Here is a 114476-nt window from a genome sequence, read left to right on the forward strand (position 1 = left end):
CATCGTCAGCCGCTCGGACAACATGCAGTGGTACGAGGGACCGTCCCTGCTGCACCACCTGGAGCGGGTGCACATCGCGAGTGACCGCAACCTGGTCGACGTCCGGTTCCCGGTGCAGTACGTGATCCGTCCGCAGTCCACCACCGTCACCGACTACCGTGGTTACGCCGGTCAGGTCGCCTCCGGCGTGCTCAAGCCGGGCGACGAGGTGATGGTGCTGCCGTCCGGCTTCACCAGCCGGATCGCCGCCGTGGAGACCGCCGACGGGCCGGTCGCCGAGGCGTTCCCGCCGATGTCGGTGACGGTACGACTGGCCGACGAGATCGACATCTCGCGGGGTGACCTGATCTGCCGGCCGAACAACGCGCCAGCGGTCGCCCAGGACATCGAGGCGATGGTCTGCTGGATGGACGAGACGGCCCCGCTGCGGGTCGGCGGCAAGTACGCCATCAAGCACACCACCCGCTCGGCACGCGCCATCGTCCGCGGGTTGCACTACCGACTGGACATCAACTCGCTGCACCGCGACGAGTCGGCCGCCGAGCTGCGGCTCAACGAGATCGGCCGGGTGCGCCTGCGGACGACGGTGCCGCTGCTCGCCGACGAGTACCGCCGCAACCGCACCACCGGAGGCTTCGTCATCATCGACGAGACCACCAACCGCACGGTAGGCGCCGCCATGATCGTCGAAGCGGGCTGACCGGTCCGCTGCCACGTCACGATCGCGCTCGGCTGCCACGTCACGATCGCGCTCGATCCAGGATGTAGTGGCCTCGTCCAACGGGCGAGGCCACTACATCAATGACAACGCCGTTGCGTTTAGCGCTGTGAGCGGGAGGCAAGTCCTTTCTCGAAGACTGTGATGTCGGCGTGGAAGCTGTAGGTCTGTGCGGTTGGGGGGTGTTGTCGCGTGTTCGGGCCGTACTTGCTGGTCGGGTTCTTGCGGGTGCGGGCTTTGACGCGGGGGCGGCGCTGTGTGGGTAGGAGGTTGGCCAGCGCGGCCTGGCCTATCGCGCCGAGGAGATCGGCGGGGCCGTCGGGGTGGATCGCGCTGGCGGTGGTGATCGTGTTGACGGCGGTGTCGATGAGGATGGTGAAGCTGAGCCGGTCCATGTCCAGGCCCGGTTGGGTTGACGCGGCGTCTGCGGCGGCGCGGATGAGGGCTTGGTAGGTGGTGAGGAGGGCATATACCTCTTGCTCGATGCCGGGGATGCTGTGAGAGCGCAGGACGCGGCCGTTGAGCATGGTGGCTTTGATCGAGTAGTAGGTGGTCTCGGCCTGCCAGCGTTCGTGGTAGAGGTTGATGAGTTCTCGGGCGGGGTAGCGGGCGTGATCGGTCAGGCTGGTGATCAGGCGCCACTGCTCGCGGCGCACCGTGCCGTCGGCCAGGGTGATGGTGACCTGCGCTTCGATGACTCGTATCAGGATGAGGGCGGGTAGGGTGCCGTAGCCGATGCGGGTCAGGTAGGAGCCATCGGGCAGGCGTTGCGCGATGGTCGGGCGGCGGCAGGCGGTGGAGCGGACGAGGAACTGCGCGCCGGTGGCGGCCACGTCGTGCAGGAATCGCGCGGCGTCGAAGCCGGCGTCGGCCAGCAGCAGCATCGCGCGGTCCAGTGCGCCTACCAGGCGGTGGGCATAGGGCAGTTCGCCTCCTGCATCGGGGCCGAAGTCCGCGGCGAGCAGGGCGCGGGTCCCGCACTCGATCACCACGAGCAGTCGCAGCAGCGGGTAGCCGAACTCCCGCCGGTCTCCTACCCGTTTGCGGTAGCGCCAGGTGACCTGTTCCCGGTCGGGCACGTGCAGGTGAGTGCCGTCGATGGCTACGGTGCGCAGGCCCCGGTAGAACACGCCGGGCTGGCTGGGCAGGCCGACGACACCAGCCAACGTCTCGAACAGCCGCCGTAGCGGCGCCGCTCCGATCCGGCGGCGGGCGCGGGCAAGTGAGGAGACGCTCGGGCGCGTCAGGCGCAGGTCCGTCAGGGCGGCGGTCAGCTTCCCCCAGGTCGCCAGATAGGAACAGCGCTCGAACAGAGCGAGCGCGAGGACGAAATACACCACGACCCGAGACGGCAGCAGCCGCAGCCGCTTCTCCCGTGTCCCGGTCTCCTCCAACACCGCGTCTACCAGGTCAAAATCGATGATCTGCGTCAACTCACCCAGATGACCGGGCGCGTACACACCCCCGGCCACCCCGAACGACCGGCTGATGACAGACTTCTCCTGCAACGGGACTCCTGACAACGATCACCTTGCTCGACACAAGCTGATCTATCAGAAGTCCCGTTCGCGTCTTCAAAGCCTTGACTCAAGCCCCGATCGCCAAACGCAACGGCGTTGACATCAATGAACAAGCACGATCTTGCTCGCCTCGGCGAGGGAGCGGGGGTGGTCAGGAGAGGCGGGTGGCGCCGGGTGAGGGGAGGACCGTCACGGTGGTGGGGGCGGTGAAGCCGCGCTCGGCGTACGCCGTCGTCACCGCCGCGGCCACCTCGTCGGCGCGGTCGACCTCGACCAGGGCGAGGACGCATCCGCCGAAGCCGCCGCCGGTCATCCGCGCGCCCAGCGCCCCGGCCGCCAACGCCGCCTCGACGGCGGTGTCCACCTCCGGCACGGTGATCTCGAAGTCGTCGCGCATCGAGACGTGTGAGGCGGTGAGCAGCGGCCCGATCTCGTCGACCCGTGCGGCGCGGAGCAGCGCCACGGTGTCCAGCACCCGCTGGTCCTCGGTCACCACGTGCCGGACCCGTCGCCGGGTCTCCTCGTCGTCGAGCCGGGCCAGCGCGGCGTCGAGCTGGTCGACACCGACGTCGCGCAGCGCGGCCACGCCGAGAGCACTGGCCCCGGCCTCGCAGGAGCGGCGGCGGGCAGCGTACTCCCCGTCGGCGTGCCGATGCGGCGCCCGGCTGTCGATGACCAGCACCGCCAGCCCGGGGGCCTCGAGATCGAACGGGATGTGCTCGACCGACTCGTCCCGACAGTCCAGGAAGAGCGCGTGCCCGGCGCGGCAGCGGATCGACGCGGACTGGTCCATGATGCCGGTCGGCGCCCCGACGTAGACGTTCTCCGCCCGCTGCGCCAGCCGGGGTTGAGCTGTCGCGGGCAGCTCCAGCCCACCGAGGTCGAGCAGGGCGGCCAGCACCGCCGACTCCAGCGCCGCCGAGGAGGAGAGCCCGGAGCCCAGCGGCACGTCGGACGTGATCGCCAGCCGGGCCCCCGGCACCCGGTGACCCGCCTCGCGTAGCGCCCAGACCACACCCGCGACGTACGCACCCCAACCGCTGACCCGACCCGGCTCGGCGACCTCCTCCGCGCCGAAATTGATCGTCTCGCCGGACAGCTCGGACCAGACCGTCCACCGCTCGCCGTCCTGGCGGTCGGCGGCGACGATGGTACGCATCGGCAGCGCGAAGGGCAGGACGAAACCCTCGTTGTAGTCGGTGTGCTCGCCGATCAGGTTGACCCGGCCGGGAGCCGCCCAGCGTCCGGCGGCCTGACCGCCGAACTGCGCGGTGAAACCGGCAACGGCCCGCTCGGCGACGTCACCGGCGCTCACTGGATCTCCTTCGTTCGCGACTGCGGGGCTCGCAAGATCGGCTCACTCCTCGCGCTCACTGGGCCGTCCCCATGATGTGCGTGCGGTAGAACGCCCAGGCGTCACCGACCATGTCGTGCAGTGTCGGCTTCTGCGGCACCCAACCCAGCTCGTCGCGGGCCAGCGCGGAGGACGCGACCAGCTCGGCCGGGTCGCCCTCGCGGCGCGGCGCGATCTCGACGGGCAGCTCGTGCCCGGTGACAGCGCGGACCACGTCGACGACCTGCCGGTTGGTGAACCCGTTGCCGTTGCCCAGGTTGTAGATCCGGTGCTGGCCGCTGGTGGCCGCGTCGAGCGCCAGCAGATGCGCCCGGGCCAGGTCGGCGACGTGGATGTAGTCGCGCACGCAGGTGCCGTCCACAGTGGGGTAGTCGTCGCCGAACAGTTGCAGCTTCTCCCGCCGGCCGGCGGCGACCTCCAACGCGATGGGGATGAGGTGTGTCTCCGGGTCGTGCCGCTCGCCGAGCGTGACGTCCCCGTCCAGGTGGGCGCCCGCCACGTTGAAGTAGCGCAACGACACGGCGGCGAGCCCGTGCGCGACCGCCTCGGAGGTGAGCGCCATGTCGACGGCGAGCTTGGTGGCGCCGTACGTGTTGGTGGGGGCCTTGACCGCGTTCTCGGTGATGGGCAGCTCGGTCGGGTTGCCGTAGACGGCAGCGGTGGAGGAGAAGACCATCCGGGGCACCCCGGCCGCGCGGACCGCGTCGATCAGGGCGAGCGTGCCGACGGTGTTCGTCTGCCAGTACAGCTCGGGTTTGACCATCGACTCGCCGGCGGCGATCAGGGCCGCGAAGTGCAGCACCCCGTCGAAGCCGGCGTCCCTGGTGAGGACGCGGGCGGCGTCGTGGATGGACGCTTCGACGTGCGTCGCGTCCGGGGCGAGGGCCGCGCGGTGCCCGGTGCGCAGGTCGTCCAGGACGACCACCTGGTGGCCCGCGTCGAGCAGCATCCGGGTCACCACGCTCCCGATGAAGCCGGCGCCCCCGGTGACGAGCAGTTTCACGTCGTTGCCTCCTGCCTGGCCCGCCCGGGACGTGGCCCTCAATGATCACACTAGGACGGTGGCCGGCACCTCTGCGGACAGCACCGACAACCCCATTCCATCATAATCTTTCACAACTAAACAGAGACGAACATTGCTCGGGCCCGCACGGGATTTCCCGTGCGACGGGCAAACGGTGTCTACCATCTCTGTCATGCGGGAAGCGGCCCGTACCGGGCTCCGGCGACGCGCGCGGGTGCGACCCCGCCGCGACCCCGGCCCGCTCGCCCGAGCCGTCGCCCGCGTGCTGGTCCGCGCCGCCGACGGCGCCAGCCGTCTCGTCACCGACCTGCTCGGCGCCGGCCCGGCGGCGGGCCGGGAGCGCATCTCCGAGGCGGACCTGCGGGACCTGGTCGCGGCGAACACGGTGCTCGACCCGGACGAACGCCGGATCATCGACGAGGTCCTGGTGGCCGGCGCCAGTCTGATCCGCGAGGTGATGATGCCCCGAACCGAGGTGGTCTTCCTGCCGGCACGACTGACCATCGCCGAAGCCGCCCGACTGGTCCGCGCCGAGACGCACACCCGGTACCCGGTCACCGACGGCACCCACGACGACGTGATCGGCTTCGTGCACCTCCGGGACGTGCTGCTGCGCCCCGACGCCGACCGGTGCGGCACCGTCGGTGAGTTGGCCCGCGAGGTGAAGCGGCTGCCGGGCAGCAAGCGTGTGCTGGCGGCGCTGACCGAGATGCGTCGCGAGGGCCAACATCTGGCGGTGGTGGTCGACGAGTACGGCGGCACCGCCGGGATCGTCACCCTGGAGGACCTCATCGAGGAGTTGATCGGAGAGATCCACGACGAGTACGACGCCGCCCCGGACCCGGTGCGCGCCGGCCTCCCGGCCGTGGTGGACGGGCGTCTCAACCTCGCCGACTTCGCCGAACGAACCGGTGTGGCGCTGCCGGCCGGGCCGTACGAGACGGTGGGTGGCTTCGTCATGGCGGCGCTGGGCCGGCTGCCGGTGGCCGGGGACGAGGTGCCGGTTGCCACGGGGCCCGCCGACGACGGCGCGCCGGGTCCGGCCGATCCACCGGGCGGCGCTCTGCTGCGGGTGCTCGCCGTGGACGGCCGTCGGGTCGCCCGGCTGGCGGTCTCGGCCGTGCGGATGCCGGAGCCCCGCCGGGAGGCGATGGCCGGGCAGGGGAGTGGGCTTCTGGTCGCCCCGACGCGCCGCGCCGACAGGAGCGAGCCACGCGAGGTCAATGGCCCGGCGTCGGCGGGCCGACGCCGACCCGCCGGCCCGTCATGACGTACCGCGGTGCTTGCTGACAGAATTATCGCCATGTCCGACGCTCCCGCCCGTCCCCGCGTCTTCTCCGGCATCCAGCCGACGGCCGACTCGTTCCACCTCGGCAACTATCTGGGCGCCGTGCGGCACTGGGTGGCGTTGCAGGACACGCACGACGCGTTCTACTGCGTGGTGGACCTGCACGCCATCACCGCGGGGCACGACCCGGCGGTGCTGCGCCAGCGGTCCCGGGTGGCCGCGGCCCAGCTCTACGCGGTCGGGCTCGACCCGGAACGCAGCACCCTGTTCGTCCAGTCGCAGGTGCCCGAGCACCCGCAGCTCGCCTGGGTGCTCGGCTGCATCACCGGCTTCGGCGAGGCCAGCCGGATGACCCAGTTCAAGGACAAGTCGCAGAAGCAGGGCAACGAGCGGGCCAGCGTCGGGCTGTTCACCTACCCGGTCCTGCAGGCCGCCGACATCCTGCTCTACCAGGCCAACGCGGTGCCGGTCGGCGAGGACCAGCGGCAGCACCTCGAGCTGTCCCGCGATCTGGCGCAGCGCTTCAACTCGCTGTTCGGCGCGACGTTCACGGTGCCCGCGCCGCACATCGTGAAGGACACTGCCAAGATCACCGACCTGCAGGACCCGACCGCCAAGATGTCGAAGTCGTCGTCCTCGCCGGCCGGCATCATCGACCTGCTGGACGATCCGGCCCGGTCGGCGAAGAAGATCCGGTCGGCGGTGACCGACACCGGCCGGGAGATCGTCTTCGACGCCGAGACCAAGCCGGGTGTGTCCAACCTGCTGACCATCTACTCGGCGCTGAGCGGGCGCGGCATCGACGACCTGGTGGCCGCGTACGCGGGCCGTGGCTACGGTGACCTGAAGAAGGACCTGGCCGAGGTGGTGGCCGACTTCGTCCGCCCGATCCAGGAGCGCACCCGCGGTTACCTCGACGATCCGGCGCAGCTCGACAAGCTTCTCGCCGCCGGCGCGGAGAAGGCGCGCGCGGTGGCATCGTCGACCCTGCGGTCGGCGTACGAGCGGGTGGGTTTCTTCTCGCCCGTCCGCGGCGAGTAGTTCCCGGTACCGGTGAACGGAGGGGCGGCGCGAAGCGTGGATCGCAGTGGCGGGGTGGCGCCGACCGGCGACACCATCCAGATCGGCATCGCCGTGGACATTCCCGAGCCGTGGGGCGCCCAACTCACCCGGCGACGAGTCGAGGCCGGCGACCCGCTCGCGGTGCCCGCGCACGTGACGTTGCTCGGCCCCACCGAGATCCAGACCGCCAGCCTGCCCGCCGTGGAGCAGCACCTGGCCGCCGTCGCCGCCGCGCACCTGCCGTTCACGCTGCACCTGCGGGGCACCGGCACGTTCCGTCCGGTCACCCAGGTGGTGTTCGTCGCGGTGGCGGCCGGGATCAGCGAGTGCGAGTTGCTGGCCGCCGCCATCGCCGCGTCGCCGGGCCTGCGCCGCGAGGCCCGCTTTCCGTACCATCCGCACGTCACTGTGGCGCAGGACGTGGCGCCGGAAGCCCTCGACAAGGTGTACGAGGATCTGGCCGACTTCTCCGCCATGTTCGAGGTCGACGCGTTCACCCTCTTCTCGCACAGCGGACAGGCGCGATGGCAGCCCCGTCGGGACTTCCGCCTCGGCGTCTGAACGCCGGCGACGCGCCGGCCGGCGAGCATCGGGAGCGGGTTGCCACCACGGCCGTGGAAGATCGGCGAGGATGATCGCGTGAACGTGATCGGGCAGATCGAGGCGGGCATCGACCGCTGGGTGACCGCCGCGCGCCACCGGTCGGGCCTCTTCGATCACGTCTGGCGGGCCGGCGCGCTCTACGCCGAGGTGCTGGCCGGGCGGCTGGCCGCCGCGATCGCCTACTACGGCTTCTTCGCGGTGTTCGCGCTGGCCCTGGTGGCGTACTCCATCTTCGGCGCGATCCTCGAGGACAACGACGAGGTGAGCGCGGCGGCCGCCGACTTTCTCAAGGAGAACCTGCCGTTCCTGGACGCACAGCAGATCGCCAACTCCAGCAACACGGTGGGCGTGGTCGGCCTGGTCATCCTGGTGTTCACCGGCATCGGCTGGGTGGAGGCCATCCGGTCCTCGCAGCGGTTGATGTACCAGCTCAACCAGCAGCCGGGCAACCTGGTGGTCCGACGGCTCGTCGACCTGGGCGTGATGATCGGCGTCTTCGTGCTGCTGGGTGTCTCGGTCGCGGCGGTGGACGCCCTGGAGTCGCTGCTGCGTTTCCTGCTGCGTAGCACCGGTTCGGTCGGCCTCACCACGATCAGCGCGGTGCTCAGCGTGCTGGTCAACATGGTGCTCGCCACCGCGTTGCTGCTCGCCGTGCCCCGGCTGCGGATGAGTCGGTCCCGACTGCGGCCGGTCGTGCTGCTGGTGGCGGTCGGGATCACGCTGCTGAACACCGTCGGGCGGTACTACGTGGTGCGTACCGAGCGGAACCCCGCGTACACGGTGGTGGCCGGCGCCGTCGGTCTGCTGCTCTACCTCTATCTGCTCAACCAGCTGGTGCTGTTCGGCGCGGCGCTGCTCGCGACCAGCACCAACGGTCGGGTGGTGGACCTGGCGGAGGCAACGGCCCCGCCGGAGGACGCCGACGACGAGACCGGACCGGGCACGCCGGGTGGTGGCGTGTGAGCGAGGAGGTGGGCAGATGCTGATCTCGGTCAATCCGGACTCTCCGGTGCCCCCGTACGAGCAGGTGCGGGGGCAGCTCGCCGAGCTGATCGGGGACGGCCGGCTGCCGGTCGGCACCCGACTGCCCACCGTGCGGCAACTCGCCGCCGACCTCGACCTGGCCGCGAACACGGTGGCCCGCGCCTACCGGGAGCTGGAGACGGCCGGGCTGCTGGAGACGCGGGGACGCAACGGCACCTTCGTCGCCCCGGGCCGGGACGACGCCGTCGACCGGTTGCAGCGGGCGGCGGCCGGCTACGCGACCGAGGCGGCCCGGCTCGGCGTACCCCCGGCGACCGCGCTCGCCCTCGTCCGAGCGGCCCTGGACGCGATCCGCCCCGGCTGATCGGACCGCCGATCGAGCGGTAACTGAGCAGAACGCCGCCGACGCTCGCGTTCGCGGCCCATGATGAGCCGGTGGGCGCACTCATGACACTGGACCTGCCGGCGGACTCGCCGCTGCTCGGCCTGCCGTGGATCATCACCTTCGGCCCGCTCGGTGATCTCGACGAGTGGGAGCCGGTGGTCTGCGGGCCGTACGAGCGGCCGCACGCGTTGGCGCTGGCCGAGGCGGTGGTGGCCGACGAGCAGCTGATGGCCGTGGTCGAGCCGTTGCTGCCGGCGCTGTCGGCCGACGAGATCCGTGACGAGATCGCCGCCGCGCAGGTCGCCGCCGAGGACGAGGCCCGTCAGGTGGAGGGGGCCGACCTGTACGGGGACTTCGAGGACGTGATCGACGAGGAGTTGGACGCGGCGGCCGACGAGGCGGGCCACGGTGAGCCGGCCGAGCCGCCGGACGAGGCGGAGGTACGCGCCGGCTTCACCCGGATCGCCGCGCTGCTGACCGCGAAGTGAGCCGTCGGGCCGTCAGCGCCGGGGCGCGGTGTCCAGTACGCAGAACTCGTTGCCCTCGGGATCGGCGAGCACTGTGAACCCCTCGGTTCCGGTCTGGCCGACGTCGACGTGCCGCGCGCCCAGGCCGACGAGTCGCCGTACCTCGGCCCGCGGGTCGCCGTCGGCGACCAGGTCGAGGTGCAGGCGGTTCTTGCCCTCCTTCGGGGTGCCCGAGCCCTGCAACCAGATGGTGGGCGCCGCCTCGGTGGGTCGCCCCGGTGGCCACAGCTTGGCGCTGCCGTCGTCGCCCTGCTCGACCTCGCAGCCGAGCGCCGCGGACCAGAACGCGACCATGAGATCCAGGTCCGCGACGTCGATGGTGCACTGCGCCACCCGTGCCACAGTGGGACACCTCCGGGATCGTCGATACCGGTGCGGTACCCCGGGTGGCGGCGGGTTACACGCCGGAACGGACACCGGCGCCACGCGGAGCGCTTTCCGCGTGACGCCGGTGACACCTCACCCCCCCACCACAAGGGGCCGAAGCCCAGTCGCCCGCCGGCGCGCGGCACGACGAACGACCAGGTCGAGGAGTTGTTACCCGCTCAGCGCCGTTCAAACCGGACCGTCGCCGCACTGATCGGCAGCCCGTTCAGGCGGACCTCGCGTAGGTGAGCCGTGCCGCGCTCGGGGCGACGGCGGTCGAACCGCGCACCACCAGCTCGGGGCGGAACAGATATTCCGAGTGCGGGGCGCCGTGCCCGTTGATCTCGTCGACCAGCGCCCGGACGGCGGCGACCGCCATCGCGGTGACCGGCTGCCGCATGGTGGTCAGCGGCGGGTCGGTGAAGGCCATCAACGGCGAGTCGTCGTACCCGACCACGGAGAGGTCGTCGGGCACGCCGAGGCCACGTTGGCGGGCCGCCCGGATCGCGCCGAGCGCCATCAGGTCGGAGCCGCAGACCACACCTGTGACACCGCGGTCCAGCAGCCGGCCGGTCGCCGCCTCGCCACCCTCCACTCCGAACAGTGACAGCTCGGCCAGGGAATCCAGGTCGGCCTCGGCGACGCCGGCGAGGCGGGTCATCGCGGAGCGCCAGGCGGCCACCTTGCGTCGCACCGGGACGAACCGGTCCGGGCCGGTGACCAGGCCGATCCGCCGGTGCCCGAGCGCGACCAGGTGGGCGACGGCGAGTTCGGCCGCCTCCCGGTCGTCGCAGGAGACGAAGGGCGCGCCGATGTCGGGCACGTACCCATTGATCATGACGACCGGCATCGGTCGGGCGAGCAGCGCCCGGTAGCGGTCGTGGTTCGCGGCGGTGTCGGCGTGCAGGCCGGAGACGAACACGATCCCGGAGACCTGCCGGTCCAGCAGCATCTCGACGTACTCGTCCTCGGTCACACCGCCGGCGGTCTGCGTGCAGAGCACGGGAGTGAACCCGCTCTGCGCCAGTGTGGACTCGATGACCTGGGCGAAGGCGGGAAAGATCGGATTGTCCAGCTCCGGCACCACCAGGCCGACCAGTCCGGCGCTGCGCTTGCGGAGTCGGGCCGGACGCTCGTACCCCAGCACATCGAGAGCGGTGAGGACGGCCTGCCGGGTCTCCGCCGCCACGCCGGGCCGGTCGTTGAGCACGCGCGACACGGTGGCCTCGCTGACGTCGGCCTGTTGAGCGATGTCGGACAGTCGAGCGCGCATGGCGGCACTGTAGCTCACCGGCAAGTTCTTGCGGGACGCTCGACAAGCGCTTCCGATCGCTGCAAATCCTTGCCGACCTCGCCCGTCGGCCCCTCCCACGGCCCGGGTCGGGAGGGCCGTGGGCGGTCGATGCCCGACCGTTGGCGGTAGGGTGCTGCGGCGTCGCTTCGCACGAACGGCGAGAGTGGGCCAGCGAACTCGCGGCGAGCCTGCTTCACTAGCCGCTGGCGAACCGCCGCCCTTCATCCGCCGTCCGGTCCGCTCCGGGAGACTCTCGTGCAACTGTCGATCTTGATGCCGGTCTACAACGAAGAGGAACGCGTCGCGGAGGCCGTGAAGCAGGCCCTCGAGGTGGATTACCCGTGCGAGATCGAAATCGTGGTGGTCGACGACGGAAGCACGGACGGCACCGCGCGAGTCCTCGACGGTGTGGACGACGCGCGACTGCGGGTCGTCACGCACCCGCGCAACGCGGGCAAGGGCGCGGCGATCAGGACGGCGGTGGCCAGCGCCCGCGGCGAGTACATGGTCATCCTGGACGCCGACCTGGAGTACGACCCGCAGGACATCCCGAAACTGTTGGCGCCGGTGCTGGACGGCAGCGCGACGGTCGTCTACGGCAACCGCACCTTCGGCAGCCACAGCGCCTACAGCTTCTGGTACGTGGTGGGCAACCGGGGCGTCACCACCGCGGCGAACATGCTGTTCAACTCCTACATCGGTGATCTGGAGACGTGTTTCAAGCTGATGCCGGTGGAGCTGTACCGCTCCCTGGACATCCGGTCCCGTGGCTTCGGGATGGAGGCCGAGGTGACGGCGAAGCTGCTGCGGCGGCAGATCCGCCCGTACGACGTGCCGATCACCTACCGGGCGCGGGGCCGTGACGAGGGCAAGAAGATCACCTGGCGGGACGGCGTGCAGGCGTTGTGGATCCTGGGCCGGGAGCGGGCCCGGCGTCGCCCCGCCGTCATCCCCGCCGCCACCTCCCTCAGCAAGCGATGACGACCGCGAAGCGGCCGAACCCGGCGGCGGTGATCCGCGTCGTGGTGGCGCTCGTCGGAGTGGGCTCTCTGTTGTTGACCGCTCAGGGCGCGGTGCAGGCCACCGAACGTGGCGTCGCCGTCCTGAACGACCGGGAGCACGCCCTCGGCTCGCTGCGGCGCCACGTGGACTACGAGACGCTGTGGCGCCAGTTCGTCACCCAGGTGCCGCCGGGTAGCCGGGTCAGCGTCACGCCGGCCCCGTTCGACACGGAACTCTGGCACCAGCGGTTGACCGAGTTCGCCGTGCTGCACGGCTGTGTCGTGGTGGTGCGGGGGGCGGAGCACGACTACGCGGTGGGCCTCGAGCGGGTCCAGCGGACACGGCCGGCCGACCCCAGTGTGCGGTTGGTCGTCCGGAGGGTCGGTTGAGGTGATGGATCCCACCCCGCTTCTCGCGGTCCTCGCGGTTCTCGCCGCCGGTTTCCCGCTGGCCTTCGCGATCGTGCGCGCCCCCTTCCTCGCGCTGGTCCTCGCCCCGCTGACGGCGGCCCTCTCCGGCACGGTCGCGGTGGTCCTGATGCTCGTCGTCGGCGGCCCGTTGTCGCTCTGGACCGCTGTGGTGCTGGTCGCCGGCGCGGGCTGGGCCGGTTGGCTGGTACGCCGCCCCGGCCACCGGGCGCCGTACGGAGGGCTGTCGCACGCGCTGCTGATCGTGCTTCCGCTGCTGCCGCCGTTCCTGCTGATCGCCCAGCCTCCCTCCCAGTGGGACGCGCATTCCATCTGGTGGCTGCACGCCGGCTACTTCGCCCACGACGGCGAGTACGCCCGCGCGGCGATCGCCAGCCCCGCCCTGGTCTTCTCGCACACCGACTATCCGCCGCTCGCCTCGGCGCCGGTCGCCGCCGTGTGGAGCGTCGTCGAGCCGGACTTCCGGACCGCCCAGTTCGTCGCCGCGCTGGTCACCTTCTCCGCGATAGCGACGCTCGTGTACCTCGTCCGGCGGACGCTGGCCGCAGCCCCGGCGCTGGTGGCCTGGGCGCTCGCCATCGCTGTGGGACTGGCGTGCTGGGCCACCGCCTCCTACGGGGTGGCGGGCGGTCTCGTCGACGCGCTCTGGTCCGCGACCTTCGCCGGGGCGGTGGTGGCGTTGCTGCTCGGTGCCGATCCGCTGCGCCGGCCCCTGCTGCCGCTGTTGCTGCTGACCGTCGCGGCGCTGACCAAGAACGAGGGGCTGGTGGCCGCGGTGGGCGTCGCCGCGTTGGTCACCGTACGGGCCCGGGCCGACCTGCGGCGAGCCGCGCTGGCCTGGGTGCCGGTGCTGGCCGGGGGCGCCTGGGCGGCGCTGGTCCGCCTTGTCGGTGCCCGATCGGACATCACCTCCGGCGAGGGAGGGCGGCCGCCGCTGGTGGAGGTGTCGGCGCTGGAGCGGTTCCAGCTCACGATCGCCGCCCTGTGGGGCGTGGCCGGCCCGGTGCTGGCGGGTGCGGCCGTGGCGACGGTGCTCGGCGTCCTGTTCCTGCGCGAGCGGCGTCGGATGGCCGGGCTGGCATCCGACGGCTGGCTCTGGGCGGCCGGCGGATTCTACCTCGCCGTGCTGGTCTGGACCTACGTGTCCGGCCCGAACGACATCGAGTGGTGGCTGAGGACCTCGGTGGACCGGGTCGCCCTGCCGGTGGTGCTCCTCGCCGCGGTGAGCTGTGCGGGTTGGGTCGCCGTCGCCTGCGGCGCCGGCCGTGCGCCGACCCCGCACGGGCTCAGCGAGGAGCCACGCGAGCCGGTCACGTCCGGTGCCACGCCGATGACGACACGCTGAGGGAACCCGTCGGCGGCTCCCACTACTACAAACCGTCGTGCATAGGGAATCATGGCGGGCGTGGAAGCTCTCAGACTCGTACTCCTCTACGTCCACCTGATCGGGTTCGCGCTCCTTCTCGGCGGCTCGATCGCCCAATACGTCACCGGCCGGCTGCGCATCAACGCCGCCATGCTGTGGGGCTCGGTGATCCAGTTGCTGACCGGGCTCGGCCTGGCGGCGCCGCTGCGTGACGGCGACGAGCCGGCCCCGGCGAAACTTGTGACGAAGTTGGTTATCGCCGTGCTGATCTTCGTCATGGTCTTCTTCTCCCGGAAGAGGGAGGCGGTCAACCGGGGCCACTTCCTCGCGATCATCGGTCTGACCCTGGTCAACGCGGCGGTCGCGGTCTTTTGGCGGTAACGTCCGGGGCGGGGGCCGTCCCCGGGAAAACGGACGTCGCGGACGCCTGAGCACTCCGGTACCAGCACGAAGAGTGATGTGCCCCACGCAAGGGTTACACCCGGGTAACAGGCGCTCAACAGTCGTGCACGATTGTCGGCCGGTGGGTGGGCGCGGGCGTACGCTCCCGTCCGTAACGTGGGACAGCCGGCGGCACACCCGCAGGTCGGCTGATGGGCTGCCACCGCACTAGCGCGGTGTGCAATGGGAAGGAGACGTCTTGCGCTCGGTGCGTGGGATGCGGATCGCCTCGATCGTCGCGGTGGGTGGGCTCGCGCTCTCCGCCGCCGCCTGTGGCGAGGCCCCCGATGATGACAACAACGCCGGCGGTGGCGCCAAGAAGTTCAGCGCCTGCATGGTGACCGACGTCGGCGGCATCGACGACAAGTCGTTCAACACCTCGGCCTGGAAGGGTCTGCAGGAGGCCAAGGCCGCCAACGACAACATCGACATCAAGTACGTCGCGTCGAAGGCCGAGGCCGACTACGAGCCGAACCTGACGCAGTACGTCAACCAGAAGTGCAACTTCATCCTGGCGGTCGGTGGCCTGATGGCCAACGCCACCTCCAAGATCGCCAAGGCGAACCCGAACCAGCAGTTCGGCATCGTCGACGCCAACCCGGGTGACGCCAACGTCTACCCGATGCAGTTCGACACCGCGCAGGCCGCGTTCCAGGCCGGCTACCTGGCCGCGGGGATGAGCAAGAGCGGCAAGGTGGGCACCTACGGTGGCCTGCCGATCCCGCCGGTGACGATCTTCATGGACGGCTTCGTCGACGGCGTGGCGCACTACAACAAGACCAAGGGCAAGAACGTCCAGGCGCTGGGTTGGAACAAGGAGACCCAGAAGGGCTCCTTCACCAACGACTTCGCCAAGCAGGACGAGGGCAAGAAGGTCTCCGACGCGCTGGTCGCCCAGGGCGCGGACATCATCATGCCGGTGGCCGGCGGCTCCGGCCTCGGCACCACCGCCGCGGCCAAGGCGTCGGGCGGCAAGTACAACACCATCTGGGTGGACGTCGACGGCTGCGAGAGCACCCCGGACTGCTCGGCGATCATCACGACCGTGGTCAAGAACATCCCGGAGGCCGTCAAGGAGGCCGTGGTCAAGGCCGCCGGTGGCGAGAAGCTGCAGGCGACCCCGGGCTTCGTCGGCACCCTGGCCAACACCGGTGTCTCGATCGCCCCGTACCACGACTTCGACAGCAAGGTTCCGGCCGAGCTGAAGGCCGAGGTCGACAAGATCAAGGCGGACATCGCCGCCGGCACCATCACCGTCACCTCGAAGGCCCAGCCGACCAAGTGACGACCGACCGGCCGCTCCGGTGAGATCATCGGGGAGGTCGGCGGGGGACAGGTACCACCGATCGGCCGCTTCGGCCCCGCGGGTGACCGTGGGGGTCGGAGCGGCCGATCGCGCACCATGTCGGCCGGGCCGTTCCGGCCGGGTCGACGGCAGCTAGGCTGCACCATCGCTCGCACTCCAGGAGGTTGCGCTGAGACTCGAACTGCGCGGCATCACCAAGCGGTTCGGTGATCTGGTCGCCAACGACCACATCGACCTGACGGTGGAGCCTGGAGAGATTCACGCCCTGCTCGGCGAGAACGGCGCGGGCAAGTCGACACTGATGAACGTGCTCTACGGGCTCTACCAGCCCGACGAGGGCGAGATCCTGGTCGACGGCAAGCCGTTGAAGCTGCGCGGTCCGTCCGACGCCATCGCCGCCGGGATCGGCATGGTGCACCAGCACTTCATGCTGGTGCCGGTCTTCACCGTCGCCGAGAACATCATGCTCGGCGCCGAGCAGACCCGGGGCGGCATCGCCGGCTTCCTGGACCGGCGGCGTGCCCGGCGTGAGGTCACCGAGGTGTCCGAGCGCTACAACCTGCGGGTCGACCCGGACGCGGTGATCGAGGACCTGCCGGTCGGCATCCAGCAGCGGGTCGAGATCGTCAAGGCGCTCACCCGCGACGTCGACCTGCTCATCCTGGACGAGCCGACAGCGGTGCTCACCCCCCAGGAGACCGAGGAGTTGCTGGCGGTCATGCGGTCGCTCAAGGCGGCCGGCAAGTCGATCGTCTTCATCACCCACAAACTCGGCGAGGTCAAGGCCATCGCCGACCGGATCACGGTGATCCGGCGCGGGAAGACCGTCGGCACCGCCTCGCCGGAGGCCAGCCGGGACGAGCTGGCCGCGCTGATGGTCGGGCGCAACGTCCGGCTCACCGTCGACAAGGCGCCGGCCACGCCGGGTGAGCCGGTGCTGGAGGTGAGCGGGCTCGTCGTCGACGACGACCGGCAGATCCGCGCCGTCGACGGGGTCGACCTGACCGTACGGGCCGGCGAGGTGCTCGGCGTGGCGGGCGTGCAGGGCAACGGTCAGACCGAGCTGATCGAGGCGATCATGGGTCTGCGCCCGATGCTCGCCGGCACCGTCAGCCTGGCCGGCGACCGGATCGACGGCTGGAAGCCCAAGAGGGTGCTCCGCGCCGGGGTCGGCTACGTGCCGGAGGACCGCAGCGTTGACGGCCTGGTCAAGGAGTTCAGTGTCGCGGAGAACCTGGTGCTGGACATCTACGACCGGCCGCCGTTCGGCGCCGGGCTCGCGCTGAAGCCGGACGCCATCGCCGCGTCCGCGAAGGAGCGCATCGAGCAGTTCGACGTCCGTACCTCGTCGGCGGACGCCGCGGTGGGCACCCTCTCCGGCGGTAACCAGCAGAAGGTGATCGTGGCCCGGGAGCTGTCCCGGCCGCTGAAGCTGTTCATCGCCGCCCAGCCGACCCGCGGCGTCGACGTGGGGTCGATCGAGTTCATCCACAGCCAGATCGTCCACGAGCGGGACATCGGCACCGCCGTCATGGTGGTCAGCAGCGAGCTGGACGAGGTCATCGGGCTGGCCGACCGAATCGCGGTGATGTACCGGGGCCGGATCATCGGCATCGTCGGACCGGACACCCCGCGCGAGGAGATCGGCCTGCTGATGGCCGGTATCAGCCCGGACGCGGCCCACGACGCCGTCGCGGCCTCCGGGGCCGACGAGCCCGGCGCGGTAGCCGCGGCCCACGACACCGGCGCGGCATCCGCGGCCGACAAGCCCGGCGCGGCAGACGGGAGCCCGGCGAGCGACGCGGGCTCCGCGAGCGAGGACGAGGCATGACCAACCCCCCCAACCCGCCGCAGTCGTCCGGCTCGCCGGACAAGGAACCGGCGAGCGAGGCGCAGGCAGCGCAGGACGCGCTCGGCAACACCGAGCGCGCCGAGGTCGCCACCGGACCGGACGGCACCGCCGCGAAGCCGGAGCGGAGCCCGACCGGTGAGCCGAAGCCGAGCCTGGGCCGGCTGTTCCTGGACAACCTCTGGGCCGCCAACACGTTCACCGTGACGCTGTTGTCGTTGGTGCTGGCGATCGTGGTCGGCGCGGTGCTGATGATCATCTCTGATCCGGCGGTGCTCTCCACCTACTCGTACATCACCGCCCGTCCGTCGGACGCGATCAACTCGAGCTGGACGCTGGTCAGCGAGGCGTACGCGAACCTGTTCAAGGGCTCGATCTTCGACCCGGAGGCGTTCTCCGCCTGGGTGAACGGCGACGGCGGTTGGCAGGTCGTGCTCGCGCCGATCTCCGAGACCCTGACGTACGCGGCGCCGCTGGTCTTCACCGGTCTGTCGGTGGCGCTCGCGTTCCGGGGCGGCCTGTTCAACATCGGCGCCCAGGGGCAGGCCACCCTCGGCGTGATCCTGGCGGCGGTGGCCGGCTTCGCGCTGCCCCTGCCGCCCGGCCTGCACGTGCTGGTGGCGGTGCTGGCCGGCGCGCTGGGCGGGGCGATCTGGGGCTTTATCCCCGGCATCCTCAAGGCCCGGGCCGGCGCGCACGAGGTGATCAACACGATCATGCTCAACTACATCGCCACGTACTTCCTCACCTGGCTGATCGTGCAGAACGGCGTGCAGGACCCGACCCGGACCGACGCGATCAGCAAGGCGGTGGACAGCTCCGCGCAACTGCCCCGCCTGCTCGGCGACAACCTCCGGGTGCACGCCGGCATCCTGCTCGCGGTGCTGGCCACCTGGGCGGTCGCCTGGTTGCTGAACCGCTCCACGCTCGGCTTCGAGCTGCGCGCGGTCGGGGCGAACCCGGACGCCGCCCGCACCGCCGGCATCAGCGTCACCAAGACGTACGTCCTGATCATGGTCTTCGCCGGCATCCTGGCGGGCCTCGGTGGCTCGAACATGGTGCTCGGCTCCACCGCCAGCGCGTTGACCCCGCTGGTCGTCGCGCAGATCGGCTTCGACGGCATCCTGGTGGCGCTGCTCGGGCGGGTGAAGCCCTGGGGGGTGCTGCTCGCCGCGCTGCTGTTCGGGGCGCTCCAGGCCGGTGGCAACCGGATGCAGTCGTACTCGGGGATCTCGCTGGAGCTGGTGACGGTGCTCCAGGCGTTGATCGTCATCTTCATCGCCGCGCCGGCCCTGGTAAAGGCGATCTTCCAGCTCCGGGCGGCCCGCGCCGCCCGGCTGCAGACGAGCCTGGCGAAGGGCTGGTAACTGATGTCCACCATGGCTGTCCCCGACGTCGCCGTCGCCCCGGTCGACGAGGGCTTCTGGACCCGTGGCCGCAAGGTCGGCCTCACCCTGCTGGGCCTCGGCCTGCTGGCCGCTGTGCTCTTCGGCGCGCTCGCCACCGACCAGCAGGCCCGGTTCACGCTCAGCGACGACGCCGCCGGTGCCGCGTTGGAGATCAACGGCACGATCGGGGCGATCCTGTTCGGGATCATCACGATCGCCGCCGGCGCCGCGCTGCTGGCCGGGGTGCCGAAGCGGTGGTTCCTCACCGTGCTCGGCGTCGGGCTCGTCGGCTTCGTGCTGTCCTTCCTCTGCTGGCAGGTCTCGGCCGCGCCGGCCGGGCAGAACTTCATGCCGTTGGTCAACATCATCCGGGGCACCTTCATCCTGGCCCTGCCGCTGATCTTCGGCGCGCTCGCGGGAGTGCTCTGCGAACGCTCCGGCGTGGTGAACGTGGCCATCGAGGGTCAGCTGCTGATGGGCGCCTTCAGCGGGGCGCTGTTCGGCAGCATCTCCGGCAGCGTCTGGGTGGGCCTGGTCGCCGCCGCCATCGGCGGCGCGTTCATCTCGCTGCTGCTCGCCGTCTTCGCCATCCGCTACCTGGTCGACCAGGTCGTCATGGGCATCGTGCTCAACCTGCTGGCGGTCGGTGTCACCGGCTTCCTCTACGAGCGGCTGATGCAGACCGACGCGACGAAATACAACAGCGCGCCCCGGTTCAGCAACTGGGAGATCCCGCTGCTGAAGGACATCCCGGTGCTCGGGCCGGCGTTGTTCCGCGGCAACATCTTCCTCTACCTCGGGCTGCTCCTGGTCCTGGTGATCCACATCGGGCTGTTCCGTACCCGCTGGGGGCTGCGTACGCGCTCGGTCGGCGAGCACCCGATCGCCGCCGACACGCTCGGCGTCAAGGTGCTGCGCGTCCGCTACCGCAACGTGCTGCTGGCCGGTGTGGTCGCCGGTATCGGCGGTGCGTCCTACACGCTGGCGCTCTACTCGTTCACCAAGAACATGATCGGTGGTAAGGGCTTCATCGCCCTCGCCGCGCTGATCTTCGGGCGCTGGAATCCGACCGGCGCGCTGCTGGCGGCGCTCTTCTTCGGCTTCGCCGACCAACTCGCCACCTACCTGGGTGCGATCAGCAGCTCGATCCCCAGCCAGTTCCTCGCCATGCTCCCGTACCTGGCGACCATCCTGGCGGTCGCCGGCCTGGTCGGTCGGGTCCGGGCACCGGCGGCCGACGGCAAGCCCTACATCAAGGGCTGACGCCACCGCTCGGCCGGCGTCACCCGCGCCTGTGGCCCCGCCCTGGTCGCCTCCGACCTGGGCTCCTTCGGCAGAATGATGATATGACCGACATTGACTGGGCGCGGCTGCGCGCCGCCGCCACCGACGCGATGCGGCACGCGTACGCGCCGTACTCGACGTTCCCGGTCGGCGCGGCGGCGCTCGTCGACGACGGCCGGGTCGTGGTCGGCTGCAACGTGGAGAACGCCGCCTACGGGGTGACGCTCTGCGCCGAGTGCGGCGTCGTCTCCAGCCTGCACGCCACCGGCGGTGGGCGGCTCGTCGCGCTCTCCTGCGTCGACGCCACCGGCGAGCCGTTGATGCCGTGTGGCCGCTGCCGGCAGTTGCTCTGGGAGCACGGCGGGCCGGACTGCCTCATTGAGACGAAGACCCGCCCGCTGCGGATGGCCGAGCTGCTGCCGCACGCCTTCGGTGTGGAGGACCTGGAGGCGGTGACCGGGGAGACCCCGGTGCCGGTGGTCCCGGAGCGGCTGGCCGCCTGGCGGGGACGCGGCACCGTCTTCGTGCACCCCGACATGTCCGCCGGCCAACAGGTCTGGACGGCGTACTGGGAGCGGTCGGCGGGCGACGACGTCGGCGCCGAGACCGGCGTGCTGGAGGAGGCCCCGAGCTGGGACGACCCGGCCGAGGCGATCACCTGGGGAATGGCCCGGACACCGCGGGTGGTGGTGGTGGACGAGGCCGGCACGATCTTCTGGGCGGGCGAGGGGGAGCCGCCGTTGGAGATCCCGGTCCGGTGGACGGGTGGGTACTGATGAGCTTTGCTGCTGTTGACGTCATCCGGGTGAAGCGGGACGGGGGTGTGCTGTCGGACGCGCAGATCGACTGGGTGCTCGACGCGTACACCCGGGGGGTTGTCGCCGACGAGCAGATGTCCGCGCTGGCGATGGCGATCCTGCTCAACGGCATGACCGGGCCGGAGATCGCCCGGTGGACCGCCGCGATGATCGCCAGCGGTGAGCGGCTCGACCTCTCGGCGGTACGTCGGCCGACTGTCGACAAGCACTCCACCGGCGGCGTCGGCGACAAGATCACCCTGCCGCTCACCCCGCTGGTGGCCGCGTGTGGCGCCGCCGTACCCCAGTTGAGCGGCCGTGGCCTCGGGCACACCGGCGGCACGCTGGACAAGCTGGAGTCGATCCCCGGCTGGCGGGCCACCGTGCGCAACGACGAGTTCATCGCGCAACTCGACGACGTCGGCGCGGTGATCTGCGCCGCCGGTGCCGGCCTGGCCCCGGCCGACCGCAAGCTGTACGCGCTGCGGGACGTCACCGGGACCGTGGAGGCGATCCCGCTGATCGCCAGCTCGATCATGAGTAAGAAGATCGCCGAGGGGACCGGCGCGCTGGTTCTCGACGTGAAGGTCGGCTCGGGCGCCTTCATGAAGTCCGTCGACCAGGCCCGCGAGCTGGCGCGCACGATGGTCGAGCTGGGCGGCGCGCACGGTGTTCGGACGGTCGCCCTGCTCACCGACATGTCCACACCGCTCGGCCTGGCCATCGGCAACGCCGTCGAGGTGACCGAGTCGGTGGAGGTGCTGGCCGGTGGTGGGCCGGCCGACGTGGTGGAGCTGACGTTGGCCCTGGCCCGGGAGATGCTGGACGCCGCCGGCCTACCGGACGCCGATCCGGCGGCGGCGTTGCGCGACGGTCGGGCGATGGACTCGTGGCGGGCGATGATCCGGGCGCAGGGCGGCGACCCGGACGCGCCGATGCCGGTGGCGGCCGAGGTCGAGGTGGTCCGCGCCGAGCGGGACGGGTACGTCACGGCCGTCGACGCGTACGCCATGGGGGTCGCCGCCTGGCGGCTCGGCGCGGGCCGGGCCCGCAAGGAGGACCCGGTCAGCGTGCCGGCCGGCGTGGTGCTGCACAAACGGCCGGGCGACGCGGTCCGGGCCGGTGACCCGCTCTACGAGCTGCGTGCCGAGGACGCGACGAAGATCCCGGCCGCGCTGGCCGAGGCCGCCGGCGCGGTACGGCTCGGGCCGACCGCCCCGGCGCCGAACCCGCTGGTGATGGAACGGATCGGCTGATCCGGCAGGGCGTCGGGGTGGCGTGGTGCCGGTCACGTGAGAGCGCTATTCTCGCAGGCCAAGGGGGGAACAGCCGGCTTCGAGCCGTCGCGAGCAGACAGGAAGTTGCCCCGTGACCGTAGATGCCCCCGACCCGCGTGAGGTGCGCGAGGCGAGCCTGGAAGAGCTGGAACGGCTCGGCCTGCCGTTGCCACCGGCCCAGTTCCCCCTCGTCTGGGAGCCGGGCGACCGGATCGACCTGCGCCCCACGGCGGAGATCGAGGCGCGGATCGCCGTGCTGCACCTGATCCTGGCCCGCTGCTTCGGGATGCCGCCGCAGGCGGCGATGAGCTGGCTGCTCGGCTCACATCTGGTCGAGATGGTCACCCCGCCGGAGTGGCAGTTCGTGATGGGTGGCAAGGGCGACCACCGGTCGTTCGTGCTGCACCACGACGCGCTGTTCGCGCTGGCCTGGGTGCTCGGGTTGAGCAAGCAGCTCGACCCCACCCTGGCGGTGGACGAGCAGTTGGTCGAGCGGCTGCCGCACATCGCGGAGGGGGAGACGTTCCCGCACTGGCGTTCCCGGATCCTCACCGCGCCCCAGCACCCGGCGGACGCCGCCGCCCTGCTCGACCTGCACTACTGCCTGGACTGGGCGTACCTGGAGACCGAGCGGGAGGGCCGGCGTGCGCCCAGCCTGGTCGACGCGAACGCGATCGGTCAGCGGCGCTGGGCGCTGGAGTGGGCGGTGATCCTGCGTGGGCCGTACCACGACGAGCCGCCCGGCTGGGAAGAGGTCGACCTCTCCACCTGATCTCAGCGGGGCCGGTAGTGGTCCACCTGGACCGCGACCGTCACCCGGACCGGCTCGGGCAGGGCGGCCAGCCGGCCGGCGAGGGCGCCCGGGTCGGTGTGCCAGGCGCTCGGACCCATCCCGACCAGGGTGGCGGCCTCCGTCCGGGTCAGGGCCAACTCCGCCCGGTGCGCCGTCGAGCTGGCATGCGTGAAGTGCCCGCCGAGGCTCGCGGTCACCCGGTCGGCCTTGTCCGGGGCCACCCGCAGCAGGCCGAGCGCTGTCACCAGCTCGGTGAGGTGGTCGGCGTCCGGCGTGACCACCAGCAGCGTTCCGGCCGGATCGAGCACCCGGTGGAACTCCGCGCCGTTGCGCGGGGCGAAGACGTTCAGCAGCACGGCGGTGGAGGCGTCCGCGAGCGGCAGCCGCTGCCAGGTGTCGGCGAGCGCCGCCGCCGCCCGGGGGTGCGCGCGGGCCGCGCGGCGCAGCGCCGGCTTGGACACGTCCACTGCCAGACCCACGGCGTCCGGCAGCGCCGCCAGCACCGCGCCGAGGTAACGGCCGGTGCCGGCGCCGGCATCGACCACCAGGGGGTACGCCCCACAGTCCGCCTCCGGCGCTCCGACCCGTACCCCTGCTGTTGTGTCCTTTGCTCTGCTTACCTCCATGCGCCACCCCGCGCCGGCCGCTGGTGCGTCGGTGGGTGCAGAGCAAAGGGCGGAGGAGGGGGATGTGGTCGTCGCACGGAGTCGCGCGACCGCCTCGGTCGCGGCGGCGGCCAGCGCGGTCGCGATGACGTCGTAGTGCCCGGCGGCCAGGAAGTCGGCGCGGGCGGCGACCATCTCCGCCGTGTCGCCGGTGTGCGGCGCCCGACCGGCGAGCAGGTTGACGTAGCCCTGCCGCGCGATGTCGAAGCTGTGCCGGCGGGGACAGCGCAGCGCCCGGGTGTCGGTGGCCTGGTGGAGTGCCTCGCCGCAGACCGGGCAGCGCAGCCGGCGCAGGACCCGCGGGTTCAGGTCCGAGCGCGGCCGGTCCGAACTCCCGGGCGTGTCCACGACGTCGAGCCTAGTGTGGCCTGGCTGGGCGGGTTCACGCTGGCTGACTAGGGTCTGAGCATGGTCGCAACTATCCGGTACGAGGACATCGTCAAGGTCCCGAAGGCGCTGCTGCACGACCACCTCGACGGCGGGCTGCGGCCGGCGACGATCGTCGACCTGGCCGCCGAGGTGGACCACCCACTACCCACCAACGACCCCGCGGCGCTCGGACTCTGGTTCGCCGAGGCGGCGGACTCCGGCTCTCTGGAGCGGTACCTCGAGACGTTCGCGCACACGGTCGCGGTCATGCAGACCGCGCCCGCGCTGCGCCGCGTGGCCCGCGAGTGCGCCCTGGACCTGGCCGCCGACGGGGTCGTCTACGCAGAGGTGCGGTTCGCCCCCGAGCAGCACCTGGAACGGGACCTCAGCCTGGACGAGGTGGTCGAGGCGGTGCTGGCCGGGTTCGCCGAGGGCGCCGCGCAGGCCGCCGAGGCGGGCCTGAGCATCCGGGTGGGCACCCTGCTCACCGCGATGCGGCACGCGGCCCGCTCCCAGGAGATCGCCGAGCTGGCGGTACGGCACCGCGACTCCGGGGTGGTCGGGTTCGACATCGCCGGCGCCGAGGCGGGCTTTCCGCCCACCCGACACCTGGACGCCTTCGAGTACCTCCAGCGGGAGAACTTCCACTTCACCATCCACGCCGGCGAGGCGTTCGGTCTGCCGTCGATCTGGCAGGCCATCCAGTGGTGCGGCGCGGACCGGCTCGGCCACGGCGTACGCATCGTCGACGACATCGCTCCCGACGGCGCGCTCGGCCGGCTGGCCGCGTACGTCCGGGACAAGCGGATCCCGCTGGAGCTGTGCCCGTCGTCGAACGTGCAGACCGGCGCGGTGGCCTCGATCGCGGACCACCCGATCGGCCTGCTCCGGGACCTGCGCTTCCGGGTGACCGTCAACACCGACAACCGGCTGATGAGCGGCACCTCGATGTCCCGGGAGATGTGGCTGCTGACGGAGACGTTCGGCTACGGGTGGAAGGAGTTGCAGTGGTTCACCATCAACGCGATGAAGAGCGCCTTCATCCCGTTCGACGAGCGGCTGCGGATCATCGATGAGGTGATCAAGCCGGCGTACGCCAGGTTGCTGGCCTGACCGTCAGCCGTGCGGGTGGCCGGCGAGCAGGCCGGCCACCCGGCGCAGCACCTCCCGCGCCCGGGCCGCCTCCGCGCCCAGGCCGGTCTGTCGACTCAGCACTGCGGGCTCGTTGCGCAGCAGCGCCACCCCGCGACGGATCAGCACCCGGGGGGCCTTGCGTTGCTCGGACAGGTCGCGGGCGAGCCGGCGCAGGAAGGTCGCCCCGCGCGGCCGGCGCAGCGCGTACGCCCCGGCGAGCAGGCCACGGCGGCGGCACTCCTCGACGATCTCGGCAGCGAAAATCCCTTCGGCCACGAAAAGTGGCGATCCGGTGAGATCAAATGGCCGGGTGGCCACCCGTCGATCCGCGCCGATCGCATAAACCGGCACATCGGCTCGGCCTTCGCGAGCTAGTCGGGCAATGATTTCCACCGCTGCGTCGGCGTCCCAGGACTGCGGCGATTCCCAATCCACCTGGCCGTTTCGTCTCGGCAACGTAGGGTCATCGCCGTCTTTGTAGAAGTCGTCCAAGCAGAGCACCGGCAGGCCGGTTCGTTCCGCTATGTACGACTTTCCGGACCCAGAAGGGCCCGCGAGCAGGACAACGCGATGCGGATGTTCCATTACCTTCAGTTACTCCGACCAGACGGACTGCTATCAAATCGCATCAACATCTCATCACACCTTCGGTCCGGGACAACCTGGGCTTTCTTCTTGTCGACCGGCGTGATGGAATCTCGGGGGTCCGACCCGCCGGGTCGGTCGCTGGGCGTTGCCCGGGGCAACGCGTTGAAGCTGTAATCGCGAGGACGGTGACGTGAGCAAACGGCCGAAGACGGCGGGCTCCCTCCTGTCGCGGCTGCGCCGGCCGGCCAGCCGGCTACAGGACATGCCGATCTGGTCCAAGCTCGGTCTCATCATGATCGTGCCGACCATCGCCACGGTCGTGGTGGGCACCAGTGGTCTGGTCGACCACGTGGAGACGCTCAACAATGCCAACCGGGCCGGCGATCTGGCCAACCTGTCGAGCTACTCGGGTGATCTGGTCGACACCCTGCAGGACGAGCGGACCGCCGCCGTTCTGCTGCTCGGTGCGGACGGGACGCAGCCGACGGCGCAGTACCAGGAGGCCTACAACCGGGTGAACTCCCGGGTGGACCAGGCGACGAGCCCCTACCGGCAGCAGCGCGCCGAGATCGAGGACCTGCCGGGCAGCCTGGAAGGGCTGCTCGACGGCATCGACCAGAACCTGCGGGACCTGTCCGGCATCCGCAGCCAGGTGTTCAACGGCAAGCTCGCGCTCACCGAGACCGTGCAGGCGTACGACGGCCTGATCAGCGACCTGCTGGCCATCCGTGACTCGTCCACGCAGCTCGCCGGTGACAACCAGCTGAGCGACCGGATGCGCGCCGCCGCGGCGGTGGCCCGGGAGAAGGAGTTCCTCTCCCTGCGCCGCGTCGTGGTGCACCGCGCGCTGGGCGTCAAGGGCGGCAAGAAGCTGACCCCGGCGCTGCGCCGGGACTACGTCGCCAGCGACACCGGCCAGCAGCAGGCTCTGCAGAGCTTCAAGGCCGTCGCCACCCCTGACGACGCGAAGTTCCACGACCAGACGGTCGCGGGCGGCGACCGCCGGCAGGCACAGAACTACACCGGCTGGATCGACGGCAACACCACCGGCGAGATGCGCGACGCGCCGTTCGGCCCGGACCAGTGGGAAGCCGCCATGACGGCGAACGCCAAGCTGATCCGCACCGTCGAGCGGAAACTCGACAGCGAGGTGGTCACCCAGGCCGACGGGCTCCGGTCGGACGTGCAACGTCAGGTCTTCCTGGAGACCGGCCTGCTGCTGAGCATGCTGCTGCTGGCCATCCTCTTCGCGTACCTGGTGGCCCGCTCGATGGCCCGCTCGCTGCGTGAGCTGCGGCAGGGCGCGCTCTCCGTCGCCCAGTACGGCCTGCCCCAGGCGGTGGCCCGACTGCGTGACCCGCAGGTCGTCGGTCAGCTCTCGCCGGTGCAACTGGCCAACCAGATCGCCGAGCCGCTGCCGGTGCGCAGCAAGGACGAGTTCGGCCAGGTGACCGAGGCGTTCAACGCCGTCCACCTGGAAGCCGTCCGCACGGCCGCCGAGCAGGCGGCGCTGCGCGCCTCCGTCGCGACCATGTTCGTCAACCTGGCCCGCCGTTCGCAGATCCTCGTCGACCGTCTCATCGGGCACCTCGACCGGCTGGAGCGCGGCGAGGAGGACCCGGACCGGCTGGCCGAGCTGTTCCAGCTCGACCACCTGGCCACCCGGATGCGCCGCAACGACGAGAACCTGCTGGTGCTCGCCGGTGCCGACTCCACCCGTGTGCAGCGCGAGCCGGCCGCCCTCATCGACGTGCTGCGCGCCGCGCAGTCCGAGGTCGAGCACTACACCCGGATCGAGTTCGGCGTCATCGACCGCGACATCGAGGTCGCCGCGCACGCGGTCAACGATCTCGTGCACCTCGTCGCCGAGCTGTTCGACAACGCCACCGCGTTCTCGCCGCCGGACTCGCAGGTCATGGTCGAGGCCCGTCGGGTCGGTGACCGCGCCTCGCTGTACGTCGAGGACCGTGGCATCGGCATCAGCGCCGAGCAACTGCACGACCTCAACGAGCGTCTCGCGACGCCGCCGCAGGTGGATGTCGCCGTCTCCCGGATGATGGGTCTGGTCGTGGTCGCCCGGCTGGCGTCCCGGCACGGCGTCCGGGTCGAGCTTCGTCCGGGCAACGACCGTGGCACCGTCGCGGACGTGACCCTGCCCACCTCGGTGCTGGTGCCCCGGGCGCTCTCCGGTCGGGTGCAGCAGCCGCCGCCGGCGCTGCCCGCGGCCGGTGCGCCGCAGCCGGGTGGCCCGCAGCAGGGTGGGCCCGCGCCGGTCTTCGGTGCGCTGCCGGCCCTCGGCAACGGTCCTCGCCCGAGTGAGTCCGGCAACCAGGTCACCCTCGGCGGTCGGCCGTTCGAGCCCGCCGCGCGCAACGGCGCCGGCACCCCGGCCAACGCCGGTGGGTACCGGTCGATGCCGGCGTGGTCCGACCTGACCGGCGCGGCCGGGGCGAACGGCGTCAACGGTGGCGACGGGTTCACCCCGCGGCCGGCCAACGGTCAGCCGATCGACCCGCTGCCGCAGCGTCGGGCCGGGGACGACTCGCCGACCCCCGGCCAGCAGCCGCCCATTCCCCGGCAACTGCCGAGCAGCCCCGAGACGCACCCGTACTCGGCGCCGCCGGTCTCCGCGCAGCCGTACTCCGGCGCGCCGGTCTCGGCCGCGCCCACCTCCAGCCAGCCGTACTCCGCGCAGCCCTACTCCGGTGCGCCGTACGGCGGGGCGCCGGTCTCCGCCGCCCCGGCCTCCGGGCAGCCGTACGCCGGCCCGCCGGTGTCCGCGTCTCCGGTGTCGGCGTCGCCGACGTCCGCGCAGCCGTACTCGGCGCCGCCCGTCTCGGGCCAGTCGTTCAGCGGTTTCGCGCCCCGGTCCGCGCCGCCCGCGCAGCCGCCCAGCGCTCCCGCGCCGCCGGCCTGGCCCCCGGTTCCGGGGGGCGACCGGGAGGCGGCCACCCCGCCGGTGCCGGAGCGGCTCGCCGCCGCTCTGGACATGACGACCGAGCTGCCGCGCGTGCCGCGGCCCGGCGAGCAGTTGCCAGCGGCGCAGCCGGCGGCACCGTCCGCCACTCCGCGGCCGGCGCCCGCTCCGGCCGCGCCGAGCCGGCCGGCGCCGCAGCAGCCGCAGGCGCAGAACCAGCAGCGGTACGCGGACGAGACGATGGAACTGCCCATCTTCCGCGAGCTCGAGTCGGCCTGGTTCCGTACCCGCCGCCCGGGCCCGGAGGAGACCGGCGCCAAGCCGGCGACGAACGGCGACAACGCGACCCAGCAGTTCGCCACCGTCGAGGCCGCTGGTCGGGCAGTCCACAAGACAACACCCGCAACGACAGGTAACGCACCGATGGCAGACACTCCGACGGCCGGAGGAGCGCCGCGGGACAACGGCTCCACAACGGACGAGGGCGCGCGCCCCAGCCTCGCTGAGAGCCTGCCGAACCGCCGGCCCCAACCGCAGAACAACGGTTGGCACACCGCTGCCGACGACGGCTGGCGTGCCGCCTCGGCGGCGGCCAGCGCGGTGCCGGTGGCCGAGACGACCACCACCGGTCTGCCGAAGCGCAAGCCGATGGCGCAGCTGGTGCCTGGTGCGGTGGAGAAGCCGACCACCTCGGTCCAGCGGCGCTCCCCGGAGGCGGTCCGTGGCCTGCTCTCCGCTTACCACCGGGGCGTGCAGCGAGGGCGTAGCACCTCGGAAAACCCGACCAACCCGGAGGCGACTCCGGGTGGGCAATCCTCGCAGTCTGGCTCAGGCCCGGTGGCCGGGAGCGGGCAGAAGGAGCAAGAAGGATGACAACTACGCAGGATCTTGGTTGGCTTCTGGCCAACTTCGCCGACCGGGTGCCCGGCGTCGCGCATGCGGTCGCTGTCTCGGCGGACGGTCTACTCCTCGCGTCGTCACGGGATCTGCCGCGCGACCGGGCAGACCAGCTCGCCGCCATCGCGTCGGGCCTGGTCAGCCTGACCCAGGGGGCAGCACGCTGCTTCGAGGGAGGCGCGGTGTTGCAGACTGTCGTGGAGATGGACAATGGGTTCCTGTTCCTGATGTCCATCTCGGACGGCTCGTCCTTCGCCGTGCTGGCCGCCCGCAGCTCCGACGTAGGCCAGGTGGGCTACGAGATGGCGCTGTTGGTCGACCGGGTGGGTGACGCGCTCACCCCGCAGCCGCGCGCGGCTGCGGGCATGCTTGGTTGATACTCCGCCGATCGTGAGGTCGGCACGACTGCAACGACGACAACGACGGGTTCCACCGGTGGGAGCCGGTAACGGGTGCGAAGGAGGTGAGCGGCGACATGGCCGATCGTGACGAACCAACCGGAGCGTTGGTCCGTCCATACGCCGTGACCCGTGGTCGCACCCGTCCCCGACTCGACATCGCGCTGGAGGCGCTCGTCGAGACGACGGTGCGCGGCCGGGCCGCTGCCAATGGCAACGGCGGTCAAGGCCGCGAACACCAGTACATCGCCGCGCTGTGTGACGGACGCGTGCAATCGCTCGCAGAGATCGCGGCGCGGATGCAGCTCCCGCTCGGTGTGGCCCGGGTGCTCATCGCCGATATGGCGACGGACGGCCTGGTCGCGGTCCACGAGCCGACCATCCTGGACGACTCCGACGACGCGGTGGGCACTGAACTGCTGGAGAGGGTGCTGAGTGGACTTCGCAGGCTCTGACATGTCGCACCGCCCGCCGAACCCGAGCGGCCGCGTGACGTCGGCGAAGATCGTTATCGCTGGTGGATTCGGCGTCGGTAAGACGACGCTGGTCGGCTCGGTCTCGGAGATCACGCCGCTGACCACCGAGGCCATCATGACCTCCGCTGGCGTGGGCGTCGACGACACCCGGCAGGTGCCGGGCAAGACGACGACCACGGTGGCGATGGACTTCGGCCGGATCTCGATCGACCGTGATCTGATCCTGTACCTGTTCGGTACGCCGGGTCAGACCCGATTCTGGTTCATGTGGGACGAACTGGTTCGGGGTGCGATCGGCGCGGTCGTGCTGGTGGACACCCGCCGGCTGGCCGACTGCTTCGCGGCGATCGACTTCTTCGAGCACCGACGCCTGCCGTACCTGGTGGCGATCAACTGCTTCGACGGGATGCAGTACCACGACCCGCAGGACGTCCGGGACGCCTTGGCGATCTCGAGCGACGTGCCGGTGGTGGCCTGCGACGCCCGTAACCGGGAGTCGACGAAGCACGTGCTGATCTCGTTGGTCGAGTACGTGCTGACCATGCGCCGCACGCGCGCCGTCGCCCCGGCCTGACGGGTCGCCGTACGCCCGGTGGTGGCCCTGGGCCGCCACCGGGTGCCGCAACCTGCGCAGCGCGACCCGGCCGCCCTACGCCGCCCTCGTGATCCCGCAACCGTCGGGGCCCTCCGCACCCCGGGCCCCGGGCCGGCGGGCGTCTGACGAGGGCGGCGTCGCCGCGTCCACTGTCTACCGTGCATCTTGGGCGGGTACACGGAAGCGCCCCCCGGTCTTGCCGACCGAGGGGCGCTTCTGATTGGCGTGGGTCAGGACTGGTAACCGGCCGAGCGGTACTCGTACTCCCGATCGTCGTCACGGTCCCCGTGGTCACGGCTGAAGTCCCAGCCTCCGGCCGCCTCCCGGCCCGGCCGACCACCCACCGCGAAGCCGCCGATCTCCTGGCCCCGACGCCAGCCACGGAAGTATCCGGTGGTGTTCTCCGCGAGGCTCGCCGCATCACGCACTATCCGCAAGGGACGCTCCTCGCGCAGCGGCGAGCCGGGGACCAGGTTGGCCTGTGGCACGCGCTTGGGCAGCCCGGCGTTGGTCTCCGCGCCCACCGCCGGGCGGGCCGCCTGTTCCGCGGCCTGCCAGCCGGTGTCGGCAGTGGTCGACCAGTCCAGATCGGACTCCTCGCCGTGCCCGACGAACCACGCGGACTTCGCCTGCGCGAAAATCAACAGGTCACCGTCGCCCTCGTCGGCGACCGGCGGCGGCCGGTGCTCGACCGGAGGCGATGGCCGGCGCTCCAGCGGCGGCGCGGGGGGTCGGTGCTCCGCGGCGCGCTCGGCGCGGGCGGCGGACCGGCCGCCCCGGGCGGCCTGCTCCCGATCGACGAGGCGCAGCGGCGGGGTCTCCAGCTGCGGTTCCGCGGGCGGAGTGAGCCCGTCGCGCAGTGCGCGGTCGGCCAGTGGTGGCGGCTCCACCAGACGCAGCATGGGTGGTTCCTGGGGCAGGTCGTCGGCCAACCAGGGCGGGGTGACCCGACCGTCGGCCCGGCCCGGGTCGGTCGGGGCGTCCACGCCACGGCTGCCGCCGTAGGGGTAGGCCACCGGGTTGTTCGGCGAGCTGTCCGCCGGGTCCTCCGGGTTGTTGACGAGCGGCCAGTTGGCCCGGGACCCGGGTGGTGCGGACTCCTGGTCCGGCCGGGGGGCCGGCACCGGGATGCTGAGGTCGGTGGCGCTGAAACCACCGGTCGGCGGGTCCGCCGGGGGGCGTTGCTGGTGGCTCGGCCGGGGCTCGCCGTTGGTCTTGGGGCGGGGCGGGATGACGGTACGCTGCCGCTCCGCCCGCGCGCTGTTGATGGCGGCGGTGGTCAGTGTCGGCCGGAACGGCTCACCGGCCTCGGCCGGGGGCACCAGGCCCCGCTGGGCGGGCGTGATAGGGGTGATCCCGGGCGGCGGAGGGGGAGGCGAGGAGACCGGCCGGTTGGTCGGTCCGTCGACCCGGCTGGGCGTCGGGTCGACGCGCCCGGGCAGCGAGGAGGCCGGCGGACCGGCCATCGCCGCCGGGGTCACCGGTGCGGGCGCCACCGGCGGCGGCGTGACCGGAGCGGGTGCGACCGGTGGCGGCCCGAGCGGCCGGGGCGACGCCGGCGGCGCGCTGCCGGGGGCCGGCTCGGGACGGCTGCGCCGTCCGACGGCGGGCGCCGGGTCGGCCGGGGCCGGGGTGGGCCGGACCGGCCGCAGGCCGGCGCTGGTGCCGGCCAGCCCGGTCAGCTCGCCGACGGTCTCGCCACGGCGGGCGGCGGCACGGCGGCCGGGTGCCGGGGTGGGCGCGCTGACCCGTGAGCTGAGCGCGCTGACCAGTGCCTCCAGCCCGGCGTCACAGGCGCGCACGGAGGCGACCGCCTGGCGGACCGTCTCGGCCACCGCCGACGTGAGCGCCCGGTTGACCGTGGCGCGTCGGGGCGTCTCGGAGATGGCGACCCGCAGGGCGGTGACCGCCTCGTTGATCTCCTCGGCGTCGGCGACCCCGTCGGCGGCGAGGTGCGCGGCGATCGCGTCGGCGGCGACCGACACCTCGCGGCCCCTGGCGACGGTGCCGCCGAGCATGCCCGGCTCGGGCAGGGCGTCCAGCACCGCGAGCGAGACCGGCTCGGCCGGGTCCGGGTAGGCGCGCAGCGCCGCCGGGTACAGCTCACGCAGGACCTCGCGCAGCGCCACGGCGGCGGAGTGCCGACCGCTGGCCAGCGCGGCGTGCGCGGCCAGGACCTGCTTGTAGCCGGCCAGGTCCCGAGGAGCCGGCAGGGTGACAGCGGACAGGGCCCCCGCCTGCAGCGCGCGGGCCAGGCCGACCGCCCGCCGTTCGGCCGGAGGTGACTGCATCTCTTCCAGGGAGTCGTCGTCGGCGAACCGCTCGGCGAAGTCGTCCACCGAGTCGTCGTCGGCGATCGCCAGGGGCCGCCCGGCCGCGCTCAACAGCGAGGTGACCGTGTGGTCGTCGCTGTCGGCGGCGATGGCCGCACCGCTCGGCCCGCCCGACCGCTCCACGAGAAGCGCGACGAGCTGGGCGTAGCCAGCGGCGTCGTCGCTGATCTCGCGGACATGCAGCAGACGGCCTGCGTCGTCGACCACAGCGGACGTCAGCGTCGAGCCGGCGGAGGCCGGTCGGTCAGCCGGATCCGCCGAGGCCAGACCGCAGTAAACGCGCACGAGCGCCACGGCGTCGTCCTCCTCCCGGGACAGGTCTTTCCTCTGCCAGCAACTGATGCTCCCCGGTACGGGTCAGTCGCGCCAGTCCACCACCGCAGAGATCTTGCCGACAATGGTGCGCCAACCCAAACTCGCGGTCTGCGCGCCGATCTTCTTCAGCCGCCGCCGACCCATGAAGGCGCCGATTCCACCGTTGGCGGTGGCGCGCAGCGCCTCGTCCAGGTCGTCGAGACTGGAGCCGGCCGAGAGCATGTCGAGTACCGCAGGCAGCCGCAATGCGTACGAGAGGTCACGCGCGACCTCGCCGGCCTCGATCAACAGGGTCGAATCCCAGGTGTCGTGGCCACCGCGTAGGTTCTCCACGACGAGGTCGAGTTCGTAGGTGTCCTCGTCGAGCGGGGCGATGTCGGCCGGCTCCACCCGTTCGGACAATTCATTCCAGCTGTCCAGTTGGGACAGATCGTTGGGCGCACCGGACCGGATAAAGGTGACAAGCGATTCGGGGGTCTTGAACAGCAGCAGCTTGCCCCGGTGGCTGAGGAAGACCGGCACCTCCTCGTCGTCCGCCTCGTCCGCCTCGGTCTCGTCCGCCTCGTCGGTGCCGGCGGCGTCGTCCCCGCGTCGACGCGTCGACGCGTCGTCCTCCGCGGCGAACTCCTCGGCCAGCTCCTCGTCGAGGATGACGACGGTCTCGTCGTCCTCGTCCTCCTCGATGGCCTGTCGGCGGGCGAGGAACGGGTCGTCCTGGTCGCGCTCGGTCACGTCGGTGGGGGTCAGCGAGCTGGCCGGCCGGTACGCCCGCAGTGTGAAGCCGGTGCCGGCGGGCAGCGCGATCTCCACCGGGTCGATGCGCAGCTCTTCCCAGAGCGAACGGTCGACCGGCGCCGACCGGTGCTCGGCCTCCTCGGCCTCATCTGGCTCGGCCGCGCCGGTGGTGTCGTCGAGCTCAGGCTCGTCGGCGTCGGGCCGTTGGGGCGACTGGCGGGCCACGCTGACCTCCGTGTGCTTCGGGTTGCCCACCCGCCGGGTCTCCGACCGGCGAGTGACTCTGGGCACATACCCTAGTCGGCAGCCCTGGGTAACCGATGCCCGCACCCCGTCGGCCGGTCGAGGTACGGGTTCCACCTGCTGGTCGGCACGGTGGCGAACCGGCGGCTCGACAAGTAGCGTAGCTACACATGAAGGCCCAGGCGTTGCACGGTCACCTCGACGCCCTGCTGCTCGCCGTCCTCGAACAGGGCGCGCTGCACGGCTACGCCATCATCGAGGCGCTGCGTGCCCGCAGTGGCGGCAGCCTCGATCTGCCCACCGGCACCATCTATCCGGCGCTGCGCCGGCTGGAGCGCGCCGGGCACGTGGCGAGCACCTGGAGCACCGTCAACGGCCGGGAACGGCGGACCTACCAGCTGACCGACTCGGGTCGGCGGGCGCTGGCCGGGGAACGCGCCGGCTGGCACGAGTTCCAGGCCACCGTAGGCCGGTTCCTCGATCCCGGCAGCCCGCCCGTCACCCCGGCCTGACCGAGTCGACCGGGGCTTGGTCGACTCACGTTTCAGGAAGTCGCGCCTTCCGAAGCGCGGGACACCCCGATATGCAGAAACACGAGTGGATCAGCGCGCGGCGGGTCAGCGCGGCGGAACAGCGCACGGCAGGTCAGGGCGTGCCGCGGGTCAGCGCGCGGCGGGCTGGCGCGCGGCGGCCAGCAGCCAGTTGCGCGCCGCACGGGTCAGCGAGAAGTAGGCGCCCCCCGCCACCGCCAGACCGACGAGCATCGGGGGCCAGCGCAGCGCCGCGTCCCACAGGGTGAGCGACCAGGTGAAGAGGGCGCAGCCAGCCACCATGCCGAGGACCACCACACCGGTCAGGCCGATGCCCACGGCGCGCTGTGCCACCGCCAGACCCGGGCGTGGCGAACGGGCACTCGCCGCGACCACCAGCAGGCCGGCGACCGAGAGCAGCAGCGCACCCATCCAGATCCAGTCGACCGAGTCGGCCAGCAGCAGGTAGCCGGCCGGGGGACGCGGCCCACCGCTCCAACTCGACCCGCGCCAGGTCAGGTCCCCGGCGACCACCCCCACCCCGGCGATCGCCAGCATCCGCAGCGAGAGCCCGCGCAGGGCGCCCACCGCCAGCTCGGCCTGCCAGGAGGGGAGGAGCTGCGCCGGTGAGCCGAACTCGACCACCGCCCGGCGCTGCGCCTCGCCGGGCGGCACGCCGTCCTCCCGGTACGCCTCGACGGCGTCCAGCAGCCCGTGCCGGGCCTCGGTCAGCAGCTCGGACTTGAGTCGCGCCGGCCCCTGCAACCGGGCACCAAGCTCCCGCAGGTGCTCGTCGACCACCACGTCCTCTGCGCACGCCATGGCACCACAGTGCCACGGCGGCCGGGGCGTCGGCGTCCGGGAGAACCCTGGTCCGTCCCCCAGGCCCGGTCAGGGGGCGAGTGCCAGGTAACCCCGTTCGGCCGCCGCCTGGAGCAGCCACTGGTCCCGGTACCAGCCCGGGGCGGCGACCAGCTCGGCGTGTCGACCGCGCTGGACCACCCTGCCGCCGTCGAGGACGACGATCTCGTCCAGCTCGGCGAGCCCGCTCAGCCGGTGGGTGATCAGCAGCACCGAGTGCTCGGCCGGGGTGGCGGCGAGGGCGGACGCGAGCACCGCGTCCGCGGCGGTCGGGTCGAGCCCTTCGGTGGGCTCGTCGAGCACCAGCACCGCCGGCGCGGCGAGCAGCGCCCGGGCGAGCGCCAGCCGTTGCCGCTGACCGCCGGAGAGCTGCCCGCCCTCCTCGCCGACGAGCGTGTCCCAGCCGGCCGGCTGGGCGCGTACCCACTCCAGCAGGCCGGCGGCGGCGGTGGCCGAGGTCAGCTCCTCCTCGCCCGCCCCGGCCCGGCCGAGCAGCAGGTTCTCCCGGACCGTGGCGTGGAAGACGTACGCCTCGGCGAGCAACCCGCCGACCGCCCGGGGCAGCGCCTCCTCGGCGTACGTCGAGAGGTCCCGCCCGTCCAGCGTCACCCGGCCGGACGCGGGCCGGACGGCGCCGGTCAGCACTGCCGCGACAGTGCTCTTACCGGCGCCGCTCGGGCCGACGACGGCGATCCTGCGCCCCGGAGACAGGTCCAGGCTCACCGCGTCCAGGGCGGGCGCCGCGCCGGTGCGGTACCGCACCGTCACGTCGACGAGGCGCAGCTCGTGCGGGCCGACCAGGTCCGGTTTCTCCTCGGCGGGCTCGGGGGTGGGCGTGCCCGCGTCGAGCAGGGCGGCCACCCGGACCAGACCCGGGCGCAGTTGGGTCCACTGCCGGGCCGCCGCGACCAGCGCCAGCGTCACCTCGACGGCGGCCAGCGTGCCGACGGCCAGGACCCCCACCAGCACCCCCGGCACGTCGGCCGCCAGCGCGGCCAGCACCACCACCGCGGCGGTCAGTCCGGCGGTCAGCACCCCGGCGGCGTCCACAGCGAACCCGGTGGCGGCGAGCCGGCGTTCCAGCCGGGCCAACCGGTGGGCACGCTGCTCGGCAGCGCGCAGCGTGTCTGCTGTCGCCCCGAACGCGGCCAGGTCGGCGGCGCCGTGGGTCAGGTCGATCGCGTCGGTCGCCAACGCGCCGCGCAGCGGGGCCACCTCGGCGGCGCTGCGCCGGGTGACAGCGGTGGCCAGCGTCGGCAGGGCCAGCCCGGCGACGAGCAACCCGACGGCGAGCGCGCCGGCGGCCGGTAACGAGATCAGCGCCGCCACGCCGACCGCCAGTACGCCGACCACCGCCGCCGCCGCGCCCGGGACCAGCACCCGGAGCAGCAGGTCCTGGACGGCCTCCACGTCGGAGACCAGCCGGCTCAGCACATCACCCGAGCGGTGTGCCGCGTCCCGACGTGCCGCCAGGGTGGCGAAGACCCGGGCCCGCACGTCGGTGATCATGCGGAGTACCGCGTCGTGCCCGGCGAGCCGTTCGGTGTACCGGAAGACCCCCCGGCTGATCGCCAACGCCCGGACCGCGACGATCGCCACGGTGAGCCGGTCCAGCGGCGGCTGACCGGCGGCGCTCATCAGCAGCCAGGTGGCGGTCGCCATCAGGGCGAGCCCGGCGAACTCGGTGGCGGCGGCGAGCAGGCCGGCGCCGACCAGCCGCCCCAGGTACGGGCGGGCGAGCCGCAGCACGGCCCGTTCGGCGTCGACCCGGCCGGTCGGTGCCGAATCCGGCGGAGCCGACCCCGGGGGTGTGCTCATCGGGTCGTCCCCCCGCTCGGTTCGGGCGTCAACTCGGTCACCCGGCCGTCCTCCACCCGCAGGATCCGGTCGGCGTCGGCGAGCAGCGCCGGTCGGTGCGCGACCAGCAGCGAGGTCCGACCGGCGACCAGGCGGCGGGTGGCGTCGAGCACCACCGACTCGGCGGCGGTGTCCAGTCGGGCGGTGGGCTCGTCGAGCAGCACCACCGGGGCGGCGCGCAGGAACGCGCGGGCCAGCGCCACCCGCTGCCGCTGCCCGCTGGAGAGGCCGTGCCCGCGTTCGCCGAGCACCGTGTGCAGACCGTCCGGGAGGCCGGCCACCACCTCGTCCAGGGCGGCGTCCCGCACCGCGGCGGCGACCGCCTCGTTGGGGGTGCCCGGCGCGCCGAGGCGGATGTTGTCGGCCAGCGACGCGGCGAAGAGGTGCGCCCGCTGCGGCACCCAGGCGAGCTGCCGACGCCAGGCGTCCAGGTCGGCGGTGGCGAGGTCGATTCCGTCGACGGTGATCCGGCCGCTGGTCGGGGTCACGAAGCCGAGCAGCAGGCCGAGCAGCGTGCTCTTGCCGGCGCCGCTGGGCCCGATGACGGCGATTCGTTCGCCGGGCCGGATGGTGAGGGTCACGTCGCGCAGCGCCGTGGTGCGCTCGTACGCCACCGTCACCCCCTCGAACCGGATCTCGCGCCGGGCGTCCGGGGTGGGCGCGCCCTCGGCGGCCCGGGGCGCGGCGGGCGTCGCGGAGGTGGTCAGCGCCTCGTCCAGCGCGGCCAACCCCTCCATGCTGGCGTGGAAGCGGCTGCCGGCGGCACGCAGCGGTAGGTAGGCCTCCGGGGTGAGCAGCAGCACCAGCAGCGCGGTCTGCAGGGCCAACCCACCGCCGAGCAACCGGATGCCGACCGGCACCGCGACCAGCGCCACCGAGAGGGTGGCGACCAGCTCCAGCACCAGTGCGGAGAGGAACGCGATCCGCAGCGTCTTCATGGTGGCGACCCGGTGGCCGTCGGCCATCCGGCGTACCACTGCGGTCTGCGCCCGGGCGCGCCCGAACGCGCGGAGCGTGGGCAGCCCGGCGACCATGTCCAGGAAGTGCCCGCCGAGCAGCGCGAGCCGCCGCCACTGCCGTTCGGTGGCGGCCTGGGCCTGCCAGCCGAGCAGCGCGCCGAAGATCGGGATCAACGGCAGGGTCAGCGCGATGATCACCGCCGAGCTCCAGTCCGCGACGACGACCCGGGCCAGCACCGCGAGCGGCACCGTCACGCTGAGCACCAACTGCGGCAGGTAGCCGGTGAAGTAGGCGTCCAACGCGTCCAACCCGCGCCCGCTCAGGGTGGCGATCTCACCGGCCCGCTGCCCCGCCACCCAACCCGGCCCGTGCCGGCCCACGGCGGCGAGCAGGTCGCCCCGGAGGGTGGCCTTCACCGTGGCGGCGACCCGCGCGGAGACCGTGCCCTGCGCCCAGACCAGCGCCGAACGGGCGGCGACAGTCACCACGAAGCCGGCCAGCGCCGGCCGGTCCAGCCGACCGTCGACGGCGGTCGCCAGCAGCGACGCGAGCGTGGTCGCCTGCGCCACGATCAGCCCGGCGGCCACCACCCCCAGCAGCGCGAGCAGGGCGAGGTCGCGCCGGGCCGCGGGGACCCGGCGCAGCAGACGACTGTCGAACGGACGGCGTCTCACCAGTACACCGGTGCCCTACCGTCGGTCCGTCCTCGAAACACCCACCAGCACATCGCCTGGAAGCCTAGTAGGGCCGGAAGGAGCGGCAGCGCCACCCAGCCGAGCAGCCGCAGAGTCGGGGTGCTGGCGGCGGCGTCGGCCACCGTCAACGAGGCGTTCGGGTCGCTGGTGGACACCAGCACGTAGGGCCAGAGGGTCGCGCCGACGAGCGCCACCGGCAGCGCCAGGGCCGCGCCGGTGGCGAGCACCGCCCACCCCGGCCGCCGCCGCGCCAGCGCCGCGCGGGCCGCCAGCAGCGCCACCGCGAGCAGCACCGGCAGGAGTACGGCCACAGCCGGTCGCTGGACGGCGTCGCGTACCCGGGTGGAAAGCAGACCCACGACGGTGGCCGACGCGACGGCGGTGAGCGCCACCGGCACCAGCCGGCGGGCGGTACGGCCGAGCGTGTCGGCGGACGCGGCCGGCAGTCGCAGGGTGAGGAATGTCGCTCCGTGCAGCGCGAACAGGGCGACCATGGCCAGCGCGACGCTGGCCGCGAACGGGGTGACCAGGTGCGACACCCCGGCGACGTGCCCGTCGGCCTGGCGGGGCACGCCCTGCAGCAGCGCGGCGAGCAGCACGCCCCAACCCAGCGCGGCGAGGGCGCTGCCGATCAGCACGACGCGGTCCCAGCGGGCCCGGGACCGCTGACCTGTGGGCCGGCTGCGTAGCTGCACCCCGACGGTGACCAGGATGACGCCGACCAGGGCGCCGGCGACGGCCGGGTAGCAGCCGGCGAGCAGCTCGCCCTCCAGCACCGGGAACGCGCCGAAGAGGATGCCCACCGCGGCGACCAGCCAGACCTCGTTGCCGAGGAAGAACGGGCCGAGCGCGGTGAGCGCCGCCCGGCGTTCGGTCGGGTCGACGCCGCGGGCGAGCAGCAGTCCGACGCCGTAGTCGAAGCCGGCGAGCACCAGGTAAGCGGCGCTGAACAGGCCGAGCAGGACGTACCAGGCGAGGTCCACGGTCTTCTCCTCAGTCGCTCAGAGCAGGGCGGGTGCGGGGTGGGCCGGCTCGCTGGGCGGCGCGGGCGGGCGACCGAGCGCCGGGTCGGCCGCGCCCCGTGCCGCGTGCCGGGCGAGCAGCACCCAGTTGGTGACGGCGAGGGTGCCCAGCAGCAGGCTGAAGCCGATGAACGAGGTGAGCATCAGCGGCGCGCCGACCGGGGAGACGGCCTGCTCGGTGGGGAGCAGCCCGTACGCCACCCACGGCTGGCGGCCGACCTCCCGGGCGATCCAGCCGAGGATCACCGCGACGAACGGCAGCGGCAGGGCGAGCAGGATCAGCCAGAGCGGGAAGCGCAGCCGGATGATCCAGTCGCGGAAGAGCAGGGGCAGCAGGAACCACACGCAGCCGAGCGTGAAACCGATCAGGATCATGAAGCCCAGCCCGACGTTGGCCAGCACCGGCGGGGTGTAGTCGCCGGGACCGAACCGGCTGGTCCACTCGGCGATCAACGCCTGGGCCTCCGGCCCCTGGCCGAACTTGGTCGGCTGCACCGCGCCGACCGGGCCGAACTGGGCGAAGCCGAAGCCCTGCACCAGCGTGATCGCGAGCGCCGAGGTGACCAGGCCGATCCGCAGCGAGGTGCGGAACAACGCGAAGTCGGCGGTGCGCCGGATCAGGTGCCAGGCGCTGATCGCGGCCATCAGCATCCCGCCGACCAGCAGCGCGGCCGCGACCACGTGCCCGAGCGCCATGCCGAGGCTCGGGTTGGTGAGCAGGGCGCCGAAGTCGGTGAGGTGGGCGATCCCGTCGCGCACCTCGTAGCCGACCGGGTTCTGCAGCCAGGAGTTGGCCACCATGATCCAGAAAGCCGAGGCGTACGCGGTGATCGCCACTCCCCAGAGCAGCGCGAGGTGTACGCCCCGGCGCAGCCGGTGCCAGCCGAAGATCCACATTCCGAGGAACGTGGACTCCAGGAAGAACGCCACCAGCGTCTCGATCGCCAGTGGCGCGCCGAAGACGTTGCCGACGTAGCGCGACAGGCCGCTCCAGTTCAGCCCGAACTGGAACTCCATCACGATGCCGGTGGCGATGCCCAGCACGTAATTGATCACGTACAGCTGGCCCCAGTACCGGGTCAGCCGCTCCCACTTCGGGTTGCCGGTGAGCACCCCGGCGGTCTGCATGCCGACCAGCAGGGTCACCAGCCCGAGCGTGACGACGACGAACAGAAAGTGGATCGAGGTGGTGGTGGCGAACTGCAGGCGGGCGAGGAGCAGCGTGTCCATGACCAGCCTCCATAAGTGTTGGCTCCCTTGTCATAGCAACCCTACACGTAGCCACGCTACCTATATCCCCGCAGTGCTCCCCACCCCTCCTTCTCCCGTTGATCTTGCACTCCCTGTCGCGACATAAAGGGTCTAAGACCCGCAAATCGACCACCGCAACTGCAAGATCGGTGCGGCTGCGGGGGGTGCGGGAGAGGGCGCGGCTGGTGGGGGGTGGGGGTTAGCTCAGGAAGAGGGTTACGGGTAGGGCTACCAGGGTGGTGGCGACGGCCAGGGCGGTGGCGCCGAGGGCGCGGGGCGGCCGGTCGGTGACCAGCAGTCGCTGCACCCGTACGTCGAGATCCCGGTCGCCCATGCCCAGCGCGCCGGCCGGGGTGACCCGGTGTCCGGCGGCGGCGAAGCGGCGCAGCGCGCCCGCCAGCGGCGCCTCGGCGTGCAGCTCGCGGGCCTTGTCATCGGCACGCATCTCGACCAGCAACGCGACCCGCTCGTGCGCGTCGCGCACCCAGCCGAACCAGGGCAGCGCCCGGCACAGCGCGGTGAACGGCAGCAGCACCAGGTCGTGCCGTTCGTGGGCGTGCGCCCGTTCGTGGCTGAGCACCGCCGCAAGCTCGGCCTGGTCGAGCAGGCTGAGTGTGCCGGCGCTGACCACCACCTGCGGTTTCACCCCCGGCAGGCAGTACGCGGCGGCGCTCGGATGATCGAGCACCAGCGCGCCCGGCGCGGCCGGATCGTTGCGCGCGACCAGGGAGAGCAGCTCCCGGTGGCGACGCTGGGCGCGTACGGTGCCGTGGATGCTGCGCACTGTCGTGGTGACCAGCACCGCGCCGATGCCGAAGCCCACCCCGACGCCGGCCAGGTGGAAGGTGCCCACCCCGACGGGGAGGGCGCCGTGGGCGAGGTCGTCGGCCAGGGCGAGCAGCGCGCTGCCGGTCGGCAGGTCGTACGCGCTCAGGCCGAGCGCCATCGGCAGGCCCATCGCCGAGAGGCCCAGCGCCAACCCGACGGCCTGCCAGCAGATGATCGCCACCCGAGGGCTGCGCCACGTCCAGGTCGAACGGGCCAACACCTGGGCGGTCAGATAGCAGGCCAGCATCGTGGCGGCGAAGTGCACGGCGTACGCCATGGCCGTTGCCCTACCGCTCCGCTGCCTCGCCGGCCGGGCGTCGGCCCGCCGGCCCGTCCACCCGGTCGGTCAGGGCGTCGGCTCCACCGGTCGAGCCCGGCCCGGTCAGGCCGGCCGCACTCCCCAGGGCCGCCCGCAGCACCTCGGCCTCGGTGCCGGTCACCGAACGGGCGAACCGCACCAGCGCGGCGTCCCGGCTGCCACCCAGGTCGAGGGCGTCGAGCATGAGTTGGGCGATGTGCGCCTCGCGGCTGGCCGCCGGCCGGTACCGCCACGCGCGGCCCTCCCGCTCCCGCTGCACCATGCCCTTGCCGGCGAGCCGGTCCAGCACCGTCATCACCGTCGTGTACGCCAGCTCGCGCCCGTCGAGCGCGTCGGCCACCTCGCGCACGGTCACCCCGTCCGACGTGCCGGGGACCACGTCCCACAACACGTCCATCACCGCACGCTCAAGATCGCCCAACCGAGTCACGACCCAATCCTACCCCCGGTAGTAGACCGCGGAGCCCGCCCGGCCCCAGCCCCGCCCGATCCGTGCCCCACCCGATCCGTGCCCCGCCCAAGATCCGCACAACAACAAGGATGTAGTGGCCTCCGCGAGCCAGGAGGCCACTACATCCAGGAAACTGCACGATCTGGGCAGCGGCCCGGATCAGGTTTTCCGGGGAGCCCGCCTGCGGAGGGATCAAGCCTGACCGCCCGGAGCAGGCGGGCTCCCCCCGGAAACCCCAACCGCGACGACCGAAGAAGCCGGGGACGAACGATCACACCCCCTTGGGATGCCACACCGTCTTCGTCTCCAGCAGCGTCGTCATCCGGGCCACCCCCGGGTCGGCGAACCAGTCGTTGTCGATCGGGGCGGGCCGGAGCACCCGCTTCAGGTTCTCCGCCGCCTTGACCTCCAGCTCGGTGGCGAGCGCGGCGTCGGTCACCCCGGTCAGGTCGATCGCGTTGACGTCCAGGTGCGACGCCAACGTGGGCGCGGTCTCGGTGATCGCGCCGGTGAGGATGTTGACCACGCCTCCGGGCAGGTCGGAGGTGGCCAACACCTCGGCCAGCGTCACCGCCGCCAGCGGCTCGGTGGGGGAGGCCGCCACCACCACGGTGTTGCCGGTGACGATCGCCGGGGCGATCACGCTGACCAGGCCGAGCAGCGCCGGACGCTCCGGGGCGACCACCGCCACCACGCCGGTCGGCTCCGGGGCGGAGAGGTTGAAGTAGGGGCCGGCGACCGGGTTCGCGCCGCCGTACACCTGGGCGAGCTTGTCGGCCCAGCCGGCGTACCAGACCCAGCGGTCGACGGCGGCGTCGACCTCGTCGCCGGGGACGCCGAGGGCGACGAACTGCTCGCGGCGGCCCTCCAGCATCTCGGCCGCCCGGTAGAGGATCTGACCCCTGTTGTACGCGGTGGCGCCGGCCCAGCCCTTGACGGCGGCGCGGGCGGCGACCACCGCGTCCCGGGCGTCCTTGCGGGAGGCCAGTGACACATTCGAGGACTGCACGAGATACGACCGTCCCGACTCGCTGCGCGGGAACTTCCCGCCGATGAAGAGCTTGTACGTCTTGCGTACCGCGACCCGCTCAGACACTGAGGTACCCCTCCAGCCCGTGCCGGCCGCCCTCGCGACCGTAGCCCGACTCCTTGTAGCCGCCGAACGGCGAGGTGGGGTCGAACTTGTTGAACGTGTTGGCCCAGACCACGCCGGCGCGCAGCCGGTCGGCCATCCACAGGATCCGGGAGCCCTTGTCGGTCCAGATTCCCGCCGACAGCCCGTACGGCGTGTTGTTGGCCTTCTCCACGGCCTCGGCCGGGGTGCGGAAGGTGAGCACCGACAGCACCGGGCCGAAGATCTCCTCGCGGGCGATGCGGTGCGCCTGGGTGACCCCGGTGAAGATCGTCGGCGCGAACCAGAAGCCGCGCTCGGGCAGCTCGCACGGGGCCGACCAGCGCTCGGCGCCCTCGGCCGAGCCGGCGTCGGACAGCTCGCGGATGCGGTCGAGCTGGGCGGCCGAGTTGATCGCGCCGACGTCGGTGTTCTTGTCCAGCGGGTCGCCGACCCGGAGCTGGGCCATCCGGCGTTTCAGCGACTCCAGCACCCGGTCGGCCACGTTCTCCTGCACCAGCAGACGCGAGCCGGCGCAGCAGACGTGCCCCTGGTTGAAGAAGATGCCGTTGACGATGCCCTCGACGGCCTGGTCGATGGGCGCGTCGTCGAAGACGATGTTGGCGGCCTTGCCGCCCAGCTCCAGGGTGAGCTTCTTGCGGGTGCCGGCGACGGAGCGGGCGATGGCCCGGCCGACCTCGGTGGAGCCGGTGAAGGCGACCTTGTCCACGCCGGGGTGCTCCACCAGCGCCCGGCCGGTGTCGCCAGCGCCGGTGACGATGTTGACCACACCGGCCGGCAGGTCGGCCTGCTGGCAGATCTCGGCGAAGAGCAGCGCGGTCAGCGGGGTGGTCTCGGCCGGCTTCAGCACCACCGTGTTGCCGGCGGCCAACGCCGGGGCGATCTTCCAGGCCAGCATGAGCAGCGGGAAGTTCCACGGGATGACCTGCGCGGCCACCCCGATCGGCTGCGGGTTCGCGCCGAAGCCGGCGTGCTCAAGCTTGTCGGCCCAACCGGCGTAGTAGAAGAAGTGCGCGGCGACCAGCGGCAGGTCGACGTCGCGAGATTCCTTGATCGGCTTGCCGTTGTCCAGCGATTCCAGGACGGCCAGCTCGCGGGAGCGCTCCTGGATGAGCCGGGCGATCCGGTACAGGTACTTCGCCCGGTCCCGGCCCGGCATCGGACCCCAGACCTTGTCGTACGCCTTCCGGGCGGCGCGTACCGCGCGTTCCACGTCCTCGGCGCCGGCCTCGGCGACCTCGGCCAGCACCTCCTCCGAGGCGGGGTTGATCGACTTGAAGCTGCCACCGTCGGCGGGATCGACGAACTTACCGTCGACGAACAGCCCGTACGAGGGTTTGAGGTCCACCACCGAGCGGGACTCGGGGGCGGGGGCGTATTCGAACATCGGCTATCAGTCCAGGGTGAAGTAGTCGGGACCGGAGTAGGTGCCGGTCGTCAGCTTGGTGCGCTGCATCAGCAGGTCGTTGAGCAGGCTGGACGCGCCGAAGCGGAACCAGTCCGGGTCGAGCCAGTCCGGGCCGACGGTCTCGTTGACCATCACCAGGTACTTGATCGCGTCCTTGGTGGTCTTGATGCCGCCGGCGGGCTTCACGCCCACCTGCCGCCCGGTCGCCGCCCGGAAGTCGCGGACCGCCTCCAGCATCACCAGGGTCACCGGCGGCGTCGCCGCGACCGGGACCTTGCCGGTGGACGTCTTGATGAAGTCGCCGCCGGCCAGCATGGCCAGCCAGGAGGCCCGGCGTACGTTGTCGTAGGTGGCCAACTCGCCGGTCTCCAGGATCACCTTGAGGTGGGCTGCCGGGCGCCCCTGGCGACCGCCGTCAGCAGGGCCGCAGGCCTCCTTGACCGCGACGATCTCGTCGTAGACCTCCTTGTACCGCCCGGCCAGGAACGCGCCCCGGTTGATCACCATGTCGATCTCGTCGGCACCGGCCGCGACCGCCGCCCGGGTGTCGGCGAGCTTGACCTCCAGTGGCGCCTGACCCGACGGGAACGCCGTCGCCACGCTGGCCAGGTGCACGGCGGACCCGCGCAGCACCTCGGCCACGTACGGGACCATCGCCGGGTAGACGCAGACCGCGCCGACGTGCGGGCAGGACGGGTCGGCCGGGTCGGGGCGCAGCGCCTTCGCGGCCAGCGCGCGCACCTTGCCCGGGGTGTCCGCCCCCTCCAGGGTGGTCAGGTCGACCATCCGGATCGCCAGGTCGATCGCCTGCGCCTTGGCGGTGGTCTTGATGGAGCGGGTGCCGAGCTGCGCCGCCCGCTGCTCCGCGCCGACCTGGTCCACGCCCGGTAGGCCGTGCAGGAAGGTCCGCAGAGCGGTCTCGGATCGTCCCAGCTCGGAGAGGTCCGACCGGGCCGACGTCGTTGTCGCCGTCATGACCCGAAGTCTACGCACCGGAGCCCCGAGTGATCTTGCTCACGATCAGCACCCCGAGCACCCCGAGCGCCCGGCGTGAGTGGCGTCGCTGGTCCGACCGCACCGGCACCGCCCGGCCCTACGGAGCGGTAGGTTGAGCGATCGTGGACGTACACGTCATTGACCATCCGCTGGCCCAGTCCAGGTTGACCGCCATGCGGGACGCGCGCACCGATTCCTCGACGTTCCGGGCCGCGCTGCACGAACTGACCACCATGCTGGTGTACGAGGCGGCGCGCTCCTTCCCCGTCGAGCGGTACCCGGTGCAGACGCCGGTCACCGGCACCGAGGGGACCCGGCTGGCCAACCCGCCGCTGCTGGTCCCGGTGCTGCGGGCCGGCCTGGGCATGGCGGACGCGGCGCTGGGCCTGCTGCCCGAGTCGTCGATGGGCTTCGTGGGTCTGGCCCGCGACGAGGTGACCTACGAGCCGCGGGCGTACATGGAGTCGCTGCCCCGCGACCTGGCCGGGCTGCCGGTGCTGGTGCTCGACCCGATGCTGGCCACCGGCGGCTCGCTGGAGCACTGCTGCCGGCTGCTGGCCGACCGGGGGTGCACCGACATCACGGTGCTCTGCGTGCTCGCCGCGCCGGTCGGCATCGAGCGGCTGGAACGCTCCGGCCTGCCGTTGCGCCTGGTCACCGCCTCGATCGACGCCGGGCTCAACGACAACATGTTCATCGTTCCGGGGCTGGGTGACGCGGGCGACCGGCAGTTCGGCGGCATGCCCCGCTTCTGAGGCGTCACCGGGGCCGGCCGGGTCCGCGCGCTTTGTGCGCGGACCCGCTACCGTCTTCGGCCATGACTGGTGTTGCGCTCGCCGAGGAGTTGCTGCTCCTCGCCTACGACGACACGACCGGCAAGGCGACCATGCCGCGGATCAGCCTGGATCTGGGCATGGCCGCGGCGGTGCTGGTCGAGCTGGCCCTGGCCGGCCGGATCGCGTACGCCGACGGGTCCCTGACGGTGGTCGACCCGACCCCGACCGGCGAGCCGTTCACCGACGACGTGCTCAAGCGGATCGCCGCTGACACCCCGCACTCCCCGGCCTCCTGGGTGCAGCGCCTGCGGCACGGCCTGCGCGACCGGATCCTCGACGACCTGTGCCGGCAGGGCGTCGTCCGGGATGTCGACGAGACCGAGCTGGGTTTCATCCACGTGCACCGCTACCCGGTCGTGGACGCGTCCGTCGAGGCGGAGACCCGGCAGCGGCTGGCCGAGGCCCTGAGCGGCGCGGCAGCCCCGGACGAGCGGACCGCCGCGCTGGCCACCCTCGTCGTGGTGCTCCGGATGGAGACCGCCCTCGGGGTGAACGGCGACACGGCCGCCGACGCCCGTCGCCGGCTGGAGGAGATCGCCAGCGGCGCCGGCTTCTCCGGCGAGGTGAGCACCGAGGACTCGGTGGTCCGCCCATCGGTCGGACTGGTCGTCGCCGCCCTCGCCCGGGCCGTCGAGCAGGCGCTCGGCCCGCGCCGCTGACGGTCGGATCGACAACGCGCCGCTGAGCGCCTGTTGACCCTGCGCGAACCGACACCGCACGACGTGCCCTTTGCTCTGCACCCGCCCAGGCGCCACCTACCGGTCGTCGGGTGGCGCTTTCGCGGGTGCAGAGCAAAGGGCGGGCGGGTCTGTGTGGGTGGGAGCAGTGGGGCTCAGAGGCCGAGGGCCGCGCCGACCTCGGCGCGCAGCGCGGCGACGGCCGACGCCGCGCGGCTGCGGGCCGTCCGGACGTCGCCGTCCACGACCGGCTCCACCACCTCGAGGTACGCCTTGAGCTTCGGCTCGGTGCCGGACGGCCGGATCACCACCCGGGTCGACGCGGTGCGCAGGATCACCACGTCCGCCTCGGGCAACAGGTCCTTGACGCTGTCCACCGACTGCCCGAGCAGCGTGGTCGGGGTGACCGCCCGGATCCGGGCCATCGCGTCGGCGATCACCCGCAGGTCGTCCACCCGGGCGGAGAGCTGATCGGTGTGGTGCACGCCGAACTCGGCGGCCAGCTCGTCCAGTCGGTCGGTGAGCGTACGGCCCTGGGCCTTCAGGCCGGCGGCCAGCTCGGCCACCGTCAGCGCGGCGGTGATCCCGTCCTTGTCCCGCACGTGCTCCGGGGCGACGCAGTAGCCGAGCGCCTCCTCGTAGCCGAAGACCAGCGGCGCGCTCCCGCCGCCGCCCCGCACGATCCACTTGAAGCCGGTCAACGTCTCGTCGTAGGGCAGGCCCCGGGCCGCGCACATCGCCCGCAGCAGCGACGACGACACGATGGTGGTGGCGTAGAGCCCGGTCACCCCCCGGCGCATCAGGTGGTCGGCGAGCAGCACGCCCACCTCGTCGCCGCGCAGCATGCGCCAGCCGTCGCGGTCCCGGACGACCACCGCGCACCGGTCCGCGTCCGGGTCGTTCGCGATGGCCAGGTCCGCCCCGGTGGAGTCGGCCAGGGCGATCAGCCGGTCCACGGCGCCCGGCTCCTCCGGGTTGGGGAACGACACTGTGGGAAACGCCGGGTCCGGCTCGGCCTGGTCGGGCACCACACCGGGGACCGGGAAGCCCGCGCGGGCGAAGGCCGCGGTGAGCACCGCCGCGCCCACCCCGTGCAGCGGGGTGTACGCCACCGACAGGTCCCGCGGCCCGTCCGGGTCGATCACCGCGGTGGCCCGCTCGACGTACGCGGCGACCAGGTCGTCGCCGAGCACCTGCCCGGGTGGACCCAACGGCACCTCGGTCAGCGGCCCGACCGCTCGGATGGCCGCCTCGATCCCGGCGTCGGCGGGCGGCACGATCTGCGCTCCGGCGCCCAGCTCGCCGCCCAGCTCCGCGCCGAGGTAGACCTTGTAGCCGTTGTCCTGCGGCGGGTTGTGACTGGCGGTGACCATCACGCCGGCGACCCCGCCGAGGTGACGGACCGCGTACGCCAGCACCGGGGTCGGCAGCGGGCGGGGCAGCAGCACCGCCGGTCGGCCCGCCCCGGTCGCCACCTGCGCGGTGCGCTCGGCGAACTGCCGGGAGCCGTGCCGGGCGTCGTACCCGATCACCAGGGGGCCGGTGCCGCCCTCGGCCGCGAGCCAGGTGACCAGGCCGGCGGCGGCCTGGGTGACCACCGCGAGGTTCATCCCGTTCGGGCCGGCGCGCAGCGGACCGCGCAGGCCGGCCGTGCCGAAGGTCAGCGGGCCGGCGAACCGGTCGGCCAACTCCGGCGCGCTCGCCGGCAGCCGGTCCAGCACCGCCGTCAGCTCGCCCCGGCTCACCGGGTCGGGGTCGTCAGCCAACCAACGCTGGGCCTGCTCACGAATGTCGTCGATGTCAGTGCTGTCCGCCACCATGCCTCTTGATAGCACGGCGGCGGAACAGCACCGGTGGTTCCCTCCGGCTCAGCCGTTCCCGGTGAGCTGGAACGTCCGCACCATCTCGTCGAAGATCGGCTTGCTCTCCGCGAACTTGGCGTCCGTAGCGGTGAGATAGAACGAGTACGCCTTGCCGTCCTGGGCCACGCCCCGCCAGACTCCGTGCCGCATGAGGTCGCCCTCGCCGCACGTGTACTCGAACTCGGCGGCCGGCTTGCTGGCCAGCTCCGTCTCGGTGGAGGAGATCTGGTTGTAGGGCTTGACGCAGGAGGTGCTCCTGGTCTTGAGGCCGTTCTCGGCCGTCTCCGCCCAGCGGGTGGAGCTGCTGGACCACTTCTCGGTGATGATGCGGACCTTCCGGCCGCTGTCCTCCGGGTCGATGTAGTCGGTGTAGGAGCCGCCGGTGGCCTTCTTCCAACCCTTCGGCACCATGACCTGGATGCCGCGGGCGGAGTGCTCCTGCATCTCGAGCGCCGGTGCCGCCGGGGTGGACGGGGTGGGCTGCGCCGCCGGGGTGCTCGGCGGGGCGTCGTCGCCGCTGGACAACAGCACCACCGTGAGCAGCAGCACGACGGCCACGCCGCCGGCCGCGGCGAGCTGTATCTTGCGCGGCCAGCCCTTGACGGTACGGACCAGTTGATCGCCGGTGGCGCGGACCTTGCCCAGCGCCCCGCCGCCGGCCGTGCTGCCGGTCGAGGTCGCCGGGGTGGTGGTCCAGGGTTGGCCGGTGCCGGGCACCGACCACTGGTTGCCGGCGCCGTACGTGCCGCCGATGCGCTGGGTCGCCTCCGGCGCGCCGCCGTACCCGACCTGCTGGGTGGCGTCGGCCGGGTTGCCGTAGCTGACCCGCTGGGTGGCGTCCGGGTGCCCGCCGGCGTCCACCCGCTGGGTGGCGTCCGCGCCGCCGCCGTAGGTACGGCCGGCCGCCGGTCGCCCGGGGGCCGGCATCGCGCCGGTGGGCGTGTGCAGCGGACCGGCCAACGCGTCGGCGCTGGTCTCGTCGAGCGCGCCGGTGGCGGCGGCCGCGGGAGCGGCCTTGGGGCGCTCGCCCCGGCGCAGCGCGGCCAGCCGGTCGGTGAGTGACTCACCAGGGGCCAGCATGGCCGGGCCGCCGATCTGGCTGTCCGGTTTCGGCTCGGGCTGCGCCGGCGGCGGGACGGGCGCGGGGCGCTGCTGCACCGGCACCACCGCGTACGGGTCGGTGACCGAGTGCACGGCGGTCGAGGTGCTGCTCAGCGGGCCGGCGAGCAGCTCGCGCAGCATCGCCCGGGAGGTGTGCACGTCCAGTCGGCGGGCCGGGTCCTTCTCCAGCAGCCCCATCAGCACGCGGGTCAGCGCGCCGCTGCGCTGCGGTGGCGCCGGAGGGTCCTCCACCACGGCGTGCATGGTCTCGATCGGGTCGCCCTTGTCGAACGGGGGCCGCCCCTCGACCGCCGTGTAGAGCGTCACACCCAGCGAGAAGAGGTCGCTCGGCGGGCCGAACTCCTGGCCCATGGCCCGCTCCGGGGAGATGAAGTGCGGCGAGCCGAGCACCATGCCGGGGGTGGTGAGCTGCACGTCGGTGGGCATCCGGGCGACGCCGAAGTCGGTCAGCACGCAGCGACCGTCGGTGCAGATCAGCACGTTGGCCGGCTTGACGTCGCGGTGCAGCACGCCGATCGCGTGCGCGACCTCCAACGCGCCGAGCAGCGCGATGCCGATCTTGGCGACCGCGCGGGGCGCGACCGGCCCGTCCTCGATGACCATGTCGGCGAGGCTGCGGGCGTCCAGCAGCTCCATCACGATCCATGGCCGGCCGCCCTCGGTGACCACGTCGTACACCTGCACCACGGCGGGATGCTGGATGGCGGCGGCGGCGCGGGCCTCGCGCAGGGTGCGTTCGTACATCGCGTCACGGTCGCTGGGGGCCAGGCCGGGCGGTAGGACGACCTCCTTCACCGCGACGTCACGGCGCAGCAGTGTGTCTGTGGCGCGCCACACCGTGCCCATGCCGCCGTTGCCCACCGAGGACCGGAGCGAGTACCGGCCACCGATGGTGGTGCCGGGCGCCGCTCGTCCGTTGGCGGGACTGACTGGTCCGCCGCTCCACGTCGGGATCTGAGTCACAGAAAAGCCACCGGGGGAAATCGAGGGGGCTGGGACACAACCCCCCTATCTTGCTGGTTCCGACGCCCGATGCGAAAGCCGACGCGACGGAGGTTTATCGAAGTCGACAGAACGTGCCCTGTCGTTCACCTCGCGTCGAACCGTCCGGACCCGCTGTGCGGTATCCCTCACCCGACGACGTGGCCCGGCGTCCTACCATCCGGGGATGAACCAACGGCGGTCAAGCGAGTCCGGTTTCCCGATCAACGGCGTCTACACCGAGGCCGACCTTCCGGAGGACCTGGGCTCCCGGCTGGGCGGCCCCGGCGAGTACCCGTACACCCGGGGCGTCTACCCCACCATGTACACCTCCCGGCCGTGGACCATGCGCCAGTACGCCGGTTTCGGCACCGCCGTCGAGTCCAACGCGCGATACCACCAGCTCCTGCGGGCCGGCACGATGGGCCTCTCGGTCGCCTTCGACCTGCCCACCCAGATGGGTTACGACTCCGACGACCCGATCGCGCACGGCGAGGTCGGCAAGGTTGGCGTCGCCATCGACTCTATTGAGGACATGCGGCTGCTCTTCGCCGACATCCCGCTGGACAAGGTGTCCACCTCGATGACCATCAACGCGCCGGGCTCGGTGCTGTTGCTGCTGTACCAGCTCGTCGCCGAGGAGAACGGGGTGCCCGGCGCGGCGCTCAACGGCACCATCCAGAACGACATCCTCAAGGAGTACATCGCCCGGGGCACGTACATCTTCCCGCCGAAGCCGTCGCTGCGGCTGGTGGCCGACACCTTCGCGTACTGCCGCAAGGAGGTGCCGAAGTGGAACACCATCTCCATCTCCGGCTACCACATGGCCGAGGCCGGCGCGACGCCCGCGCAGGAGATCGCGTTCACCCTGGCCAACGGGGTGGAGTACGTCCGGGCGGCGCTGGCCGCCGGGCTCGCCGTGGACGACTTCGCGCCCCGGCTGTCGTTCTTCTTCGTGGCCCGCACCACGCTGCTGGAGGAGGTCGCGAAGTTCCGCGCCGCCCGGCGGATCTGGGCCCGGTTGATGCGCGAGGACTTCGGCGCGAAGGATCCGAAGTCGATGATGCTGCGGTTCCACACCCAGACCGCCGGTGTCCAGCTCACCGCCCAGCAACCGGAGGTCAACCTGGTCCGGGTGGCCGTGCAGGGGTTGGCGGCGGTGCTCGGCGGCACCCAGTCGCTGCACACCAACAGCTTCGACGAGGCGATCGCGCTGCCCACCGAGAAGGCGGCCCGGCTCGCGCTGCGCACCCAGCAGGTGCTGGCGTACGAGACGGACCTGACCGCGACCGTCGACCCGTTCGCCGGCTCGTACGTGGTGGAGGCGATGACCGCCGAGATCGAGTCCGCCGTCGTCGAACTGATGGAGCGGGTGGCCGACCACGGCTCGGTGGTGGACGCGATCGAGGCGGGGTTCCAGAAGCGGGAGATCGAGCAGTCCGCGTACCGGATCGCCCAGGAGATCGACTCGGGGGACCGGGTGGTGGTCGGGCTCAACCGGTTCACCGTGGACGAGGAGGAGCCGTACGAGCCGCTGCGGGTGGACCCGGCCATCGAGGCGGCCCAGGCCGACCGGCTGGCACGGCTGCGCGCCGAGCGGGACGCCGCTGAGGTGACGCGTACGCTCGCCGACCTGCGGGCCGCCGCCGAGGGCACGGAGAACGTGCTGTACCCGATGCGGGAGGCGCTGCGGGCGCGGGCGACGGTGGGCGAGGTCTGCGGGACGCTGCGTGAGGTGTGGGGGCTGTACCGCCCCACCGACCGCTTCTGATCGCTGCGGGCCGCGCTGTCGCGGAGTGTCCCGCCGGCGGAGCGGGTACCCCTCTCGGAAGGGCTGGGACGCACACCGTGTGCGCCCGGCGCGGGTGAGCGCGTGTGAGCGTCCATACCCGGCCCGCTGCGGAGAGTGGTCGGCTAATTGTCGGAGTGTCAGTTCACCACCCCGACTAATGCGACAATTCGCAACAGGCCCTCGGTGCGTTCTGCCGGATTGGGCGACCGCCGCGATTAGTTACGCGTTGTAGGAGGTGAGGGGCCGATGACGGCGTTCGACCGTGATCTACCTGCTCGCTCTCAACTCTTTGATGCCTCTCAGCAGGGCATTCGTGACGCTGCGCGGTCCGATCATCACCGTAACGAGGTTGCGCAGCGTCACCGTCGGAGGGCTAGGCTGTCTGCTGTCCCCGATGATCCATCCATTTCTAGTGATCGAGAATTCGACGTGACGAGTGCGTTGACGCTGCCCACGAATGGCCAGCTGGCGTCGTCCTGGCTGGAGACGCCACCCGGATCCCAGCCGCTCCCCGGTGAGCTGGACCACCTCCTCGCCCTCCGGGTACCGGGGCTGATCGCTACGCGCCGTCACCTCCACTCGCATCCCGAGCTCTCCGGCACCGAGTTCGAGACGGCCGCCCTGATCGCCCGGGAACTCTCGCTCGCCGGGCTGAACCCACGGCTGCTGCCCAAGGGCAACGGCGTGATCTGCGACGTCAACGGCCGGCCGGACGGCCCGGTCGTGGCGCTGCGCGCCGACATCGACGCGCTGCCCCTCGACGACCCGAAGGACGTGCCCTACCGGTCGACCGTGGAGGGCGTGTGCCACGCCTGCGGCCACGACGTGCACACCTCGATCCTGCTCGGCGTCGGCATGCTGCTCGCCCAGCTCGCCGACCTCGGCGAGCTGGACGGCCGGGTCCGGCTGATCTTCCAGCCGGCCGAGGAGATCCTGCCCTGCGGTTCGCTGGAGGTCATCGAGGCCGGCGGCCTGGACGACGTGGTGCAGATCTTCGCGCTGCACTGCGACCCCAACCTCCCGGTGGGCCAGGTCGGCCTGCGGGTCGGCCCGATCACCGCCGCCGCCGACAACGTCACCGTCCGGCTCTCCGGGCCGGGCGGGCACACCGCCCGCCCGCACCTGACCGTCGACATGGTGGACGCGCTGGGCCGGTTGATCACCGAGGTCCCGGCCCTGGTCAGCCGCCGGGTGCCGGCCAACAGCGGGCTGCTGCTGGTGTTCGGCCACGCCTCGGCCGGCACCCGTTACAACGTCATCCCGTCCGAGGCCAGCGCCTCCGGCACGCTGCGGGTGATGGACCGCGACACCTGGGAGCAGGCTCCCAAGATCGTCGGTCAGGTGGTCCGGGACGTGATCGCGCCGACCGGCGCCACTGTCGACCTCGAATACCTGCGTGGTCGACCGCCGGTGTGCAACGACGCCCGGGCCATCCAGGTGCTGACCGCCGCCACCGCCGCCGCGCTCGGCCCGGACGGCATCGCCGAGACACCGCAGAGCATGGGCGGTGAGGACTTCTCCTGGTATCTGGAGTACGTCCCCGGCGCGCTCGCCCGGCTCGGGGTGGGCCGCTCCGGCCCCAACGTCGACCTGCACCGCGCAAGCTTCGACGTGGACGAGCGGGCCATCCCGGCCGGGGTCCGCGTCATGGTGCAGACCGCGCTGCGGGCACTGGCGGCGGCGCGCTGACCCCAGCGGCGAGCGCCGGCGACCGCCGACGCCGCCGCACCAGCAGGAACACCGCAGCCAGCGGTACGCCGAGAGCCACCAGCCACGGCAGCAGCGCGCCCAGCACGGTGAGCAGGACGGTCATCGAGGCGACGAACGCCTTCCAGCCGCCCCGGAGCCCGACCAGGAACCCGGTCTCGGCCTTCTCGTCGGTGGTCGTCGCGGCCGGTCCGGCGAGGGACACGGTGATCGTGGAGAGCGCGGTCAGGTCGGCAAGGCGACGCTTCTTGGCCTCCAGCGAGGCCAGGTCGGCCTCCCGGCGACCCAGCTCGTTCTCCAGTGACACCAGGTCGGTGATCGAGGTGGCGCGGGCCAGCAGCCGGCGGGCGCTGTCCACCCGGGCGCGCTGGCTGGCGATCCGGGCGTCCAGGTCGACGGTCTCCTCGGTGACGTCCTGTGTGTTGATCTCCCGGTTCTGCTGCCGACCGAGCTTGGTGATCTCCTCGACCACACCGGCGAACCTCGCCGCCGGCACCCGGAGCTGCAACTCCGCCACCGCGTCGGCGTCGGCGCTGCTCCGCTGGTCGCCCCCGACGAAGCCGCCGGCCCGGGTGGCCACGGCGGCGGCCTCGCGGGCCGCGGCGTCCACATCGTCCACCTGCACCCGCATGGTTCCGGTGTAGATGATGGCCCGTTGGTCGACCCGGAGGTCCGGCGCGCCGGCGCCGGCCGCCTCGGGCGCGCCCGCCGCGGCGTCCCGGCCCGCCTCGCCCCGGTTGACGGCCGGCGCCTCGGCCGCCGCGCCCGTGGTGTCCCTCGCCCCGCTGTCGTCGGCGCCGCAGCCGCTCAACACCAGGGCTGCCGCCAGTGTCGTCGCGGCCAGCGCCGCAGCCCGGCGGCGTCCCACCCGTCCGTCCATCCCCGCTCCCATCGTTGTCATCCGGTGTGGCGATAGCTCGGACGCGACGCGCACATCGGCCGGTTCCGGCAGACTGCGCTCAGGACGTCACGATTCGATAATCGAGGAGTCACGATGCGAGTCACCAAGTACGCCCACTCCTGCCTCCGGGTGGAGCACGACGGGGGCGTGCTCGTCGTCGATCCAGGAGTGTTCAGCGACCCCACGACGGCGTTGGACGGTGCGGACGCGGTGCTGATCACGCACGAGCACCCCGACCACCTCGACCCGGCCGCGGTACGCCTGCAGCTCGACCGGCGGCCGTTCCCGATCTACGGGCCGGCCTCGTTGACCGAGGCGCTGGGCGACGCGGCCGAGGCGTTGCACCCGGTCACCCCCGGTACGACGTTCACCGCCGCCGGGGTCGCGGTCCGCGCGTACGGGGGGCGGCACGCGGTGATCCACCCGGACATCCCGGTGATCGACAACATCGGCTACCTGATCAACGACGAGGTCTACCACCCGGGCGACTCCCTGGTGGTGCCGGACGAGACACCCGTCGACACGCTGTTCGCGCCGATCCACGCCCCCTGGTCGAAGTTCTCCGAGGTGGTCGACTTCATCCGCGCCGTCGCGCCGCGCCGGGCGTACGCCCTGCACGACGCGCTGCTCAACGCCAACGGGCTGGGCGTGCTCGACCGGCAGTACACGGCGCTGTCCGGCACCGAGTACCAGCGTCTGGAGCCCGGCAGCCGGGTCGACGTCTGACCCGATGCCCGGCCCCCCCGCGGAGCTGGTGCAGCAGCTCTACCGCACCCCACCGGACCGGTTCGTGGCCGCCCGGGACGCCGCGGTGGCCGAGGCCCGGCGCGCCGGAGACCCCGGCACCGCCCGACAGTTGGCCCGGCTCCGCCGTCCGACCGTGGCGGCCTGGTTGGTGAACCTGCTCGCCATCCGCCGCCCGGAGCTGGTCGCGGACCTGGTCGACCTCGCCGACGCGCTGCGGGCCGCCCAGCGGGACCTGCGCGGGCCCCGGCTACGGGAGCTGTCCGCGCAGCGCCGGGCGGTGGTCGGCGCGCTGGTCGCCGAGGTGCGTAAGCTCGCCGCCGCGGAGCCGGACGCGCCACCGGCCGGCCGGCTGCCCCTGGCCGAGGTGGAGACGACCCTGAACGCGGCGTTCTCCGACGTCGAGGTCGCCGAGCAGGTCCGGGCCGGCCGCCTGCTCCGGTCGGCGAGCTACGCCGGCTTCGGCGAGGTGCCCCGCCCACAGTTGCGGCTGGTCACCGGCGAGGACGACGAGCCGGAACCGGTTCGGCCCGGAGCGCGGCGGGAGCGCCCCGCGCCGACGACCCGCACCGATCGCGCGGCGGAGCGCGCCGAACAGGCGGAGCGGGCCGCCCAGCGAGCGGCCCGAGCGGAGCGGGCCCGGCAGCGCCGCGCCCTGGACCGCGAGCTGGTCAGCGCGCGGACCGAGCAGGAGCGCGCCGAAGCCGAACTGGCCGAGGCGACCGGACGGGAACGGGACGGCGCCGCCGTACTCGATGGTCTGGAGGCTGAGCTGGCCGAGTTGGAGCGGCGGCGCGCGGTCGCCGAGCAGGATCTCAGCCGGGCCAAGCTCGCTCGGCGCGCCGCCGAGCGTGCGGTCAGCGTGGCCCGGCGGCGTGCGGGTGAGGTCGAGGCGGCGGTCGAGGCGCTCGCGGCCGAAGAGGGGGATGCGGACGCGGGCGGTGGCGCGGCAGACTGACCATCGATGGACGACGACGGGTGTGCGTGCCGTTCACGACGGGTGACAGTGGGTCGGAGCGCGGTCGGGGACGGCGCGGGTGGGGTGCGGCGGTGACTCCGGAGCAGGTGGCCGCCGCCAGCAAGCCCGTCGTGCTCGACCTGGGCGACGCGTTCAGTCGTGATCCGGCCACCCTGCGCCGGGCCCGGCTGCTCGGCATCTCCGGGTGGGCCTTCTACATCTGCGGCCGGGCCGGCGCGCTCGGCGACGTGCGGGCCGAGACGGCCGCCGCCGCCCTCGGTTTCGTCGCTCCGGACGCGGTCGCCGACGGTTGGGACGCCGCCGCGCGGGTCCTGCCCCCGTTCGAGGTGGCCGCCGCGAGTCTCGCCGAGTGCTGCCGCTGGGGCGCGCAGCAGCTCAGCCACCTGCCCGGCACCGAGCGACTGTCGGCCCTCGTCGAGCGGGCGGTGGTGGCGGCGGACGCCAGCGGAATGCCGCTCTTCGCCGCGTGGCGGGCCATGCCGCTACCTGACCTCTCCGCCGGGGCCCGGACCGCCGCCGGGCTGCGACTGCTCCGGGAGCACTTCACCAGCGCCTACCTGCTCGCGGTACGCACCGCCGGGATGACCCCGTTGGAGGCCGTGCTGTCCGGGCCGGAGGGCGAGGCCGGGGCGGTGGCCTGCGGCTGGCCGCCGCCGTACGCGCCGATCGGGCCGCTGGTGCGCCGCCGGCTCTGGGCGGAGGCGGTGACCAACCGGCTGGCCGCCCCGGCGTTCACCGCCCTCGGGCCGTCCGACGGCGCGGAACTGGTGGAGCTGCTGCACCGCACCCGGGCCGACCTGGCCTGATACTCCCGCCGCACCAAAGCGCGTGGGAGTGTAGAACATGTCGTTCTACACTTCGTCCATGGAGCGCATCGGTGTCCGGGAGCTGAACCAGAATACGAGCCAGGTGCTGGCCCGGGTGAGCGGTGGTGAGACGGTGGAGATCACCGACCGTGGTCACCCGATCGCCCGGCTTGTCCCTGTGGGGGACGACAGGTCCATGCTGACCAAGCTGGTAGCCGCAGGGCGGGCCGTGGCCCCGACCAGCAGCGGTCCCGTGCCGATCCCTCCGAAACTGGGCGACGAGGACGTCGACGTGGCGGCCACACTCACCGCCATGCGTGACGAGGAGCGCTGGTGATCTACCTCGATTCCGCCGCCGTGGTCAAGCTGGTCCGGCAGGAGGCATGCACCTCCGAACTCGTCTCCTGGCTCAACACCCATCCGGACGTGCCGCTGGTGTCCTCCGCCCTCGTCGAGGTGGAGGTGCCCAGAGCGCTGCGTCGATCAGCTCCGCAAGCGTTGGTCGGTGTGCCCGCAGCCGTCGGACGACTCTTCCGACTGGAGATCGACAGCACGATCCGCGCCACCGCTGCCGCTTTTCCCGAGCCGATGCTCCGCAGTCTCGACGCCATCCATCTGGCCACCGCTCAGGTTCTGACAAACGAGTCCGGAACCGCACTCGTCGCCTTCGTCACCTACGATCGGCGACTGCTCGAGTGCGCCAAGGAGGCGGGGCTGCCCGTGGCGAGCCCCGGCCAGAACTGACCGGCCGGGCGCGGCGAAAAATGGGCGGCGGTGTCGGCGTTCGGCTGCCAGGATCTTTCGCCGTGACGCTTCCCGCTGGTTGGACGACCCGCCGACCCACCCTCGACGACGTACCGGCGATCCTCGCGGTGGTGCACGCCGCCGACACGTTCGCCATCGGCCACCCCGACTTCGACGCCGAGGACGTGGCGGACTCGCTGACCGGCCCCTTCTTCGACCCCAGCCGGGACTCCTGGCTCGCCATCGACCCGGAGGGCGCCGTGGTCGGCTGGTCGACGGTGGACAACCCGACCGGGGTGGGTCGGGAGTTCGTGGAGGTCTACGTCGACCCGGCGCGGGCCGCCGCCGTCCGGGCAGTGCTGCTGGCCCGTCAACTCGACCGCAGCGCGGAGCGCGCCGCCGAACGGGGGGTGCCGTCGCTCACCGTCCGCTGCGCGGTCTACGCGCCGGAACGGGACTGGGAACGCGACCTGCGGGAGGCTGGATTCACGCTGGTGAAGCGGTACGTCCGGATGAGCCGGCCGTTGACCGAGCTGCCCGCCGAGCCCGCTGCGCCGGCGGGCGTGACGGTGCGGCAGGTCCGCCCGGACGACGACGCCGACCTGCGGGAGTTCCACCGGATCCACGAGTCCGCCTTCGCCGACACGCCGGACCACGAGCCGCTGTCGTACGAGCGGTGGCGGGCCCGGATCGGCGACCTGACCGCCTGGGACGAGTGGTTCCTCGCGGAGGTGGACGGGGTGCCGGCCGGCGCGTTGCAGTCGTCGGATCAGGCGCTCGACCAGCAGGAGGGCTTCGTGAAGAAGCTGTCGGTGCTGTCCGCGTACCGTCGTCGGGGTGTCGGCGCGGCGTTGCTGCGCCGCGCCTTCGCCCGCTACGCCGAGAAGGGGCGGCGCTTCGCCGGCCTGGGCGTCGACCTCACCAACCCGACCGCCCCGCTGTCGCTGTACCGGTCGGTGGGTCTTGCGGAGACCCGCTGGACCGACATGTACGAACTATCCGTCCCGGCGGCCGGTGTGTGATTGGCGACGCCGGGCGGGGTCGCCCGGCGCTCCGGTAAACGGCGGGAGCAGACTGGAGGCGTGCGATACGCGCTGCTACGCCGACGCGGTGCCGGTGGGGCGGGCCCGCAGCTCGCTGACGTAGTCGTCGGGAGCGCCCGCCTTCTCGGCGGCGTTCGCGATCTCCGACAGGTACCACGAGGTCGGCAGGCCACCCTCGTACCCGTTGAAGACGTAGATCCACGCGGTCACGTCGCCGTCGAGCGTGGAGACCCGGACGTGCAGCTTGCGGTACGTGCCGGCGGCGACGCCCTCCAGCTCGTCGAGCTGCTCGGCGTCGTACGGGTGGATGTCGTAGAGCGCCACGAAGACCCGGTCACCCGGGGACTCGACCAGGGTGCTCACCGCGCCCTCCCAGCCGATCACGTCCGCGCCGGCGAAGGTCAGCCGCCAGCCCTCCAGCCAGCCGGTGCCCACCATCGGCGAATGCGGACAGTAGGCGCGCATCCGGGCGGGGTCGAGGTTTGAGCCGTAGGCGGCGTGATGACGCACGGCGAGAACGATAGCCCGGCCGGCGGGTGGGGGAGAATACGACAGTGCGTGTCGAACGCGTTCGGGAGAAGAAAGTCACTGTGAGCATGGACGAGGGGCGATTGCTGTGAGCCGGATCGTGATCATCGGTGGGGGGCCGGCCGGGTACGAGGCGGCCCTGGTCGCCGCCCAGCTCGACGCCGATGTCACGGTGGTGGAGGCCGACGGTGCGGGTGGGGCGTGCGTGCTCTCCGACTGCGTACCGTCGAAGACCTTCATCGCCAGCTCGGGGGTGGTGACCGGCTACCGGGACACCGAGGAGTTCGGGGTGCACTCGGACGGCCTGGAGGCGGTGACGGTCGACGCCCAGGCGGTGCACGAGCGGGTCAAGCGGCTGGCCCTGGCGCAGTCCGCCGACATCCACGCCAAGCTGCTCAAGGCGGGGGTCACCTTCGTGGCCGGCACCGCCCGGCTCGGCGAGGACGCGCTCGGCCACACCCACCGGGTCGTCGTCACCCCCGCCGACGGTGGCGAGGAATACTCGATCGACGCGTCCACGGTGCTGGTGGCCACCGGCTCGACCCCCCGGCAGTTGCCCACCGCCGTGCCGGACGGTGAGCGCATCCTGACCTGGCGACAGGTGTACGACCTGCCCGAGCTGCCCGAGCACCTGATCGTGGTCGGCTCCGGCGTGACCGGCGCGGAGTTCGCCAGCGCCTACCTCGCCATGGGGGTCGAGGTCACACTGGTCTCCAGCCGGGACCGGGTGATGCCGCACGAGGACGCCGATGCCGCATCCGCCATCGAGCGGGTGTTCCGCAACCGGGGCATGGAGATCCTCAACAACTCCCGCGCCGACGCGGTCCGGCGTACCGCCGACGGCGTCGAGGTGGAGCTCTCCGACGGCCGGAAGGTGACCGGATCGCACGCGCTGATCACCGTCGGGTCGATCCCCAACACCGCCAACCTCGGCCTCGTCGAGTACGCGGTGGAGCTGGGTCGGGGCGGCTACGTGACTGTCGACCGCGCGTCCCGCACCAACGTGCCCGGCATCTACGCCGCCGGCGACTGCACCGGAGTGTTGCTGCTGGCCAGCGTCGCCGCCATGCAGGGCCGGATCGCCATGTGGCACGCGCTCGGCGAGGCGGTCCGCCCGCTGCGTCTGCGTACCGTCGCGGCGAACGTCTTCACCGACCCGGAGCTGGCCACCGTGGGCGTGTCACAGGACGAGGTGGACGCCGGCAAGGTGCCGGCCCGGCAGGTGATGTTGCCGCTGTCGGGCAACGCCCGGGCGAAGATGGACGACCTCGCGGACGGCTTCGTGAAGCTGTTCTGCCGGCCGGCCAGCGGTCAGGTGATCGGCGGTGTGGTGGTCGCCCCGAAGGCCAGCGAGCTGATCCTGCCGATCACCATGGCGGTGGAGAACAACCTCACCGTCAACGAGCTGGCGCAGACCATCACCATCTATCCGTCGCTCTCCGGTTCGATCACCGAGGCGGCCCGCCAGCTCATGCTGCACGAGCTGGAGTGACAGGCCGCGTCTGGAGGAGCGCGACGGTGGCCAGGACCCCGACCTCGGTGAGGATGAGCAGGCGTTCGGCCAGGCCGATCAGCACCCGCCCGCCCGGGTAGGCGGACCAGACCATCGCCGCCGCCAGGGCCAGGCTGAGCAGGACGAGGGCGCGCAGCGTCCGGGCGGCGGAGGCCAGGTCGGGTCGGCGGGCGAGCAGCCAACCGGCCGCCGGCAGGGCGAGGAAGGCGGCCACCGAGGCGTACCGGTGCACGTACGCCGCGGTGGTCATGGCGGTGCCCGGCTCGTTCGTCGGCACCACCGCGGCCAGCAGCAGCCCGCCCACCCACGCGCCGAGCAGCAGTTCGGCGGGTCGGCCGGGCACCGACTCGGCTGGCGGCCCGGTGCGGCGCAGCCCCTGGAGCAGCGCCACTGTGGCGAGCGCCAGCACCACCATGGCGGCGTCGATCACGCCGCCCCGGTCGGAGACGGCGAAGTCGCTGATGGTCAACGCCCACGGGTTCAGGTCGTCGTTGACTTCGAGGTGGCCGATCACGGTGAGCAGCGCCGCCAGGGCGATCCCGCCGAGGGCCAGCACACCGGTGTTGCGGATTCCGGGCATGCCTCAGCCTGTCGCCAGGAACACCCGAGCCGAATCCGGGACGCCCACCGAATTCGCCCCCCGGGACCACCCCTAGTCAGTGCCCGCGCCCCTACTTCCGCGATCTTGCACTCCGGAACGTTGTTTCGCGGCATTCACACCATCTGTCGGGGCAGGAAGTGCAAGATCGCGGGGGTCGGCCGGGGCGGGGAGGGGGGACGTCAGTCGATCGGGATGTTGGCAGCGGCGGCGCGGGCGTGGCGGGCGCTGACCACCGTCATCGCCCAGCCCGCCGCGGCGAAGCCGGCCGCCGCGGCGGTGGCGATGACGGCCAGCCGCCAGGCCGACTCGGTGAGCGCGGTGCCACCCAGATGCCCGACCAGCGCGCCGTAGGTGGCCCAACCCAGCGCGGCGACGGCCTCGTAGAGCACGAAGAGACGGTACGGGTAGCGGCTACGGCCGGCGGAGAAGCAGGCCGCCATCCGGCCGCCGGGCACGAAGCGGCACAGCAGGATCACCATCGGCCCGGGTTGTCGGAGCCCCTGCGTGACGCGGCTGGCCATCCGGCGGGCACGGCTCGGCTCGGCGTGCCGTGGCGGTCGCCGGTCGGGCGCGCTGCGGCCGAGCAGGTAGCAGGCCAGATCGCCGGCGAACACGCCGGCCGCGCCGACCGCGATGGTGACCGGCAGGCTGAGACCGCCGTAGACGGTGAGCGCGCCGCTGGTGATCATGATGATCTGGGTGGGGATCACCGGTACGAACGCGTCCGCGACCAGCAGCGCGAGCAGCACCAGGTACGCCCACGTCGGCGACGCGACGTCAGTCAGTAGTTCGGGCACGCCTGCCACCTCGCCGGATGCGGCCGATTGGGTGTCTTGAGCCTGACCCCGTGGCCGGCGTCACCATGAACAGCCCCGGCCCGTCGTGACGGTCGACACGGCTGGGCCACCCGGGTTCAACGGGGTGATCCGCACTCGGGTGACGGGTTCGGTGCGCTTTCCACCCGTCGGAGGCGGGCGGCGGATCGGCGTTCGTCGGCGTACCGTTGTCGGCGCGGCCTCGCCCGTCGGGTCCCCCGTTCCTGACGATTCGGCCGCCTGGGCCGCCGGCGGGTCCCGCGCCGGCGGCCCGCCCATCCCGTGCCACCGCAAATCCGGGTGCGCTCCTGATCGCCCCACAGCTACTGTCGCGGTATGCGTGCGGCGGCATCCTCGACGACGACGCCGGGTGTTCCCGGCGCGCCGCTCTGACGCAACCATCGTCGACCAGGCCCCGGGGCGATCCGCCCCCGAGGGCCGCGCGCCGTTCGGAGTTCAGGTCGCCTCCGGGTCGTACCCGATCCAGGAGCCCGACATGATCGACCACCGTAGGCTCGGCCGTGAGCTGGACCTCTTCGTCTCCGATTCGCTGGCCGGCGCCGGCCTGCCGATCTGGCTGCCCGCCGGAGCCGCCGCCCGGCACGCCGTCGAGGAGTACGTCCGGGAGTTGGAACGCCGCTCCGGCCACCAGCACGTCTACTCGCCGCCGCTCGGCAAGCGGGAGCTGTTCGAACTCTCCGGCCACCTCGGCTACTTCGCCGACGACATGTTCCCGCCACTGCGGCTCGGCGCCGACGACGAGTTCGTGCTCCGGCCGGCGCTCTGCCCGCACCACGCGCTCGTCTTCCGGGCGCGCGGGCGCTCCTACCGGGAGCTGCCGTTGCGGATCGCGGAGCTGGGCGGGATGTACCGCTCGGAGCGCTCCGGGGTGCTCGGTGGGCTGTCCCGGGTACGCGCCATCTCGCTCAACGACGCGCACACCTTCTGCGCCCCGGAGCAGGTGGGCGCGGAGGTCGCCGAGATCCTCGGGCTGATCCGGACCGCGCACGCCGCGCTCGGCGTACGACCGGCGGGGTTCCGGCTGTCGCTGCGCGGGCCGGGCGCGAAGTACGCCGGCGACGACGCGCAGTGGGCCCGCGCCGAGGACCTGCTGCGGGGCGCGCTGGCCGGGGTGGAGTACGTCGAGGCGCCGGGCGAGGCGGCGTTCTACGGTCCGAAGATCGACATCCAGATCGTCGACGCCGCCGGCCGGGAGTCCACCCTCTCCACCATCCAGGTGGACTTCGACAAACCGGAGCGGTTCGACCTGTCGTACACCGACTCCGACGGCAGCCGGCGTCGGCCGGTCATGCTGCACCGCAGCCTGGTCGGCAGCATGGAGCGGCTGTTCGCGTACCTCATCGAGGTGCACGAGGGCGCGTTCCCGGCCTGGTACGCCCCCGTCCAACTGGTGGTGCTGCCGGTCGACGGCGGGCAGGCGGACGCGGCGGCCGACCTGGCCCGGCGGGCCGTCGACGCCGGTCTGCGGGTCGAGGTGGACGTCGCCGGTTCGCTGGGCGCCCGGGTACGCGACGCGGCCCGCCGCCGTGTCCCGTACCTCGGGGTGGTGGGCGCCCGGGAGGCGGCGCGGGGCGATGTCGCGCTGCGACCGCGCGGCGGCCGCGCCCTGGACCCGATGCCCGCCGACGCCGCGCTGGCGATGATCGGGCGGCAGGTCGCCACCCGCGCGACCGACCTGCTGCCGGCGGACTGACCCGCCCACCGGTCTCATCGTCAGACCGCCGCCGGTTGGGTGGTGGCGGCCGGTTCCTCGTCCACCACCGCGCCGGAGAACTGCGAGCGGTACAGCCTGTGGTACGCGCCCTCGGCGGCGAGCAGCTGCTCGTGGGTGCCCTGCTCGACGATCCGGCCGTCCTCCATCATCAGGATCAGGTCGGCGTCGCGGATGGTGGAGAGCCGGTGCGCGATGACGAAGCTGGTCCGGTCCGAACGCAGCGCGGCCATCGCCCGTTGCAGCAGCACCTCGGTACGGGTGTCCACCGAGCTGGTGGCCTCGTCGAGGATGAGCAGCGACGGCTCGGCGAGGAACGCCCGGGCGATGGTGATGAGCTGCTTCTCGCCGGCGCTGACGTTGCTGCCCTCCTCGTCGATGACAGTGTCGTAGCCGTCGGGCAGGCTGCGGACGAACCGGTCCACGAAGGTGGCCCGCGCCGCCGCGACGATCTCTTCCTCGGTCGCGTCCGGGCGGCCGTAGGCGATGTTGTCGCGGATGGTGCCACCGAACAACCAGGTGTCCTGGAGCACCATGCCGATCCGTCCGCGCAGGTCGTCGCGGCGCATCGTGGTGATGTCCACCCCGTCGAGGGTGATCCGGCCGGCGTCCAGCTCGTAGAAGCGCATGACCAGGTTGACCAGCGTGGTCTTGCCGGCCCCGGTCGGGCCGACGATGGCCACCGTGTGCCCCGGCTCGGCGACCAGCGACAGGTCGTCGATGAGCGGCTTGTCCGGCTCGTAGCGGAACGAGACGTGCTCGAACTCGACCCGGCCGTGCGGGTCGGTGACCCGGGCCGGCTGGACCGGGTCGGGGGTCTGCTCGTCGGCGTCGAGCACCGCGAAGACCCGTTCGGCCGACGCCACCCCGGACTGGAGCAGGTTGGCCATCGACGCGAGTTGGGTGAGGGGTTGGGTGAACTGGCGGGAGTACTGGATGAACGCCTGCACGTCACCGAGGCTCATCGTCCCGGAGGCGACCCGCAGACCACCGACCACGGCGATCGCCACGTAGCTCAGGTTCCCGATGAACATCATCGACGGCATGATGATCCCGGAGATGAACTGCGCCCCGAAGCTGGCCCGGAACAGCTCCTCGTTCTTCGCGTGGAACGCGGCCTCCACCTCGCGCTGCCGGCCGAAGACCTTCACCAGCTCATGACCGGTGTACGCCTCCTCGATCTGGCCGTTCAACTCGCCGGTGTGCGTCCACTGGGCCACGAACTGCTTCTGCGAACGCTTGGCGATGCGCTGGGTGACCAGCACCGACAGCGGTACCGCGACCAGTGCCACGAGGGCCAGCAGCGGCGAGATCCAGAACATCACGGCCAGGACGCCGACGACCGTCAGCAGCGAGGTGAGCAACTGGCTGAGTGTCTGCTGGAGACTCGTGGAGATGTTGTCGATGTCGTTGGTGACCCGGCTGAGCAGCTCGCCCCGGGGCTGCCTGTCGAAGTAGGGCAGCGGCAGCCGGTTGAGCTTCTCCTCCACCTCGGCGCGCAGCCGCAGCACGGTGCGCTGCACCACCCCGTTGAGCAGCCAACCCTGCCACCAGGACAGCAGGCTCGCCGCCAGGTAGAGCCCGAGCGCCAACAGCAGCACCCGGGCGAGGGCGTCGAAGTCGATGCCCGTCCCGGGCACCACGTCCATCCGGGCGAGCATGTCGGCGAAGCTCTCGTTGCCGTTGGCACGGGCGGCGGCGACGGCCTGTTCGGTGGTGGTGCCCGGCTCCAGCCGCCGACCGAGCACGCCGCTGAAGATGAGGTCGGTGGCGTGGCCGAGGATCTTCGGCCCGGCCACGCTGAGGCCGACGCTCACCACGGCGAGGGTGATGATCGCCACGAGGTGCAGGCGGTGCGGGCGCAGCCGGCCGAGCAGGCGTCGGGCCGACGGCCCGAAGTCCATCGACTTCTCCGCCGGCATGCCGGCGCTCATCCACGCCGGACCACCGCCCGGCCGGCCCGGCGGCAACCGCTTCGGCGTCCGCGCGTCGCCGCCAGGCTTCTGACTGGGTACGGCCGGGGTCCGCGGCGCGTCCTGCCCGCTCATGCCGCCACCTCCGCCGTCTGCTGCGAGGCCACGATCTCGGCGTACGTCGGGCAGGTCTCCAACAGTTCCGTGTGCCGTCCCACGCCGACGACCCCTCCGTTCTCGAGTACGACGATCTGGTCGGCGTCGATGATCGTGGAGACCCGCTGGGCCACGATCACCACCGCGGACTCCGCGGTGACCGGCCGCAGCGCCGCCCGCAGCCGCGCGTCGGTGCCGAGGTCCAGCGCGGAGAACGAGTCGTCGAAGAGGTAGATCTCCGGTTGCCGGACCAGCGCGCGGGCGATGGCCAGCCGCTGCCGCTGCCCACCGGAGACGGTGGTGCCGCCCTGGGCGATCGGCGCGTCCAGCCCGCCGGGCATCTGGGCCACGAAGTCCCGAGCCTGGGCGATGTCCAGGGCCGTCCACAACTCCTCGTCGGTGGCGTCCGAGTTGCCGTACCGCAGGTTGCTCGCGATCGTGCCGGTGAACAGGTACGGCCGCTGCGGCACCAACCCGATGCGCCGCCACAGCTCGTCGGGTTCCCACTCGCGGACATCCACCCCGTCCACGAGCACCGCGCCCGCCGTGACGTCGACGAGCCGGGGGATCAGCGACAGCAGTGTCGTCTTGCCGGCGCCGGTGCTGCCGATGATCGCCGTGGTGGTGCCCTTGGCGACCCGGAAGGAGACGTCCCGCAGCACCGGGTCGGCCGCCCCCGGGTACTGGAAGCGCACCCCGCGCAGCTCCAACTCGGCGCGGGTGGGCAGGTCGGTGACCGGCGCGGTGGCGGGGACCACCGACGAGTCGGTGTCCAGCACCTCGACGATGCGCTCGGCGCAGACCGCCGCCCGGGGGACCATCATCAGCATGAAGGTGGCCATCATGACCGCCATCAGGATCTGCATCAGGTATTGCAGGAAGGCGGTGAGCGCACCAACCTCGATCGCGCCCGAGTCGACCCGCTGCGCCCCGAACCACAGCACGGCCACGCTCGACACGTTCAGCACCAGCATGACCACCGGGAAGATCAACGCCAGCAGGCGGCCGGTGCGCAGCGCGGTGGCGGTCAGGTCGGCGTTGGCCACGGCGAAGCGGTCCGTCTCGTACGGTTCGCGGACGAAGGCGCGGACCACCCGGATGCCGGTGATCTGTTCGCGCAGCACCCGGTTGACGGTGTCGATGCGGGTCTGCATCAGCCGGAAGCCCGGCACCATCCGGCGGATGATCGCGCCCAGGGCGATGGCCAACACCGGCACGCTGACCAGCATCAGCCAGGACAGCCCGATGTCCTCACGCAGCGCCATGAACACGCCGCCGACGCTCATGATCGGTGCGGCGACCAGCATCGTGCAGCTCATCAACACGAGCATCTGCACCTGCTGGACGTCGTTGGTGTTGCGGGTGATCAGCGACGGCGCCCCGAACCGGGCCACCTCCCGGGCGGAGAACGTGTTGACGTGCCCGAACAGCGTGGCGCGGACGTCGCGGCCGAAGCCCATCGCGACCCGGGCGCCCAGGTAGACGGCGGCGATCGAGCAGGCGATCTGGACCAGGCTGACCAGCAGCATCCAGCCACCGGTCTGGACGATGTAGTCGGTGTCGCCCCGGGCGACGCCCCGGTCGATGATGTCCGCGTTGAGGCTGGGCAGGTAGAGCGAGGCCATGGTGCCCACGAACTGGAGCAGCACCACCGCCAGCAACGGTCGTCGGTAGGTGCGCAGTTGGTCGCGCAACAGTCGGATCAGCACGCGGGATCCCTCGGTTCGGTGGGTCGTCCGGCCATCCGGGGGTCGTCTCCGCTGCCGATGACCTCCAGCAGGAACTCACGGATCACCTGAGCCTTCGCCGGGTCGGCGTCGACCGAGGTGAGCGGGCGGCCGGAGTGCATGAGCGCGCTGAGCGCCGCCGCCCGTTCCCTTCCGGCGGGGGTGAGGGCGATCCGCACGCTGCGCCGGTCGTTGCCGTCGCGCTGCCGTTCGACAAGGCCGTCCCGCTCCAACGTGTCGACGATGCCGGTGAGGGTCGCCGGGCGGACGAACCCCTTCTCGGCGACCTTGCGGTGCGGCAGCTCACCGTGCCGGGCGAGCGTCATCAGGGTGACCATGCCGGCCTGGGTGAGGCCGTGCTCCTCGGCGAGGTGGCGGTTCCACCGCTGCCCGACGAGGTGCCCGGCAACCACCAGCAGCCGTCCCAGCGGCACATCTTGAAGGGTGACGAGTTCCACGGATGCAGATTAGCCCCCTGATAGTCAGGGGCCAAACGAAATAGCGACAGCGGTGGCGACGAACAAGACGTGCAGACCAGCCCCCACCCCCGCCCCCGCCCCCACCCCGCCCCCGCCCCCGCCCCCCGCCCCCGCCCCCGCCCCCGTCGATCATGAAGTTATGACCAGGACACGCCGAGGCTAGGGGCCATAACTCCATGATCAACCGGGGATGGGCGGGTGGGGCGGGCGGGGGCAGGGTGGGGGACTGGGTGGGGTTACCAGCTGGTGGGGAGGGGCATGCCTTCGGTGAAGCCGGCGGCGCTCTGTACGCCGACGATCGCGCGCTCGTGGAACTGGGTCAGGTCGCGGGCTCCGGCGTAGGTGAAGGCGCTGCGGACCCCGGCGATGATCTCGTCGATCAGGTCCTCGACACCCGGGCGGGCCGGGTCGAGATACATCCGGGCCGAGGAGATGCCCTCCTCGAAGACGGCCTTGCGGGCCCGGTCGTACGGGCTGTCGTCGGCGGTACGGGCGCTGACCGCCCGAGCCGAGGCCATCCCGAAGCTCTCCTTGTACCGCCGGCCGTCCGCGTCGGTGTAGAGGTCACCGGGGGACTCGTAGGTTCCGGCGAACCACGAGCCGATCATCACGTTCGACGCGCCGGCCGCGAGGGCGAGCGCCACGTCACGGGGATGCCGGACCCCGCCGTCGGCCCACACGTGCCGGCCCAGTTGGCGGGCCGCAGCGGCGCAGTCGAGCACCGCGGAGAACTGCGGACGCCCGACCCCGGTCATCATCCGGGTGGTGCACATCGCGCCCGGGCCGACGCCGACCTTGATGATGTCCGCGCCCGCCTCGACCAGGTCGCGTACGCCCTCGGCGGTGACCACGTTGCCGGCCGCCACCGGCACCCCCGGGTCGAGCTTGCGAACCGCCTGGAGCGCGGAGATCATCCGGGCCTGGTGGCCGTGGGCGGTGTCCACGACGAGCGTGTCCACTCCGGCCTCCAGCAGCGCGGCGGTCTTGCCGGTCACGTCGCCGTTGATCCCGACGGCCGCCGCGATCCGGAGCCGCCCCCGGTCGTCGACGGCCGGCGTGTAGAGGGTTGCCCGCAGCGCGCCCTGCCGGGTCAGCACCCCGACCAGGCGACCGTCGTCGTCCACCACCGGAGCGAGTCGACGCCGGCCCGCCGAGAGCCTGTCGAAGCCGGTCCGCGGGTCCGCGTCCGCCGGAACGGTGTGCAGCTCCGTGGACATCACGTGCCGTAGCTGTGCGAACCGGTCCACCCCGGTGGTGTCGGCCTCGGTGACCACGCCCATCGGGCGACCGTCGTCGTCGACCACGATCACCGCGCCGTGTGAGCGCTTGGGCAGCAGGTGGATCGCGTCGCCCACGGTCTCGGTCGGGCCGAGCGTGATCGGCGTGTCGTAGACCAGGTGCCGCTGCTTGACCCAGGCGACGACGTTCGCCACCACCTCGATCGGGATGTCCTGGGGGATCACCGTGATGGCGCCCCGGCGGGCGACCGTCTCCGCCATCCGCCGGCCGGCGACGGCGGTCATGTTCGACACCACGAGCGGGATCGTGGTGCCGGTCCCGTCGGCGGTGGAGAGGTCGACGTCGAGCCGGGAGCCCAGGTCGGAGCGGGCCGGCGCCATGAAGACGTCGGTATAGGTCAGGTCGTGCGCGGGAACCGCGCCGTGAAGGAACCGCACCCGGCCATCATTCCCGCTCGTGGGCGGTCCCGCCGCCGGTGGTCGCGGAAAACACCCACCTCACCGGCGTCACCGGTGTCACCCCGGCGGGGTCCGGTCAGCCGGCCGGGAGCGCCCCCGGTGAGCCCGGCCACCGGTCAGCCGGCTACGAGCGCCACGGCCAGCCCGGCCATCAGGACGGCGATGGCCGCGTCCAGCACCCGCCAGGCCGCGGCGCGGGCGAGCAGGGGCGCGAGCCGCCGCGCACCGACACCGAGCGCGGTGAACCACACCGCGCTGGCCGCGACCGCGCCGGCTCCGAACACCCAGCGGTACGGATGCTGCTGCGCCACACCGCCGAGCAGCAGCACGGTGTCGAGGTAGACGTGCGGGTTCAGGTAGGTGAAGGCGGCGCAGGCGAGCAGTGTCGCGCCCAGCGTGGCCGGTGGCCGTTCGGTCGGCACCAACGTTCCGGGACGCAGCGCGCGGCGGGCGGCGAACCCCGCGTAGCAGAGGAGGAACGCCGCACCGCCCCACTTGATCGCCGTCAGGAGTCCCGGCCGGCCGGTGACCAGCGTCCCGACCCCGGCCACACCCGCCATGATCAGCAGAGCGTCGGACGCGGCGCAGGTGAGCACCACCGGCACCACGTGCTCACGACGAAGGCCCTGGCGCAGGACGAAGGCGTTCTGCGCGCCGATGGCGACGATGAGCGCGATGGAGACCGAGAAGCCGGCGACGGCGGAGGTGAGCACCAGGCCACGCTAGGGGGGTCGGCTGACACCAGTCCAACTAAAGATTTTCACCGAACATAAGCTCTGCTGATGGAAGGTCTCGACTCGGCACAACTCCGTACGCTCGCCGCGGTGGTGGCGGAGGGCAGCTTCGACGCGGCGGCGCGGCTGCTGCACGTCACGCCGTCGGCGGTCAGCCAACGGATCAAGGCCCTGGAGGAGGCCGTCGGCCAGGTGTTGGTCCGCCGCGTCCGACCCTGCGTGGCCACCGAGGCGGGTCGGCCGTTGCTGCGCCTGGCCGGTCAGCTGGCGCTGCTCGAACGGGAGGCGCTGGCCGATGCCCGGGGTCCCCTGGCCGGCGGTGGCCTGGTGCGGGTCGCGGTGGTGGTCAACGCGGATTCGCTGGCCACCTGGTTCCCCGCCGCGCTGGCCCGACTGCCGCAGCGGGCCGGGCTCTCCTTCGACCTGCGCCAGGACGACCAGGACCACACCGCCGAGCTGCTTCGGGACGGTTCGGTGACAGCGGCGGTGACCGCCCAGCGGGAGGCCGTGCAGGGCTGTCGGGTGCAGCGGCTCGGGGCGATGCGCTACCGCGCGCTGTCCACACCGGAGTTCGCTGCCGACCACTTCGCGGCGGGTTTCACCGCCGAGGCGGTGGCCGGCGCGCCGCTTCTCGTCTTCGACCGTAAGGACCGGGTGCAGCACCGCTTCATCCGGGCGGTGACCGGCCGGCCGCTCGACCCGCCGGTGCACTACGCGCCCTCGGTGCCGGGCCTCAGCGAGCTGATCCGGCTCGGACTGGGCTGGAGCATGGTGCCGGAACAGATCGCCGAAGCCGACCTGGCCACCGGCCGCTGCGTGGACCTCGCGCCGGGCCGGCACCTGGATGTCCCGCTCTACTGGCAGCACTGGCGGTTGGCGTCGAACGTGCTGACCGCCCTGACCGCCGCCGTCCGGGCGGTGACCACCGAGCGCCTGCGCTGACCGCCGTCGTCCCGGGCGGCCGGCGCCGAGCGCTGGCAGCGAGCGCCGAGCGCTGGCAGTAAGCGCCGAGCGCTGGCAGCGAGCGCCGAGCGCTGGCAGTAAGCGCGGAGCGCTCGCAGCGAGCGCCGACGGCTCAGGCGATGGTGCAGATCGGAGCGCCGGCGGTGATGGCGGCACCCACCTCGGCGGTCAGGCCGCCGACCGTGCCCGCCTTGTGCGCGTGCAACGGCTGCTCCATCTTCATCGCCTCCAGCACCACGACCAGGTCGCCCTCGGCCACCGTGTCGCCGTCCGCGACCGCGATCTTGACGATGGTGCCCTGCATCGGGGAGGTGAGCGCGTCGCCGCCGACGGGGGCGCCGGCCTTGGCGCCGCCCCCGCGCCGGGTCGGCCGACGGGATGCGGGTGCCGCTGTGGTCGTACTCCCGCCGAAGCCGGCGGGGAGGCTGACCTCGAGGCGCTTGCCGCCGACCTCGACCACGACGGTGTCGCGTTCGGCCGGCGCCTCGGCGGCGCCGGCGGTGGCGACGAACGGCGCGACGGTGTTGTGGAACTCGGTCTCGATCCACCGGGTGTGCACGGTGAACGGTTCGGCGGTGAAGGCCTCGTCCCGGACGACCAGCCGGTGGAACGGCAGCGCGGTGGCCATCCCGTCGACGACCATCTCGTCGAGCGCGCGGCGGGCACGCTCCAACGCCTCGGTCCGCGTCTCGCCGACGATGATCACCTTGGCCAGCAGCGAGTCGAAGTTGCCGCCGATCACGTCGCCGGCCGAGATGCCGGTGTCCACCCGCACACCCGGGCCGCTCGGCAGCCGCAGCGCGGTGACGGTGCCCGGGGCGGGCAGGAAGTTGCGGCCCGGGTCCTCGCCGTTGATCCGGAACTCGATGGCGTGCCCGCGCGGCGTCGGGTCCTCGGTGATCCGCAGCTTCTCACCGTCGGCGATCCGGAACTGCTCGCGGACCAGGTCGATGCCGGCGGTCTCCTCGGTGACCGGGTGCTCGACCTGGAGCCGGGTGTTGACCTCCAGGAAGGAGATCGTGCCGTCCCGGCCGACCAGGTATTCCACGGTGCCCGCACCGTGGTAGCCGGCCTCGCGGCAGATCGCCTTGGCGCTGTCGTGGATCTGGGCACGCTGGGCGTCGGTGAGGAACGGCGCCGGGGCCTCCTCGACGAGCTTCTGGTGCCGTCGTTGCAGGGAGCAGTCGCGGGTGCCGACCACGATCACGTTGCCGTGCTGGTCGGCGAGGACCTGTGCCTCGACGTGGCGGGGCTGGTCCAGGTAGCGCTCGACGAAGCACTCGCCCCGGCCGAACGCCGCGACCGCCTCCCGGGTGGCCGACTCGAAGAGCTGCGGGATCTCCTCCATCGTCCGGGCGACCTTGAGGCCGCGCCCACCACCACCGAACGCGGCCTTGATGGCGACCGGCAGGCCGTGGTCGGCGGCGAACGCGATCACCTCGTCCGGGCTCGCCACCGGGTCCGGGGTGCCGGGCACCAGCGGCGCGCCGGCCCGCTGGGCGATGTGCCGGGCGGTCACCTTGTCGCCCAGGTCACGGATCGCCTGCGGGGTGGGGCCGATCCAGGTCAGCCCGGCGTCGGTGACCGCCTGGGCGAAGTCGGCGTTCTCACTGAGAAACCCATAACCCGGGTGTACGGCGTCCGCGCCGGACCGGGCGGCCACGTCGAGGAGCTTGTCGATGCGCAGGTAGGTGTCGGTGGCGCTGTCGCCGCCGAGCGCGTAGGCCTCGTCCGCCAGGGTCGCGTGCAGGGCGTCGCGGTCGGAGTCCGCGTAGACGGCGACGCTGCCCAGGCCGGCGTCGCGGCACGCGCGGATCACCCGGACGGCGATCTCGCCGCGGTTGGCGATGAGTACCTTGCGCACCTCGTGGCTCCTCCCCGGCAGGTTACTGACCGGGAGTGTATCGGCCACCCCGCTGACCCTAACGATCGCTCAGTGTGGGATGGGGCACTCCGGTTAGTCAAACTTGGCTATTACGCTTGCTGAGTGTCTTCGACTCGGATGATGATCCTCGGTCTGGTGCGGTGGATGCAGCCCGTGCACGGCTACGACGTACGCCGTGAGCTGTTGAGCTGGAGCGCCGACAAGTGGGCGAACGTGCAGCCCGGATCGATTTATCACGCCCTGCGCAAACTCACCGAGGAGGGGTTGCTGCGGGCCGTGGCCACCGAACAGGTCGGTGCCCGTCCGGCTCGTACCACCTACGAGGTCACCCCCAAGGGTGAGGACGAGTTCGAGACGTTGCTGCGCAACCTGTGGTGGAACTTCTCCGAGCCGATCGACCCGTTCACCGCGGCCTTCTCCTTCCTGCCCGCCATGCCACGCCCCGAGGCGGCGGCGGCGCTGCGCAACCGGGCCAACCTGCTACGGGCCGGCATCGAGTCGATGCGGGCCTCGCTCGGCTCGGACTGGGTGCGCAACACCAAGCCGGTACATGTCGGGTGGATGTTCGAGCTGTGGTCGGCGCGGGCCGAAGCGGAGATGACCTGGTGCGAGCGGATCGCGGAACGCATCGAATCCGGTGTGTCGTACCTGCCTGCTGAGCTGGAGAACGCGGAAGGTTGGTCGGGGTGGCGCAGCGGCGACGGGAAGCGCGAGGCGTCAGGCGAATAATCAACGTTGACTAAAAAAGCTATATCGCGTTAGCCTGCTGGTGCACAGCGGGGGAGTGCGCCGTTCGGCGTCGTCCCACTCGACGGCCGGCCCCGACCGGCCGACCGACACTCGACGGCCGGCACGGCCGGCCTGACCGACCAGGAGCAGAGATGATCGAGACCAGGGGGCTGCGGAAGTCGTTCCGCTTCCGCGCGGGTCGAGAGACGAAGACGGTGGATGCCGTGCGGGGCGTCAACCTGGAGGTCGCCGAGGGCGAGATCTTCGGCTTCCTCGGCCCGAACGGCGCCGGCAAGACCACCACGCTGCGGATGCTCGCCACGCTTATCGAGCCGGACGGCGGTGAGGCCACCATCGCGGGGGCCGACCTGCGCAAGGACCCGGCCGAGGTGCGTCGCCGCATCGGTTACGTCCCGCAGGGCGGCAGCACCTGGGACGAGTCCACCGCCCGCGAGGAGTTGGTGCTGCACGCCCGGTCGTACGGCATCGGCAAGGCCGACGCGCAGCGGCGCGCCGCCCGCGCCCTGGACGCCTTCCAGCTCACCGAGTACGCCGACCGGAAGTGCAAGACCTACTCCGGCGGCCAGCGCCGTCGGGTCGAGATCGCGCTCGGCATCATCCACGAGCCGAAGATCGTCTTTCTGGACGAGCCGACCACCGGTCTCGACCCGCAGAGCCGCGCCCACATGTGGGACGAGATCCGGCGGCTACGCGCCGACGGCATGACCGTCTTCATCACCACGCACTACCTGGACGAGGCCGACGCGCTCTGCGACCGTATCGCGATCATGGACAACGGCGAGGTGGTGGCGGAGGGCACGCCGGCCGAGCTGAAGCGGGAGATCTCCGGCGACGTGGTGCTCGTCGGCCTCGACCTGGCCACCACCCCGCAGGCCGCCAAGGTGCTCGACGGCGAGCCGTACGTCAACAAACTGGAGACCGCCGACGAGGGCGGCCTGCGCCTCTACGTCGACGAGGGCGCCACCGTCATCCCGCAGGTGCTGCGCCGCCTCGACCACGCCGGGCTGGAGCTGCGCTCGATCGAGCTGCACCGACCCAGCCTGGACGACGTATTCCTCACCAAGACCGGCCGCTCGCTGCGCGAGTCCTGACCACCGGAGACGACATGAAATTCGCCCGTGACACGTGGCTGATCTTCCAGCGGCAGACCCAGCTCCTGCTGCGCAACCCGGTCTGGGTCTTCGTCGGAGTGTTCCAGCCGGTGATGTACCTGCTGCTCTTCGCGCCGCTGCTCAAACCCGCGCTGAACGCGCCCACCCAGGCCGCCGCCTACAAGATCTTCGTACCGGGTCTGCTGGTGCTGCTGGCGATCTTCGGCGGCCTGTTCCAGGGCTTCGGCCTGATCGCGGAGCTGCGCGCCGGCGTCATCGAACGCTCCCGGGTCACCCCGATCAGCCGGCTCGCCCTGCTGCTCGGCCGCTCGCTGCGCGACGTGGTCTCGCTCATCGTGCAGGCGGTCATCATCACAGTGCTGGCCCTCCTGTTCGACCTGCGGGTCTTCCTCGGAGACCTGCTGCTGGCGTACCTGATGCTCGCCCTGATCGCCCTCATGACCTCGGCCGTCTCCTACGGCGTCGCGCTCAAGGTCAAGAGCGAGGACGCGCTGGCTCCGCTGATGAACACTGTGGCGCAGCCGGTGCTGCTGCTCTCCGGCATCCTGCTGCCGCTGACCTTCGCGCCCGGCTGGTTGCAGGGCATCGCCAACTGGAACCCGTTCTCCTGGGCGGTCGACGGCACGCGGGCGCTGTTCGCCGGTGACCTCGGCAGCGACAAGGTCTGGCAGGGCCTGGGCATCACCGCCGTCCTCGCCGCGCTGGGCGTCTTCTGGGCCGCCCGTCAGTTCGCCCGCAGCGTCCGCTGACCGGCCCCTGCGACTCGGTTTCCTGGCCTGGCCGTGCTTGCCGCTTGATCGACTCGGTCTCCTGGAAGTCGGGGTGTCCTACCGCGGGGGATGCCGCGACTTCCAGGAACCGGAGTGGATCAGAGCTCGCCGGTCAGCGCACCCGGGCGAGGGTGAGGCCGTCCGCGATCGGCAACATCACCGGGTCCACCCGTACGTCGGCGAGGACCTCGTCGTTGAACGCGGCGATGGCCCTGTCACTGGCGTCCCGCGGGGCGATCACGCGGCCGCCGCGCAGCACGTTGTCGACGGCGATCACCCCGCCCGGGCGCATGCGGGGCACCAACTCCGCCCAGTAGATCGGGTAGCCGGTCTTGTCCGCGTCGATGAACGCGAAGTCCAGCTGGCGCTCGTGAGGCAACTCACGCATGCGGTCAGCAGCCGGGCCGATGCGCAGGTCGATCCGGTCCTGCACGCCGGCCCTTTCCCAGTAGCGCCGGGCGACGCCGGTGAACTCCTCGGAGATGTCGAAGCAGATCAACCGCCCGCCCTCGGGCAGCCCTCGGGCAATCGCCAACGACGACAGCCCGGTGAACGTGCCGATCTCGACGGCCTGCCGTACGCCGAGCAACCGGGTGAGGAACGTCAGGAAGGCGGCCTGCTCCGGGGCTACCTGCATGCTGGCATGCTCGGGAAGCAGCGCGAGGGTCTCCTCGGCCAGGTCCCGGATGATCTCGTCCGGCGGGGCGCCGTGCGCGACCAGGTAGGCGTGCAACTCGTCGGTGAGCGGGATCGACTTGGTGGTCATGACCGGACGTTACCCAGTGGCTCGACCGACTGGCCGCCCGGCGCGACCTTCGTCCACAGGTCCGTGATACGCAGGTCCAACTCGGCGAGCATTCTTCGCAGCAGCGGCATCGACAGCCCGACCACAGTCCCCGCGTCACCCTCGATCCGCTCCACGAACGACCCCCCCAACCCGTCGATCGTGAACGCGCCGGCCACCGCCAACGGTTCACCCGTTGCCACGTAGGTGGCAATCTCGTCGTCGGAGATGTCAGCGAAGTGGACGACGGTCGAGGCGACCGCCGCCGCCCGCCGCCCCTCGGTCACGTCAATCAGACAGTGCCCGCTGTGCAGCACGCCGCTGCGCCCCCGCATCCGCAACCACCGCCGGGTCGCGTCCTCCGGGTCCGTCGGCTTGCCGAGAATCTGCCCGTCGAACGCGAGCACCGAGTCACAGCCGATCACCAAGGTCCGCTGGTCGGCGGCGGGGCTCAGCCGGCCCGCCACCGCCTCGGCCTTGAGCCGCGCCAACTCCAGGCACAGGTCCTCCGCCCGCTCGGCCACCACCACCGACTCGTCGACCCCACTGACCAGCACATCCGGTTCGACACCGGCAGCCTGGAGCAACTTGCGACGGGCAGGGCTCGCCGACGCGAGCACGAGGCGGAGCGGCAAAGTCTCAGACACCCGCCCGACGTTACCGGTTGACCGCCCCCAGACCTGCGTACCGGTCAACGTGGGGCGCGGAGCCGGTGGTGGGACGATGATCTGGTGCCGGTGGAGTCCGCGCGCCGGCCATTGGCACCGTCAAAAGCCCCACATCACCCGACCGCCGACCGCTCGACCTCGCCCATCCACCTTGATCCACTCGCGTTCAAGGAATCCGGGGCATCCCGCGCTCTGGAAAGGCCCTACTTCCTGAAACGCGAGTGGATCGAGGCCGGTCAGCGACTGATCCGGGGAGGCGGGTCATCGCCACGCCGCCGTCGCCGCACCATCCACGCCCAGACGGCCCCCGCAGCCACGATCACCCCGAGGGTGGCCAGGCCCCGAGAGGTCGCGGCAGCGTCCCCGTCGTCATCGGGCTGGGCGTCAACCCCTCCGGTCACGCCACCGCTGGCCGGAGCGCTGACCGACTCGAATCCCAGTGGAGGCACGTCCGCCGTCAGCGCCGCTACAAGATCGATCACGCCGTACCCGTACTCGTTATCGCGGCCTGGCGGCCCCTTGTCGATAGCGGTAGCCGTAAGCCGATGCGCCACCTCCCGCGCCGGCAGGTGCGGGTACTTGGATCTGATCAGAGCTGCCGCCCCCGCCACAATCGCCGTGGCGTCGGACGTTCCGGTGCCTTTGCGGTACTTGCCGCCGATGCTCGTGCTGTAGATGTCGACTGCCGGCGCGACCACGTCAACCTCCGGCCCGGTCACGGATATGTCAGCGCGATTTCCGTCGCGGTCAATTCCGCCGACAGCGATGACTTCTGGATAGCGTGCCGGGTATCCGACTTGCTCAGTCGCAGGAAAATTGCCAACCCCCGCTACAATTGTAATGTTGGCTTGTGTTGCCATCCTGACCGCTTGATGTAGTCGGGAGCTTGCTCCTCCGGCAATAGAGACGCTGATGACGTCCACGCGTCGGCTGATGGCGTATTCTATTGCGGCTGCCAATGATTCTGTATCACCCTCCGTGTTGGGAGGAGAACAAAATATCGGCAGAATCTTTGCTCTTGGCGCGATGCCGACTGCGCCTGTACCTCCAGTGCCGTGAGCTGCGATAAGGCCGGCCATGCCCGTGCCGTGGCCGTCCTTATCAGTTAGCCCGTCACCGCCCCCTCCGGCAATGATGTCCTTGCCGGGCAGAATGTTCCCTCTTAGGTCCGGGTGTTGATCTACGCCGGTGTCAGGAAGTGCGATTACTATCCCGTCGCCTTGGCTGAGCTGATGCGCCTTAGCTGCCGTCAAAACGCTGAGGTGCCACTGCTCATCGCGCTTATGGTCGAAAGGCCCGTTCAATCCAGATCCCGGGATTCCTCCTGAAAGGCACAGGGTCACTAGGAGGAGAGTAATGGGCTGTGATTTCACCGAGGAAGGCCGAGTGCGGGGCCGGGGTCAATCGGGCCGTCTTCGTCCGGTGGCATTACCACAGGAGTCACCCCCTTCTCCGTTCGCCAGGGATGCTCTGGGTCCCACTGAGCGTGCTCGTCGTCGTAATTATCTCGAACTCTCCGGGCGGGTCGAGCAGGCGCGCCATTCAGCTGCCAGTTGGACCCGCTGCTAGGGGAACCACCAATTGGCAGCGTGCCTCCAGCGCCTCCGAAGGCGCGAGGGGCGCTAGGCCGTGAGCCGGCCCCTCCAGTTGGTGTGGTGCCAGCGCTGCCCCCACCGATGACACCTCCTATCGGATTGACTTTTCGGGGAGCGCTTGGAGCGTTGCTAGGTTGATTAATTCCTACACCGGGCGCTCCGCCGATCAAACCGCTAGGCGGCAAAGAGCGGGGCGGCGTTGTTGAGTTAACCCCGTTGACCCGGGTTGCATCCGGTGTTTGGGAGCCGTTCCGACCGCCCTGGCTAGGCGGTTTTCCATCGATCCTAAGAATACCGGGGTTGGGTCTAAGGTGGGGGGCGACTGCCGGGGCGGGAGGCTGAACAACTTGTCCTGCCTGTTGAGCCCGCGCTAGGTCCTGGCTTGAGGGAATCGGGATGGCAGTCGCACTGCCAAGGATCGGCCCTATACCTCTCTCGATCGGTAACCGTTCTCTTATGCCGCCGTCTGCGGAGGTGGGCGAGGTTGAGTGTCGAGGTGTCGGACGAATGGGGACCGGGGCAATGGGTGGAATGATTGGGGCGGATTCTGTCACTGTGTTACTAGTCTGTTCATCAACCCGGGGGGCAGGTCGTGCTGGGGGTTTTTGTAGCGTTGCTTGGGCTTGTTGTAGCTCCCCACTCAAACTGAACATCATCGCCCGTGCCTGCACGTTCAGCCGTTCCAGTTCCCCATCCGTGACCGGCGGCTCGGTGATTCGACTGCCCAGCACCGCCTTCGGATCGGCGGCGATCGTGTCGTACGCCTGCTTTTGTTGGAGCTTGCCCGCGTACTCCTCATGGATCTTGCGAAGCGCGGCGCGGGTGGTGCCGATGGCCTGGGTGGCGGCGGACAGCGCCGTGTAGTTGGCGGCGGCGGCGTCGTGGGTGCGTCGCACCTTGTCGATGAGTTCGTCGAGTTCGGCGAGGTACGTGCTGGAGGCGGCGCTGGTTTCGGGGGGCCACGCCTCGGCGAGCCCGCGCCGGTATTCCTGGAGACGGCCGAGGTGGGTCTGTGCGAGGTCGCAGACCTTGCGCCAGCCGGCTACCTGTTTCCAGTGGTTGGCGGTGTCGTGGTCCTGTAGGCAGGCCCACATGCTGTTGACGTCCATGAGGTGCCAGTCGGTGAGGCCGGAGGTGCGGCCGGTGCCCCGTTCGATCACGGCAGCACCACCTGCCCGTCGGTGTCGGGGCCGGTCGGGTCGGTCAGGGTCGAGGTGGGGCCACCCGGAAGCATGTTCAGCGGGTTCGCCAGCGCCTGTCGCACGTCCAGGACGCGGGCGGCGGTGAAGGCGTCGCTGTCGGCGTACTGGGTGGCTACCTGGTCGGCGGCGGCGGCCAGGTGGCCGGTGGCGCCTCGGACGGCGTACACCATGTCGGCGGTGGCCTGCTGCGTCTCGTGGTGGGCGTGCAGGAACGTCACCAGCTCGATGAAGGCGTCGCACGGGTTGGGAAGCGTGGCGGACATGTCTTCGGCGATGTACGACAGGTGGGGCGCGTAGTTGGTTTCGACCTCGGCGGCGAGCCGGTCGGCGAACTCTCTGAGCTGGCTGATGTCGGCCTCGATGCCGCCGTAACCGCGTAGCCAGGGCGCTGGCCGGTCCTCTTCGGGGATCATGGATCCTCCCTACCTGTGACGGCACCGTTTCCCTGAGTGAGGGTAACCGCTGCGCCACCCCCTGGCAGCCCCCGGATATCGGGTCAGGTCAGCGGGGCAGGCCGGAGACGCGCCAGCCGCGGGGGCCGGTCGGTCGACCGCTGCGGGCCCAGGTGGACGGTGACGTCGGCTCGGCTGCGGCGCTCGGGCGGGACCGCACGACGATCGCACCCACCAGAGCGGCCAACTCCTCCGCGGTGGGCACGCCGCGGACGACCCGGAACAGCGGCTCTTCGGCAGACATGCCGACAGGGTACGCCGCGCGAAGTTGCGGGAAGCCGACAGTGGCGTGCCGGCGGTGTGACCGTCAGGCGCTCCGGGTACCGTCTCACCGATGTCGAACGCGCTTCCCCAACTCGTCGCTGACCGATACCGGCTCCTGTCGCCGCTCGGCCAGGGCGGCATGGGCAGGGTGTGGAAGGCGCGCGACGAGGTGCTGCACCGCGATGTCGCCATCAAGGAGTTGGTGCCGCCGCCCGGCCTGACCGACGAGGAGCGCCGCGAGATGCGCGAGCGCTCGTTGCGCGAGGCGCGGGCGATCGCCCGGCTCAACCACGCCAACGTCGTCCGCATCTTCGACGTGCTGCGCACCGACGGCGACCCGTGGATCGTCATGGAGTACGTGCCGTCGAAGTCGTTGCAGGACACTCTCGCCGAGGACGGCCCGGTGTCGGTGGCCCGCGCGGTGGAGATCGGCCTCGGTGTCCTGGGCGCGCTCAGCTCCGCGCACAAGGCGGGCGTGATGCACCGCGACGTCAAGCCGGGCAACGTGTTGCTCGGCGAGGACGGTCGGGTGGTGCTCACCGACTTCGGGCTCGCGACGATCCCGGGCGACCCCAACGTGACCCGCACCGGGATGGTGCTCGGCTCACCCGCGTACATCTCGCCGGAGCGTGCCCGGGACGGCACCGCCGGCCCGGAGGCCGACCTGTGGTCGCTGGGCGCGACGCTCTACGCGGCGGTCGAGGGCAAGTCACCGTACGCCCGGCCGTCCGCGATCGGCACCCTCGCGGCGCTGGCCACCGAGCCGATCCCGCCGCCGAAGAACGCCGGCCCGCTCAAGGCAGTGCTCAACGGACTGCTGCGTAAGGACCCGAACGAGCGGATCACCGCCGAGGTGGCCGAGCGGCTGCTGCGCCGCGCCGGCGGCAAGCGGGCCCGCTCCATCTCACTGCTCGACGGGGTACGCCGGCCGGGGCCGAACGGCCCCCGCGAGCCGCGCCCGCCGCTGGTGCCGGCGCCGCGACCGTCGGAGAACGTCGACCGTCCGGTGTCACCGTCGCCGGTCGTCGCGGCCCCGGCCGCGCCGGCTGCCGCCGCGGCCCCCACCGCCGACGCGAGCCCGACCACTGTCGTTCCGCCCGGCGCGGACGCCGACCCGACCGCGCTGGTGTCGGGCGAGTCGGCCGCCCCGACCGAGCGCCCGTCCGACGCCGAGCCGACCACGAAGGTCACGGCCGCCGCGCCCGCCAGCACCGACGACGGTACGACGAACGGCGACGACGAGCCGACGGTCGTCGACGGGCCGCCGCCCGCTCCGGAGCAGCGCAAGCCGACGACGCCGACGTCGCTCATGCCGCCGGTGGGTCCGACCGGTCGCGCGCCGGTGCCGCTCTCCGACGGTACGAAGCCGAACAACACCCGCCGCAACGTGCTGGTCGGGGCGGTGGTGGCGGTGCTGCTGATCGGCCTCGCGGTGCTCGTGCCGATGCTCAGCGACGGTGACGGCGACAAGACCCCGCAGGCGGACCCGAGCGGGGCGGCCGCGACGTCGGCGGCGGCACCGACCACCGGCGCGGCGGCGCCACCGCCGCCGCCGCCCACGAGTGGCGCGCCCAGCCCGACGCCGTCGGCCACGCCGTCGGTCGACCCGAACGCGCTGCCGGCGGGCTGGAAGCTGCACAAGGACCCGGCCGGCTTCACGCTGCCGATTCCCAACGGATGGGTACGCAGCCAGCCCGACGGCAACACCGTCGTCTTCGACGAGTCCAACGGACCCGGTGAACTGCTCGTGCAGTGGACGGGCACGCCGGCGAAGGACGCGGTCAAGGACTGGCAGGCGCAGGAGCCCAACCGCAAGAGGCTGGTCAACAACTACCAGTACCTCGGCATCAAGAGCTGCGACTTCTGGAAGACCTGCGGCGACTGGGAGTGGTTGGAGACCCGCGACGGGCAGCGCATCCACGTCCGCAACCGGGGCTTCGTGACGGCCAGTAACCGGGGTTACGCGCTGCGGTGGGAGATCGCGGAGAAGGACTGGCAGGCCAACCTGCCGAACTTCGAGCGGATCGCCAAGGGCTTCGTCCCCGACCGGCAGGACTGAAACTCACTCGCATGACCTTCCGTCGCTCTGGGTAAATGACCTTCGACGACGGAAGGAGGTACGACATGGGTTACCGACGGAGGGACAATCGGCCCCGGCTGGCACTGTGGATGCTCGTCGCGTTCGGCGACGCGGTCCTGCTGCTCGTCGCCGCGGGGATGTCGGCGCTCGTCGCGCTGCTCAGCGTCGCGGTCGTCACCGCCTGCGGGGTCGGGGCGTGGCGATTCACCCGGCGGGGTGCGCTGGCCCGTGAGGAGACCCCGGTGCCGGCCCTGAGCCGACGACGGGTCTGACCCGTACCCCGTGGTGTGGCGGCAGCCGGACCGATTGTCGACCGTGTGGTCATAGTCGATCCCGCTGCCGCCAACGGCCCGGTCAGGTGTTGTTGGCCAGCGCGATCAGTCGGCTCCGGTCGCCGTTCCAGTAGTTGCGGTCCACGTTGCCGCTGATCCCGGAGACGGCGCCGGTGCTGGTGTACTGCCAGAAGCTCCACACCGACGCGCCGGCCGGCAGGGTGCCCGGCGCGCTCGCCCAGCGGGCCAGCCAGAGCGGGTGGTTCGCCCACGGGCCGGTCCAGCTGCCGGTGCACTGGTTCCACCAGCTCGTGGTGGTGTAGATGACCGCGTACCGGCCGGTGCGGGAGCGGTAGGTGTTGAGGAAGTCCTGGATCCAGTTGCGCATCCCGGTGGTGCTGAGGCCGTAGCAGTAGCCGCCGCTGTACGGGTTCGCCTCGATGTCCAGCGCCGCCGGCAGGGTGCGGCTGTCCGCCGACCAGGCGCCGCCGTTGGAGGCCAGGTAGGCGGCCTGCGTCGAACCGGCGGAGATGTTCGGGCGGGCGAAGTGGTACGCCCCGCGGATCACCCCGGCGTTGTACGCGTTGACGTAGTTGGTGTTGAAGTTCGGGTCCTTGTAGCTGGTGCCCTCGGTCGCCTTGATGAAGGCGAACTGGATGCCGGCGTTGCGGACGCTTGTCCAGTTGATGGAGCCCTGGTAGCGGGACACGTCGATGCCGGGCGTGGTGGCGGCGGACGCCGGGCCGGCGGTCGCGACGAGGGCCGCCGTCGCGGTGGCGAGGACGGTGAGGCCGGCCGCGAGTGCGCGGCGCAGCGATGGGCGGGTACGAGCCATGAATGCCTCCAAGGACGTCGCTCTATCGACAATCATCTTTGGAGGTAAGTGCCCTAGATCGCAAGAGGGGCTGAAAAAAGCTTCATCGACGGGTCGCGAAGGTCCGCTGCCCCGGGGTCCAACGGTTCAGCGCAGCGCGGCCGGGTCGAGCTGCCAGCGGAACGGCTCGACGATCGTCAACGTCTCGCCGGCCTTGGCGACCTGGTCCTCGACGTAGTGCTCACCGTCGAGCCGGTACAGCCGCAACGAGTGCCCGTCCCCGTCCTGCTCGACAAGCAAATACCAGGGGATACGCGCGATGGCGTAGAGCTGCATCTTGACGAGCCGGTCGGCGGCGGCGTTCCCCGGCGAGACGATCTCACCGACGACGGATACCCGGTCCGCGTCGAGGAAGTTGCCGTCGCCGTCGACGTCGGTCACGACGAGATCCGGGATGACCACCCGGTCGACGCCGAGGCGGACGTTGATTGCCTCGTAGACCAGCAGCCCGTCAGGGCCTGCTGCTGCCTCGATGCCGTTCGCCAGGAGGCGGGACACCCGCTGGTGCCAACGGCTCGGGGCAGGGCTCACGATCAGGCTCCCGTCGAGCAGCTCGATCCGGTCCGGGGTTTCACCCAGGGCGAAGTAGTCGGCCTCGGTCCAGAGCCCGACGTGGTGTCCCAGGGGTTCCGCACTCACCGGCGCTCACCTCCCGCCTCACTCGCCACCCGATCAGTCTCACAGGATACGAGCCGGTGCATCGTCGGCGACACGGAACGCCGCCGGTAGGCTCGCGCCCCATGATGTCGATCGACGGGCTGGGCGAGATGTGGGACACGCTGTTCGGCGCGCAGCCGGACCCGCCCGTGCTACTGGTGCTGATCACCGCCGCCGTCGCGCTGGTGGTGGTGTCCACCCGGCTGCCGTGGCGGATCGCCCGCAACGCCATCACCATCGCGCACGAGGGCGGGCACGCCCTGGTCGCCCTGCTCACCGGTCGCAAGCTGCGTGGCATCCGGCTGCACTCGGACACCTCCGGGTTGACGCTCTCCGCCGGCCGCCCCACTGGGCCGGGCATGATCCTCACCCTCCTCGCCGGGTACGTCGCCCCGCCGCTGGTCGGGCTGGCCGGCGCCTGGCTGCTCGGCGGCAACCGGATCACCCTGCTGCTCTGGGTGGCGGTGGCGCTGCTGCTGGCCATGCTGATCATGATCCGGAACGCCTTCGGCGTGGTGTCGTTACTGGTCACCGGCGCGCTGGTGTTCGCCGTGTCGTGGTACGCGACGCCGCAGGTCCAGGCCGCGTTCGCGTACACCGGGGTGTGGTTTTTGCTGCTCGGCGGGGTGCGGCCGGTGGTCGAGCTGCAACGGCTGCGCTCGCGGGGCCGGATGCCCGCCTCCGACGCCGACCAGCTGGCCGGGCTGACCCCGTTCCCGGCGTTCTTCTGGGTGACGGTCTTCGTCCTGGTGAACGTGGCCGCCCTGGTGGCCGGCGCGCTCCTGCTCGCCGGCCCGATCCTCACCGACGCCGGCCTGACGGTCTGACCGGCCGGGCAGGCGCGCCCCACGGTCGCGGGTCGCGCCCGGCAAGCAGGCCGGGAGGCCAGCACCAGGCAGGATGAGGTCATGCGATTTCTGATCATCGGGGCGGGTGCGGTCGGCGGGACCATCGGCGTACGGCTGGCGCAGGCCGACCGGGACGTGACTGTGGTGGCCCGGGGCGCGCACCTGGACGCGATCCGGGCGCGGGGTCTGACACTGCGGCAGCCTGACGGCACGACCACCGCCCGGCTTCCCGCCGTGGACGGCCCGGGCCCCGCGCCGCTGCCGGCGGACACCGTGCTGATCCTCACCACCAAGTCGCAGGACACCACTGGTGCCTTGGCGACCTGGGCGGACGCGCCGGTGGTCGGCGGCGGTACGGCCGCCGAACGTCTGCCGCTGGTGACAGCGCAGAACGGAGTGGACAACGAGCGCGCCGCGCTGCGGATCTTCGCCGACGTGCACCCGATCTGCGTCTGGCTGCCGGCCACCCACCTGGACCCGGGCGTGGTGGTCGCCAACGGCTATCCGCACCCCGGGATGCTCCACATCGGCCGCTACCCGATCGGCGCCGACGACACCGACCGGGCGGTCGCCGAGGTACTGACCGCGGCCGGCTTCGTCGCGCCGGTCCGCGACGACGTCATGCGCTGGAAGTACGGCAAGCTGCTCAGCAACCTCGGCAACGGCCTCCAGGCGTTGCTCGGTCAGGACATCCCGGACGTGCTGGTCGAGCGGGTACGCGCCGAGGGCGTCGCCGCGCTCGCCGCCGCCGGCATCGCGCACACCTCGCCGGAGGAGGAGCGGGCCGAACGCGGCGACCTGGTCGGGCTGCGCCCGGTGGATGGCGAGGCCCGCTCCGGCGGCTCCACCTGGCAGAGTCTGGCCCGGGGCAGCGGCGCGACCGAGGTGGACCACCTCAACGGCGAGATCGCCCTGCTCGGCCGGCTGCACGGCGTGCCGACGCCGGTGAACGTCGCGGTGCAGCGGGCCGTACGCCGAGCCGTCCGGGAGCGCGTGGCGGCCGGCGCGTTCCCACTCGCCGAACTGGAAAAGATGATCGGCTGACCGGGGCAACCGACAGCCCTGCTCGGCGCGTGTTCCCTGCGACCGACACGGGGAGGTAACGGGTGCCGGACGTCGAGGGGTTCGACGAGTTCTACCGGGGCAGCCGGCAACGGCTGCTCGGGTTCGTCTACGCCCTCACCGGCGATCGGGCCGAGGCGCAGGACGCCGTGCAGGAGGCGTACATCCGGGCGTGGCAGCGCTGGTCGACGGTCAGCGGGTACGACGACCCGGAGGCGTGGGTACGGGTCGTCGCCAGTCGGATCGCGGTCAGCCGGTGGCGCAGCCTGCGTAGCCGGGCCCGCGCGTACCTGCGACACGGCGGTACCGAGAGCGTCCCCGGCCCCGACACCGACACCGTCGAGGTGGTCGCCGCGCTGCGTCGGCTGCCCGAGGAGCAACGCGTCGCCCTCGCCCTGTACTACCTGGTCGGCATGCCGGTCGCCGAGGTGGCGCGGGAGACCGAAGCCCCGGTGGGCACCGTCAAGGCCCGGCTCTCCCGGGGGCGCGCCGCGCTCGCCGGCCTGCTCGCCGTCTCTGATCCGCAGGAGGCAACGGATGCGTGACGACCAGGCGTTCATCGAGCGGATTCACCGGGATCTGGCGGACGTGCGGTGGCCGGAACCCGCTGAGATCCGGGCCCGTGCCCGCCGGCGCAGCCGGCGTACCGCGATAGCGGCGGCGACGGCAGTGCTCGCGGTCGTGGGCGCCACCGCCGGCGCGCTCGTCCACGGCAACCACAGGGTGCCGGCGACGCCGGTCGCCGCCTCGGTGTCCCCGAGCGCACCCGTCCGGGCGGAGATCGCGCTCGAATCCCTGGTGCAGGTCGCCGACCTGGCGCAGCCGGCGCAGGTGCAGCTCAGCCAGTCCGGGTTCGCGGAGCCCGTCCTCATCCAGACGATGCTGGGCTACTGCCGGGAACGCAAGGGGATCACTCCGGTCTGGCCGACATCCCGCTGGTCCCGTTCGCAGACCCTGCTGCGGGAGACCCCGAATGGCGCCGACGACACCCGTCGCGACCTGCTGCTCAGTCAGGACGTCTACCGGGTGACGGCGGAGCAGACACGATCCTTCGCAGCGGAGCTGGACCACCTGGTGGCGCCCTGTGCCGAGTGGCAGAGCGTCGGGCCGTACGAGATGGGGGGAGTGACCGGGACCGGCGCGGTCATGCACCGCTGGGCGGTGGTGCAGCGGGGCTTCGCCGGCGACGAGGCCATGCTGCTGCGGCACACCGTCTCGCAGCCCGTCGACAGCCAGACCGGTCGACCCCTCGGCACGGGACCCGGCTCCTCCAGCACGGCGGTGGTCCGGGTGGGCGACCTCGTCACGGTTCTCAACCTGGGCAAGGACGGCACCGAGCCGGAACTGCGCCGGGTCGCGGAAGTCGCCGCCCGCCGGCTGTGCGCCGCCGCCAACCCAGGGTGCTGACGACGGCGATCGATCCGGCCGCCCGCGATCAGAGGGGGATGTTGCCGTGCTTCTTCGGCGGCAACGTCTCCCGCTTGGTCCGCAGGACGCGCAGCGCCCGGACGATCTGGGTACGCGTCTCGTGCGGCGGGATCACCGCGTCGACGTACCCGCGCTCGGCCGCCACGTACGGGTTCGCCAGGGTGTCCTCGTACTCGGCGATCTTCTCGGCCCGGACCGCCGCCGGGTCGTCGGCGCCGGCCAACTCGGAGCGGTAGAGGATGTTCACCGCGCCCTGCGCGCCCATCACGGCGATCTGCGCTGTCGGCCACGCGAAGTTCAGGTCCGCGCCGAGGTGCTTCGAGCCCATCACGTCGTACGCCCCGCCGTACGCCTTGCGGGTGATGACGGTGACCTTGGGGACGGTCGCCTCGGCGTACGCGTAGATGAGCTTGGCGCCCCGGCGGATGATGCCGTCCCACTCCTGGCCGGTGCCGGGCAGGAACCCGGGCACGTCCACGAAGGTCAGCACCGGGATGTTGAACGCGTCGCAGGTGCGGACGAAGCGGGCGGCCTTCTCGGAGGCGGCGATGTCCAGTGTGCCGGCGAAGTGCATCGGCTGGTTGGCGACGACGCCCACCGGCCGACCCTCGACCCGCCCGTAGCCGACCACGATGTTCTGCGCGTAGAGAGGCTGGACCTCAAGGAACTCCCCGTCGTCGAGGACGTGCTCGATGACCCGGTGCATGTCGTACGGCTGGTTCGCCGAGTCCGGGATCAGGGTGTCCAACTCCCGGTCCTCATCGCTGATCTCCAGCGCGGCGGGGGCGTCGAAGACCACCGGCTCGTCGAGGTTGTTCGACGGCAGGTACGACAGCAGCGCCTTGACGTAGTCGATCGCGTCGGCCTCGTCGCTGGCGAGGTAGTGCGCGTTGCCGCTGCGCGAGTTGTGCGTACGGGCCCCGCCCAGCTCCTCCATGCCGACGTCCTCGCCGGTCACCGTCTTGATCACGTCGGGGCCGGTGATGAACATGTGCGAGGTCTGGTCGACCATCACGGTGAAGTCGGTGACCGCCGGGGAGTAGACTGCCCCGCCGGCGCAGGGCCCCATCACCAGCGAGATCTGCGGGATGACGCCGGAGGCCCGGACGTTGCGGAAGAAGATCTCGCCGTACAGCCCGAGCGAGACGACACCCTCCTGGATGCGCGCCCCGCCGGAGTCGTTGATGCCGACCACCGGGCAGCCGATCTTCATTGCCAGGTCCATCACCTTGACGATCTTCTCGCCGAAGACCTCGCCGAGTGAGCCACCGAAGACGGTGAAATCCTGTGCGAACACGCACACCTGCCGGCCGTCGACGGTGCCGTAGCCGGTCACCACGCCGTCGCCGTAGGGGCGGTTACGCTCCAGCCCGAAGGCCGTGGACCGGTGCCGGGCCAACTCGTCCAACTCGACGAAGGAGCCCTCGTCGAGCAGCATCTCGATCCGCTCGCGGGCGGTCTTCTTACCCCGCGCGTGCTGCTTCTCGACAGCGCGGGCCGACCCGGCGTGCACCGCCTCGTCGACCCGGCGCTCCAGGTCCGCCAGCTTGCCCGCGGTGCTGTGGATGTTGGTCCCGGTCTCGGTAGTCACCCAGGGAATATAACGATGGTTCAGGTGGGTGCCGCTGTGCAGTACGCCTCAGTGCCGTCGACGACGCCGCCGTAGGCTGGCGGAATGCCGGGCTCTCCGTACACCGATCTGGACCGACCGCCGCTGTCGGCGGCCCGGCTGCGCCGCGCGTTGGTCGCGCCGAACGGGCCGTGGGCCCGCCTGGAGCTGCGCACCGAGACCGGCTCCACGAACGCCGACGTGGCGGAGGCGGCCCGCGACGGCGAGCCGGAGGGCCTGGTCGTGGTCGCCGAGCGGCAGACCGCCGGGCGGGGTCGGCGCGGTCGGGTCTGGCAGTCGCCCGCGCGGGCCGGCATCGCGACCAGCGTGCTGCTGCGGCCCGGCGAGGCCGTGCCGGACCGTGGCTGGCCGCCGGCGCCACCCACGGGGTACGGGTGGCTGCCGCTGTTGGCCGGTGTGGCGCTGGTGGAGGCGGTGGCGCGACTCGCCGAGCTGGAGGCCACCCTGAAGTGGCCGAACGACCTGCTGATCGACGACGCGAAGTGTGCGGGAGTGCTGGCCGAGGCGGTGCCCGGGCCGGCGCCGGACCAGCCCCCGGCCCTCGTGCTGGGCATCGGCCTCAACGTGACGCTGCGCGCCGACGAACTGCCGGAGAACCCGACCGGACTGCCCGCCACCTCGCTCCAGTTGGCCGGCGCGGCAGCCACCGACCGTGACCCGCTGCTGCGGGCGTTGCTGCGGTCGGTCGCCGAGTGGTACGACAGGTGGCGCTCGGCGGGCGGTGACGCGGTGACCAGCGGCCTGCGCGACGCCTACCTGGCCGCGTGCGCCACTGTCGGCCGTGAGGTGCGCGTCCTGCTGCCCAACGGCGCAACCCAGACCGGCACCGCCACCGGCATAGACGAGAACGGCCAGCTGGAACTGACCACCAATACCGGAACCCAAACCCTAACCGCAGGAGACGTCCTCCACCTCCGCTAACCCCACCCCACCCCACCCCCGCGTCCCCGCCCCCACCCCGCTCCCCGCGATCTTGCAGTTTCTGTCCCGGCGTACCGGGGCAAAGGCCGTGAATCGGCGACAGGGAGTGCAAGATCGCGGGGATGTGGTCGGGCCGCGTGGCGGATGTTCTGGCGTGGACTGGGGGTTTACCGTCTGCGCGTCGAGAAAATCGCGTTGGAGGTTCCCGTGGCGTTTCCTGAGGACGTGCTCACCGAGGACGAGCACGTCGTGCTGCACCTGCACCCGCACTGGAAGGCGTTGATCCGGCCGATCGTGGTGCTGGTGCTGGCGGTCGCCGCAGTGGTGGTCGGTGTGCTCCTGCTGCCCGAGAGTGACGGCGGCTCGATCGCGCTGGCCGTGATCGGGGTGATCGGACTGGTCGCGGTGCTCTGGCTCGGTCTGTGGCCGTTCCTGGTGTGGCGCACCACCCACTACCTGTTCACCAACGAGCGGGTGCTGCTCCAGCAGGGTGTCTTCTCCCGGGACCGGCGGGACCTCCCGCTCACCCGGGTCAACGACCACTCCATGAACCAGCGGTTCGTCGAGCGCCTCCTCGGCTGCGGAACGCTCACCATCGAGTCGGCCGGCGAGCGCGGCCAGTCGGTGCTCGCCGACGTGCCGAACGTCGGCAAGGTGCAGACCACCCTGTACGAGCTGGTCGAGGCGCAGCACGACAAGCACTCGCTGGGCGACGGCGAGATGCGCGACATGCTCGCCGACATGCAGGACGGCAAGTCGTTGCGGGACACCACGACCTGATCCTGACGGGCCCCGCCCGCCTCGGCAGGTAGGAGGCGGGCCGGGTCAGCTCTGCGGCGCGGTCTCGACCGGGCTGGTCTCGGCCGGGCGCTGGCTGACTGCTGCGGGCCCGGGAGTGGCCGGGCCGGTCGCCGCGGGCCCGGGAGTGCCCGGTCCAGGGCCGGCCTCGGCCGGTCCGGGCCCGGGATCGGCTGGTCCGGGGCCTGCCGGTCCGGGACCTGCCGGTCCGGGATTGGTCGGCCCGGCGGGGTCGACCTCGACCTCGGCCTCGACCGGTCGCACGGCGAACCAGCCACGGAAACGGGTCCGTAGGACCTCCTGCTCGGGGCGGTCGTCCGGGCCGAGGCGCAGCATGGTGCCGGTGAGGCTGACGGTGCCGAGCCCGGGGCGGGCGGTCGACGGGCGGGCGCCCATCACGTCGACCCGGACCGCGAGCCGGTCCCCGGCGCGGACCGGGGCGAGCCAGCGCAGCTCCTCCAGCCCGGGGGACGCGTCGGCGGCCGCCCGGGACAGCAGGTGGTCGACGTACGCGCGCATGAACAGGCTGACGGTGTAGAAACCGCTGGCGATCAGGCCGCCGTGCCGACTCGCCTCGGCCAGGCCGGGATCGACGTGGTACCACTGCGGGTCGAACCGGCGGGCGAAGGCGACCATCTCGTCGCCGTCGACGGTGACCACGCCCAGGTCGACGCTGAGTCCCGGGACGAGATCCTCGAAGAACAGCTCGGCGGGGCGGCCCGTACCGGAACGGGCGTCGGGCGTCGTCACCGGCGGGGAGCGCGGCGGGTGCCGACGCGCAGCTCCGCGGCGAGTTCCGCGTCCAGGTCGACGGCGGGGCTGACGCTCAGCCGCGCCGGCCGCCCCTGCACGGGCGCGCCGGGCACCGGGTCCCGTTTCGCGGCCTCCGCCTCCTCCAGCTCGGACACCGACTCGGCCAACTCGGCGACCGGATCCATCTCCGCCATCGTGTCCCACTCGTCGCGCGGGATGTCGTGCCAGGTGGAGTCGGTCTTCGCCTGGTCCTCGGCGGGTGCGACGGGCTGGAAGACGAACGTCCGGTACGACCAGAAGCGGAACAGCGTGGCCAGCAGGACACCGACCGTCTTCGCCAGGTTCAGCGCCAGCAGGCCGTGGACGCCGAGACCGTACTTCGCGGCGGCCACCGCGCCCAGCTCGATCAACAGGCCGGCCCCGTTGAACAGGAAGAACAGGACATATTCGCGGCGCAGCGCCGACTTGGGGCGGTCGCGGTACGTCCAGTGCCGATTCATCAAATACGACGTGATCGTGGCGACGATGGTCGCGATCACTGTCGCCTTCAACTGACCGTTGACGAAAACCGTAAGTGCAAGGGCATTGAACACCGCGTAATTGATGACGGTGTTGATGCCGCCGACGATGCCGAACTTGAGCGCCTCGTGGATGAACTTCTGCCAGCGCTCAGGCAGCAGACGGACAAGACGCATGCGAAACACCTTAGGGCAGTCGGTGCGGCCGGCGATCACCGGCCGAACGGGATGGGCGGCAGGTCACGCCCCGCGGTCAGGGTCAGCCTGCACCTGCGGAAGGGTCGGGTTTCCCGCTTCGACGAAGACGAACCGCCGGTACGACCAGAATCGGAACAGCGTGCCGAGGCCGGTGCCGACGATGTAGCTGGCGATGTTGTCCGCCAGGCGCGTCTGGAACACGGCCGGCCAGATGCTGCCGAGCCCGTAGCGGCTGAGCGCGAGGCAGGCCACCGCGATGCCGAGCCCGACGGTGTTGAAGAAGAAGAAGAGCGCGTACTCGCGGGCGGGGTTGCTGCGCTGGCGGTGCCGCCAGGTCCAGAAGCGGTTGCCGACGAAGGCGACCGAGGCCGCGATCACTGTGGAGATCGTCTTGGCCGTCAACTCCTCGACGCCGTGCCTGCTCGTCAGGTAGTTGAAGAGAGCGAAGTCGATGAGGAAGGCGACCCCGCCCACAGTGGCGAACTTGCCCAGCTCGCGGACGAGGTGACCGAATCGGTCCAGCAGGGCGCCGACCAGACCCCGTCGGGTCTGCCGGGGACCCGGTTGTCCCCCGGTCATCGTGGCGGCCACGGAGCGAGCCTACCGGCTGTCGACCAGTCGGAGGGGGAGCAACGGTGAGCAGGCGTGGTCTCCCGGAGGAGCCCAGCGCCGCGTGCGTAGCCACTGCACGGAGCGTAACCAATTGGGAGGACTGAGGCGCTCCGGAACGGGAATCCACGCACCGGTCGGCGGGACAGGTCAACGGCTCGACCGCAACAGGCGTCCGCCGGAGCGCACAACAAGATTTGCGTGAAACTGCGCGGGAAAGCGGGTATCAGCTCGTGATGCCGCAGCGAAGCCGTAGCTTGTGCAGTTCTTCACAACTGGTCCCACTGACTCGGAAGGCTGTCCGGTTTACGCTGAGGCCAATCCCAGGTTTCCACGAAGGCGGCGCGTGGCGTCGCTGCGACTCGTGCATCCCATAGATCGGTCAGCGTCGACCACAAGGAGATGTGTCATGGTTGCTCCGGCTGTTGTGCGGGGTATCGATCAGGCCCCGACGTCCCATCCGAAACTGCTCGCCTGGGTCCGTGAGGTCGCGGAACTGACCACCCCCGATCGCGTCGTCTGGGTGGACGGGTCCGACGAGGAGTGGCGCCGGCTCACCGATGAGCTGGTCGAGGCCGGCACCCTGATCCGGCTCAACCCGGAGAAGAAGCCGAACTCGTTCTACGCGCGCACCGACCCGTCCGACGTCGCCCGGGTCGAGGAGCGCACCTTCATCTGCTCCGTCGACAAGGCGGACGCCGGCCCCACCAACAACTGGATGGCGCCGGCCGAGATGAAGCGGACGATGACCGAGCTGTACCGGGGCTCGATGCGCGGACGCACCATGTACGTCATCCCGTTCGTGATGGGCCCGGTCGAGGCCGAGAGCCCGATGTTCGGTGTCGAGATCACCGACAGTCCGTACGTGGTGGCCTCCATGCGCATCATGACGCGGATGGGCGCCCGGGTCCTGGAGGCGATGGGCGACGACGCGGACTTCGTGCACGCGCTGCACTCGATCGGCGCCCCGCTCGCCCCGGGCCAGCAGGACGTGGCCTGGCCGTGCAACGAGACCAAGTACATCTCGCACTTCCCGGAGACCCGCGAGATCTGGTCGTACGGCTCCGGTTACGGCGGCAACTCGCTGCTCGGCAAGAAGTGCTACTCGCTGCGGATCGCCAGCGTGATGGGCCGGGACGAGGGCTGGCTCGCCGAGCACATGCTGATCCTCAAGATCACCTCGCCGGAGGGCAAGACGTACCACATCGCCGGCGCGTTCCCCTCCGCCTGCGGCAAGACCAACCTGGCCATGGTGGAGCCGACCATCCCCGGTTGGAAGGTCGAGACGATCGGCGACGACATCGCCTGGATGCGGTTCGGCCCGGACGGTCGCCTCTACGCGGTCAACCCGGAGTACGGCCTCTTCGGTGTCGCGCCCGGCACCGACTGGAAGACGAACGCCAACGCGATGCGCACGCTGGACCGGGGCAACTCCATCTTCACCAACGTCGGCCTCACCGACGACGGTGACATCTGGTGGGAGGGCATGGGCGAGCCCCCGGCGCACCTGATCGACTGGAAGGGCAACGACTGGACGCCGGAAAGCGACAGCCTGTCCTCCCACGCGAACAGCCGGTTCTGCACCCCGATCACCCAGTGCCCGATCCTCGCCGACGAGTACTTCGACCCGAACGGCGTGCCGATCGACGCGATTCTCTTCGGTGGCCGCCGCAAGGACACCATCCCGCTGGTGACCGAGGCCCGGGACTGGGTGCACGGCGTCTACATGGGCGCGACGCTCTCCTCGGAGACCACCGCCGCCGCGTCCGGCGCCGTCGGCGTGGTCCGCCGGGACCCGATGGCGATGCTGCCGTTCATCGGCTACCACGCGGGGGACTACTTCCGGCACTGGATCGAGATGGGTAAGGGCGCCGACGGCGACGAGGCGAAGCTGCCGAAGATCTACTACGTCAACTGGTTCCGCAAGGACCCGGACGGCTCGTTCCTGTGGCCGGGCTTCGGGGAGAACTCCCGGGTGCTCAAGTGGATCGTCGAGCGGATCGAGGGCACCGCGGACGCGGTCGAGACCCCGGTCGGTATGGTGCCCGCGCCGAACGCCCTGGACGTCGAGGGCCTGGACATGACCCCGGAGGACGTCCGGATCGCCCTGAAGGTCGACCCGGACGAGTGGCGTAACGAGCTGCCGCTCGTCACCGAGTGGTTCGAGAAGTTCGGTGACAAGCTGCCGGGCGTGCTCTGGGCCGAGCTGGACGCGTTGCGCGCGCGCCTGGACGCCGAGCAGCCGCAGCGCTAGGTGTGAGAGTCGCCCCACGCGGGCAATGGGCAATCCCATGAGGACGGCCGCCGAGACCGAGGTCCGGCGGCCGTCCGCCGTCCGGGCGCTCACCATCCTGCTGGCCACGACGGCGGCGGCCACCGTCGTGGTCGAGCTGCTCAATTGGTGGTACGCCCCGGAGCAGGGCTTCGGGTTGGCCGTCCGCACCGGGTGGGCCATGCTGCGCTCGTTCGGCTTCCTGCTGCTGATCCGGCACGTGCGTCGGGGTCGGACGGCGGCCCGTCCGTTCGGGCTGATCCTGGCGATCACCACGATCTTTGCCGTCGGCCGACTGATCGTGCCGCGGCAGGGGGTGCCACCGCTGCCCGGCCTGCTGGGCTTCGCCGTCCTCACCGCGCTCTGCGCCACTGTGGTGTGGCTGCTGTACCGCTCGTCGGCGCTGGCCGGGCACCTGGTCCGGCACCGTCCCCGGCTCGTCATCGATCGGGCCGGCATCTCCTGGCGGGAGACCCCGCCGCGTCGTCCGCAGGCCAGCGCCTGGCTGCTGACCAGCCGGGTGGCGGCGTTCACCTACAGCCCGCTGATGCTGGTGCCGGCCCTGGTCGCCGGCGGTTCCATCCTGGACGATCGGCTGAGCGCGGTGCCGGCCGTGCTGTTCTGGATCGGCGCGGGGATCACGGCCAGCTACGCGGTGCTGTTCTGTACCGCGTTCCTGATGCGGGGCAAGGTCTGGGCACGTGGCCTGCTGGTCGTCGTCACGGTGGCCGTACTCGCTGTGGACCTGCCGCTGTGCTGGTGGCTGCTGGGCCTGGACGGCCTGGTCCGCGACGGCGGCCCGCTTCTCGCCGCCGCCGGGGTGACCCTCTACGGCCTGCGCCGCGCGGCCCGCGCGAGGGACGCCGTCCCCGCCTGACACTCGCGGTGTCGCGACGGGTCGACGCCTCCGCCGTCTACCCCCACCAGTTGGTCACAGACGCTGTAGAGCTGCCCCAGATGTGGGGCAAACCCGTGGCCACCGTCTCTGCCGCGTGGGTGTTTCTTTTCGGCCCGCGGGTGGCTGTCTCTGGCCCGCGGGTGCCTGTCTCCGGCCTGCGGGTGGCTGTCTTCGGCCTGCGGGTGGCTGTCTCCGGCCCCCGGGTGGCTGTCTCCGGCCTGCGGTGGCTGTCTCCGGCCTGCGGGTGTCTGTCTTCGGCCTGCGGGTGGCTGTCTCCGGCCTGCGGGTGTCTCCCTTCGGTCTGCGGGTGCCTGCCTCCGCGCGGCGTCTTCTGCCGACTGCCCCGAGACGCAACCCTGCCCCAGATCCGGGGCAGCTCGACAGGCTCCTGAACACCGGTATGCGGGCGGGCGGGTCCGGCCGCATCGGGTTGCGTCCGCCGAGGCCGGGGCCGGGGCCGGGGCCGGGGCCGGGGCCGTCCCGGCAGGGCCGCGACGTTGGTGAAAGAGCGGGGACCGGGAAAGTCGCGCCGCGCGGGATCGGTCGATGCGCGCGGGCACGGGGCAGGATGGCGGGTGGGCGTCGGACATCCCGGTCGGCGCGGTCAGCGTGAGTGGTTCGTCGAGCAGTGCGGGATGGCTCGGTCGCGCCGCGTGGGACGGAGGGAGGCGCCGTGGGCGACGAGTTCGACGTGGTGGTGGTGGGAGCGGGTCCGGCCGGGTCGGCCGCCGCGCTGACGGCCCGCCGGGCGGGGGCCAGCGTGCTGCTGCTGGACCGGGCCGACTTCCCCCGCGACAAGGCGTGCGGTGACGGGATCGCGGCGCACTCGGTGGACGTGCTCGCCGAGTTGGGGGTGCCCGAGGCGGTGGCGGGCTACGCGCCGCTTCCCGCGTTACGCATGATCGCGCCGGGCGGTGGCGCCGTCGCGCGGGCGTTGCCCCGTCCCGCGTACACAGTGCCCCGGGAGGTCTTCGACGCGCGGCTGGTGGCGGCGGCGGTGGCCGCCGGCGCGCAGTTGCGTCGGCACACGGTGCGCCGGGTCGAGCCGCGCGCCGACCGGGTGGTGCTCGACCGGCAGATCTCCGGGCGGGTGGTGGTGGGCGCGGACGGCGCCGGCTCGGTGGTACGTCGGGCGCTCGGGCACCGCCAGAACCCCGACCGGCACCTCGCCCTGGCCATCCGGGGGTACGCGCCGGCCCTGCCCGGCCCGTCCGAGCAGGTCATCGTCACCTCGAAGGCGCGCTGGCCCGCGTACGCCTGGTCGTTCCCGATCGGTGACGGGCGGGCGAACGTGGGGTACGGGGAGGTGTTGCGCGGCGAGTCGCTCAGCCGCGCGTATCTGCTGGACCGGCTGGTGTCGCTGCTGCCCGGCACCGACCTGGCCACGGTGACCGCGCTGCGTGCCCACCACCTGCCGCTGTCCACCCACCGCCCGTCGCCGGGGCGGGGGCGGACGCTGCTGGCCGGGGACGCGCTGTCCCTGATCAATCCGTTCACCGGAGAAGGAATCTTCTACGCGCTGCTCTCCGGCGCGCTCGCCGGCACGGCGGCGGCCCGGACACCCGACGCCGCCGCCCGCCACTACGCCAACGGGTTGCGCCGCCGGCTCGGCACCCACCTGCGGCACAGCTCCGTCGCCGCCTGGTTGGCGCGCCGGCGGCGGGTGGTGGACGCGGCGGTTCGGGCCGCCCGCCGGGACGACCGGGTGTTCTACGACGTGGTCGAGTTGGGGCTGGGTGACGGACGGCTCACACCCCGCACTCTCGCGATGATCGGCGTCGGTCTGCCCGGCGTCGGTAGGCCTCCGAGGCGGTGAACCGGCCGACGGGTCGCTAGGCTGCAGGGTGATGACGCTGCGGAACCTTATCTACTCCGTGTACGAGCGCCGGCTCACGGCGAAGCTCGCGGGTAAGCCGGTGCCCCGGCACGTCGGGGTGATGTGCGACGGCAATCGCCGGTGGGCGCGGGAGATGGGCTTCGTCGACCCGAACGACGGTCACCGGGTCGGCGCGGCGAAGATCAAGCATGTGCTCGGCTGGTGTGACCAGGCCGGCGTCGGGCACGTCACGCTCTATCTGCTCGCCACCGACAACCTGCGCCGTCCGGCCAGCGAGCTGGACCCGCTCCTCAAAATCATCGAGGACCTGGTGGTGGAGCTGGCCGAGGAGGGCAATCCCTGGCGGCTGCGCATCGTCGGGGCTCTCGACCTGCTGCCCGCGCAGACGGCGGCGGCCCTCAAGGGCGCCGAGGAGCGCACCCGCGAACGCGTCGGTGGCGCGGAGGTCAACATCGCGGTGGGCTACGGCGGTCGCCGGGAGATCATCGACGCGGTCCGTTCGTTGCTGCTGGAGCACGCCGCCTCCGGCGGCACGATCGAAGAGCTGGCCGAGGTGCTGGACGTCGAGCACATCGCCGAGCACCTCTACACCAGGGGGCAGCCCGACCCCGACCTCGTCATCCGCACCAGCGGCGAGCAACGGCTGTCCGGCTTCATGCTCTGGCAGTCGGCGCACTCGGAGTTCTACTTCTGCGAGCTGAACTGGCCGGATTTCCGGCACATCGACTTCCTGCGCGCGCTGCGTTCGTACGCCACCCGGCAACGACGCTACGGCGCCTGAACGGTCGCCGACCGGCCGGTAGCTAGGGCAGGTGGGTCAGCGCCCGGGTGAGGAAGTCGCCCAGCGCGGCCGGGGACTCGATGGTCAGGTCCGCGGCGTTGGCCACCTCGTGACCGGTCTCCGGGTTCGCCACCGCCACACAGACGCCGAGGAAGTCCGGGTCGGCGGCGGCACGGGCACGGAGCGCGGCGAACGCCTTGATGTCCGAGACGTCGTCGCCGAAGTACCAGGCGCCGGTGGCACCCTTGATCGCCTCGCCGATCACCATGCCCTTGTCCCTGTCGACCGGGGGCTTGAGTTCCAGCACCATGCGCCCGGCCTGCACCCGCAGCCCCAGGCGGTCGGCCTGCGTCTGCCCCCACTCCTGCACCGTCGAGCCGAGCTGCGGAGCGGTGCGCCAGTGCAGCGCGACCGAGAGCCGCTTGTATTCCACGAGCGTGCCGGGCGGCAGCTCCGCGCGGGCCAGGTCGGCCAGCTCGGCCATCGTCGGCACCCAGGGCAGCGCTGCCGGCTCGGTGACGGTCTCCCCACCGGAGTGGCTGTGCTCCAACCCGTAGAGGCCGTAGAGGTCCACGCCGTCGAGCCCGCCGAGCTGATCCCGGAGGAACTCGACGGGTCGGGCGGAGACGATCGCGACCCGCTGCACGACCGGGGCCAGCGCCTCGATGGCGGACAGCGCCTTGGGCGCCGGGCGGACCGCTGTCGGATCGTCGTCGACGGGCGCGAGTGTGCCGTCGAAGTCGAAGAAGAGCACGGTCCCGGCCGCCCGGCTGGCGGTTGTCCGCCAGGCCTGGTCGGCGTTCAACGGGGTTCTCGGCTGCTGGTTGCCCAGATTCAACGACGGCACGCGCGTCAGCGTACCCCGGCGTTCCAGGCTCATTCCTGGCCGAGTGGACCCGCTAAAGGGTGGATGTCAGCGTTCGGCGGCTCCCCGTCCACGCCTGCCGAACGGCACCACCGCGGCCTCCTGGCCATGACTCAACAGGTAACCCTCGACGAACCCGGTGTTGCGGTCGCCGGTGTGGGTCTCGATCTCGTTGAGCCGTGCCACCAGGAACTCGGTGAGCGCGCTGATCCGGTCGTTGAGGCGCTCGTGCAGCTCGGCGACGACGGCCAGGACGACCGCGGTGCCGGCGCTGATGAGCACGAAGAGATTGACGAGCAGCGGCAGCTGCCCGCCGTCGACCGCGAAGGTCACCGCGTTACCGGTCGCCCACAGTGTCACCGACACCGTGGCGACCACGACCGCCAACCACTTCAGGGTCATGGACAGACCCCTCCTTCTGTCCCGCAGGGCTAGGTTCGGCCTTGTCCCGTCCCCCCGCCGATGACGAGCCCAAGCAGTACGAATAGGGACGCTAGCGTGCCCGTTCCGGCCCCGGAGCTAAACGAATGAACCCGACCAGGCGTTCTTTCGCCATCTGAGGAACTACCCGGCCTGACTGCCTCTTTTTCGGACATCGACCGGCAACGTTGGGCGGTATGCGAGGTATCTAATGGTTTCGCGGATGTGGAACTTCTCCGCGTCCGATACCTGCGGGTCGACCAGGCGGCGCAGCAACGCCTCCACGTCCGGGTCCATCGGTGGGGCGGGTTGGTCGCCGCGGGGGCCGGCGGCGGTGCGGTCCCAGCCCAGCGCGGCGAAGGCGGCGGCCGGGTTCAGGCCGAGCCCTTCGCAGAAGGCGACCACCCGTTCGGCCTCCGGATCGCTGGCCCAGTCGCCCCGGACCCACCGGTTGATGGTCTGCCGGGACACTCCGGTGCGTCGGGACACCTCGGTGCCGCTCCAGGCCCGGGTCGCTCGTGCCTCGTCCAGGGCGCGTCGGACGAAGGTGGCGAAGGCGATCTTCCGCGCATTGGCCGTCTCGGTCACCCCGTGACGGTACGGCCAGCCCGCTGCGGGCGTCCGCCCCGGCTCGCTGCTGTCACGCGGACGTGACGAGGGCTTCGGATTTCCGGTAAACGATTCTGCGCCAGTTTTGAGGGGTGTCACGCGGGCAGAATAGATGCCCGTAGTGACCGAGGTAAGCGGACGAAAAGCTGATACTGTCACGCCCATGGGACAATCTACGGTGTGTCACGTGCATGAGACGACTGGTGCTCACATGCGTCACGCCCCCGGCGCCGGGGGGTCGTGGTGACCGAACTCGCCACCCGTGCCCAGGCCTTCGGCCTGATCGCCGAGGGGGTCGCCGCCGGGCTGACCGCCCCGTGGCGCCTCTATCTGGCCCGGGGCTGCCGCTACCTCTCGCTGAGCGTGGGCGACCGCGCCGAGTGGAACGCCTGGCGCACCCACCTCGGTTGCCCGGAGCTGAGCGTCCGGGTCTACGACGCCGGCGGCGAGATCCGCCGCTCCTCGGTGGCCGAGGTGGTGCTGGACGGTTGCCGGATCAGCGTCGAGTTGGTCGAGGAGGTCAGCACCGACGACCTGGACCGGCTGCTGATCGCCGATCCCACCACCATCGAGCCGGAGGAGCGATGACCTGCCGTCCGGGCGGGGCCGGGGCGGCCCGATGAGCCCGTTCCTCGTGGTGTTCCTCGTGCTCGTGCTCGGTTCCACCAGCTATGCGGCGGGCCGCCTGCACGGCCAGTTGAGTTACCGGATCGGCTACCGCTTCGGCTACCGGCAGGGTTACTTCGACGGTGACCGGGGCGCCTGGAACCGGCGTCGCCGGGACGCCCAGGCGGCTATCGCCTCGGCCCTGTCGGTCACCCCGGCGGGCGTGGTCCGCTCCGCCAGCGTCGTCGCCCGCCCCGGCACCACCTACACCGGCTCGTCGTTCGCCGCGCCGGCCGCCCCGATCACCGGGCGGCATCCGACCGGCACGCTCGTTCGGCGTACGGGATGAGGTCGTTCGGCGGGGCGTGCCCCGTCGGCGCCACGAACGCGGTGCGTCGTCCGCGGCGGACACGCACCGTCGGGGCCGCGTCAGACCGGTGACGTCGGCCCCGCACCGGCCGGGATGCGCGCAGGGGGCATGCATCCCGGCCGGTTCCGCCGCGCCCTCCGGCTGGTGGGCGTCTCAGCTCAGGCGCGTTCACGCACCCGTCCCGGGAGATCCACGTCTGACCTCTAGCCGGGACGGTCCGGCGCGGCTAGCGTCTAGGCATGGCACGGGGTTCTCCCGAGCCAGCCGGTCCGCCCGGATCTGCGACCTCGCGCACGGGGTTCCGCATCCGACCCCGTGTCCCCGGGCACCGGAGGAGGCGGAACGCGGGTGGCGGGTGCCCATCCGTCGGAGCAGGCCTGTGACGACTCGCCGTACCCCTGCCGGTGCCGACCAGACCCCGGCCGCGACTGCCACGACCCGCCGCGCCACCCGGAGCCGCCGCTCGGCGACCTCCGCGCCGGCCGACCCCAAGGAGCCGCGACCAGCCGGCCAGGCCTTCGTCCTGGACACGTCGGTGCTGCTCTCCGATCCGGCCGCGTTCCACCGGTTCGCGGAGCACGAGGTGGTGCTGCCGCTGGTGGTCATCACCGAGTTGGAGGGCAAGCGGCACCATCCGGAGCTGGGTTGGTTCGCCCGGCAGTCGCTGCGGATGCTGGACGACCTGCGCATCCGACACGGTCGACTGGACACGCCGGTGCCCGCCAACGACGCGGGCGGCACCCTGCGGGTGGAGCTGAACCACACCGACGACGGGGTGCTGCCGCCCGGTTTCCGGAACGAGAGCAACGACGCCCGGATCCTCTCCGTCGCGCTCAACCTCGCCGCCGAGGGGCGGGAGGTGACCCTGGTCAGCAAGGACATGCCGCTGCGCGTCAAGGCGGCCTCGGTCGGCCTGCGCGCCGACGAGTACCGGCACGGCCAGGCCAGCGACCCCACCTGGACGGGCATGTCCGAGATGCAGCTGGGTGAGGAGCAGATCGGCCAGTTGTACGCCGGCGAGGCGCTCGACCTCGACGAGGCGGCCGGCCTGCCCTGCCACACCGGCCTGGTGCTGCACTCGGGTCGGGGCTCGGCGCTCGGCCGGGTGCTGCCGGACAAGTCGGTGCGCCTGGTCCGGGGCGACCGCGAGGCGTTCGGTCTGCACGGCCGGTCGGCCGAGCAGCGGGTCGCACTCGACCTGCTGCTCGACGAGTCGATCGGGATCGTCTCACTGGGCGGCCGGGCCGGCACCGGCAAGTCGGCGCTGGCGCTCTGCGCCGGCCTGGAGGCGGTGATGGAACGTCGCCGGCACAAGAAGGTGATCGTGTTCCGCCCGCTGTACGCCGTGGGTGGTCAGGAGTTGGGCTACCTGCCGGGTTCGGAGTCGGAGAAGATGTCGCCGTGGGCGCAGGCGGTCTTCGACACGCTGGGCGCGGTGGTGCACGAGAACGTGCTGGAGGAGGTCACCTCGCGGGGCATCCTCGAGGTGCTGCCGCTGACCCACATCCGGGGGCGTTCGCTGCACGACGCCTTCGTCATCGTCGACGAGGCCCAGTCGCTGGAGCGCGGCGTGCTGTTGACGGTGCTGTCCCGGATCGGGCAGGGCTCCCGGGTGGTGCTCACGCACGACGTGGCGCAGCGGGACAACCTGCGTGTCGGTCGGCACGACGGGGTGACGGCCGTCATCGAAGCGCTGAAGGGTCATCCGCTCTTCGCGCACGTCACCCTCAGCCGTTCGGAGCGGTCGCCGATCGCGGCGATGGTCACCGACCTGCTGGAGGACATCCCGATCTGACCGAGAGCTTTGTGGAGATTTGTCCCTATTCTTGGTGTGGCACAGATCACAATCACCTCGGTCGGTTTCCCATCCGACTCACTGTGCGCAATCGTGTCCCACGAGCGTCCACGCATCACTGGAATCGGTGGTAATCGTTCGTTAAGAGGCGAACGGCATCGGCGACGGTTGGTGCGTCGGCGCGACCGGCAAGCGGTCGGGGCGCTCGTGGCACGGCTGACGGCCCGATGGTGGCCGCGCCGCGCCGCGTCCTTGCTCCCGACGAAGGGACCACTTCGTGAGTCGGCTGTGGAGCCGGTTGGGTGCCCGTACGGCTGCTGTCGCACTGCTCTCCGTAGGTGTCGCCGGTGGCTTCTACCTGGGCGAGAACCGGGAAACCCAGCAACAGGCCGAGGTCGAACAGGTCAGCCTCGAGGTCGACCGGGCCGATTTCGCGTACCTGCGCGAGCGGCAGGCCGCCCACCAGGTGCAGTCGTCCAAGCAGCGGGCCGCCGAGTACCAGGCCAAGCTGCGCGCGGCACAGGCCGCCAAGGAGGCCGCCGAGCGGGCCCGCAAGGCCGAGGAGGCCGCCGCGTCCCGCAAGCGCGCGCGGGACGCGGCGAACGCGGCGGCCAAGCCGTACGACGGGCCCATCCCGGCGTCCTGCGCCGAGTACAGCGGCAACCGCAAGATCGGCTGTGCGCTGATGATCGACAAGGGCTTCGGCATCGCCGAGTTCCCCTGCCTGGAGAAGCTCTGGACCAAGGAGAGCGGCTGGAACCACAAGGCCAGCAACTCGTCCTCCGGTGCGTACGGCATCCCGCAGTCTTTGCCGGGCAGCAAGATGGCCTCGGTCGCGGACGACTGGCGTACCAACCCGGCCACCCAGATCACCTGGGGGTTGGGCTACATCAAGGGCCGGTACAAGACGCCCTGTGGCGCCTGGACGTACTTCCAGAACAACGGCCACTACTGACGGCGACCGACGGCGGGGCGGGTGGGTGACCACCGGCCCCGCCGTCGTGCGTACCCCGGTCGGGACGCGAGTGGCGGTCGGCTGCTTTTGCTGATAGCAGTTGTGGGGTGAGCCTGCACCCGTCAAGCGGCGACCCGTTCCGGTTCGGCACCGAGGCGTTCTACGCCTCACTGGGCCGGGCCTTCGTCGCCATGTGCGCGGTGGTCCCGTTCCTCTTCCTCATCGAGGCTGTCGACCAGGGGCTCGCGTTCGGGCTGGACGCCACCGCGGGCATCATCCCGCAGCGCATCGACGGGCTGGACGGGGTCTTCTTCTCCCCGTTCCTGCACCACGGCTTCGACCACCTCTACAGCAACAGCATCCCGCTGATCCTGCTGGGCACCTTCGTGCTGGCCGCCGGCACCCGCCGGTTCCTCTGGTCGACGCTCGTCATCGTCCTGGTCAGCGGGCTCGGTGTGTGGTTCACCGGTTCTCCCAACTCGGTGGTCGTCGGCGCCAGCGGCGTCATCTTCGGATACCTGGGCATCCTGCTCACCCGGGGCATCATCGAGCGCAGTTGGTGGAACTTCGCTGTCTTTTTGCTGGTCGGTCTGCTCTACGGCTGGCAACTGGTCGGCATCCTCCCCACCGACGAGCGGATCTCCTGGCAGGGCCACCTGTTCGGGCTGCTCGGCGGGGTGGTGGCGGCGATCCTGTTCCGCCGGCGGCGACCGACAGTGGACGGCCCCGACTACACCGGTTCCACCCTCAGCCTGCCCTGACCGAATCCCCGGCGCGCCCCCCGGACGTGCTTGCCCGACAGTCGTCACCCGCCTACGGTCTAGATCAGCAAGCGTTGATCCGTGAGCGGAAAGCGACGGTGCGCCATGCGTGAGGTCGATGTCGCCGTGATCGGGGCCGGTCCGGCCGGCCTCTTCGCCGCGTACTACGCCGGGTTCCGGGGTCTGTCGGTGGCGGTGATCGACGCGTTGCCGGAGCCGGGCGGGCAGGTCAGCGCCATGTACCCGGAGAAGCTGATCCTGGACGTCGCCGGCTTCCCCGCGGTGAAGGGCCGGGACCTGATCGCCAACCTGGTCGCCCAGGCCGCGCCGTTCGGCCCGCGATACCTGCTCGGCAACCGGGCCGAGAAGCTCTGGTACGCCGACGAGCGGCCGGTGCTCGGCCTGGCCTCGGGTGAGCAGGTCAGCTGCGGCGCGGTGGTGGTCACCGGCGGGCTGGGCAGTTTCAGTCCCCGGCCGCTGCCGTGCGCCGACGGCGCCCCGGGCTCGGGAATCCTCTACTTCGTCACCGAGCCGGCCGAGCTCGCCGACCGGGACGTGCTGATCGTCGGTGGCGGCGACTCCGCCTTCGACTGGGCGTTGACGCTGCAACCGCTGGCCCGCTCGGTGACCCTTGTGCACCGCCGGGAGAAGTTCCGGGCGCACGCCTCGACCGTCGCCCGAGTGCTGTCCCTGCCCGTTCGGGTGGTGGTCAACGCCGAGGTCAGCCGACTGCTCGGCGACGCCACGGTGACCGGCGCCGAGGTGACGGTTCGCGGGGGCGCCACCGAGACGCTGCCCGTCGACACTGTGGTCGCGGCCCTCGGCTTCACCGCCGACCTGGGGCCCCTCGCCGAGTGGGGGCTCGACCTGGACCGTCGGCACATAGTGGTGAACAGCGCGATGGCGACGAACCTGCCGAGGGTCTTCGCGGCCGGCGACATCACCGAATACCCGGGCAAGGTGCGGCTGATCGCCACCGGCTTCGGCGAGGCGGCCACCGCTGTCAACAACGCGGCGGTGGCCATCGACCCGAGCGCCCACCTCTTCCCCGGCCACTCGTCCGACGCCGGCTGACGGTCGATACCGGACCCGCGCCGACCCGTGGCCGGATCGAGACGGGTCGACCTCATCATGGACCGATGACGGGTCACGGGACACCAGCGGACGGCGCGCCGAGCACCCTGTCCTGGCTCGGCCATCCCGTCACAGTGCTCGCGCTGGTCCTGCTGCTGGTGAACGACCATGTGCTCAAGTCGGCGTTCCCCGGCCCGGTGACCGGCAAGCTGAGCGACGCCGCCGGCCTGGTCCTCGCACCACCGCTGGTAGCGGTGCTGCTGACCCTCCTGGCACCACGGCTGCCGCCCCGGGCCGCCGCGCTGGCCGGCCTGGTCGGCGTGGGCGCCGGGTTCGCGATCGTCAAATCCAGTGGGTACGCCGCCGAGCTGGCCTCGTCGGCCTGGACGGTGCTGGCCGGGTCGTCACTGGTCCGGGCCGACCGGACCGACCTGCTCACCGTGCCGGCGCTCGGCCTGGCCTGGTGGAGTTGGACGCGGGCGCGTCGCCGACCGGTGCGGCGACGGACCGCGCGACTGGTCCGGCTGCTGGTGGTGCTGCCGTCGGCCCTGCTGGCGGTGGCCGCGACCAGTCCCGCCTACCACCCGTACGCGCTGGGCACCGCGCTGCTAGACGGTCAGCCGGCGGTCTCGATCGGCTTCGGCGGCAGCAACCAGAACTGGCCGACCCGACCCGCCGACGGCGAGTGGTGGGTCGGCGAGCACGGGGGAGCGCGCTGGCGGCTCGCCGAACCCGCCGAGGTGGGGCGGTTGTCCCGCCAGGACATCGGGCAGCGGCAGGCATGCGTGCCGACCGAGCCTCGGCGGTGCTACCGGGCGGTCGCCGGTCAGCTGCGGGTGGAGCAGAGCGACGACGCCGGTGTGACGTGGCGGATGGCCTGGGAGCTGTCGGGCGCGCGCCGCGAGGAACTGGCCCGCCGGTCCTCCGAACCGGGTGACGTCCGTGAGCACTTCGCCTCCCGTGATCTGATCGTCTATCCCGTCGTCGGCGGCGGCCACGAGGTGCTGGTCGCCAACGGCCGGGACGGCGTCCTGCGCCGCAACTCGGACGGTCTGTGGCGGCGGGACGGCTTTCTGGAAGGGCGGTTCTCCACGTTTCCGGTGTGGGAGGACCCGCCCCCGCTGGACGGCGGCGGACCCGGCGACCGGCAGTTGGACCTGCTGCTCGCCGTCACGCTGGCGTTGACGCTCGGCTGCGCGGTCGTCGGGCTCGCCGGCCAACTGGCGATCCGCCGGGGAGGCGGCCCGCGCTGGTGGGGGATCGCCGGCGGCGCGGCGCTGCTGGTGGCGGGAATCGTGCTGGCCCTGGCGTGGGAGCGCGCCGACGACACCCTGGCGTTCCTGGCCGTGCCGTTCGTGCTGGCGGTCGGTGTCCTGACCGCGCTGGCGCTGCTCCTGCGCGCCCGCTACCAGGGTGTGCTGCGGCAGTGGACCGGACAGGCGATCGGCGGGGGCCTGCTCACCACGCTCCTGGCCGTGCTGCCGCTCGTCGGTTGGCTGTACGGCACCCCGGCGCGGACCCGGTTCGCGGTGGCGCTCGCGTTGCTGGCAACGGCGCCGGGCGTGCTGCTGGCCGTCCGGATCGCGGGTCTGGCCGACCCGGCCCGCGGGTTCGAGCGTCGATACCCGCCCCGTCCGCCCTACCCGCCGTACGGGCCCTGTCCGCCGGCGCCCAGTCCCGCGCCCACACCGGAGGTGCCGGACCCGCCCTACCCGCCGCCGCGCTGACCCTCGGACGGGTTGCGGTCGGCGGCGGGCGGAGGCGCCAGCGCGGCGATCAGCACTGCCACCATGGTCAGCGCGGCCCCGAGCAGGGTGTTCAGGCCGGGGTGCGACGCCGCGGTGGGCAGCAGCAGGTCCAGCAGGACCGCGCCCACGATCTGTCCGGCGATGGTGGCCAGGCCGAGCAGCAGCACGCCGGTGAAGCGCACGATCGCGGCGGCGATCGCGATGAAGATGATGCCGATCGGGCCACCCAGGTAGAGCCACGGCTCGGTCGGTAGCTGGCCGCCGGGCAGGCCGCGTACGGCGATGTCGGCGGTGAACGCGACGAGCAGCGTGAGCGTGCCGACGGCGAAGTTGACGAACGTGGCGGTCAACGCGCTGTCGGCAGCCGCCCGGACCCGGCCGTTGACGGCCTGCTGCCACGCGATGCCCACCCCGGCGAGCAGCGGCAGCAGGGCCAGCGCCAGAGCGCCCGGCTCGCCGAGCCGGTCGCCGACCGCCAGGCCGACGGCGAGCACGGTGAGCACCGCCCCGGCCAGCCGTTGCCGGGTGACCGGCTGTCGACCGGTGGGCCCGATTCCGGCCCGGTCCACGGCGAGGCTGCTGCCGCTCTGGCCGGCGACCACCGCCACGGTGAAGACCGCCACGCCCAGGGAGCCGATGGTCAACCCCTGGGTGGCGACCAGGAAGGCCCCGCACATCCCCCCGAGGCACTGCCACGGCCGGAGCGTGCCCGTCGCCAGGGCGCGCCGGGTCGCTGCCAGGCCCCGCCGACCGGTCGGGGTCGCCGGCACCAGCACCAGCAGGACGAGCAGGCCGATGCCGAACGAGACCACGGCGGCGGCGAAACCGTCGCCGAGGCGTACCCCCAACTCGCCGTTGATCCGCGACTGCACCGCCACCGCGACCCCGGAGGCCGACGCCAGCGCGACGCCGGTGATCCGGCGGGTGGCCGACAGCGTCTGCGGGGTCGCCGTGTCGGTGCTGCTCACTCCTGCTCGGCCAACGGACGACCGTCGAAGTCGACAGCGGAGTAGAGCGCCAGCTTCTCCAGCCGGTGGTACGAGTCGATCACCCGGATCGTGCCGCTCTTCGACCGCATCACGATCGACTGGGTGTACGCGCCACCGGCCCGGTAGCGCACCCCGCGCAGCAGGTCCCCGGTGGTCACTCCGGTGGCGACGAAGAAGCAGTTGTCACCGGTGACCAGATCGTCGGTGCCCAGCACCCGGTCCAGGTCGTGGCCGGCGGCGATGGCCTTCTCCCGCTCCTGCTCGTCGCGCGGCCAGAGCTTGGCCTGCATCGCTCCGCCCATGCACTTGAGCGCGCAGGCCGAGATGATGCCCTCCGGGGTGCCGCCGATCCCCATCAGCACGTCGACGTCCGACTCGCCCCGGGCGGCCGCGATGGAGCCGGCGATGTCCCCGTCCGAGATGAACCGGATGCCCGCTCCGGTGCGGCGGATCTGCGCGACCAGGTCGTCGTGGCGGCTGCGGTCCAGCACGCAGACGGTCACCTCGGAGACGTCGGTGCCCTTGACCTTGGCGATCCGGCGCAGGTTGTCGGCCACCCCGGCGTTGATGTCCACCACATCGGCGTACGCGGGCCCGACGGCGAGCTTCTCCATGTAGAACACCGCGCTGGGGTCGAACATCGCGCCCCGCTCGGAGACGGCGAGCACCGCCAGGGCGTTCGGCATGCCCTTGCTCATCAGGGTGGTGCCGTCGACCGGGTCGACGGCGACGTCCACCTCCGGGCCGGTGCCGTCGCCGACGTGTTCGCCGTTGAAGAGCATCGGGGCGTTGTCCTTCTCGCCCTCGCCGATCACCACCACACCGCGCATCTGGATCGAGTTGATCAGCTTGCGCATCGCGTCGACAGCGGCGCCGTCGCCGCCCTCCTTGTCGCCCCGGCCGACCCACCGCCCGGCGGCCATCGCCGCGGCCTCGGTGACCCGGACCAGGTCGAGGGCAAGGTTTCGGTCGAGATCCTGCGGGATCCGCGTCCTGGTGTTCGTCATGGCGGCTACTCCTCCTCGCGACGTTGCGGGGACGGCCGACGGCGGGGCGGTCCCCACTGCCGGCTTTGTCGCTGATCCTCACACGATCGCCGACCGGGCGTCGGCGCGGGGCGGTGATGGGCCGGATACCGCCGGTCGGGCGGCTGCGAAGATGGAGGGGTGGATCCCGCACAGCCAGCCGACCGCGTACCCGATGACCGCACGCCGCCCGACGGCCAGCCGCCGGCCGGCGTCACCGCCGGTCGTGGTGGTGAGCCCGCCGCGACCAGGTCGACACCACCGCCACCGGCTGCGGCGTCCGGCAGGTCCGAGCGGTCACCGAAGGACATGGCCATCTCGCTGCTGGTGCTGCTCGTCCCGATCGCGCTGCTGCTCGCGTTCTACCGGGGCTTTCTCGGTGGTGACCAGCCCACGACGGTCGACCCGGCGCCGGCGATCGAGCAGGCCCGCGCGGCGAACGTCTTTCCGGTGAGCCAGCCGCAGGGGCTCGGTTCCGACTGGTCGACGGTCAGCGCGCGCTACCAGACCGTCGAGGGCGGTGCGAACCTCCGGCTCGGCTACCTCACCCCGGAGGGGCGCGGCGTCCAGCTCCTGCAGAGCAACGTCCCGGCCGAGCGGCTGATCCCCGCGGAGCTGACCAGCCAGAGCCAGCCGCAGGGCCCCACGGAGCTGGCCGGGCGCACCTGGCAGCTCTACACGGCCCGGGGCAACCAGCAGGCGTTGGTGCTGCTGGAGCCGGCCCGCACGGTGATCATCGTCGGTGACGCCCGGGACAACGAACTCCGCGAACTGGCCGGGTCGCTGCGCTGACCCTGGGTCGACCGGTAGGTGGGCCGGTGGCGGCGAAAATGGGCAACCCGGCCGAAGGGTGATTGTCCGCCGCGCCGACAGGGAACAAAGAGGGGGTGATCCGGCTCGGCCCGGATCGCGCGACGCAGCCGACGGTGCTGCTGCGTCGCCCGGTTTCCGGCGCCGACCAGGTCGTCGGGTGACCCCCTTGGGAGACACGTATGACTGTTCGACGACTCGGCGCCGGCCTGGTAGCCGCCGCCCTGATCACGCCCGCACTGGCCGCCTGCGCGAACGGGACCGGCACCACCGGCTCGTCGGCGTCCCCGACGGTGACCGCGTCCGGCACGGCGAGCGCGTCCGGCACCCCGGCTGCGGGCGACGCCAAGCAGGCGCTGCTCGACTCCACCAAGGAGATCAGCAACGGGAACTTCCGGTTCAGCCTCACCGGCGCCGGCTCGACGGCCGAGGGGCAGGTGCACCAGCC

The 114476-nt window shown here is 71.8% G+C and carries 109 protein-coding genes (2 of these 109 only partly in view); 62 read left to right on the forward strand and 47 right to left on the reverse strand.

All coding sequences use genetic code 11. The annotated features are described in order from the left end of the window. On the forward strand, positions 1 to 700 hold the 3' portion of the coding sequence (locus tag O7634_RS13665; protein ID WP_278150501.1) for a GTP-binding protein. It extends 596 nt beyond the left edge of the window; only the last 700 of its 1296 coding nucleotides appear in the window; its start codon lies beyond the left edge, outside the window; its stop codon occupies positions 698 to 700. A gap of 119 nt (positions 701 to 819) precedes the next feature. On the opposite strand, the gene O7634_RS13670 is transcribed toward O7634_RS13665, so the two are convergent. The 3 genes from O7634_RS13670 to galE form a co-directional block, all read right to left on the reverse strand. Beyond that, positions 820 to 2226 carry an IS4 family transposase gene (locus O7634_RS13670; RefSeq protein WP_278150502.1) on the reverse strand — a complete coding sequence of 469 codons (1407 nt, stop codon included), beginning with the start codon at positions 2224 to 2226 and terminating at the stop codon, positions 820 to 822. 163 nt (positions 2227 to 2389) lie between these two features. Continuing rightward, entirely contained in the window at positions 2390 to 3553 is a 1164-nt protein-coding gene (gene galK / locus O7634_RS13675) for a galactokinase (protein ID WP_278150503.1), read from the reverse strand. A gap of 55 nt (positions 3554 to 3608) precedes the next feature. Beyond that, on the reverse strand, positions 3609 to 4595 hold the full coding sequence (galE, locus tag O7634_RS13680) for a UDP-glucose 4-epimerase GalE (RefSeq protein ID WP_278150504.1): 987 nt from the start codon (positions 4593 to 4595) through the stop codon (positions 3609 to 3611). Positions 4596 to 4788: 193 nt separating this feature from the next. Between galE and O7634_RS13685 the strand changes: the two genes are divergently transcribed. The 6 genes from O7634_RS13685 (at position 4789) to O7634_RS13710 (ending at position 9426) form a co-directional block, all read left to right on the forward strand. Continuing rightward, positions 4789 to 5886: a hemolysin family protein gene (locus O7634_RS13685; RefSeq protein WP_278150505.1), complete on the forward strand. Its 1098-nt coding sequence runs from the start codon at positions 4789 to 4791 to the stop codon at positions 5884 to 5886. A gap of 33 nt (positions 5887 to 5919) precedes the next feature. Next, a complete protein-coding gene (gene trpS / locus O7634_RS13690) occupies positions 5920 to 6945 on the forward strand; it encodes a tryptophan--tRNA ligase (RefSeq protein WP_278150506.1) in 1026 nt (341 codons plus the stop codon). A gap of 12 nt (positions 6946 to 6957) precedes the next feature. Next, the gene (locus O7634_RS13695) at positions 6958 to 7527 is read left to right on the forward strand and encodes a 2'-5' RNA ligase family protein (protein ID WP_278150507.1); all 570 of its coding nucleotides are present in this window, start codon (positions 6958 to 6960) and stop codon (positions 7525 to 7527) included. Between the two features lie 78 nt (positions 7528 to 7605). Further along, positions 7606 to 8532, forward strand: a complete 927-nt coding sequence (locus tag O7634_RS13700) for a YhjD/YihY/BrkB family envelope integrity protein (RefSeq protein WP_278150509.1) — start codon at positions 7606 to 7608, stop codon at positions 8530 to 8532. A 16-nt stretch (positions 8533 to 8548) separates the two neighbouring features. Continuing rightward, positions 8549 to 8917, forward strand: coding sequence for a GntR family transcriptional regulator (locus tag O7634_RS13705; RefSeq protein WP_278150510.1), 369 nt, complete (start codon positions 8549 to 8551; stop codon positions 8915 to 8917). Between the two features lie 71 nt (positions 8918 to 8988). Continuing rightward, positions 8989 to 9426, forward strand: a complete 438-nt coding sequence (locus O7634_RS13710) for a hypothetical protein (protein ID WP_203147939.1) — start codon at positions 8989 to 8991, stop codon at positions 9424 to 9426. A 12-nt stretch (positions 9427 to 9438) separates the two neighbouring features. Here O7634_RS13710 and O7634_RS13715 read toward each other — a convergent pair whose 3' ends face one another. Then, positions 9439 to 9807 carry a VOC family protein gene (locus O7634_RS13715; RefSeq protein WP_278150511.1) on the reverse strand — a complete coding sequence of 123 codons (369 nt, stop codon included), beginning with the start codon at positions 9805 to 9807 and terminating at the stop codon, positions 9439 to 9441. Between the two features lie 250 nt (positions 9808 to 10057). Next, positions 10058 to 11104, reverse strand: a complete 1047-nt coding sequence (locus O7634_RS13720; RefSeq protein ID WP_278150512.1) for a LacI family DNA-binding transcriptional regulator — start codon at positions 11102 to 11104, stop codon at positions 10058 to 10060. A 276-nt stretch (positions 11105 to 11380) separates the two neighbouring features. On the opposite strand from O7634_RS13720, the gene O7634_RS13725 reads away from it, so the two are divergent. The 11 genes from O7634_RS13725 (at position 11381) to O7634_RS13775 (ending at position 23035) form a co-directional block, all read left to right on the forward strand. Next, positions 11381 to 12106 (forward strand): glycosyltransferase family 2 protein, encoded by a 726-nt coding sequence (locus tag O7634_RS13725; protein WP_278150513.1) that lies wholly within the window; start codon positions 11381 to 11383, stop codon positions 12104 to 12106. Continuing rightward, entirely contained in the window at positions 12103 to 12516 is a 414-nt protein-coding gene (locus O7634_RS13730; protein WP_278150514.1) for a hypothetical protein, read from the forward strand. The genes O7634_RS13725 and O7634_RS13730 overlap by 4 nt, the downstream gene beginning before the upstream one ends. Before the next feature lie 4 nt (positions 12517 to 12520). Next, complete coding sequence (locus O7634_RS13735) at positions 12521 to 13900, forward strand: hypothetical protein (protein WP_278150515.1); 1380 nt, start codon at positions 12521 to 12523, stop codon at positions 13898 to 13900. A gap of 60 nt (positions 13901 to 13960) precedes the next feature. After that, positions 13961 to 14302, forward strand: coding sequence for a hypothetical protein (locus tag O7634_RS13740; RefSeq protein WP_278150516.1), 342 nt, complete (start codon positions 13961 to 13963; stop codon positions 14300 to 14302). Between the two features lie 277 nt (positions 14303 to 14579). Continuing rightward, on the forward strand, positions 14580 to 15647 hold the full coding sequence (locus O7634_RS13745; RefSeq protein ID WP_278153961.1) for a BMP family ABC transporter substrate-binding protein: 1068 nt from the start codon (positions 14580 to 14582) through the stop codon (positions 15645 to 15647). 250 nt (positions 15648 to 15897) lie between these two features. Beyond that, positions 15898 to 17499 (forward strand): ABC transporter ATP-binding protein, encoded by a 1602-nt coding sequence (locus O7634_RS13750; RefSeq protein ID WP_347404314.1) that lies wholly within the window; start codon positions 15898 to 15900, stop codon positions 17497 to 17499. After that, positions 17496 to 18884 carry an ABC transporter permease gene (locus O7634_RS13755; RefSeq protein ID WP_278150517.1) on the forward strand — a complete coding sequence of 463 codons (1389 nt, stop codon included), beginning with the start codon at positions 17496 to 17498 and terminating at the stop codon, positions 18882 to 18884. The genes O7634_RS13750 and O7634_RS13755 overlap by 4 nt, the downstream gene beginning before the upstream one ends. A 3-nt stretch (positions 18885 to 18887) precedes the next feature. Further along, the gene (locus O7634_RS13760) at positions 18888 to 20168 is read left to right on the forward strand and encodes an ABC transporter permease (protein WP_278150518.1); all 1281 of its coding nucleotides are present in this window, start codon (positions 18888 to 18890) and stop codon (positions 20166 to 20168) included. 83 nt (positions 20169 to 20251) lie between these two features. Then, positions 20252 to 20965: a cytidine deaminase gene (locus O7634_RS13765; protein WP_278150519.1), complete on the forward strand. Its 714-nt coding sequence runs from the start codon at positions 20252 to 20254 to the stop codon at positions 20963 to 20965. After that, entirely contained in the window at positions 20962 to 22242 is a 1281-nt protein-coding gene (locus O7634_RS13770) for a thymidine phosphorylase (RefSeq protein ID WP_278153963.1), read from the forward strand. Before O7634_RS13765 ends, O7634_RS13770 begins: the two co-directional genes overlap by 4 nt. A 112-nt stretch (positions 22243 to 22354) precedes the next feature. Further along, positions 22355 to 23035, forward strand: coding sequence for a DUF4272 domain-containing protein (locus O7634_RS13775; protein WP_278150520.1), 681 nt, complete (start codon positions 22355 to 22357; stop codon positions 23033 to 23035). A gap of 2 nt (positions 23036 to 23037) precedes the next feature. Here the strand turns inward: O7634_RS13775 and O7634_RS13780 are convergent, their stop codons facing one another. After that, a complete protein-coding gene (locus tag O7634_RS13780) occupies positions 23038 to 24030 on the reverse strand; it encodes a putative RNA methyltransferase (RefSeq protein WP_278153964.1) in 993 nt (330 codons plus the stop codon). A 99-nt stretch (positions 24031 to 24129) separates the two neighbouring features. On the opposite strand from O7634_RS13780, the gene O7634_RS13785 reads away from it, so the two are divergent. Beyond that, positions 24130 to 25203, forward strand: coding sequence for an adenosine deaminase (locus tag O7634_RS13785; RefSeq protein WP_278150521.1), 1074 nt, complete (start codon positions 24130 to 24132; stop codon positions 25201 to 25203). 3 nt (positions 25204 to 25206) lie between these two features. Here the strand turns inward: O7634_RS13785 and O7634_RS13790 are convergent, their stop codons facing one another. Further along, a complete protein-coding gene (locus O7634_RS13790) occupies positions 25207 to 25500 on the reverse strand; it encodes a hypothetical protein (protein ID WP_278150522.1) in 294 nt (97 codons plus the stop codon). 502 nt (positions 25501 to 26002) lie between these two features. Between O7634_RS13790 and O7634_RS13795 the strand changes: the two genes are divergently transcribed. The 4 genes from O7634_RS13795 to O7634_RS13810 all read left to right on the forward strand — a co-directional run bounded on the left by O7634_RS13795 (position 26003) and on the right by O7634_RS13810 (position 31074). Then, positions 26003 to 29602 carry a nitrate- and nitrite sensing domain-containing protein gene (locus tag O7634_RS13795; protein WP_278150523.1) on the forward strand — a complete coding sequence of 1200 codons (3600 nt, stop codon included), beginning with the start codon at positions 26003 to 26005 and terminating at the stop codon, positions 29600 to 29602. Continuing rightward, positions 29599 to 30003 carry a roadblock/LC7 domain-containing protein gene (locus O7634_RS13800; protein ID WP_007455462.1) on the forward strand — a complete coding sequence of 135 codons (405 nt, stop codon included), beginning with the start codon at positions 29599 to 29601 and terminating at the stop codon, positions 30001 to 30003. Before O7634_RS13795 ends, O7634_RS13800 begins: the two co-directional genes overlap by 4 nt. 98 nt (positions 30004 to 30101) lie before the next feature. Continuing rightward, entirely contained in the window at positions 30102 to 30479 is a 378-nt protein-coding gene (locus O7634_RS13805) for a DUF742 domain-containing protein (RefSeq protein ID WP_030329021.1), read from the forward strand. 1 nt (position 30480) lies between these two features. Further along, on the forward strand, positions 30481 to 31074 hold the full coding sequence (locus tag O7634_RS13810) for an ATP/GTP-binding protein (protein ID WP_007455465.1): 594 nt from the start codon (positions 30481 to 30483) through the stop codon (positions 31072 to 31074). Positions 31075 to 31325: 251 nt separating this feature from the next. Here O7634_RS13810 and O7634_RS13815 read toward each other — a convergent pair whose 3' ends face one another. Together O7634_RS13815 and O7634_RS13820 are read right to left on the reverse strand one after the other, a co-directional pair. Next, positions 31326 to 33746, reverse strand: a complete 2421-nt coding sequence (locus tag O7634_RS13815; protein WP_278153965.1) for a transposase — start codon at positions 33744 to 33746, stop codon at positions 31326 to 31328. A gap of 39 nt (positions 33747 to 33785) precedes the next feature. Beyond that, complete coding sequence (locus O7634_RS13820) at positions 33786 to 34733, reverse strand: DNA primase (protein ID WP_278153966.1); 948 nt, start codon at positions 34731 to 34733, stop codon at positions 33786 to 33788. Between the two features lie 158 nt (positions 34734 to 34891). On the opposite strand from O7634_RS13820, the gene O7634_RS13825 reads away from it, so the two are divergent. Further along, positions 34892 to 35233 (forward strand): helix-turn-helix transcriptional regulator, encoded by a 342-nt coding sequence (locus tag O7634_RS13825; RefSeq protein WP_278150524.1) that lies wholly within the window; start codon positions 34892 to 34894, stop codon positions 35231 to 35233. Positions 35234 to 35383: 150 nt separating this feature from the next. Here O7634_RS13825 and O7634_RS13830 read toward each other — a convergent pair whose 3' ends face one another. The 10 genes from O7634_RS13830 to deoC all read right to left on the reverse strand — a co-directional run bounded on the left by O7634_RS13830 (position 35384) and on the right by deoC (position 47010). After that, on the reverse strand, positions 35384 to 36073 hold the full coding sequence (locus tag O7634_RS13830) for a permease prefix domain 1-containing protein (protein WP_278150525.1): 690 nt from the start codon (positions 36071 to 36073) through the stop codon (positions 35384 to 35386). A gap of 69 nt (positions 36074 to 36142) precedes the next feature. After that, positions 36143 to 37930 (reverse strand): thiol reductant ABC exporter subunit CydC, encoded by a 1788-nt coding sequence (cydC, locus tag O7634_RS13835; RefSeq protein ID WP_278150526.1) that lies wholly within the window; start codon positions 37928 to 37930, stop codon positions 36143 to 36145. After that, a complete protein-coding gene (gene cydD, locus O7634_RS13840; RefSeq protein ID WP_278150527.1) occupies positions 37927 to 39603 on the reverse strand; it encodes a thiol reductant ABC exporter subunit CydD in 1677 nt (558 codons plus the stop codon). Before cydD ends, cydC begins: the two co-directional genes overlap by 4 nt. Next, positions 39600 to 40607, reverse strand: coding sequence for a cytochrome d ubiquinol oxidase subunit II (locus O7634_RS13845; protein WP_278150528.1), 1008 nt, complete (start codon positions 40605 to 40607; stop codon positions 39600 to 39602). The genes cydD and O7634_RS13845 overlap by 4 nt, the downstream gene beginning before the upstream one ends. 18 nt (positions 40608 to 40625) lie before the next feature. Continuing rightward, complete coding sequence (locus O7634_RS13850; protein ID WP_278150529.1) at positions 40626 to 41876, reverse strand: cytochrome ubiquinol oxidase subunit I; 1251 nt, start codon at positions 41874 to 41876, stop codon at positions 40626 to 40628. Positions 41877 to 42096: 220 nt separating this feature from the next. Continuing rightward, positions 42097 to 43002, reverse strand: coding sequence for a M56 family metallopeptidase (locus tag O7634_RS13855; protein WP_278150530.1), 906 nt, complete (start codon positions 43000 to 43002; stop codon positions 42097 to 42099). 10 nt (positions 43003 to 43012) lie between these two features. Next, on the reverse strand, positions 43013 to 43474 hold the full coding sequence (locus O7634_RS13860; RefSeq protein ID WP_278150531.1) for a BlaI/MecI/CopY family transcriptional regulator: 462 nt from the start codon (positions 43472 to 43474) through the stop codon (positions 43013 to 43015). Positions 43475 to 43766: 292 nt separating this feature from the next. Next, the gene (locus tag O7634_RS13865; protein ID WP_278150532.1) at positions 43767 to 44591 is read right to left on the reverse strand and encodes an aldehyde dehydrogenase family protein; all 825 of its coding nucleotides are present in this window, start codon (positions 44589 to 44591) and stop codon (positions 43767 to 43769) included. Then, positions 44584 to 46014, reverse strand: coding sequence for an aldehyde dehydrogenase family protein (locus O7634_RS13870; RefSeq protein ID WP_278150533.1), 1431 nt, complete (start codon positions 46012 to 46014; stop codon positions 44584 to 44586). The genes O7634_RS13865 and O7634_RS13870 overlap by 8 nt, the downstream gene beginning before the upstream one ends. Before the next feature lie 6 nt (positions 46015 to 46020). Continuing rightward, complete coding sequence (gene deoC, locus O7634_RS13875) at positions 46021 to 47010, reverse strand: deoxyribose-phosphate aldolase (protein ID WP_278150534.1); 990 nt, start codon at positions 47008 to 47010, stop codon at positions 46021 to 46023. A 143-nt stretch (positions 47011 to 47153) separates the two neighbouring features. Between deoC and upp the strand changes: the two genes are divergently transcribed. After that, positions 47154 to 47786 carry a uracil phosphoribosyltransferase gene (gene upp / locus O7634_RS13880; RefSeq protein WP_278150535.1) on the forward strand — a complete coding sequence of 211 codons (633 nt, stop codon included), beginning with the start codon at positions 47154 to 47156 and terminating at the stop codon, positions 47784 to 47786. A gap of 62 nt (positions 47787 to 47848) precedes the next feature. Further along, entirely contained in the window at positions 47849 to 48526 is a 678-nt protein-coding gene (locus O7634_RS13885; RefSeq protein WP_278150536.1) for a GPP34 family phosphoprotein, read from the forward strand. Positions 48527 to 48699: 173 nt separating this feature from the next. Here the strand turns inward: O7634_RS13885 and O7634_RS13890 are convergent, their stop codons facing one another. Together O7634_RS13890 and O7634_RS13895 are read right to left on the reverse strand one after the other, a co-directional pair. Next, the gene (locus O7634_RS13890) at positions 48700 to 50364 is read right to left on the reverse strand and encodes a phospho-sugar mutase (RefSeq protein WP_278150537.1); all 1665 of its coding nucleotides are present in this window, start codon (positions 50362 to 50364) and stop codon (positions 48700 to 48702) included. Between the two features lie 48 nt (positions 50365 to 50412). Continuing rightward, entirely contained in the window at positions 50413 to 52491 is a 2079-nt protein-coding gene (locus tag O7634_RS13895) for a serine/threonine-protein kinase (RefSeq protein ID WP_278150538.1), read from the reverse strand. Between the two features lie 205 nt (positions 52492 to 52696). On the opposite strand from O7634_RS13895, the gene O7634_RS13900 reads away from it, so the two are divergent. Next, entirely contained in the window at positions 52697 to 54280 is a 1584-nt protein-coding gene (locus O7634_RS13900; protein WP_278150539.1) for a methylmalonyl-CoA mutase family protein, read from the forward strand. Between the two features lie 450 nt (positions 54281 to 54730). Continuing rightward, positions 54731 to 55990, forward strand: a complete 1260-nt coding sequence (locus tag O7634_RS13905; protein ID WP_278150540.1) for an amidohydrolase — start codon at positions 54731 to 54733, stop codon at positions 55988 to 55990. Here the strand turns inward: O7634_RS13905 and O7634_RS13910 are convergent. Continuing rightward, positions 55947 to 56909 (reverse strand): DUF4349 domain-containing protein, encoded by a 963-nt coding sequence (locus O7634_RS13910; protein WP_278150541.1) that lies wholly within the window; start codon positions 56907 to 56909, stop codon positions 55947 to 55949. The two genes, O7634_RS13905 and O7634_RS13910, sit on opposite strands and share 44 nt — an antisense overlap. A 93-nt stretch (positions 56910 to 57002) precedes the next feature. On the opposite strand from O7634_RS13910, the gene O7634_RS13915 reads away from it, so the two are divergent. From O7634_RS13915 to O7634_RS13940, 6 genes are all read left to right on the forward strand, one after another. Further along, positions 57003 to 57635: an MBL fold metallo-hydrolase gene (locus tag O7634_RS13915; protein WP_278150542.1), complete on the forward strand. Its 633-nt coding sequence runs from the start codon at positions 57003 to 57005 to the stop codon at positions 57633 to 57635. 4 nt (positions 57636 to 57639) lie between these two features. Beyond that, on the forward strand, positions 57640 to 58611 hold the full coding sequence (locus O7634_RS13920; protein ID WP_278150543.1) for a hypothetical protein: 972 nt from the start codon (positions 57640 to 57642) through the stop codon (positions 58609 to 58611). A gap of 92 nt (positions 58612 to 58703) precedes the next feature. Next, complete coding sequence (locus tag O7634_RS13925) at positions 58704 to 59438, forward strand: hypothetical protein (RefSeq protein WP_278150544.1); 735 nt, start codon at positions 58704 to 58706, stop codon at positions 59436 to 59438. A 58-nt stretch (positions 59439 to 59496) separates the two neighbouring features. After that, the gene (locus tag O7634_RS13930; RefSeq protein WP_278150545.1) at positions 59497 to 59775 is read left to right on the forward strand and encodes a type II toxin-antitoxin system prevent-host-death family antitoxin; all 279 of its coding nucleotides are present in this window, start codon (positions 59497 to 59499) and stop codon (positions 59773 to 59775) included. Further along, the gene (locus O7634_RS13935; protein WP_278150546.1) at positions 59772 to 60182 is read left to right on the forward strand and encodes a type II toxin-antitoxin system VapC family toxin; all 411 of its coding nucleotides are present in this window, start codon (positions 59772 to 59774) and stop codon (positions 60180 to 60182) included. The genes O7634_RS13930 and O7634_RS13935 overlap by 4 nt, the downstream gene beginning before the upstream one ends. Before the next feature lie 62 nt (positions 60183 to 60244). Further along, positions 60245 to 61204 (forward strand): GNAT family N-acetyltransferase, encoded by a 960-nt coding sequence (locus tag O7634_RS13940; RefSeq protein ID WP_278150547.1) that lies wholly within the window; start codon positions 60245 to 60247, stop codon positions 61202 to 61204. 75 nt (positions 61205 to 61279) lie between these two features. On the opposite strand, the gene O7634_RS13945 is transcribed toward O7634_RS13940, so the two are convergent. Further along, positions 61280 to 61735, reverse strand: a complete 456-nt coding sequence (locus O7634_RS13945) for a gamma-glutamylcyclotransferase (protein WP_278150548.1) — start codon at positions 61733 to 61735, stop codon at positions 61280 to 61282. A 106-nt stretch (positions 61736 to 61841) separates the two neighbouring features. On the opposite strand from O7634_RS13945, the gene O7634_RS13950 reads away from it, so the two are divergent. Continuing rightward, positions 61842 to 63245 (forward strand): NAD(P)H-quinone dehydrogenase, encoded by a 1404-nt coding sequence (locus O7634_RS13950; RefSeq protein WP_278150549.1) that lies wholly within the window; start codon positions 61842 to 61844, stop codon positions 63243 to 63245. Here O7634_RS13950 and O7634_RS13955 read toward each other — a convergent pair. Both O7634_RS13955 and O7634_RS13960 read right to left on the reverse strand, forming a co-directional pair. Then, positions 63223 to 63846, reverse strand: a complete 624-nt coding sequence (locus O7634_RS13955) for a DUF998 domain-containing protein (RefSeq protein ID WP_278150550.1) — start codon at positions 63844 to 63846, stop codon at positions 63223 to 63225. The genes O7634_RS13950 and O7634_RS13955 overlap by 23 nt on opposite strands. A gap of 200 nt (positions 63847 to 64046) precedes the next feature. Then, positions 64047 to 64664: a DedA family protein gene (locus O7634_RS13960; RefSeq protein ID WP_278150551.1), complete on the reverse strand. Its 618-nt coding sequence runs from the start codon at positions 64662 to 64664 to the stop codon at positions 64047 to 64049. A gap of 514 nt (positions 64665 to 65178) precedes the next feature. On the opposite strand from O7634_RS13960, the gene thrS reads away from it, so the two are divergent. Continuing rightward, complete coding sequence (gene thrS, locus O7634_RS13965; RefSeq protein WP_278150552.1) at positions 65179 to 66396, forward strand: threonine--tRNA ligase; 1218 nt, start codon at positions 65179 to 65181, stop codon at positions 66394 to 66396. A 20-nt stretch (positions 66397 to 66416) separates the two neighbouring features. Here thrS and O7634_RS13970 read toward each other — a convergent pair whose 3' ends face one another. The 5 genes from O7634_RS13970 to O7634_RS13990 all read right to left on the reverse strand — a co-directional run bounded on the left by O7634_RS13970 (position 66417) and on the right by O7634_RS13990 (position 73099). Beyond that, the gene (locus O7634_RS13970) at positions 66417 to 68462 is read right to left on the reverse strand and encodes an ABC transporter ATP-binding protein (RefSeq protein WP_278150553.1); all 2046 of its coding nucleotides are present in this window, start codon (positions 68460 to 68462) and stop codon (positions 66417 to 66419) included. Continuing rightward, positions 68459 to 70192 (reverse strand): ABC transporter ATP-binding protein, encoded by a 1734-nt coding sequence (locus tag O7634_RS13975; protein WP_278150554.1) that lies wholly within the window; start codon positions 70190 to 70192, stop codon positions 68459 to 68461. The genes O7634_RS13970 and O7634_RS13975 overlap by 4 nt, the downstream gene beginning before the upstream one ends. Next, complete coding sequence (locus O7634_RS13980) at positions 70186 to 70668, reverse strand: MarR family transcriptional regulator (protein ID WP_278150555.1); 483 nt, start codon at positions 70666 to 70668, stop codon at positions 70186 to 70188. The genes O7634_RS13975 and O7634_RS13980 overlap by 7 nt, the downstream gene beginning before the upstream one ends. Before the next feature lie 257 nt (positions 70669 to 70925). Further along, complete coding sequence (locus O7634_RS13985; RefSeq protein WP_278150556.1) at positions 70926 to 72365, reverse strand: GuaB1 family IMP dehydrogenase-related protein; 1440 nt, start codon at positions 72363 to 72365, stop codon at positions 70926 to 70928. A 137-nt stretch (positions 72366 to 72502) separates the two neighbouring features. Further along, entirely contained in the window at positions 72503 to 73099 is a 597-nt protein-coding gene (locus tag O7634_RS13990; RefSeq protein WP_278150557.1) for a LysE family transporter, read from the reverse strand. 69 nt (positions 73100 to 73168) lie between these two features. Here O7634_RS13990 and O7634_RS13995 point away from each other — a divergent pair, with 69 nt between their 5' ends. Then, the gene (locus O7634_RS13995) at positions 73169 to 74062 is read left to right on the forward strand and encodes a LysR family transcriptional regulator ArgP (protein WP_278150558.1); all 894 of its coding nucleotides are present in this window, start codon (positions 73169 to 73171) and stop codon (positions 74060 to 74062) included. Positions 74063 to 74195: 133 nt separating this feature from the next. On the opposite strand, the gene O7634_RS14000 is transcribed toward O7634_RS13995, so the two are convergent. Beyond that, positions 74196 to 75947, reverse strand: a complete 1752-nt coding sequence (locus tag O7634_RS14000) for a biotin carboxylase N-terminal domain-containing protein (RefSeq protein ID WP_278150559.1) — start codon at positions 75945 to 75947, stop codon at positions 74196 to 74198. Between the two features lie 138 nt (positions 75948 to 76085). On the opposite strand from O7634_RS14000, the gene O7634_RS14005 reads away from it, so the two are divergent. From O7634_RS14005 to O7634_RS14015, 3 genes are all read left to right on the forward strand, one after another. Beyond that, positions 76086 to 76697, forward strand: coding sequence for a PadR family transcriptional regulator (locus O7634_RS14005; protein WP_278153967.1), 612 nt, complete (start codon positions 76086 to 76088; stop codon positions 76695 to 76697). A gap of 152 nt (positions 76698 to 76849) precedes the next feature. Next, positions 76850 to 77809: an ATP-binding cassette domain-containing protein gene (locus O7634_RS14010; RefSeq protein WP_278150560.1), complete on the forward strand. Its 960-nt coding sequence runs from the start codon at positions 76850 to 76852 to the stop codon at positions 77807 to 77809. 14 nt (positions 77810 to 77823) lie between these two features. Continuing rightward, entirely contained in the window at positions 77824 to 78579 is a 756-nt protein-coding gene (locus tag O7634_RS14015) for an ABC transporter permease (protein WP_278150561.1), read from the forward strand. Between the two features lie 133 nt (positions 78580 to 78712). Here O7634_RS14015 and O7634_RS14020 read toward each other — a convergent pair whose 3' ends face one another. From O7634_RS14020 to mycP, 3 genes are all read right to left on the reverse strand, one after another. After that, positions 78713 to 79366, reverse strand: a complete 654-nt coding sequence (locus tag O7634_RS14020; protein WP_278150562.1) for an O-methyltransferase — start codon at positions 79364 to 79366, stop codon at positions 78713 to 78715. Continuing rightward, complete coding sequence (locus O7634_RS14025; protein ID WP_278150563.1) at positions 79363 to 80031, reverse strand: nucleoside triphosphate pyrophosphatase; 669 nt, start codon at positions 80029 to 80031, stop codon at positions 79363 to 79365. The genes O7634_RS14020 and O7634_RS14025 overlap by 4 nt, the downstream gene beginning before the upstream one ends. Positions 80032 to 80288: 257 nt before the next feature. Then, positions 80289 to 81356 (reverse strand): type VII secretion-associated serine protease mycosin, encoded by a 1068-nt coding sequence (mycP, locus tag O7634_RS14030; RefSeq protein ID WP_278150564.1) that lies wholly within the window; start codon positions 81354 to 81356, stop codon positions 80289 to 80291. A 1088-nt stretch (positions 81357 to 82444) separates the two neighbouring features. On the opposite strand from mycP, the gene O7634_RS31900 reads away from it, so the two are divergent. Continuing rightward, entirely contained in the window at positions 82445 to 82729 is a 285-nt protein-coding gene (locus tag O7634_RS31900; RefSeq protein WP_347404253.1) for a hypothetical protein, read from the forward strand. A gap of 74 nt (positions 82730 to 82803) precedes the next feature. Here O7634_RS31900 and O7634_RS14040 read toward each other — a convergent pair whose 3' ends face one another. Together O7634_RS14040 and O7634_RS14045 are read right to left on the reverse strand one after the other, a co-directional pair. Next, positions 82804 to 83262: a hypothetical protein gene (locus O7634_RS14040; protein WP_278150565.1), complete on the reverse strand. Its 459-nt coding sequence runs from the start codon at positions 83260 to 83262 to the stop codon at positions 82804 to 82806. Positions 83263 to 83350: 88 nt separating this feature from the next. Further along, positions 83351 to 83545: an acyl-CoA carboxylase subunit epsilon gene (locus tag O7634_RS14045; RefSeq protein WP_278150566.1), complete on the reverse strand. Its 195-nt coding sequence runs from the start codon at positions 83543 to 83545 to the stop codon at positions 83351 to 83353. A gap of 90 nt (positions 83546 to 83635) precedes the next feature. Between O7634_RS14045 and O7634_RS14050 the strand changes: the two genes are divergently transcribed. Then, entirely contained in the window at positions 83636 to 85624 is a 1989-nt protein-coding gene (locus O7634_RS14050; protein ID WP_278150567.1) for a serine/threonine protein kinase, read from the forward strand. Between the two features lie 65 nt (positions 85625 to 85689). Continuing rightward, positions 85690 to 85917 (forward strand): hypothetical protein, encoded by a 228-nt coding sequence (locus O7634_RS14055; RefSeq protein WP_278150568.1) that lies wholly within the window; start codon positions 85690 to 85692, stop codon positions 85915 to 85917. Positions 85918 to 85999: 82 nt separating this feature from the next. Here the strand turns inward: O7634_RS14055 and O7634_RS14060 are convergent, their stop codons facing one another. Next, positions 86000 to 86752, reverse strand: a complete 753-nt coding sequence (locus O7634_RS14060) for a GH25 family lysozyme (RefSeq protein WP_278150569.1) — start codon at positions 86750 to 86752, stop codon at positions 86000 to 86002. Positions 86753 to 86878: 126 nt separating this feature from the next. Continuing rightward, on the reverse strand, positions 86879 to 87430 hold the full coding sequence (locus O7634_RS14065; protein WP_278150570.1) for a Uma2 family endonuclease: 552 nt from the start codon (positions 87428 to 87430) through the stop codon (positions 86879 to 86881). A gap of 101 nt (positions 87431 to 87531) precedes the next feature. Between O7634_RS14065 and O7634_RS14070 the strand changes: the two genes are divergently transcribed. The 4 genes from O7634_RS14070 (at position 87532) to O7634_RS14085 (ending at position 90765) form a co-directional block, all read left to right on the forward strand. Then, positions 87532 to 88275: a M50 family metallopeptidase gene (locus O7634_RS14070; RefSeq protein ID WP_278150571.1), complete on the forward strand. Its 744-nt coding sequence runs from the start codon at positions 87532 to 87534 to the stop codon at positions 88273 to 88275. Positions 88276 to 88356: 81 nt separating this feature from the next. After that, positions 88357 to 89340: a 2-dehydropantoate 2-reductase N-terminal domain-containing protein gene (locus O7634_RS14075; RefSeq protein ID WP_278150572.1), complete on the forward strand. Its 984-nt coding sequence runs from the start codon at positions 88357 to 88359 to the stop codon at positions 89338 to 89340. Between the two features lie 62 nt (positions 89341 to 89402). Then, entirely contained in the window at positions 89403 to 89903 is a 501-nt protein-coding gene (locus tag O7634_RS14080; RefSeq protein WP_278150573.1) for a SigE family RNA polymerase sigma factor, read from the forward strand. Next, positions 89896 to 90765, forward strand: a complete 870-nt coding sequence (locus tag O7634_RS14085; RefSeq protein ID WP_278150574.1) for a hypothetical protein — start codon at positions 89896 to 89898, stop codon at positions 90763 to 90765. Before O7634_RS14080 ends, O7634_RS14085 begins: the two co-directional genes overlap by 8 nt. Positions 90766 to 90793: 28 nt before the next feature. Here the strand turns inward: O7634_RS14085 and O7634_RS14090 are convergent, their stop codons facing one another. Next, complete coding sequence (locus O7634_RS14090) at positions 90794 to 92377, reverse strand: acyl-CoA carboxylase subunit beta (protein WP_278150575.1); 1584 nt, start codon at positions 92375 to 92377, stop codon at positions 90794 to 90796. Between the two features lie 84 nt (positions 92378 to 92461). Between O7634_RS14090 and O7634_RS14095 the strand changes: the two genes are divergently transcribed. Together O7634_RS14095 and O7634_RS14100 are read left to right on the forward strand one after the other, a co-directional pair. Then, positions 92462 to 93337, forward strand: coding sequence for a biotin--[acetyl-CoA-carboxylase] ligase (locus tag O7634_RS14095; RefSeq protein ID WP_278150576.1), 876 nt, complete (start codon positions 92462 to 92464; stop codon positions 93335 to 93337). 207 nt (positions 93338 to 93544) lie between these two features. Beyond that, complete coding sequence (locus O7634_RS14100) at positions 93545 to 94117, forward strand: PH domain-containing protein (protein WP_278150577.1); 573 nt, start codon at positions 93545 to 93547, stop codon at positions 94115 to 94117. 45 nt (positions 94118 to 94162) lie between these two features. Here O7634_RS14100 and O7634_RS14105 read toward each other — a convergent pair whose 3' ends face one another. From O7634_RS14105 to O7634_RS14115, 3 genes are all read right to left on the reverse strand, one after another. Next, positions 94163 to 94885 (reverse strand): MaoC/PaaZ C-terminal domain-containing protein, encoded by a 723-nt coding sequence (locus O7634_RS14105; RefSeq protein WP_278150578.1) that lies wholly within the window; start codon positions 94883 to 94885, stop codon positions 94163 to 94165. Next, positions 94882 to 95583 carry a GtrA family protein gene (locus O7634_RS14110; RefSeq protein WP_278150579.1) on the reverse strand — a complete coding sequence of 234 codons (702 nt, stop codon included), beginning with the start codon at positions 95581 to 95583 and terminating at the stop codon, positions 94882 to 94884. The genes O7634_RS14105 and O7634_RS14110 overlap by 4 nt, the downstream gene beginning before the upstream one ends. 63 nt (positions 95584 to 95646) lie before the next feature. Beyond that, positions 95647 to 96195, reverse strand: a complete 549-nt coding sequence (locus tag O7634_RS14115; RefSeq protein WP_278150580.1) for a GtrA family protein — start codon at positions 96193 to 96195, stop codon at positions 95647 to 95649. A gap of 427 nt (positions 96196 to 96622) precedes the next feature. Between O7634_RS14115 and O7634_RS14120 the strand changes: the two genes are divergently transcribed. From O7634_RS14120 to O7634_RS14135, 4 genes are all read left to right on the forward strand, one after another. Further along, positions 96623 to 98467 carry a phosphoenolpyruvate carboxykinase (GTP) gene (locus O7634_RS14120; RefSeq protein WP_278150581.1) on the forward strand — a complete coding sequence of 615 codons (1845 nt, stop codon included), beginning with the start codon at positions 96623 to 96625 and terminating at the stop codon, positions 98465 to 98467. Between the two features lie 37 nt (positions 98468 to 98504). Beyond that, positions 98505 to 99362: a hypothetical protein gene (locus O7634_RS14125; protein ID WP_278150582.1), complete on the forward strand. Its 858-nt coding sequence runs from the start codon at positions 98505 to 98507 to the stop codon at positions 99360 to 99362. A gap of 694 nt (positions 99363 to 100056) precedes the next feature. Continuing rightward, positions 100057 to 101199 (forward strand): geranylgeranyl reductase family protein, encoded by a 1143-nt coding sequence (locus O7634_RS14130; protein WP_278150583.1) that lies wholly within the window; start codon positions 100057 to 100059, stop codon positions 101197 to 101199. A 31-nt stretch (positions 101200 to 101230) separates the two neighbouring features. Next, complete coding sequence (locus O7634_RS14135) at positions 101231 to 102001, forward strand: isoprenyl transferase (protein WP_278150584.1); 771 nt, start codon at positions 101231 to 101233, stop codon at positions 101999 to 102001. 22 nt (positions 102002 to 102023) lie between these two features. Here the strand turns inward: O7634_RS14135 and otsB are convergent, their stop codons facing one another. The 3 genes from otsB to O7634_RS14150 form a co-directional block, all read right to left on the reverse strand. Continuing rightward, positions 102024 to 102848 carry a trehalose-phosphatase gene (gene otsB / locus O7634_RS14140; protein WP_278150585.1) on the reverse strand — a complete coding sequence of 275 codons (825 nt, stop codon included), beginning with the start codon at positions 102846 to 102848 and terminating at the stop codon, positions 102024 to 102026. 66 nt (positions 102849 to 102914) lie between these two features. Beyond that, positions 102915 to 103268 (reverse strand): hypothetical protein, encoded by a 354-nt coding sequence (locus O7634_RS14145; protein WP_278150586.1) that lies wholly within the window; start codon positions 103266 to 103268, stop codon positions 102915 to 102917. A gap of 162 nt (positions 103269 to 103430) precedes the next feature. Next, the gene (locus tag O7634_RS14150) at positions 103431 to 103874 is read right to left on the reverse strand and encodes an XRE family transcriptional regulator (RefSeq protein ID WP_278150587.1); all 444 of its coding nucleotides are present in this window, start codon (positions 103872 to 103874) and stop codon (positions 103431 to 103433) included. A gap of 264 nt (positions 103875 to 104138) precedes the next feature. Here O7634_RS14150 and O7634_RS14155 point away from each other — a divergent pair, with 264 nt between their 5' ends. From O7634_RS14155 to O7634_RS14185, 7 genes are all read left to right on the forward strand, one after another. Further along, a complete protein-coding gene (locus O7634_RS14155) occupies positions 104139 to 104483 on the forward strand; it encodes a hypothetical protein (RefSeq protein ID WP_278150588.1) in 345 nt (114 codons plus the stop codon). Positions 104484 to 104514: 31 nt separating this feature from the next. Then, positions 104515 to 104850: a hypothetical protein gene (locus O7634_RS14160; RefSeq protein ID WP_278150589.1), complete on the forward strand. Its 336-nt coding sequence runs from the start codon at positions 104515 to 104517 to the stop codon at positions 104848 to 104850. 400 nt (positions 104851 to 105250) lie between these two features. Then, positions 105251 to 106666 carry a PhoH family protein gene (locus O7634_RS14165; protein ID WP_278150590.1) on the forward strand — a complete coding sequence of 472 codons (1416 nt, stop codon included), beginning with the start codon at positions 105251 to 105253 and terminating at the stop codon, positions 106664 to 106666. 277 nt (positions 106667 to 106943) lie between these two features. Then, the gene (locus O7634_RS14170) at positions 106944 to 107621 is read left to right on the forward strand and encodes a lytic transglycosylase domain-containing protein (RefSeq protein ID WP_278150591.1); all 678 of its coding nucleotides are present in this window, start codon (positions 106944 to 106946) and stop codon (positions 107619 to 107621) included. Between the two features lie 107 nt (positions 107622 to 107728). Next, complete coding sequence (locus tag O7634_RS14175) at positions 107729 to 108382, forward strand: rhomboid family intramembrane serine protease (protein WP_278150592.1); 654 nt, start codon at positions 107729 to 107731, stop codon at positions 108380 to 108382. Between the two features lie 105 nt (positions 108383 to 108487). Continuing rightward, positions 108488 to 109456, forward strand: coding sequence for an NAD(P)/FAD-dependent oxidoreductase (locus tag O7634_RS14180; RefSeq protein WP_278150593.1), 969 nt, complete (start codon positions 108488 to 108490; stop codon positions 109454 to 109456). Positions 109457 to 109521: 65 nt separating this feature from the next. Next, positions 109522 to 111183, forward strand: coding sequence for a hypothetical protein (locus O7634_RS14185; protein WP_278150594.1), 1662 nt, complete (start codon positions 109522 to 109524; stop codon positions 111181 to 111183). Here the strand turns inward: O7634_RS14185 and O7634_RS14190 are convergent. Both O7634_RS14190 and glpX read right to left on the reverse strand, forming a co-directional pair. Further along, positions 111165 to 112139: a DMT family transporter gene (locus O7634_RS14190; protein ID WP_278153969.1), complete on the reverse strand. Its 975-nt coding sequence runs from the start codon at positions 112137 to 112139 to the stop codon at positions 111165 to 111167. The two genes, O7634_RS14185 and O7634_RS14190, sit on opposite strands and share 19 nt — an antisense overlap. Before the next feature lie 29 nt (positions 112140 to 112168). Continuing rightward, a complete protein-coding gene (gene glpX, locus O7634_RS14195) occupies positions 112169 to 113200 on the reverse strand; it encodes a class II fructose-bisphosphatase (RefSeq protein ID WP_278150595.1) in 1032 nt (343 codons plus the stop codon). 159 nt (positions 113201 to 113359) lie between these two features. Between glpX and O7634_RS14200 the strand changes: the two genes are divergently transcribed. Together O7634_RS14200 and O7634_RS14205 are read left to right on the forward strand one after the other, a co-directional pair. Next, entirely contained in the window at positions 113360 to 114010 is a 651-nt protein-coding gene (locus O7634_RS14200; protein ID WP_278150596.1) for a DUF4245 domain-containing protein, read from the forward strand. Between the two features lie 200 nt (positions 114011 to 114210). Beyond that, a protein-coding gene (locus tag O7634_RS14205; RefSeq protein ID WP_278150597.1) for a hypothetical protein crosses the window boundary here: on the forward strand, positions 114211 to 114476 show its 5' portion. It continues 580 nt past the right edge of the window; only the first 266 of its 846 coding nucleotides appear in the window; the start codon lies at positions 114211 to 114213; its stop codon lies beyond the right edge, outside the window.

The organism is Micromonospora sp. WMMD1120, assembly GCF_029626235.1.
Classification (GTDB): Bacteria; Actinomycetota; Actinomycetes; order Mycobacteriales; family Micromonosporaceae; genus Micromonospora.

Excerpts from the sequence above, each read along its gene's own strand:
- O7634_RS13685 (WP_278150505.1), top strand. The coding sequence starts at position 4,789 with ATGCGGGAAGCGGCCCGTACCGGGCTCCGGCGACGCGCGCGGGTGCGA.
- trpS (WP_278150506.1), top strand. The coding sequence starts at position 5,920 with ATGTCCGACGCTCCCGCCCGTCCCCGCGTCTTCTCCGGCATCCAGCCG.
- O7634_RS13705 (WP_278150510.1), top strand. The coding sequence starts at position 8,549 with ATGCTGATCTCGGTCAATCCGGACTCTCCGGTGCCCCCGTACGAGCAG.
- O7634_RS13720 (WP_278150512.1), bottom strand. The coding sequence starts at position 11,104 with ATGCGCGCTCGACTGTCCGACATCGCTCAACAGGCCGACGTCAGCGAG.
- O7634_RS13730 (WP_278150514.1), top strand. The coding sequence starts at position 12,103 with ATGACGACCGCGAAGCGGCCGAACCCGGCGGCGGTGATCCGCGTCGTG.
- O7634_RS13735 (WP_278150515.1), top strand. The coding sequence starts at position 12,521 with ATGGATCCCACCCCGCTTCTCGCGGTCCTCGCGGTTCTCGCCGCCGGT.
- O7634_RS13745 (WP_278153961.1), top strand. The coding sequence starts at position 14,580 with ATGCGGATCGCCTCGATCGTCGCGGTGGGTGGGCTCGCGCTCTCCGCC.
- O7634_RS13755 (WP_278150517.1), top strand. The coding sequence starts at position 17,496 with ATGACCAACCCCCCCAACCCGCCGCAGTCGTCCGGCTCGCCGGACAAG.
- O7634_RS13760 (WP_278150518.1), top strand. The coding sequence starts at position 18,888 with ATGTCCACCATGGCTGTCCCCGACGTCGCCGTCGCCCCGGTCGACGAG.
- O7634_RS13765 (WP_278150519.1), top strand. The coding sequence starts at position 20,252 with ATGACCGACATTGACTGGGCGCGGCTGCGCGCCGCCGCCACCGACGCG.
- O7634_RS13785 (WP_278150521.1), top strand. The coding sequence starts at position 24,130 with ATGGTCGCAACTATCCGGTACGAGGACATCGTCAAGGTCCCGAAGGCG.
- O7634_RS13800 (WP_007455462.1), top strand. The coding sequence starts at position 29,599 with ATGACAACTACGCAGGATCTTGGTTGGCTTCTGGCCAACTTCGCCGAC.
- O7634_RS13805 (WP_030329021.1), top strand. The coding sequence starts at position 30,102 with ATGGCCGATCGTGACGAACCAACCGGAGCGTTGGTCCGTCCATACGCC.
- O7634_RS13810 (WP_007455465.1), top strand. The coding sequence starts at position 30,481 with ATGTCGCACCGCCCGCCGAACCCGAGCGGCCGCGTGACGTCGGCGAAG.
- O7634_RS13825 (WP_278150524.1), top strand. The coding sequence starts at position 34,892 with ATGAAGGCCCAGGCGTTGCACGGTCACCTCGACGCCCTGCTGCTCGCC.
- O7634_RS13830 (WP_278150525.1), bottom strand. The coding sequence starts at position 36,073 with ATGGCGTGCGCAGAGGACGTGGTGGTCGACGAGCACCTGCGGGAGCTT.
- cydC (WP_278150526.1), bottom strand. The coding sequence starts at position 37,930 with ATGAGCACACCCCCGGGGTCGGCTCCGCCGGATTCGGCACCGACCGGC.
- O7634_RS13850 (WP_278150529.1), bottom strand. The coding sequence starts at position 41,876 with ATGGACACGCTGCTCCTCGCCCGCCTGCAGTTCGCCACCACCACCTCG.
- O7634_RS13855 (WP_278150530.1), bottom strand. The coding sequence starts at position 43,002 with ATGGCGTACGCCGTGCACTTCGCCGCCACGATGCTGGCCTGCTATCTG.
- O7634_RS13870 (WP_278150533.1), bottom strand. The coding sequence starts at position 46,014 with ATGTTCGAATACGCCCCCGCCCCCGAGTCCCGCTCGGTGGTGGACCTC.
- deoC (WP_278150534.1), bottom strand. The coding sequence starts at position 47,010 with ATGACGGCGACAACGACGTCGGCCCGGTCGGACCTCTCCGAGCTGGGA.
- O7634_RS13885 (WP_278150536.1), top strand. The coding sequence starts at position 47,849 with ATGACTGGTGTTGCGCTCGCCGAGGAGTTGCTGCTCCTCGCCTACGAC.
- O7634_RS13890 (WP_278150537.1), bottom strand. The coding sequence starts at position 50,364 with ATGGTGGCGGACAGCACTGACATCGACGACATTCGTGAGCAGGCCCAG.
- O7634_RS13900 (WP_278150539.1), top strand. The coding sequence starts at position 52,697 with ATGAACCAACGGCGGTCAAGCGAGTCCGGTTTCCCGATCAACGGCGTC.
- O7634_RS13910 (WP_278150541.1), bottom strand. The coding sequence starts at position 56,909 with ATGACAACGATGGGAGCGGGGATGGACGGACGGGTGGGACGCCGCCGG.
- O7634_RS13915 (WP_278150542.1), top strand. The coding sequence starts at position 57,003 with ATGCGAGTCACCAAGTACGCCCACTCCTGCCTCCGGGTGGAGCACGAC.
- O7634_RS13920 (WP_278150543.1), top strand. The coding sequence starts at position 57,640 with ATGCCCGGCCCCCCCGCGGAGCTGGTGCAGCAGCTCTACCGCACCCCA.
- O7634_RS13930 (WP_278150545.1), top strand. The coding sequence starts at position 59,497 with ATGGAGCGCATCGGTGTCCGGGAGCTGAACCAGAATACGAGCCAGGTG.
- O7634_RS13955 (WP_278150550.1), bottom strand. The coding sequence starts at position 63,846 with ATGCCCGGAATCCGCAACACCGGTGTGCTGGCCCTCGGCGGGATCGCC.
- thrS (WP_278150552.1), top strand. The coding sequence starts at position 65,179 with ATGATCGACCACCGTAGGCTCGGCCGTGAGCTGGACCTCTTCGTCTCC.
- O7634_RS13970 (WP_278150553.1), bottom strand. The coding sequence starts at position 68,462 with ATGAGCGGGCAGGACGCGCCGCGGACCCCGGCCGTACCCAGTCAGAAG.
- O7634_RS13995 (WP_278150558.1), top strand. The coding sequence starts at position 73,169 with ATGGAAGGTCTCGACTCGGCACAACTCCGTACGCTCGCCGCGGTGGTG.
- O7634_RS14005 (WP_278153967.1), top strand. The coding sequence starts at position 76,086 with ATGATGATCCTCGGTCTGGTGCGGTGGATGCAGCCCGTGCACGGCTAC.
- O7634_RS14010 (WP_278150560.1), top strand. The coding sequence starts at position 76,850 with ATGATCGAGACCAGGGGGCTGCGGAAGTCGTTCCGCTTCCGCGCGGGT.
- O7634_RS14015 (WP_278150561.1), top strand. The coding sequence starts at position 77,824 with ATGAAATTCGCCCGTGACACGTGGCTGATCTTCCAGCGGCAGACCCAG.
- O7634_RS14020 (WP_278150562.1), bottom strand. The coding sequence starts at position 79,366 with ATGACCACCAAGTCGATCCCGCTCACCGACGAGTTGCACGCCTACCTG.
- O7634_RS31900 (WP_347404253.1), top strand. The coding sequence starts at position 82,445 with ATGGATCTTGCGAAGCGCGGCGCGGGTGGTGCCGATGGCCTGGGTGGC.
- O7634_RS14040 (WP_278150565.1), bottom strand. The coding sequence starts at position 83,262 with ATGATCCCCGAAGAGGACCGGCCAGCGCCCTGGCTACGCGGTTACGGC.
- O7634_RS14045 (WP_278150566.1), bottom strand. The coding sequence starts at position 83,545 with ATGTCTGCCGAAGAGCCGCTGTTCCGGGTCGTCCGCGGCGTGCCCACC.
- O7634_RS14050 (WP_278150567.1), top strand. The coding sequence starts at position 83,636 with ATGTCGAACGCGCTTCCCCAACTCGTCGCTGACCGATACCGGCTCCTG.
- O7634_RS14055 (WP_278150568.1), top strand. The coding sequence starts at position 85,690 with ATGGGTTACCGACGGAGGGACAATCGGCCCCGGCTGGCACTGTGGATG.
- O7634_RS14060 (WP_278150569.1), bottom strand. The coding sequence starts at position 86,752 with ATGGCTCGTACCCGCCCATCGCTGCGCCGCGCACTCGCGGCCGGCCTC.
- O7634_RS14070 (WP_278150571.1), top strand. The coding sequence starts at position 87,532 with ATGATGTCGATCGACGGGCTGGGCGAGATGTGGGACACGCTGTTCGGC.
- O7634_RS14075 (WP_278150572.1), top strand. The coding sequence starts at position 88,357 with ATGCGATTTCTGATCATCGGGGCGGGTGCGGTCGGCGGGACCATCGGC.
- O7634_RS14085 (WP_278150574.1), top strand. The coding sequence starts at position 89,896 with ATGCGTGACGACCAGGCGTTCATCGAGCGGATTCACCGGGATCTGGCG.
- O7634_RS14095 (WP_278150576.1), top strand. The coding sequence starts at position 92,462 with ATGCCGGGCTCTCCGTACACCGATCTGGACCGACCGCCGCTGTCGGCG.
- O7634_RS14110 (WP_278150579.1), bottom strand. The coding sequence starts at position 95,583 with ATGCGTCTTGTCCGTCTGCTGCCTGAGCGCTGGCAGAAGTTCATCCAC.
- O7634_RS14120 (WP_278150581.1), top strand. The coding sequence starts at position 96,623 with ATGGTTGCTCCGGCTGTTGTGCGGGGTATCGATCAGGCCCCGACGTCC.
- O7634_RS14125 (WP_278150582.1), top strand. The coding sequence starts at position 98,505 with ATGAGGACGGCCGCCGAGACCGAGGTCCGGCGGCCGTCCGCCGTCCGG.
- O7634_RS14135 (WP_278150584.1), top strand. The coding sequence starts at position 101,231 with ATGACGCTGCGGAACCTTATCTACTCCGTGTACGAGCGCCGGCTCACG.
- O7634_RS14145 (WP_278150586.1), bottom strand. The coding sequence starts at position 103,268 with ATGACCCTGAAGTGGTTGGCGGTCGTGGTCGCCACGGTGTCGGTGACA.
- O7634_RS14160 (WP_278150589.1), top strand. The coding sequence starts at position 104,515 with ATGAGCCCGTTCCTCGTGGTGTTCCTCGTGCTCGTGCTCGGTTCCACC.
- O7634_RS14180 (WP_278150593.1), top strand. The coding sequence starts at position 108,488 with ATGCGTGAGGTCGATGTCGCCGTGATCGGGGCCGGTCCGGCCGGCCTC.
- O7634_RS14185 (WP_278150594.1), top strand. The coding sequence starts at position 109,522 with ATGACGGGTCACGGGACACCAGCGGACGGCGCGCCGAGCACCCTGTCC.
- glpX (WP_278150595.1), bottom strand. The coding sequence starts at position 113,200 with ATGACGAACACCAGGACGCGGATCCCGCAGGATCTCGACCGAAACCTT.